Source organism: Microbacterium sp. Root61, assembly GCF_001427525.1.
Lineage (GTDB): Bacteria > Actinomycetota > Actinomycetes > Actinomycetales > Microbacteriaceae > Microbacterium.
In genome coordinates this window covers 1,298,159-1,410,400 of the sequence record NZ_LMGU01000001.1, presented here as the reverse complement: position 1 = coordinate 1,410,400, position 112,242 = coordinate 1,298,159, and the positions used below count along the sequence as shown (strand labels likewise).

111 protein-coding genes and 5 tRNA genes (1 of these 116 running past the window's edge) are annotated in these 112,242 nt (G+C 69.0%); 69 read left to right on the top strand and 47 right to left on the bottom strand.

Translation table 11 applies throughout. The features are described from left to right. Positions 1–35: 35 nt before the first annotated feature. The 5 genes from ASD65_RS06895 (at position 36) to ASD65_RS06875 (ending at position 4,566) form a co-directional block, all read left to right on the top strand. Positions 36–1,106: an aspartate-semialdehyde dehydrogenase gene (locus ASD65_RS06895; protein ID WP_056224576.1), complete on the top strand. Its 1,071-nt coding sequence runs from the start codon at positions 36–38 to the stop codon at positions 1,104–1,106. Positions 1,107–1,120: 14 nt separating this feature from the next. Further along, a complete protein-coding gene (locus ASD65_RS06890; RefSeq protein WP_056220278.1) occupies positions 1,121–1,846 on the top strand; it encodes a VIT1/CCC1 transporter family protein in 726 nt (241 codons plus the stop codon). A 99-nt stretch (positions 1,847–1,945) separates the two neighbouring features. Beyond that, positions 1,946–3,421: a malate:quinone oxidoreductase gene (locus tag ASD65_RS06885; RefSeq protein WP_056220275.1), complete on the top strand. Its 1,476-nt coding sequence runs from the start codon at positions 1,946–1,948 to the stop codon at positions 3,419–3,421. Between the two features lie 43 nt (positions 3,422–3,464). Further along, positions 3,465–3,890: a pyrimidine dimer DNA glycosylase/endonuclease V gene (locus ASD65_RS06880; RefSeq protein ID WP_056220272.1), complete on the top strand. Its 426-nt coding sequence runs from the start codon at positions 3,465–3,467 to the stop codon at positions 3,888–3,890. Between the two features lie 40 nt (positions 3,891–3,930). Beyond that, positions 3,931–4,566: a thymidine kinase gene (locus ASD65_RS06875; RefSeq protein ID WP_056220269.1), complete on the top strand. Its 636-nt coding sequence runs from the start codon at positions 3,931–3,933 to the stop codon at positions 4,564–4,566. Between the two features lie 7 nt (positions 4,567–4,573). On the opposite strand, the gene ASD65_RS06870 is transcribed toward ASD65_RS06875, so the two are convergent. Then, positions 4,574–5,419 (bottom strand): DUF1295 domain-containing protein, encoded by an 846-nt coding sequence (locus ASD65_RS06870; RefSeq protein WP_056220266.1) that lies wholly within the window; start codon positions 5,417–5,419, stop codon positions 4,574–4,576. Between the two features lie 131 nt (positions 5,420–5,550). Here ASD65_RS06870 and ASD65_RS06865 point away from each other — a divergent pair, with 131 nt between their 5' ends. Together ASD65_RS06865 and ASD65_RS06860 are read left to right on the top strand one after the other, a co-directional pair. After that, positions 5,551–6,273, top strand: a complete 723-nt coding sequence (locus ASD65_RS06865) for a FadR/GntR family transcriptional regulator (protein WP_056224574.1) — start codon at positions 5,551–5,553, stop codon at positions 6,271–6,273. Positions 6,274–6,281: 8 nt separating this feature from the next. Further along, a complete protein-coding gene (locus ASD65_RS06860; protein WP_056220263.1) occupies positions 6,282–7,562 on the top strand; it encodes an alpha-hydroxy acid oxidase in 1,281 nt (426 codons plus the stop codon). On the opposite strand, the gene ASD65_RS06855 is transcribed toward ASD65_RS06860, so the two are convergent. The 4 genes from ASD65_RS06855 to ASD65_RS06840 form a co-directional block, all read right to left on the bottom strand. Continuing rightward, positions 7,559–8,335: an HAD-IIB family hydrolase gene (locus tag ASD65_RS06855; protein WP_056220260.1), complete on the bottom strand. Its 777-nt coding sequence runs from the start codon at positions 8,333–8,335 to the stop codon at positions 7,559–7,561. The genes ASD65_RS06860 and ASD65_RS06855 overlap by 4 nt on opposite strands. Before the next feature lie 79 nt (positions 8,336–8,414). After that, a tRNA-Pro gene (locus ASD65_RS06850) sits at positions 8,415–8,488 on the bottom strand. 78 nt (positions 8,489–8,566) lie between these two features. Continuing rightward, a complete protein-coding gene (locus ASD65_RS06845) occupies positions 8,567–9,490 on the bottom strand; it encodes a metallophosphoesterase (protein WP_056220257.1) in 924 nt (307 codons plus the stop codon). Continuing rightward, positions 9,487–12,297: a transglycosylase domain-containing protein gene (locus ASD65_RS06840; RefSeq protein WP_056220253.1), complete on the bottom strand. Its 2,811-nt coding sequence runs from the start codon at positions 12,295–12,297 to the stop codon at positions 9,487–9,489. The genes ASD65_RS06845 and ASD65_RS06840 overlap by 4 nt, the downstream gene beginning before the upstream one ends. Positions 12,298–12,406: 109 nt before the next feature. Here ASD65_RS06840 and ASD65_RS06835 point away from each other — a divergent pair, with 109 nt between their 5' ends. Both ASD65_RS06835 and ASD65_RS06830 read left to right on the top strand, forming a co-directional pair. Continuing rightward, a complete protein-coding gene (locus ASD65_RS06835; protein WP_056220250.1) occupies positions 12,407–12,622 on the top strand; it encodes a DUF4177 domain-containing protein in 216 nt (71 codons plus the stop codon). Position 12,623: 1 nt separating this feature from the next. Next, positions 12,624–13,091, top strand: coding sequence for a RidA family protein (locus ASD65_RS06830; RefSeq protein WP_056220247.1), 468 nt, complete (start codon positions 12,624–12,626; stop codon positions 13,089–13,091). Between the two features lie 55 nt (positions 13,092–13,146). Here ASD65_RS06830 and acs read toward each other — a convergent pair whose 3' ends face one another. After that, positions 13,147–15,114 (bottom strand): acetate--CoA ligase, encoded by a 1,968-nt coding sequence (gene acs / locus ASD65_RS06825; protein ID WP_056220243.1) that lies wholly within the window; start codon positions 15,112–15,114, stop codon positions 13,147–13,149. Positions 15,115–15,524: 410 nt separating this feature from the next. On the opposite strand from acs, the gene ASD65_RS06820 reads away from it, so the two are divergent. The 11 genes from ASD65_RS06820 (at position 15,525) to ASD65_RS06770 (ending at position 25,254) form a co-directional block, all read left to right on the top strand. Further along, positions 15,525–16,574, top strand: coding sequence for a TadA family conjugal transfer-associated ATPase (locus tag ASD65_RS06820; protein ID WP_082561602.1), 1,050 nt, complete (start codon positions 15,525–15,527; stop codon positions 16,572–16,574). Then, positions 16,571–17,461 carry a type II secretion system F family protein gene (locus tag ASD65_RS06815; protein ID WP_056220240.1) on the top strand — a complete coding sequence of 297 codons (891 nt, stop codon included), beginning with the start codon at positions 16,571–16,573 and terminating at the stop codon, positions 17,459–17,461. Before ASD65_RS06820 ends, ASD65_RS06815 begins: the two co-directional genes overlap by 4 nt. 46 nt (positions 17,462–17,507) lie before the next feature. Beyond that, on the top strand, positions 17,508–17,741 hold the full coding sequence (locus ASD65_RS06810; protein ID WP_056220237.1) for a DUF4244 domain-containing protein: 234 nt from the start codon (positions 17,508–17,510) through the stop codon (positions 17,739–17,741). Then, on the top strand, positions 17,738–18,118 hold the full coding sequence (locus tag ASD65_RS06805) for a TadE family type IV pilus minor pilin (RefSeq protein ID WP_056220234.1): 381 nt from the start codon (positions 17,738–17,740) through the stop codon (positions 18,116–18,118). The genes ASD65_RS06810 and ASD65_RS06805 overlap by 4 nt, the downstream gene beginning before the upstream one ends. Next, positions 18,118–18,435: a hypothetical protein gene (locus ASD65_RS06800; RefSeq protein WP_056220232.1), complete on the top strand. Its 318-nt coding sequence runs from the start codon at positions 18,118–18,120 to the stop codon at positions 18,433–18,435. Before ASD65_RS06805 ends, ASD65_RS06800 begins: the two co-directional genes overlap by 1 nt. 64 nt (positions 18,436–18,499) lie before the next feature. Continuing rightward, the gene (topA, locus tag ASD65_RS06795) at positions 18,500–21,235 is read left to right on the top strand and encodes a type I DNA topoisomerase (RefSeq protein ID WP_268778126.1); all 2,736 of its coding nucleotides are present in this window, start codon (positions 18,500–18,502) and stop codon (positions 21,233–21,235) included. Next, positions 21,232–21,888: a dTMP kinase gene (gene tmk / locus ASD65_RS06790; protein ID WP_056220229.1), complete on the top strand. Its 657-nt coding sequence runs from the start codon at positions 21,232–21,234 to the stop codon at positions 21,886–21,888. The genes topA and tmk overlap by 4 nt, the downstream gene beginning before the upstream one ends. 32 nt (positions 21,889–21,920) lie before the next feature. After that, a complete protein-coding gene (locus ASD65_RS06785; RefSeq protein ID WP_056220226.1) occupies positions 21,921–23,069 on the top strand; it encodes a DNA polymerase III subunit delta' in 1,149 nt (382 codons plus the stop codon). Continuing rightward, on the top strand, positions 23,066–24,622 hold the full coding sequence (locus ASD65_RS06780; protein ID WP_056220223.1) for an alpha/beta hydrolase: 1,557 nt from the start codon (positions 23,066–23,068) through the stop codon (positions 24,620–24,622). Before ASD65_RS06785 ends, ASD65_RS06780 begins: the two co-directional genes overlap by 4 nt. A gap of 83 nt (positions 24,623–24,705) precedes the next feature. Then, a tRNA-Thr gene (locus ASD65_RS06775) sits at positions 24,706–24,778 on the top strand. A gap of 62 nt (positions 24,779–24,840) precedes the next feature. Next, positions 24,841–25,254, top strand: a complete 414-nt coding sequence (locus tag ASD65_RS06770) for a hypothetical protein (RefSeq protein WP_056220221.1) — start codon at positions 24,841–24,843, stop codon at positions 25,252–25,254. 22 nt (positions 25,255–25,276) lie between these two features. Here ASD65_RS06770 and ASD65_RS06765 read toward each other — a convergent pair whose 3' ends face one another. Beyond that, positions 25,277–26,239: an EamA family transporter gene (locus ASD65_RS06765; RefSeq protein WP_056220218.1), complete on the bottom strand. Its 963-nt coding sequence runs from the start codon at positions 26,237–26,239 to the stop codon at positions 25,277–25,279. Between the two features lie 68 nt (positions 26,240–26,307). Between ASD65_RS06765 and ASD65_RS06760 the strand changes: the two genes are divergently transcribed. Genes ASD65_RS06760 through ASD65_RS06750 form a run of 3 tightly spaced genes read left to right on the top strand, consistent with a single transcriptional unit; the run spans position 26,308 to position 29,841 of the window. Continuing rightward, positions 26,308–28,608, top strand: a complete 2,301-nt coding sequence (locus tag ASD65_RS06760) for an MMPL family transporter (protein ID WP_056220216.1) — start codon at positions 26,308–26,310, stop codon at positions 28,606–28,608. Next, positions 28,605–29,186, top strand: a complete 582-nt coding sequence (locus tag ASD65_RS06755) for an isochorismatase family protein (RefSeq protein ID WP_056220213.1) — start codon at positions 28,605–28,607, stop codon at positions 29,184–29,186. The genes ASD65_RS06760 and ASD65_RS06755 overlap by 4 nt, the downstream gene beginning before the upstream one ends. Beyond that, on the top strand, positions 29,179–29,841 hold the full coding sequence (locus tag ASD65_RS06750; protein ID WP_056220210.1) for a DNA alkylation repair protein: 663 nt from the start codon (positions 29,179–29,181) through the stop codon (positions 29,839–29,841). Before ASD65_RS06755 ends, ASD65_RS06750 begins: the two co-directional genes overlap by 8 nt. A 1-nt stretch (position 29,842) precedes the next feature. Here ASD65_RS06750 and ASD65_RS06745 read toward each other — a convergent pair whose 3' ends face one another. From ASD65_RS06745 to ASD65_RS06730, 4 genes are all read right to left on the bottom strand, one after another. Then, positions 29,843–30,142 carry a hypothetical protein gene (locus ASD65_RS06745; RefSeq protein ID WP_056224567.1) on the bottom strand — a complete coding sequence of 100 codons (300 nt, stop codon included), beginning with the start codon at positions 30,140–30,142 and terminating at the stop codon, positions 29,843–29,845. 30 nt (positions 30,143–30,172) lie between these two features. After that, positions 30,173–30,248 (bottom strand) — tRNA-Lys (locus tag ASD65_RS06740). A gap of 122 nt (positions 30,249–30,370) precedes the next feature. Beyond that, positions 30,371–31,492 carry a metallophosphoesterase family protein gene (locus ASD65_RS06735; protein ID WP_056220207.1) on the bottom strand — a complete coding sequence of 374 codons (1,122 nt, stop codon included), beginning with the start codon at positions 31,490–31,492 and terminating at the stop codon, positions 30,371–30,373. A gap of 17 nt (positions 31,493–31,509) precedes the next feature. Next, positions 31,510–33,582 (bottom strand): DUF5054 domain-containing protein, encoded by a 2,073-nt coding sequence (locus ASD65_RS06730; protein WP_056220204.1) that lies wholly within the window; start codon positions 33,580–33,582, stop codon positions 31,510–31,512. 162 nt (positions 33,583–33,744) lie between these two features. Here ASD65_RS06730 and ASD65_RS06725 point away from each other — a divergent pair, with 162 nt between their 5' ends. From ASD65_RS06725 to ASD65_RS06710, 4 genes are all read left to right on the top strand, one after another. Further along, positions 33,745–34,716, top strand: a complete 972-nt coding sequence (locus ASD65_RS06725) for a carbohydrate ABC transporter permease (protein ID WP_056224565.1) — start codon at positions 33,745–33,747, stop codon at positions 34,714–34,716. Beyond that, entirely contained in the window at positions 34,713–35,657 is a 945-nt protein-coding gene (locus ASD65_RS06720; protein WP_056220201.1) for a carbohydrate ABC transporter permease, read from the top strand. The genes ASD65_RS06725 and ASD65_RS06720 overlap by 4 nt, the downstream gene beginning before the upstream one ends. 53 nt (positions 35,658–35,710) lie before the next feature. Further along, positions 35,711–37,051, top strand: a complete 1,341-nt coding sequence (locus tag ASD65_RS06715; protein ID WP_056220200.1) for an extracellular solute-binding protein — start codon at positions 35,711–35,713, stop codon at positions 37,049–37,051. Between the two features lie 83 nt (positions 37,052–37,134). Beyond that, positions 37,135–38,892: a glycoside hydrolase family 35 protein gene (locus tag ASD65_RS06710; RefSeq protein WP_056220197.1), complete on the top strand. Its 1,758-nt coding sequence runs from the start codon at positions 37,135–37,137 to the stop codon at positions 38,890–38,892. A gap of 52 nt (positions 38,893–38,944) precedes the next feature. Here the strand turns inward: ASD65_RS06710 and ASD65_RS06705 are convergent, their stop codons facing one another. Then, on the bottom strand, positions 38,945–39,973 hold the full coding sequence (locus ASD65_RS06705) for a LacI family DNA-binding transcriptional regulator (protein ID WP_056220195.1): 1,029 nt from the start codon (positions 39,971–39,973) through the stop codon (positions 38,945–38,947). Positions 39,974–40,018: 45 nt separating this feature from the next. Between ASD65_RS06705 and ASD65_RS06700 the strand changes: the two genes are divergently transcribed. Continuing rightward, positions 40,019–42,220 (top strand): alpha-galactosidase, encoded by a 2,202-nt coding sequence (locus ASD65_RS06700; protein WP_056220192.1) that lies wholly within the window; start codon positions 40,019–40,021, stop codon positions 42,218–42,220. Beyond that, the gene (locus ASD65_RS06695) at positions 42,217–43,062 is read left to right on the top strand and encodes a DMT family transporter (protein ID WP_056220189.1); all 846 of its coding nucleotides are present in this window, start codon (positions 42,217–42,219) and stop codon (positions 43,060–43,062) included. Before ASD65_RS06700 ends, ASD65_RS06695 begins: the two co-directional genes overlap by 4 nt. Positions 43,063–43,130: 68 nt before the next feature. Here ASD65_RS06695 and ASD65_RS06690 read toward each other — a convergent pair whose 3' ends face one another. Next, positions 43,131–43,787 carry a fasciclin domain-containing protein gene (locus tag ASD65_RS06690; protein ID WP_056224563.1) on the bottom strand — a complete coding sequence of 219 codons (657 nt, stop codon included), beginning with the start codon at positions 43,785–43,787 and terminating at the stop codon, positions 43,131–43,133. Positions 43,788–44,011: 224 nt separating this feature from the next. Between ASD65_RS06690 and ASD65_RS06685 the strand changes: the two genes are divergently transcribed. The 5 genes from ASD65_RS06685 to ASD65_RS06665 all read left to right on the top strand — a co-directional run bounded on the left by ASD65_RS06685 (position 44,012) and on the right by ASD65_RS06665 (position 48,927). Next, positions 44,012–45,799, top strand: a complete 1,788-nt coding sequence (locus tag ASD65_RS06685) for a cytochrome c biogenesis protein DipZ (protein ID WP_056220185.1) — start codon at positions 44,012–44,014, stop codon at positions 45,797–45,799. A gap of 51 nt (positions 45,800–45,850) precedes the next feature. After that, positions 45,851–46,453, top strand: a complete 603-nt coding sequence (gene sigK, locus ASD65_RS06680; protein WP_200948702.1) for an ECF RNA polymerase sigma factor SigK — start codon at positions 45,851–45,853, stop codon at positions 46,451–46,453. Then, positions 46,450–47,208, top strand: coding sequence for an anti-sigma factor (locus ASD65_RS06675; protein ID WP_056220181.1), 759 nt, complete (start codon positions 46,450–46,452; stop codon positions 47,206–47,208). The genes sigK and ASD65_RS06675 overlap by 4 nt, the downstream gene beginning before the upstream one ends. Positions 47,209–47,238: 30 nt before the next feature. After that, complete coding sequence (locus tag ASD65_RS06670; protein ID WP_056220178.1) at positions 47,239–47,877, top strand: response regulator transcription factor; 639 nt, start codon at positions 47,239–47,241, stop codon at positions 47,875–47,877. Positions 47,878–48,042: 165 nt separating this feature from the next. Continuing rightward, entirely contained in the window at positions 48,043–48,927 is an 885-nt protein-coding gene (locus tag ASD65_RS06665; RefSeq protein WP_056220175.1) for an aminodeoxychorismate lyase, read from the top strand. A gap of 27 nt (positions 48,928–48,954) precedes the next feature. Here ASD65_RS06665 and ASD65_RS06660 read toward each other — a convergent pair whose 3' ends face one another. Further along, a complete protein-coding gene (locus ASD65_RS06660) occupies positions 48,955–49,437 on the bottom strand; it encodes a hypothetical protein (RefSeq protein ID WP_156378799.1) in 483 nt (160 codons plus the stop codon). Between the two features lie 77 nt (positions 49,438–49,514). Between ASD65_RS06660 and ASD65_RS06655 the strand changes: the two genes are divergently transcribed. Continuing rightward, positions 49,515–50,105: a TetR/AcrR family transcriptional regulator gene (locus tag ASD65_RS06655; RefSeq protein ID WP_056220170.1), complete on the top strand. Its 591-nt coding sequence runs from the start codon at positions 49,515–49,517 to the stop codon at positions 50,103–50,105. A gap of 113 nt (positions 50,106–50,218) precedes the next feature. On the opposite strand, the gene pstB is transcribed toward ASD65_RS06655, so the two are convergent. The 7 genes from pstB to ASD65_RS06620 all read right to left on the bottom strand — a co-directional run bounded on the left by pstB (position 50,219) and on the right by ASD65_RS06620 (position 58,299). Next, complete coding sequence (pstB, locus tag ASD65_RS06650; RefSeq protein WP_056220167.1) at positions 50,219–50,998, bottom strand: phosphate ABC transporter ATP-binding protein PstB; 780 nt, start codon at positions 50,996–50,998, stop codon at positions 50,219–50,221. Positions 50,999–51,025: 27 nt separating this feature from the next. Next, positions 51,026–52,123 carry a phosphate ABC transporter permease PstA gene (pstA, locus tag ASD65_RS06645; RefSeq protein WP_056220164.1) on the bottom strand — a complete coding sequence of 366 codons (1,098 nt, stop codon included), beginning with the start codon at positions 52,121–52,123 and terminating at the stop codon, positions 51,026–51,028. 1 nt (position 52,124) lies between these two features. Beyond that, entirely contained in the window at positions 52,125–53,075 is a 951-nt protein-coding gene (gene pstC / locus ASD65_RS06640; protein WP_056220161.1) for a phosphate ABC transporter permease subunit PstC, read from the bottom strand. Positions 53,076–53,154: 79 nt separating this feature from the next. Then, positions 53,155–54,255, bottom strand: a complete 1,101-nt coding sequence (pstS, locus tag ASD65_RS06635) for a phosphate ABC transporter substrate-binding protein PstS (protein WP_056220159.1) — start codon at positions 54,253–54,255, stop codon at positions 53,155–53,157. A gap of 180 nt (positions 54,256–54,435) precedes the next feature. Continuing rightward, the gene (locus ASD65_RS06630; protein WP_056220156.1) at positions 54,436–55,374 is read right to left on the bottom strand and encodes an NUDIX hydrolase; all 939 of its coding nucleotides are present in this window, start codon (positions 55,372–55,374) and stop codon (positions 54,436–54,438) included. Then, positions 55,371–57,539 carry an RNA degradosome polyphosphate kinase gene (locus ASD65_RS06625; protein WP_056220152.1) on the bottom strand — a complete coding sequence of 723 codons (2,169 nt, stop codon included), beginning with the start codon at positions 57,537–57,539 and terminating at the stop codon, positions 55,371–55,373. The genes ASD65_RS06630 and ASD65_RS06625 overlap by 4 nt, the downstream gene beginning before the upstream one ends. A 70-nt stretch (positions 57,540–57,609) precedes the next feature. Continuing rightward, on the bottom strand, positions 57,610–58,299 hold the full coding sequence (locus ASD65_RS06620; RefSeq protein WP_056220149.1) for a winged helix-turn-helix domain-containing protein: 690 nt from the start codon (positions 58,297–58,299) through the stop codon (positions 57,610–57,612). A gap of 137 nt (positions 58,300–58,436) precedes the next feature. On the opposite strand from ASD65_RS06620, the gene ASD65_RS06615 reads away from it, so the two are divergent. The 3 genes from ASD65_RS06615 (at position 58,437) to ygfZ (ending at position 60,609) form a co-directional block, all read left to right on the top strand. Further along, positions 58,437–58,727: a hypothetical protein gene (locus ASD65_RS06615; protein ID WP_056220146.1), complete on the top strand. Its 291-nt coding sequence runs from the start codon at positions 58,437–58,439 to the stop codon at positions 58,725–58,727. Positions 58,728–58,891: 164 nt separating this feature from the next. After that, on the top strand, positions 58,892–59,503 hold the full coding sequence (locus ASD65_RS06610; RefSeq protein WP_056220142.1) for an FABP family protein: 612 nt from the start codon (positions 58,892–58,894) through the stop codon (positions 59,501–59,503). Beyond that, positions 59,503–60,609, top strand: coding sequence for a CAF17-like 4Fe-4S cluster assembly/insertion protein YgfZ (gene ygfZ / locus ASD65_RS06605; protein WP_056220139.1), 1,107 nt, complete (start codon positions 59,503–59,505; stop codon positions 60,607–60,609). Before ASD65_RS06610 ends, ygfZ begins: the two co-directional genes overlap by 1 nt. 7 nt (positions 60,610–60,616) lie before the next feature. Here the strand turns inward: ygfZ and ASD65_RS06600 are convergent, their stop codons facing one another. After that, the gene (locus ASD65_RS06600; RefSeq protein ID WP_056220136.1) at positions 60,617–61,447 is read right to left on the bottom strand and encodes a class I SAM-dependent methyltransferase; all 831 of its coding nucleotides are present in this window, start codon (positions 61,445–61,447) and stop codon (positions 60,617–60,619) included. A gap of 53 nt (positions 61,448–61,500) precedes the next feature. On the opposite strand from ASD65_RS06600, the gene ASD65_RS06595 reads away from it, so the two are divergent. Continuing rightward, on the top strand, positions 61,501–62,250 hold the full coding sequence (locus ASD65_RS06595; protein ID WP_056220134.1) for a phosphoglyceromutase: 750 nt from the start codon (positions 61,501–61,503) through the stop codon (positions 62,248–62,250). A 125-nt stretch (positions 62,251–62,375) separates the two neighbouring features. Here the strand turns inward: ASD65_RS06595 and phoU are convergent, their stop codons facing one another. Further along, entirely contained in the window at positions 62,376–63,041 is a 666-nt protein-coding gene (gene phoU / locus ASD65_RS06590) for a phosphate signaling complex protein PhoU (RefSeq protein WP_056220131.1), read from the bottom strand. A gap of 180 nt (positions 63,042–63,221) precedes the next feature. Here phoU and ASD65_RS06585 point away from each other — a divergent pair, with 180 nt between their 5' ends. Further along, entirely contained in the window at positions 63,222–64,442 is a 1,221-nt protein-coding gene (locus tag ASD65_RS06585) for a sensor histidine kinase (RefSeq protein WP_056220128.1), read from the top strand. Further along, positions 64,439–65,122 carry a response regulator transcription factor gene (locus ASD65_RS06580; RefSeq protein ID WP_056220125.1) on the top strand — a complete coding sequence of 228 codons (684 nt, stop codon included), beginning with the start codon at positions 64,439–64,441 and terminating at the stop codon, positions 65,120–65,122. Before ASD65_RS06585 ends, ASD65_RS06580 begins: the two co-directional genes overlap by 4 nt. Before the next feature lie 75 nt (positions 65,123–65,197). On the opposite strand, the gene ASD65_RS06575 is transcribed toward ASD65_RS06580, so the two are convergent. Continuing rightward, positions 65,198–65,671, bottom strand: a complete 474-nt coding sequence (locus ASD65_RS06575) for a hypothetical protein (protein ID WP_056220122.1) — start codon at positions 65,669–65,671, stop codon at positions 65,198–65,200. A gap of 137 nt (positions 65,672–65,808) precedes the next feature. Between ASD65_RS06575 and ASD65_RS06570 the strand changes: the two genes are divergently transcribed. Then, entirely contained in the window at positions 65,809–66,291 is a 483-nt protein-coding gene (locus ASD65_RS06570; protein ID WP_056220120.1) for a CarD family transcriptional regulator, read from the top strand. Between the two features lie 66 nt (positions 66,292–66,357). Beyond that, complete coding sequence (gene ispD / locus ASD65_RS06565; protein ID WP_056220117.1) at positions 66,358–67,560, top strand: 2-C-methyl-D-erythritol 4-phosphate cytidylyltransferase; 1,203 nt, start codon at positions 66,358–66,360, stop codon at positions 67,558–67,560. A 452-nt stretch (positions 67,561–68,012) separates the two neighbouring features. Here the strand turns inward: ispD and ASD65_RS06560 are convergent, their stop codons facing one another. Next, complete coding sequence (locus ASD65_RS06560; protein WP_056220115.1) at positions 68,013–68,468, bottom strand: GNAT family N-acetyltransferase; 456 nt, start codon at positions 68,466–68,468, stop codon at positions 68,013–68,015. A 3-nt stretch (positions 68,469–68,471) separates the two neighbouring features. Then, on the bottom strand, positions 68,472–69,404 hold the full coding sequence (locus ASD65_RS06555) for a DMT family transporter (protein ID WP_056220112.1): 933 nt from the start codon (positions 69,402–69,404) through the stop codon (positions 68,472–68,474). Positions 69,405–69,479: 75 nt separating this feature from the next. Between ASD65_RS06555 and cysS the strand changes: the two genes are divergently transcribed. The 3 genes from cysS (at position 69,480) to ASD65_RS06540 (ending at position 72,619) form a co-directional block, all read left to right on the top strand. Further along, positions 69,480–70,922, top strand: a complete 1,443-nt coding sequence (cysS, locus tag ASD65_RS06550) for a cysteine--tRNA ligase (RefSeq protein ID WP_056220107.1) — start codon at positions 69,480–69,482, stop codon at positions 70,920–70,922. Continuing rightward, positions 70,922–71,914 carry a 23S rRNA (guanosine(2251)-2'-O)-methyltransferase RlmB gene (rlmB, locus tag ASD65_RS06545; RefSeq protein ID WP_056220104.1) on the top strand — a complete coding sequence of 331 codons (993 nt, stop codon included), beginning with the start codon at positions 70,922–70,924 and terminating at the stop codon, positions 71,912–71,914. The genes cysS and rlmB overlap by 1 nt, the downstream gene beginning before the upstream one ends. Before the next feature lie 63 nt (positions 71,915–71,977). Next, complete coding sequence (locus ASD65_RS06540) at positions 71,978–72,619, top strand: NAD(P)-dependent oxidoreductase (protein WP_056220101.1); 642 nt, start codon at positions 71,978–71,980, stop codon at positions 72,617–72,619. Positions 72,620–72,661: 42 nt separating this feature from the next. Here ASD65_RS06540 and ASD65_RS06535 read toward each other — a convergent pair whose 3' ends face one another. Both ASD65_RS06535 and ASD65_RS06530 read right to left on the bottom strand, forming a co-directional pair. Beyond that, positions 72,662–73,972 carry a DUF4032 domain-containing protein gene (locus ASD65_RS06535; protein ID WP_056220100.1) on the bottom strand — a complete coding sequence of 437 codons (1,311 nt, stop codon included), beginning with the start codon at positions 73,970–73,972 and terminating at the stop codon, positions 72,662–72,664. Between the two features lie 68 nt (positions 73,973–74,040). Then, positions 74,041–75,144, bottom strand: a complete 1,104-nt coding sequence (locus tag ASD65_RS06530) for an ABC transporter ATP-binding protein (RefSeq protein ID WP_056220097.1) — start codon at positions 75,142–75,144, stop codon at positions 74,041–74,043. 222 nt (positions 75,145–75,366) lie between these two features. Here ASD65_RS06530 and ASD65_RS06525 point away from each other — a divergent pair, with 222 nt between their 5' ends. From ASD65_RS06525 to ASD65_RS06515, 3 genes are all read left to right on the top strand, one after another. Then, positions 75,367–76,335, top strand: a complete 969-nt coding sequence (locus ASD65_RS06525; protein WP_056220094.1) for a DsbA family protein — start codon at positions 75,367–75,369, stop codon at positions 76,333–76,335. A 38-nt stretch (positions 76,336–76,373) separates the two neighbouring features. Next, a tRNA-Thr gene (locus tag ASD65_RS06520) sits at positions 76,374–76,446 on the top strand. 4 nt (positions 76,447–76,450) lie between these two features. Then, positions 76,451–77,410 carry a DMT family transporter gene (locus ASD65_RS06515; protein ID WP_056224559.1) on the top strand — a complete coding sequence of 320 codons (960 nt, stop codon included), beginning with the start codon at positions 76,451–76,453 and terminating at the stop codon, positions 77,408–77,410. Positions 77,411–77,428: 18 nt separating this feature from the next. On the opposite strand, the gene ASD65_RS06510 is transcribed toward ASD65_RS06515, so the two are convergent. Further along, positions 77,429–77,971, bottom strand: a complete 543-nt coding sequence (locus ASD65_RS06510; RefSeq protein WP_235566622.1) for a nitroreductase family protein — start codon at positions 77,969–77,971, stop codon at positions 77,429–77,431. Between the two features lie 56 nt (positions 77,972–78,027). Further along, positions 78,028–78,435, bottom strand: coding sequence for a peptide-methionine (R)-S-oxide reductase MsrB (gene msrB / locus ASD65_RS06505; protein WP_056220088.1), 408 nt, complete (start codon positions 78,433–78,435; stop codon positions 78,028–78,030). 85 nt (positions 78,436–78,520) lie between these two features. Between msrB (ASD65_RS06505) and ASD65_RS06500 the strand changes: the two genes are divergently transcribed. The 5 genes from ASD65_RS06500 to groL all read left to right on the top strand — a co-directional run bounded on the left by ASD65_RS06500 (position 78,521) and on the right by groL (position 82,490). Continuing rightward, on the top strand, positions 78,521–79,528 hold the full coding sequence (locus tag ASD65_RS06500) for a DUF2332 domain-containing protein (protein WP_056220086.1): 1,008 nt from the start codon (positions 78,521–78,523) through the stop codon (positions 79,526–79,528). A 9-nt stretch (positions 79,529–79,537) separates the two neighbouring features. Further along, the gene (locus ASD65_RS06495; protein WP_056220083.1) at positions 79,538–79,789 is read left to right on the top strand and encodes a DUF3263 domain-containing protein; all 252 of its coding nucleotides are present in this window, start codon (positions 79,538–79,540) and stop codon (positions 79,787–79,789) included. Between the two features lie 57 nt (positions 79,790–79,846). Next, complete coding sequence (locus ASD65_RS06490) at positions 79,847–80,422, top strand: LytR C-terminal domain-containing protein (protein WP_056220081.1); 576 nt, start codon at positions 79,847–79,849, stop codon at positions 80,420–80,422. A 126-nt stretch (positions 80,423–80,548) separates the two neighbouring features. Next, a complete protein-coding gene (locus ASD65_RS06485; protein WP_056220077.1) occupies positions 80,549–80,752 on the top strand; it encodes a cold-shock protein in 204 nt (67 codons plus the stop codon). 118 nt (positions 80,753–80,870) lie between these two features. Further along, on the top strand, positions 80,871–82,490 hold the full coding sequence (gene groL / locus ASD65_RS06480; RefSeq protein ID WP_056220074.1) for a chaperonin GroEL: 1,620 nt from the start codon (positions 80,871–80,873) through the stop codon (positions 82,488–82,490). A gap of 68 nt (positions 82,491–82,558) precedes the next feature. On the opposite strand, the gene ASD65_RS06475 is transcribed toward groL, so the two are convergent. The 3 genes from ASD65_RS06475 to ASD65_RS06465 form a co-directional block, all read right to left on the bottom strand. Then, complete coding sequence (locus ASD65_RS06475) at positions 82,559–82,843, bottom strand: WXG100 family type VII secretion target (RefSeq protein WP_056220071.1); 285 nt, start codon at positions 82,841–82,843, stop codon at positions 82,559–82,561. A gap of 115 nt (positions 82,844–82,958) precedes the next feature. Beyond that, positions 82,959–84,653 carry an ATP-binding protein gene (locus ASD65_RS06470; RefSeq protein WP_056224557.1) on the bottom strand — a complete coding sequence of 565 codons (1,695 nt, stop codon included), beginning with the start codon at positions 84,651–84,653 and terminating at the stop codon, positions 82,959–82,961. Between the two features lie 93 nt (positions 84,654–84,746). Next, positions 84,747–85,439, bottom strand: a complete 693-nt coding sequence (locus ASD65_RS06465; RefSeq protein WP_056220068.1) for a response regulator transcription factor — start codon at positions 85,437–85,439, stop codon at positions 84,747–84,749. Positions 85,440–85,633: 194 nt separating this feature from the next. Between ASD65_RS06465 and ASD65_RS06460 the strand changes: the two genes are divergently transcribed. Beyond that, positions 85,634–86,854 carry an NAD(P)/FAD-dependent oxidoreductase gene (locus ASD65_RS06460; RefSeq protein ID WP_056220065.1) on the top strand — a complete coding sequence of 407 codons (1,221 nt, stop codon included), beginning with the start codon at positions 85,634–85,636 and terminating at the stop codon, positions 86,852–86,854. A gap of 7 nt (positions 86,855–86,861) precedes the next feature. On the opposite strand, the gene ASD65_RS06455 is transcribed toward ASD65_RS06460, so the two are convergent. From ASD65_RS06455 to ASD65_RS06445, 3 genes are read right to left on the bottom strand one after another with little or no spacing between them, the layout of a single operon-like run. Then, positions 86,862–88,517, bottom strand: coding sequence for a DNA repair helicase XPB (locus ASD65_RS06455; RefSeq protein ID WP_056220063.1), 1,656 nt, complete (start codon positions 88,515–88,517; stop codon positions 86,862–86,864). 59 nt (positions 88,518–88,576) lie between these two features. Further along, on the bottom strand, positions 88,577–90,298 hold the full coding sequence (locus tag ASD65_RS06450; protein WP_056220060.1) for a helicase-associated domain-containing protein: 1,722 nt from the start codon (positions 90,296–90,298) through the stop codon (positions 88,577–88,579). After that, on the bottom strand, positions 90,299–90,565 hold the full coding sequence (locus ASD65_RS06445; RefSeq protein WP_056220057.1) for a hypothetical protein: 267 nt from the start codon (positions 90,563–90,565) through the stop codon (positions 90,299–90,301). It abuts the gene before it with no gap. Between the two features lie 111 nt (positions 90,566–90,676). Between ASD65_RS06445 and ASD65_RS06440 the strand changes: the two genes are divergently transcribed. Together ASD65_RS06440 and ASD65_RS06435 are read left to right on the top strand one after the other, a co-directional pair. Continuing rightward, a complete protein-coding gene (locus ASD65_RS06440; RefSeq protein ID WP_056220052.1) occupies positions 90,677–91,060 on the top strand; it encodes a cold-shock protein in 384 nt (127 codons plus the stop codon). Beyond that, positions 91,044–91,718, top strand: coding sequence for a DUF3027 domain-containing protein (locus ASD65_RS06435; RefSeq protein WP_056220048.1), 675 nt, complete (start codon positions 91,044–91,046; stop codon positions 91,716–91,718). The genes ASD65_RS06440 and ASD65_RS06435 overlap by 17 nt, the downstream gene beginning before the upstream one ends. A 70-nt stretch (positions 91,719–91,788) precedes the next feature. On the opposite strand, the gene serC is transcribed toward ASD65_RS06435, so the two are convergent. Further along, entirely contained in the window at positions 91,789–92,901 is a 1,113-nt protein-coding gene (serC, locus tag ASD65_RS06430) for a phosphoserine transaminase (RefSeq protein ID WP_056220046.1), read from the bottom strand. Between the two features lie 154 nt (positions 92,902–93,055). On the opposite strand from serC, the gene ASD65_RS06425 reads away from it, so the two are divergent. From ASD65_RS06425 to ASD65_RS06415, 3 genes are all read left to right on the top strand, one after another. Next, complete coding sequence (locus ASD65_RS06425) at positions 93,056–93,757, top strand: metal-dependent transcriptional regulator (RefSeq protein ID WP_056220042.1); 702 nt, start codon at positions 93,056–93,058, stop codon at positions 93,755–93,757. Positions 93,758–94,209: 452 nt separating this feature from the next. Continuing rightward, positions 94,210–94,923, top strand: coding sequence for a M23 family metallopeptidase (locus tag ASD65_RS06420; RefSeq protein ID WP_235566621.1), 714 nt, complete (start codon positions 94,210–94,212; stop codon positions 94,921–94,923). Between the two features lie 350 nt (positions 94,924–95,273). Continuing rightward, positions 95,274–95,774: an HNH endonuclease gene (locus ASD65_RS06415; RefSeq protein WP_056220037.1), complete on the top strand. Its 501-nt coding sequence runs from the start codon at positions 95,274–95,276 to the stop codon at positions 95,772–95,774. Positions 95,775–95,828: 54 nt separating this feature from the next. On the opposite strand, the gene msrA is transcribed toward ASD65_RS06415, so the two are convergent. The 3 genes from msrA to ASD65_RS06400 form a co-directional block, all read right to left on the bottom strand. After that, on the bottom strand, positions 95,829–96,374 hold the full coding sequence (msrA, locus tag ASD65_RS06410; RefSeq protein ID WP_200948630.1) for a peptide-methionine (S)-S-oxide reductase MsrA: 546 nt from the start codon (positions 96,372–96,374) through the stop codon (positions 95,829–95,831). Then, positions 96,371–96,850 (bottom strand): peptide-methionine (R)-S-oxide reductase MsrB, encoded by a 480-nt coding sequence (gene msrB / locus ASD65_RS06405; RefSeq protein WP_056220032.1) that lies wholly within the window; start codon positions 96,848–96,850, stop codon positions 96,371–96,373. Before msrB (ASD65_RS06405) ends, msrA begins: the two co-directional genes overlap by 4 nt. Positions 96,851–96,956: 106 nt before the next feature. Beyond that, complete coding sequence (locus ASD65_RS06400) at positions 96,957–97,457, bottom strand: MarR family winged helix-turn-helix transcriptional regulator (RefSeq protein ID WP_056220029.1); 501 nt, start codon at positions 97,455–97,457, stop codon at positions 96,957–96,959. Between the two features lie 39 nt (positions 97,458–97,496). Here ASD65_RS06400 and ASD65_RS06395 point away from each other — a divergent pair, with 39 nt between their 5' ends. The 6 genes from ASD65_RS06395 to ASD65_RS06370 all read left to right on the top strand — a co-directional run bounded on the left by ASD65_RS06395 (position 97,497) and on the right by ASD65_RS06370 (position 105,366). Beyond that, a complete protein-coding gene (locus ASD65_RS06395) occupies positions 97,497–98,420 on the top strand; it encodes an EamA family transporter (RefSeq protein WP_056220026.1) in 924 nt (307 codons plus the stop codon). After that, on the top strand, positions 98,417–98,980 hold the full coding sequence (locus tag ASD65_RS06390) for a cysteine hydrolase family protein (protein WP_056220023.1): 564 nt from the start codon (positions 98,417–98,419) through the stop codon (positions 98,978–98,980). Before ASD65_RS06395 ends, ASD65_RS06390 begins: the two co-directional genes overlap by 4 nt. A gap of 120 nt (positions 98,981–99,100) precedes the next feature. Continuing rightward, positions 99,101–99,841, top strand: a complete 741-nt coding sequence (locus ASD65_RS18960; RefSeq protein ID WP_235566620.1) for a hypothetical protein — start codon at positions 99,101–99,103, stop codon at positions 99,839–99,841. Positions 99,842–99,843: 2 nt separating this feature from the next. Then, positions 99,844–101,415, top strand: a complete 1,572-nt coding sequence (locus tag ASD65_RS06380) for a DNA polymerase Y family protein (protein ID WP_200948629.1) — start codon at positions 99,844–99,846, stop codon at positions 101,413–101,415. A 15-nt stretch (positions 101,416–101,430) separates the two neighbouring features. Further along, entirely contained in the window at positions 101,431–104,883 is a 3,453-nt protein-coding gene (locus tag ASD65_RS06375) for an error-prone DNA polymerase (protein ID WP_056220020.1), read from the top strand. Positions 104,884–105,003: 120 nt separating this feature from the next. Then, entirely contained in the window at positions 105,004–105,366 is a 363-nt protein-coding gene (locus ASD65_RS06370) for a nuclear transport factor 2 family protein (RefSeq protein ID WP_056220017.1), read from the top strand. A 5-nt stretch (positions 105,367–105,371) separates the two neighbouring features. Here the strand turns inward: ASD65_RS06370 and ASD65_RS06365 are convergent, their stop codons facing one another. The 3 genes from ASD65_RS06365 to ASD65_RS06355 form a co-directional block, all read right to left on the bottom strand. After that, on the bottom strand, positions 105,372–106,175 hold the full coding sequence (locus ASD65_RS06365) for an endo alpha-1,4 polygalactosaminidase (protein ID WP_056220015.1): 804 nt from the start codon (positions 106,173–106,175) through the stop codon (positions 105,372–105,374). A 148-nt stretch (positions 106,176–106,323) separates the two neighbouring features. Beyond that, complete coding sequence (locus ASD65_RS06360) at positions 106,324–106,509, bottom strand: hypothetical protein (RefSeq protein WP_056220014.1); 186 nt, start codon at positions 106,507–106,509, stop codon at positions 106,324–106,326. Positions 106,510–106,590: 81 nt separating this feature from the next. Then, a complete protein-coding gene (locus tag ASD65_RS06355) occupies positions 106,591–107,340 on the bottom strand; it encodes an EI24 domain-containing protein (RefSeq protein ID WP_235566619.1) in 750 nt (249 codons plus the stop codon). Positions 107,341–107,461: 121 nt separating this feature from the next. On the opposite strand from ASD65_RS06355, the gene ASD65_RS06350 reads away from it, so the two are divergent. From ASD65_RS06350 to ASD65_RS06340, 3 genes are all read left to right on the top strand, one after another. Beyond that, positions 107,462–108,442, top strand: a complete 981-nt coding sequence (locus ASD65_RS06350) for an NAD(P)-dependent alcohol dehydrogenase (RefSeq protein WP_235566618.1) — start codon at positions 107,462–107,464, stop codon at positions 108,440–108,442. Positions 108,443–108,491: 49 nt separating this feature from the next. Beyond that, positions 108,492–108,911, top strand: a complete 420-nt coding sequence (locus ASD65_RS06345) for a bleomycin resistance protein (protein WP_056220008.1) — start codon at positions 108,492–108,494, stop codon at positions 108,909–108,911. A gap of 14 nt (positions 108,912–108,925) precedes the next feature. Further along, positions 108,926–108,997, top strand: a tRNA-Arg gene (locus ASD65_RS06340). A 209-nt stretch (positions 108,998–109,206) separates the two neighbouring features. On the opposite strand, the gene ASD65_RS06335 is transcribed toward ASD65_RS06340, so the two are convergent. The 4 genes from ASD65_RS06335 to ASD65_RS19445 all read right to left on the bottom strand — a co-directional run. Beyond that, complete coding sequence (locus ASD65_RS06335) at positions 109,207–110,337, bottom strand: tyrosine-type recombinase/integrase (RefSeq protein WP_056220005.1); 1,131 nt, start codon at positions 110,335–110,337, stop codon at positions 109,207–109,209. A gap of 343 nt (positions 110,338–110,680) precedes the next feature. Then, entirely contained in the window at positions 110,681–111,109 is a 429-nt protein-coding gene (locus tag ASD65_RS06330) for a (deoxy)nucleoside triphosphate pyrophosphohydrolase (RefSeq protein ID WP_056220001.1), read from the bottom strand. Beyond that, positions 111,106–112,074: a hypothetical protein gene (locus ASD65_RS06325; RefSeq protein WP_056219998.1), complete on the bottom strand. Its 969-nt coding sequence runs from the start codon at positions 112,072–112,074 to the stop codon at positions 111,106–111,108. Before ASD65_RS06325 ends, ASD65_RS06330 begins: the two co-directional genes overlap by 4 nt. Positions 112,075–112,187: 113 nt before the next feature. Further along, positions 112,188–112,242, bottom strand: the final stretch of a protein-coding gene (locus tag ASD65_RS19445; protein ID WP_082561599.1) for a DnaJ domain-containing protein. It continues 428 nt past the right edge of the window; the window shows 55 of its 483 coding nt (coding positions 429–483); its start codon lies beyond the right edge, outside the window; it ends in the stop codon at positions 112,188–112,190.

Below are 112,242 nucleotides of genomic sequence, written 5' to 3'. Positions count from 1 at the left end.
CAATCGCCGCACCCATGATCGACGAGGACCGCAACATGACCCGCATCTCTGACTCAGGACTCTCTGTCGCCGTCGTCGGCGCCACCGGACAGGTCGGCACGGTCATGCGCGAGATTCTGGCCGAGCGCGCCTTCCCGATCCGTGAGCTGCGACTGTTCGCGACCGCCCGCTCCGCCGGGACCGCTGTCGAGTTCGGCGGCCAGACCATCATCATCGAGGACGTCGCGACCGCCGACCCCGCCGGCATCGACATCGCCCTGTTCTCGGCCGGTGCGACCGGCAGCCGTGCGCACGCCCCGCGCTTCGCCGCGGCCGGCGCGACGGTCATCGACAACTCCAGCGCCTGGCGCATGGACCCCGACGTGCCGCTCATCGTCAGCGAAGTCAACCCGCACGCGATCAGCGAGGCGCGCAAGGGCATCATCGCCAACCCGAACTGCACCACGATGGCCGCGATGCCGGTGCTCAAGGTCCTCGACACCGAGGCCGGTCTCGAGCGTCTCATCGTCAGCACCTACCAGGCCGTCAGCGGGTCGGGCATCGCCGGTGCCGAAGAGCTGCTCGGACAGGTCGAAGGCGTCCTCGCCCAGGGGGACACGCTCCGCCTGGTGCACGACGGTTCAGCCGTGGACTTCCCGCAGCCGGAGAAGTACATCGCGCCGATCGCGTTCGACGTCATCCCGTTCGCCGGCAACCTCGTCGACGACGGCGAGAACGAGACCGATGAGGAGAAGAAGCTCCGCAACGAGAGCCGCCGCATCCTCGAGCTTCCTGGCCTCCGCGTCGCGGGCACGTGCGTGCGCGTCCCCGTCTTCACCGGCCACTCGCTGTCGATCCACGTCGAGTTCGCCCGCGACATCACGCCCGACCGGGCCCGCGAGGTGCTCTCCACCGCGCCGGGCGTCGCCCTCGAAGAGGTCCCGACGCCGCTGTACGCCGCGGGCAAGGACCCGAGCTACGTCGGTCGGATCCGCGCCGACCAGTCGGCGCCCGAAGGCAAGGGGCTGGTGCTGTTCATCAGCAACGACAACCTGCGCAAGGGTGCCGCGCTCAACGCCGTGCAGATCGCGGAGGTCGTCGCGGCCTCCCTCGGCGCGAACGCCTGACCGGGACGCACCCCGTGGTCGACGCCTCCGTCGTCCGCAAATGGGTGCTCGATGCCAACGACGGGATCATCTCGACCACCGGCATCATCCAGGGCTTCGCCGGAGCCGGTGCCAACGACGAGACGGTGCTGTTCGCGGCGGTGACGCTGATGATCACGGGCGGGCTCTCGCTCGGCGGCGCGGCGTACGCCGAGGCGGCGCAGGATCGGGATGCCGAGCTCGAGGTCATCGCCGAGGAGAAGCGGCGCCTCGCCATGAGTCCGGACGACGAGCGCGAGCAGCTGCGGGCGCACTATCTCGAGCGCGGCCTCGACGAACGACTCGCGGATCAGGTCGCGGCCCAGCTCATGCGCACCGATCCGCTCGGGGCCCAACTGGAGACCGAGCACGGGATGCTGGAGGGCGCGGCTCCTGCGACCCGTCCGCTGTGGATCGCGCTGCGCGGCTTCTTCGGATTCATCTCCGGCGCCATGCCCGTGACCGCTGCGGTGGTGTTCGTGCCCGACGAGTGGCGCTTCGCCGTCGCGATGAGCGTCGTGGTCATCTCCCTGACGGTCACGGGGCTCGTCTCGGCGCGCGCCGGGACGGGGCATCCGGTGCGGGCGATCGCGCGGTCGGTCACGATCGGCCTGTTCATCGCCCTGCTCTCGTTCCTCGCCGGAAACGTGTTCGAGCTGGTCGACCAGTTCCTGCCGCAGATCGACGTCGACCTGGATGTCACCCCCGCCCCGACTCCCTGACGCCGCGGTCGGGGCTTGCCCTGGCGTCAAGAATCGGCAGACTTTCGCCGGGTGACCAGCCCCTCGGTCGGGGGCACTCGCGGGCCAGCCTAGAATCGTATGGTGAAAGATACGGTCGACGTCGTACTCATCGGCGGTGGCATCATGAGCGCCACTCTCGGTACCCTCCTTTCCGAGCTCCAGCCCGACTGGAAGATCTCGGTCTTCGAGCGACTTCACGACGTCGGACTGGAAAGCTCCAACGCGTGGAACAACGCCGGCACCGGGCACGCCGCCCTGTGCGAGCTGAACTACACGCCCGAGGGCCCGGACGGCTCCGTCGACCCGGCCAAGGCCATCTCGATCAACGAGCAGTTCCAGCAGAGCCGCCAGTTCTGGTCGTCGCTCGTGGAGCAGGGCGTGCTGGACGCACCCTCGACGTTCATCAACTCGACGCCGCACATGACGTTCGTGCGGGGCGAGAAGGATGTCGCGTTCCTCAAGGCGCGCTACGAAGCGCTCAAGACGCAGCCGCTGTTCTCCGGCATCCAGTACAGCGAGGACTCCCGGGTCATCAACCAGTGGGCCCCGCTGCTGATGCAGAAGCGCCGTGCGGGCGAGCCGTTCGCGGCGACCCGTGTGCCTGCGGGCACCGACGTGGACTTCGGTGCGCTCACCCACCAACTGTTCGACAACCTCCGCGCCCGCGGAGTCGACGTCGTCACCAACCGCGAGGTCCGCACGCTCAAGCGTCAGAAGGACGGCACCTGGCTCATCAAGTGGCGCAACTCACTGGGCCGCACGCCCGGGTCGACGAGGGCGCGCTTCGTGTTCGTCGGTGCCGGTGGCTGGGCGCTCAAGCTGCTGCAGCGCTCCGGCATCCCCGAGATCTCCGGCTTCGGCGTGTTCCCGATCGGCGGGCAGTTCCTGAAGACCACGAACCCCGCCCTGGTCGCGCAGCATCAGGCGAAGGTGTACTCGCAGGCGTCCGTCGGTGCCCCGCCGATGTCGGTGCCGCACCTGGACACGCGCGTCGTCGACGGCGAGGCCGCGCTCATGTTCGGCCCGTTCGCGACGTTCAGCCCCAAGTTCCTCAAGAACGGCTCGATGCTGGACATCGTGACGCAGGTGCGGGCCGGCAACATCGGCCCGATGCTCAAGGTCGCGATCGACAACCCGTCGCTGATCACGTACCTCGTCAGCGAGCTGCTGAAGAACCACGCCAAGAAGGTCGACACGCTCCGTGACTTCGTGCCCACCGCGAAGGACGAGGACTGGGAGCTGATCCAGGCTGGTCAGCGCGCGCAGGTCATGAAGAAGGACCCGAAGAAGGGCGGCGTGCTGCAGTTCGGCACTGAGGTCGTCACGGGTGCCGACGGCACGATCGCCGGCCTGCTCGGCGCCTCTCCGGGCGCCTCGACGGCGGTCTCGATCATGCTGGGGCTGCTGCAGACGTGCTTCCCCGAGCAGATCGACGGCTGGGAGCCGCGCCTGCGCGAGCTCATCCCGACCTACGGCGAGACCCTCAACCCGCGCCCCGAGGCTGCGGCCGAGGTGCAGGCCGAGACGGCGCAAGCACTGGCGCTGACAGCCTGATCCGTCTCAGCTGGGCAGCGACGGGGAAGGGCATCGGGAGTCTATGAGGCTCTGGTCGCTGCATCCGTCGATCCTCGATCGTGCGGCACTCGTCGCCTGCTGGCGCGAGGGACTGCTGGCGCAGAAGGTGCTCGCCGGTGGCACGCGCGGCTATACCCGGCACCCGCAGCTCGAGCGCTTCCGCGCCTGTGCGCGCCCCGACGACGCGATCGGCCACTACCTCGCGCGGCTGCACGACGAAGCGACGGCGCGAGGCTACCGGTTCGACCTCACCCGAGTCCTTGCACCGGATGCGGCGGCCCCTGGTATTCCGGTCACGTCCGGTCAGTTGGATTACGAGCTCGAGCACCTGCGCAGGAAGGTGACGGCACGGGATGCCGCCTGGCTGCCACGACTGGACGATCCGGCGAGGGCGGCGCCGAGCTTCATCCTGGCCGCCGGTGGGATCGAGTCTTGGGAACGGCCGTAGTCGCGCCTCGCTGCGGAAGCGCTTTCCGTAGAATCGGCGGGTGGCCAAACTCTACTTCCGCTACGGCGCGATGAATTCGGGGAAGTCGACCGCCCTGCTGCAGGCCGCGTACAACTACGAGGAGCGCGGGCAGCACGTGCTGCTGGCGAAGCCCCGCATCGACACCAAGGGTGCCGGTCAGATCTCCAGCAGGCTCGGGATGACGCGTCCCGTCGACTTCCTGATCGATGCGGCCGACGACGCCCGAGGCCTGTTCGCTGAGCATCAGGCGCGGGTCCGCTACACGCACGACGAGCTCACCGGGCTCAGCCGCGGTCCGGCGGAAGTCGCCTGCCTCCTGGTGGATGAGGCGCAGTTCCTCACCCCGGCGCAGATCGACGACCTGTTCCGCGTCGCGGTGCTCGATGACGTGCCGGTGATGGCGTACGGCATCCGCGGTGACTTCCTGACGCGCGCGTTCCCCGGATCGCGACGCCTGCTGGAGGTGGCGCACACGCTCGAAGAGCTCAAGACCATCTGCCGCTGCGGACGCAAGGCGCTGTTCAACGGGCGCCTCGTCGACGGTCACTTCGTCTTCGACGGCGACCAGGTCGCCATCGACGGCCAGGAGGTCACCTACGAGTCGCTGTGCGGCGAGTGCTACCTGCGCGAGTCGGGCGGACGCCTGAGCTCCTGAGCCGCGCTCAGGCCGTGCGCGGCTGCTCAGCCGATCGCTTCGGCGGCCACGGCACCAGCATCGACGTCGTGCGTCGGTAGTCGGCGTACGCCGGGTACTTCGAGGCGGTGATCGACTCGGTGAAGATCGTCGAGCCGATGAACAGCACCGTCAGCAGCACGGCGCCCAGGATCGTCCAGTTGATCGCGCCGCCCCACAGGCCCAGCCCCGAGGCTACGGCGGCCGTCGCGCCGAGGGCGTAGAACGCCCACCACTGCGCCTGCTCGAAGAAGAAGTTGGGGTGACGGCTGACGCGGAACAGCCCTGTGGTGAGGAACCCCGGATCGAGGTGGCCGCCGGCACGCTTCTTGGCCTGGTGGAAGTTCCACTGCTGCTGGTCGGCCGTGAACTCGCCCACGAGGAATGCGGCGAACAGAAGGGCGAACACGACATCCCATCCGTTGACCGGTACCGGGTGCTGCCACGCGATCAGCGCGGGGAGGGTGATCAGCACGAGCAGGGCGTTCTGGTAGAGCACGATGAACAGCAGATTGAAGATCTGGAACTGCCACGGCTTCATGCGCGCGCGCAGGATCGCCCAGCGGTAGTCCTCCATGCCGGTGTATCCGCCCTTGCGGGCGAAGTTGAACGTCAGACGCACGGCCCACGCGGTGACCAGCACCGCCATCAGCACGAGGCGCGCGGCATCCTCTCCGGCGAGGATCCCCGCGATCGCGAAGATCCACACGTAGATCGCCGGCACGATCGACCAGAGCCGGTCGACCCACGACGTCTCCTTCGTGATGAGGGACGTGATCCAGCAGAACGCGCACGCGGCGCCGAACACGATCAGGACGAGCGACAGCGGATCCATGCGCCCAGCATAGGGCCGGGATGCCGCACAGAGGCGCACCGGTGGAGTGTCGTTGTGTGGTCCGACCACACGAGGTAGTGTGGTCAGACCACACCGAATCCACACAGGAGCACACCATCGCCGACGATGCTTTGACGGCCGCGCCCGCACGGGCCTGGCGGCTCGTGCTGGAGCGGATCGAGCGCGACCTGCTCGAGGGTCGTTTCGTCCCCGGAGACCGCCTGCCGCCGGAGCGCGAGCTCGCCGCGCAGCTGGGTGTCGGCCGCTCCAGCGTCCGCGAGGCGCTGCGTGTGCTCGAGGTCATGGGGCTGATCCGCACGGGCACCGGCTCGGGGCCCAGCTCCGGCGCCATCATCGTCGCGACCCCCCAGGGCGGCATGTCGGCCCTTCTACGGCTCCAGGTGGCCGCTCACGGCTTTCCGCTCGACGATGTGGTCCGCACCCGCCTCGTGCTCGAATCGGCCGTCGTGACGGCGCTGGCGGCTGATCCGGACCGATCGACCGTGGATGCGCGGGTGATCGTCGATGCGATGGATGCAGGGGACCTCACTCCCGCCGAGTTCCTGGCGCTGGACGCGCAGCTGCACCTCGCGCTGGCCGAGGCATCCGGCAACGTCGTCATCGCCGCGATGATGGCAGGTCTCCGCACCTCGATCGAGTCCTACGTGCTGGCGGGCGCGGCCCGGATCCCGGAGTGGGATGTCACGTCCGCCCGCCTGCGCCACGAGCACCGCGCCCTGCTCGACATCATCGACGCGGGCGACTCCGTGCGCGCCGGGGCACTCATCCACGACCACATCTCCGGCTACTACGCCGAAGCGGGCCTAGCCCGCGAACTGACACCCGAAGAGTAGGAAGACCCATGGTCCAGCGCCAGCTCCCCAACCCCGTCGAGCTTCTCGAGCTCATGAAGTTCAAGAAGCCCGAGCTCGACGGACGCAAGCGTCGCCTTGACGCCGCACTCACGATCGCCGACCTCCGCACGATCGCGAAGCGCCGCACGCCCAAGGCTGCGTTCGACTACACCGATGGCGCCGCCGAGGGCGAGCTGTCGCTCAGCCGGGCCCGCCAGGCGTTCGAGGACATCGAGTTCCACCCCGGCATCCTGCGTCCCGCGCCGACGGTGGACACCTCGGTGCAGATCCTCGGCGGACCGTCGGCCCTGCCGTTCGGCATCGCACCGACCGGGTTCACGCGCCTCATGCAGACCGAGGGCGAGATCGCCGGCGCGACCGCGGCCGGAGCCGCCGGCATCCCGTTCACGCTGTCCACGCTCGGCACGACCTCGATCGAGGGCGTGAAGGCGGCGAACCCGCACGGACGCAACTGGTTCCAGCTGTACGTGATGAAGGACCGCGAGATCTCATACGGCCTCGCCCGCCGCGCTGCGGAGGCGGGGTTCGACACACTCATGTTCACCGTCGACACGCCGGTGGCCGGCGCTCGGCTGCGCGACAAGCGCAACGGCTTCTCGATCCCGCCGCAGCTGACGCTCGGCACGATCATCAACGCCATCCCGCGTCCGTGGTGGTGGTACGACTTCCTCACCACGCCGAAGCTCGAGTTCGCGTCGCTGTCGACGACCGGCGGCACGGTCGGCGAGCTGCTGGACGCCGCCATGGACCCGACGATCAGCTACGAGGACCTCGAGATCATCCGTGCGCTCTGGCCCGGCAAGATCGTGATCAAGGGCGTGCAGAACGTCGAGGACTCGAAGCGGCTCATCGACCTCGGCGTCGACGGCATCATCCTCTCCAACCACGGCGGGCGTCAGCTCGACCGAGCGCCGATCCCGTTCCATCTGCTGCCGAACGTCGTGCGTGAGGTGGGCAAGGACGCCACCGTGATGATCGACACGGGCATCATGAACGGCGCGGACATCGTGGCATCCGTCGCCCTCGGCGCGAAGTTCACGCTCGTCGGACGCGCGTACCTCTACGGCCTCATGGCCGGTGGGCAGCAGGGCGTCGAGCGGATGATCGCGATCCTGCAGAGCGAGATCGAGCGCACGATGCGGCTGCTCGGCGTCTCGTCGCTCCACGAGCTCGAGCCCAAGCACGTGACCCAGCTCGCCCGGCTGATGCCGATCGGCCAGCCCGCGGCGGCCCGTGCGCCGCGCGCTCGCGCCGCAGCGAAGAGCTAGACGCGCGGCGGGAGGGTGGGCAGCAGGGCGTCGAGGAACACGGCGGTCTGCTCCCAGCCCTCCACCGCGTGGCACGCCACGCCCATCGCGAGCACCGGGTAGTCGTTGCCGTCCGGGTCGAGCCGGTCGCCGACGAACAGCATGTCCTCCAGTGCGATACCGGTGACCTCGGCGAGCTTGCGCATGCCATAGGCCTTGTCGATGCCGCGGTGGGTGATGTCGACGCTGGTCGATCCGCCGGAGCGGACCTCCAGATCGGGGATGCGGTCGGCCACCGCGGCGCGCAGCGCGTTCTTGCGGGCGCCGGTCGGGTCCCAGGCCGTCTTGGCGTCGAGGGGAGCCCGTTGGCCCAGCGCCGAGAATGTGATCTGCGAGCCGCGGTCCTCGAGGATGTCGCCCCACGGCTCAGCCTCCCAGAGGTCGAGGCGGCGGGCCTCGCCCTCGACGGCCGCCAACGCGCGGGACTTCTCGTCGTCGGTGAGTGCGTGGGCGTAGACGACCTCGAAGCCGCTCGCCCCGTGCCGGTAGTACTGGGTGCCGCAGGTCGGCATCAGATGGATGTGCCGCAACAGGTCGGCCGAGGCATCCGGAAGTCGGTCCACGACCTGCGAGCGGAACTGCACGATCTGGCCGCCCGAGATGATCGCGACCTCGACGCGTCCGGCCAGGGCGATCAGCAGATCGCCGATGCGCGGGTCGATCGCGGTCTTCGACGGAGCAAGCGTGTCGTCGAGATCGAACGCGACGAGAAGGGGAGGGGCGGTGTTCGACATCGTCTCAATTCTCCACGGTACGTAGGTGAAAGGCCCCGCATCGTTCCCTCAGGAAGTGATGCGGGGCCTTTCTGTTGTGTCGGGGTGACAGGATTTGAACCTGCGGCCTCGTCGTCCCGAACGACGCGCGCTACCAAGCTGCGCCACACCCCGTGGCAACCCTCCGAGTCTACCTGATCGGGAGCCGTGCTCCGAATCGAGCGAGCAATTCGATCGTGCCGACGTGACGCATCAGCGGGGGAGGAGGGTGATCAGGGAGGCCTCGGGGAAACACGCGAAGCGCACCGGGGCGTAGATCGAGTGGCCGAGGCCCGCGCTGACGTTCAGCGGCACCGTGCGGCCGTCGTGCGACCAGTCGCTGAGACCGCGAGCTTGCCGGAGCGGGATGTCGCAGTTGGCGACGAGCGCGCCGAAACCGGGGACCCGCACCTGACCGCCGTGGGTATGGCCGCCGAAGATGACCTCGGCGCCCAGGTCGGTGAAGGAGTCCAGCACGCGGCGGTACGGCGCGTGCGTGACGCCGATGGAGAGATCGGCCTCGGGGAGGGCGGTGACGAGCTCTGGGAGCACTTCCAGGTCGTCCCAGTGCCGGTGGGCGTCGCTGACGCCGAACGCGTCGATGCGCAGACCGCCGGCCTCGAGCGCGGTCGCGGCGTTGTTCAGGTCGCGCCAGCCGAGGTCGTCGGACAGGTAGCTGTCGAGTGCGCCTGTGTCGAGCGGCTCGGCCTCCGATTTGTGCTTCGAGGGACCCATGAAGTACCGCAGCGGGTTGCGTGGGGACGGCGCCGTGTGGTCGTTGGACCCGTGCACGAAGACACCCGGGATGCCGCGGAACGGGTCGAGGGCGGCACGCAGGCCGCGCAGCCCGTCCACGTGACCGAGGTTGTCGCCGGTGTTCACGATCAGGTCCGGCTCGAGGGCGGCGAGTCCGGCGATCCAGCGCTGCTTGCGATGCTGCCAGGGTGCCATGTGCGCGTCGGAGAGGTGCAGCACCCGAAGCGGGGCGGCACCGGTGGGAAGCACGCGGAGCTCGTGCCGGCGGATCGTGAACAGATACCGCTCGATGCCGATGCCCCACACGGCGGCGCCGACGCCGACCGCCCCCACGACCCCGAGGGTCGTGAGGGCGGTGCGCGCGGATCCGCTGCCGGTCAAAGGCAGATCTTCGTCGTGTAGTTGACCGAGATCGCCGCGTTGCGGTTCGTGACGGTGGTCGCCGCAGGGTTGGTGCTCGTGACGATGCGTTTGACGTCGGCGTTGGCGTCGGCCGTGCACGTGCCGGGCACGACGTTGCCGAAGCCGGCAGAGCGCAGGTCGTCGATCGCCTTATCGAGCTGGCGGCCGGTGACGTCGGGCACCGAGACGCCTTGGCCGTTGCTCGCGTTGATCGTGATCGTCGACGCGGACGAGACCTTTCCGGCACCGGGATTCTGCGCTACGACGATGCCCTCGGCCTCGCCGGAGTCGACGGGTTCGCCCACGGTGACTTCGAAGCCGGCCTCTTGCAGGACTTGGGTCGCCTGGTCGACGCTCATGCCCAGAACCGAGGGCAGATCGACCTGTACCTGACGCATGAGGTCTGAGTCCGGCCCGGGGAAGTCGTTGCCGCCATAGACCGCGTTCGCTGCGGCCTGAGTGTCTCTCGCGAGTTCGTAGCGGAGGTTGCCGAACGGGCGGTAGACGTTCGCGTCACCGACGTAGTTGCCCACCCAGGCGGCCGTCGCCACCTTCGTGCTCGACTCGACCATCCAGGTCTGCAGCTCCTCGGCGGTTCCCGTCTTGCCGAGCACGGCGATGCCGTCACGCGGGTTGGCGGCCCGTCCGGTACCGCCTCCGCCCATCACGGTCTCCAGCGCGTAGGCCGCGGTCGCTGCGACCTTGGGGTCGATGACCTGTTCGCACTTGGTCGCCGGCGGGACGATCGCGTTGCCGTCGGAGTCGGTGACGCTGTCGATGACCTTGGGCTGGCAGTAGATGCCGTTGTTCGCGACGGTCGCGTAAGCGCCCGCCATCGCGATCGGGGAGACCGCGTTGGAGCCGAGGATGGAGAACGCGCCGTTCATGCTGACCGGCTCGCCGTTCTTGGCGAGCGTCACGCCCATCTTGGTCGCAACCTTCTGGATGTCGCAGAGGTCGAGCTTCTCGCCCATGGACAGGTATCCGGAGTTGAGGGACGACGTGGTGAAGCTCAGCGGGGTGCCGACGCTACCGCCGCCTCCGCCGAAGTTGTTGATGGCCTTGGCACCCGGATCGATCCACCAGCCGCTCGCATTGCAGCTGTCCTTGATCTTCGTGATCTGGTGGACGCGGCCGTTGACGGATTCCTTGAGCGAGTGCCCCTGCTCGAGCCAGTCGATCAGGGTGAAGAGCTTGAACGTCGAGCCCGCGAGGAACCCGCCGGAGGCACCGTGGGCCATGTCGCCCGCGAAGACGATCGCGTTGAGGTTGGGATCGGCCGCCAGGGCGTCGGCATCTTCGCTGAAGTAGGTGTTCTGCGCGATGGCCAGGACACGTCCGGTGTCGGCTTCGACGCTCGTAATGGCTGAGCCGAGCTTCATGAAGTCGACCGATGACGGGACGTTGGCCCGCATCGAGGCGACGGCCGCGGCCTGCACGCGGAGATCGAGCGTGGTGTAAACGTTCAGGCCACCGCGCTGCAGCGCCTTGTCGCGGTCCTCCTGCGTGGCGCCGAACGCGGGGTCCGACTTGATGACCGACTTCACGTACTGGCAGAAGTAGGCATTGTCGCCGGCATCGGCGCAGCCCTTCGACATCGGCTGCAGAACGGGCGTGATCGGCTCGATCACCGCGGCGGTGTACTGCTCCTGTGTGATCTTTCCGTCATCCAGGAGGCGACTGAGCACATAGAGCTGGCGGCCCTTGGTCGCGCTGTAGCCATCGGCCGCGGCGACGTACTGCTCCTGGGTGATGGTGCCGGCGGCCAGCAGCGTGTCCAGGGCGGCGAGCTGGCCCTTGTTGATGTCATCGATGACACCGTCCGGCGCCTTGTTGTAGGTCGCGCCGTCGTTGCCGAAGATCGACCCGGCCGGCTTATCGATGCGGTACGTGTTGGGGTTCTGCACGATACCGGCCAGCGTCGCGGCCTGCGAGACGGTGAGGTCCTTGGCCGACACGTTGAAGTAGCGGTTCGCGGCGGCTTCGATGCCGTACGTCTGTCCACCGAAGTTGGCGGTGTTGAGGTACCCGAGCAGGATCTCGTTCTTCGAGTACTTCTGCTCCAGGGCGATCGAATAGCGCATCTCCTGCAGCTTGCGCTGGATGCCCTCGTTCCCGTCCGCGGTCGTGGCCTGGGTCCAGCAGTTGGCCAGGACCGCGTCCGTCTTCGCGATGATTTCGTCGATCGTCGGCGCGATGACCACCGGCGCGGTCTCGGTGCCGGTGTCCTTGGTGGTCTGCGCGGCGACCTCTTCTGCCGTCTTCTCGGCCGCCTTGTTGAGCTGGTCCCTCGCCTCGTCGCCGGCGTTGGACTCGCACTTCTGGATCAGGATGTTCTTGACGTACTGCTGGCTGATCGAGGATCCGCCCTGCGTCTCGCCGCCGCCCTTGAAGTTCTGCAGCAGTGCGCGGGTCGTGCCGATCAGGTCGATTCCGCCGTGCTGGTAGAAGCGCGGGTCTTCACTGGAGAGGATCGCGTCGTACATGACGGGCGACACCTCATCGAAGGTCACCATGGTGCGGTTCTGGTCGTAGAACGAGGCGAGCTCGACGTCCACGCCCTCGGGGTTCTTGTAGTAGAGCGTGGTCGGCAGCATGAGCTTCTCGATCTCGAGAACCTTGGGCAGGTTGTCGAACATCGTGATGGCGCTGGACGCGGCCGCTCCCGAAATGGCGATGGCGGGGGTCACTGTGGCGGCCACGAGGACCCCGGCGACAACGCTGAGGCCGACGAGGCCGGCGATACCGCCGAGCACACCAGTGGCCGTTCGTTTCGTATCAGGCATAGGCTTGATCGTAAGGGAGCTACCTGGGCGAAGCCTTCACAGGCGTGCGCGTACGGGGGTTTTTCCCAGCATCCGCCGCGGGCTCCGCTCGCCTACCCGAGGAGTCGCGATGACGACGTGGGAATACCTCACCACGCCTCTGCTGATCCACAACACCGCCGCGATCCTCAACAACTGGGGCAAGCAGGGGTGGGAGCTCGTCCAGGTCATCCCTGGGCCCGAGGGCGGTCTGGTCGCCTATCTGAAGCGCCCTTCGGGCGGCGGTTCCGCGAACGCGGGACTGGATGCCGCGGCTCAGGCCGCCCGACAGTTCGAGGAGAACTGAGATGTCCGTGACCGCGAAACTCGCCGAACTCGGCATCGAGCTTCCGTCCGTCGTTCCGCCCGTCGCCGCGTACATCCCGGCCAACGTGCACGGCGACCTCGTCTACACCTCCGGCCAGCTGCCGATGGTCTCGGGCGCGCTGCCCGCGACGGGCAAGGTCGGCGACGGGCACGGCCTGGTGCCGGCATCCGATGCCAAGGGCTACGCCCGGCAGAGCGCGCTGAATGCGATCGCCGCCGCCGCGGCCGTCGTCGGCGGCGTTGACCGCCTCACCGGTGTCGTCAAGGTCACCGGGTTCGTGGCATCCGTTCCGGAGTTCACCGGTCAGCCCGGCGTCATCAACGGCGCGAGCGAGCTCCTCGCCGAGGTCTTCGGCGAGGCCGGCCGTCACGCCCGCTCTGCCGTGGGCGTTCCGGTGCTCCCGCTGGACTCGCCCGTCGAGGTCGAGGTCATCTTCTCCCACGCCTGATCGCGTAAGACAGAGGAGGCGGGGCGCCACGCGCCCCGCCTCCTTTCTGTTGAACTCAGCGCACCTGGGCGGAGATCACCGACATCACCGCGGTGTCGGCCAGTGTTGTCGTGTCGCCGACCTCGCGTCCCTCGGCGACGTCGCGCAGGAGTCGACGCATGATCTTTCCGGAGCGCGTCTTGGGCAGCTCCTCCACGATGTACACGTCGCGTGGCCGGGCGATCGGGCCGATCTGCTCGCCGACCCACAGGCGCAGCGTCTGCGCGAGGCCGTCGGGGGAGTGCTCGGCGAGGTAGCTCTGCTTGATGATGACGAACGCGGCCACTGCCTGCCCCGTCGTCTCGTCCGCAGCGCCGACGACTGCGGCCTCGGCGACGGACTCGTGCCCGACGAGCGCCGATTCGATCTCCGTCGTGGACAGACGGTGCCCGGAGACGTTCATGACGTCGTCCACGCGACCGAGGAACCACACGTCGCCGTCGTCATCCAGGCGGGCGCCGTCGCCCGCGAAGTAGAAGCCCTGCTTCGCGAACTTCTCCCAGTACGTTTCGACGAAGCGGTCCGGGTCGCCCCAGATGCCGCGCAGCATGCTCGGCCACGGCTCGGTGACCACGAGCAGTCCGCCGTTGCCGTTGCCCACGTGCGTGCCGTCCTCATCCACGACGTCGATCGAGATGCCCGGCAGCGGCACCTGCGCCGAACCCGGCTTCGTCTCGGTCACGCCCGGGAGGGCGGAGATCATGATCGCGCCGGTCTCGGTCTGCCACCACGTGTCGACGATCGGCGCCGTCTTGCCGCCGATCACCTTGCGGTACCACATCCATGCCTCGGGGTTGATCGGCTCACCCACCGAACCGAGCAGGCGCAGCGACGACAGATCGAACTTCTTCGGGATGGCCCGACCGAGCTTCATGAAGGAGCGGATCGCCGTCGGCGCCGTGTAGAACACGGTCACGCCGTACTTCTGGATGACCTCCCACCAGCGGCCCGGATGCGGGGTGTCGGGTGTGCCCTCGTAGAGCACCTGTGTGGCGCCGTTGGCCAGCGGGCCATATGTGACGTACGTGTGGCCCGTGATCCAGCCGATGTCGGCGGTGCACCAGAACACGTCGGTCTCGGGGCGGATGTCGTGCACCATCTTGTTGGTGAACGCCGCCTGCGTCAGGTAGCCGCCCGACGTGTGCAGGATGCCCTTCGGCTTTCCGGTGGTGCCGGAGGTGTAGAGGATGAAGAGCGGGTTCTCGGCCGGGAACGCCTCGGCCGTGTGGTCATCGGACGCGGACGGCACCGCGTCGTGCCACCAGATGTCGCGACCCTCGGTCCACTCCACATCGTTGCCGCCGCGTCGCACGACGAGCACATGCTCGACCGTCTCCTGGACGCCGGACCCGTTGCGATCGGCCAGCGCCATGTCGACGGCCGGCTTGAGTGCGGACACCTTGCCCTTGCGATAGCCGCCGTCCGCCGTGATGACGACCTTGGCTCCCGCATCGTCGATGCGCGAGCGCAGGCTGTCGGCGGAGAATCCGCCGAACACGACGGAGTGGATGGCTCCGAGCCGGGCGACGGCCAGCATCGAGGCGATCGCCTCTGGGATCATCGGCATGTAGATGGCCACCCGGTCGCTCTGGCGCACGCCGAGACCGATCAGCACGTTGGCGACGCGCTTGACCTCGCTCGTCAGCTCGGCATAGGTGACGGCGCGCTCGTCGCCGTTCTCGCCCTCCCACAGCAGGGCGACGCGGTCGCCGTTGCCGGCCTCGACATGGCGGTCCAGGCAGTTGTACGCGATATTCAGCTCGCCATCGGCGAACCACTTCGCGAACGGCGGATTGCTCCAGTCGAGCACCTCGGTGAAGGGCGTGTCCCAGTGGAGCTCGCGTGCCTGATCGGCCCAGAACCCCTCTCGATCGTTCGCGGCACGGGCGTACAGCTCGGCGGTGCCCTGGGCCTCGGCCGCGAATCCGTCGGACGGTGCGAATCGCCGCGTCTCATCCAGGAGGTGATCGATCTGGCTGCTCATAAGGGCGCGCTCCTTTGCGGCGGGGAAGGTTCGAAGGGCCGAGAGCCGTGAGGCTCCGGTGACACGGTCAATCTACTCAGCGCGCATCCGCGTCACTACCTCCGATAGTGGGTGGTGGTCGTGGCGGAAGGGCCTGTGCGAGTCGTTACCGATATATCACTCGACAGGGCGGTTTTTGTTTGGAGGGTGTCCACGAACGTGCGTAAGATTCTCTGCGGCCGAACATTTGATTCTGGCATCGCAGCGCCCGACACCCTGAGTGTGGTGCTGCTCGTGGCGGCATCCCATTCCCCCCATGGGATGCCGCCCCTTTTTGTTTCGTTCCTCCCCATTCCGTTGGAGGATGCCGACTCTCCACCGACGGCGCGCGGTCGATCGAGTCGATGGGTGCCGGCTCCTAGCGTCGGGGCATGCCCGAGCCGTTCGTCGTCCAGCCGCGGTCCAACGCGGGTGCGCACGCGTGCGACCTCGCGGAGGATCAGGCGACCGCGCCGACGGTGTCACCGGCGCGACCCGAGCCCGAGCCGAGACATCCGCGCCTCGCGCCACTGGCCGAGTTCCTCGACGACCCGCAGGTGACCGACCTGTTCATCAACGGCGACGCCGGGCTGTTCGTCGATCGCGGAGACGGGCCGGTGCCGGTCACGACGTGGCGCGCAACGGAAGAAGAGGTGCGCGACCTCGCCATCGGGCTCATCGGGCTGGGCGGCAGGCACATCGACGACGCAACCCCGTGCGTGGACGTGCGGCTGCCGCACGGGCTTCGAGTGCATGCCGTGCTGCCGCCGGTTTCCGCAGCGGGCACCGCGATCTCGATCCGCGTTCCTCGGCTCGGCGTTGCCGGTCTCGACGGTCTCGAACGGCTCGGGATGTTCGACGCGGAGACACGACGGCGATTGGAGGCCATCGTGGTGCGTCGAGAGAACGTGCTGGTCACCGGTGCCGCCGGCGCCGGCAAGACGACGCTCCTGGCCGCTCTGCTCAGCGCCGCACCGGTGACCGAGCGGATCGTCACGATCGAGGACGTCGCCGAGCTCCGGATCGACCACCCGCATCATGTGCGACTCGAAGCGCGCCAGCCGAATCTCGAAGGGGCCGGTGCCGTCGGCCTGGCGCGATTGGTGCGCGAGGCGCTGCGCATGCGTCCCGATCGGATCGTGGTGGGCGAGTGCCGAGGCGACGAGGTGCGCGAACTGTTGTCGGCTCTCAATACGGGGCACGACGGGGGAGCGGGCACCGTGCACGCGAACGGCCTCGACGACGTGCCGGCGCGACTCGAGGCGCTCGGCGCGCTGGCGGGCCTGGACGACCATGCGCTGGCCCGCCAGGTCGTCAGCGCGATCCACTGGGTCGTGCACGTCGGCCGTGCCTCCGACGGGACCAGACGGGTGCACGGGATCGGTCGTCCGACGCTGAACCAGGGCGGCCTGCTCACAATCAGCGAAGGGCCGCCCGCATGAGGCTGCGACGACGACAGGCGCCGGAGCAGGATGCCGCGGCCACCGCGGACACCGTGCTGCGCCTCGCGGTCCTGCTGCAGGCCGGCATCGCGCCGGCGCGCGCCTGGACCCATCTCGCCGCCGCAGGAGACGCCACCGCCGAGCGCATCGAGCGGGGTGTGGCCGCGGGCGATGAGGTGCCACGGGCGATCGCCCAGCTCGGCGGCAGCTGGAGCGCCGTCGCGTCGGCGTGGACGGTGGCGGCGACCGTCGGCGCCCCGCTCGCCGAGAGTTTGCGCGGCATCGTCGTTGCCCTCCGCGATGCGCAGGAGACCTCCGACGAGGTGCGAGTCGCGCTCGCCGAGCCCGCCGGGACTGCGCGACTGATGGGCTGGCTGCCCCTGGTCGCCGTCCTGCTCGGCGTGGCGCTCGGATTCGACACGTTCGGCGTGCTGATCGGCAACCCGATGGGCGTCGTGTGCCTCGCCGCTGGCATGCTGCTCATCGCCGTCGCACAGCGCTGGACCCGAGCGCTCGTGCGCAAGGCACGCACAGCCACCGGCATCCCTGGCCTGGAAGCCGAACTACTCGCGATCGGGCTGAGCGGCGGCGTCTCCATCGAACGCGCACGGCGGATCGTCGCCGACACGACGGCCGAAGGGACGGATGCCTCGATCGACACGACCCTCGCGCTGTCGCGGCTGGCCGGAGTCCCCGCGGTCGAGCTGCTGCGTGCCACCGCTGCACTGGCTCGACACCGCGCCCGCACGGACGGGCGGTTGCGTGCCGCGCGGCTCTCCTCGCAGCTGCTGCTCCCGCTCGGCGTATGCACGCTGCCCGCCTTCCTCCTCCTCGGTGTCGCCCCGATGCTCCTCAGCGTCCTGAGTTCGACATCGATCCCGATCTGATTCCCCGACCGTGCCCACCCACCATCCCTTGTAAGAAGGAGTCCTCATGTCCCTGTCCACCCTTCCCGCCGCGGCGCCCGTCGCGCAGGTCCTCCCTCCCCTGACTCGCCGACGCGCGCGGCGGCTGTTCACCGACGACCACGGCGCGGCGACGGCCGAGTATGCGATCGCCACGATGGCCGCCGTGGCGTTCGCGGGGCTCTTGGTCGTCATCATGCGGTCCGATGAGGTGCGCGGCATCCTCACCGACCTCGTGCGCCGCGCGCTGACGGTCGCGTGAGAGCGTGCAGCGGGTCGCCGCGCGGCGACCCGGAGCGGCGGCGGCACGGCCCGCGCACGGGCCGGGATGACCGCGGTTCGGTCGTCGCCGAGTTCGCGATCGCCCTCCCCGCGATCGCGGTCGTACTCATGCTCGGTGCGGGCGCCCTCCTCACCTGTGCAACGCAGGTGCGTCTGCAGGATGTCGCGGCCGACGCGGCACGGCTCGCGGCGCGGGGCGAAGCCGAGGCGCGCGTCGATGCCGTCGGCGCGGCGGTCGGGGCGAGCACATCGGTCCAGTACCGGGCCGACCTCGTGTGCGTCACGGCGTCCGCTACGCCGCGCCTGCCGGTCGGTGTGCTCTCGGCCACCTCCTGCGCCCTCGACGGCGGTCGGTGATGTCGGGCACCTTGATCGCCCTCGGGGTTGTGGCCTGCACCGCGAGCCTCGCGGTGGGCCTCGTCGCCGCCGGCACGGCGTCCGCGTTCGGCCAGCACCTCGCGGGTGCGGCCGACGCGGCGGCCCTCGCGGCGGCGGATGCGGCATCCGGTGCCGTCTCCGGTATCCCGTGCGAGCGCGCGACCCAGGTGGCCGTTGCCGCGGGGGTCACGGTGCAGCGATGCGAGCTGGACGGACTGGTCGCCACGGTCGTGGTCGGAGCGGACTTCGGGAGGCTCCCCGCCGCCGCCGCGGCGCGCGCGGGACCGCCACCCTGAGAAGACCGGGTGCGCTCCTCACAGCATCCGGTGTGTATGGTGTGCATCGAAGAAAGGACGCTCAGTGCCAAAGGAACCGCAGGGCAAGAAGCTCGTCATCGTCGAGTCTCCGACGAAGATGAAGTCCATCCAGGGCTACCTCGGCGACGGCTATGAGGTGCTGAGCTCCGTCGGGCACATCCGTGATCTCGCCAGTAAGAAGGACATCCCGGCCGACAAGAAGGCGTCCTACGGCAAGTACTCGATCGACGTCGACAACGACTTCGACCCGTACTACGTCGTCAACGACCGCAAGACCAAAACGGTCGCCGAGCTGAAGCGCGCCGTGAAGGATGCGGACGAAGTCCTGCTCGCGACTGATGAGGACCGCGAAGGCGAGGCCATCGCGTGGCACCTGCTCGAGGTGCTCAAGCCCAAGGTTCCGGTCAAGCGCATGGTCTTCCACGAGATCACCAAGGACGCGATCCGCGCCGCCGCCGAGAACACGCGCGAGCTTGATCTGGCCCTGGTCGACGCGCAGGAGACCCGCCGCGTCCTGGACCGCCTGTACGGCTGGGACGTCTCGCCCGTGCTGTGGCGCAAGGTCGGCAGCGGTCGCGAGGGCGCGGCGCTCAGCGCCGGCCGCGTGCAGTCCGCCGCGACGCGCATGGTCGTCGAGCGGGAGCGCGAGCGCATGGCGTTCGTCTCCGCGTCGTACTGGGATGTCGAGGCGCTCGCCGTCAAGGAATCCGACTCGTTCTCCACGCGCCTGGCGCGGGTGGATGGCGCAGCTTTGGCCCGCGGCACCGACTTCGACGACCGCGGTCAGCTGAAGAAGGCCGTGCTCGTCCTCTCCGAGGCCGAGGCCCGTGAACTCGCAACAGCGATCGAGGCCTCCGGCGAGGCATCCATCACGGCGCTCGAATCCAAGCCCGGCACTCGCAGCCCGAAGGCGCCCTTCACGACCTCCACGCTGCAGCAGGAGGCCGGCCGCAAGCTCTCGATGAGCGCCAAGCACGCGATGAGCGTCGCCCAGCGACTGTACGAGAAGGGGTTCATCACCTATATGCGTACGGACTCGACGGCCCTCAGCACGCAGGCCGTCCAGGCCGCGCGTGCGCAGGCCGTCGCGCTGTACGGCGACCGTGCGGTTCCGGCGAACCCGCGGGTATACCGCAACAACGCCAAGAACGCGCAGGAGGCGCACGAGGCGATCCGCCCCTCGGGCGAGGACTTCCGCACGCCCGCATCGGTCTCGGCCGAGCTGGACCGCGACGAGCAGCGCATGTACGACCTCATCTGGAAGCGCACCATCGCCAGCCAGATGTCGGACGCCAAGTACGAGACCACGACGGTCACCATGGCGGTGGATGCCGGGGGTCGCACCGCGGAGTTCACCGCGTCGGGCACCGTCTACACCTTCAAGGGCTTCCTCGAGGCGTACGAAGAGGGCCGCGATGAGAAGCGCGGCGACGCCGACAAGACCGACGATCAGTCGCTTCCGGCTCTCGCCGTCGGCGACGTGCTCGCGGTGCGGGACATCGAGCCGAAGGGTCACGCGACGACTCCGAAGCCGCGCTACACCGAGGCGAGCCTCGTCAAAGCGCTGGAGGAGAAGGGCATCGGCCGCCCGTCGACCTTCGCCAGCATCATCGACGTCATCCTGGACCGCGGCTACGTGACCAAGCGCGGTCAGGCTCTGGTGCCCAGCTGGCTCGCGTTCAGCGTCGTGCGGCTCCTCGAGGAGCACTTCGCGACGCTCGTCGACTACGACTTCACCGCCGCGCTCGAAGACGACCTCGATGCGATCGCCCGCGGAGAGCAGAAGCGCGGCGAATGGCTCCGCTCCTTCTACTACGGCTCGGATGACCGGGTCGGCCTGCGCAACATCGTCGACAACCTCGGCGAGATCGACGCGCGCGAGCTGAACGCCACGCCGATCTCCGAGGGCGTCACGCTGCGCTTCGGCAAGTACGGGCCCTACCTCGAGGTCGTCGACCCCGAAGCCGAGCCCGAGGCCGAACCGCGGCGCGTCAACATCCCCGAGGATCTCGCGCCCGACGAGCTGACGCCGGAGAAGGCGCGCGAGCTCATCGACGCTCCGGTCGCGGGCAACCGCGTGCTGGGCGAGAACCCCGAGAACGGCAAGCTGATCGTCGTCAAGGACGGCCGGTTCGGACCGTACATCGAGGAGACGCTCCCGGAGGAGCCCATCGCGGTCGACGAGGCCACCGGCGAGGTCGTGGAGGCGCCGAAGAAGCGCACGACGAAGGCGGCGGCGAAGAAGGATGCCGCGCCCAAGCCGCGCACCGCGTCGCTCTTCAAGTCGATGTCGGTCGACACCGTCGATCTCGACACCGCGCTGCAGCTGCTGTCGCTGCCGCGCGTGGTCGGCACCGATCCGGAGTCCGGCGAAGTGATCACCGCGCAGAACGGCCGCTACGGTCCGTACCTGAAGAAGGGCACCGACTCGCGCTCGCTCGATTCGGAATCGCAGATCTTCGACGTGACCCTCGAGAAGGCGCTCGAGATCTACGCACTGCCGAAGTACGGCGCACGCCGTGCCTCAAGCGCGCTCGCCGAGTTCGAGAACGACCCGGTCAGCGGCAAGCCGATCCGCGTGCGCGACGGGCGTTTCGGCGCCTATGTCACCGACGGCGAGACGAATGTGACGATCCCTCGCGGACAGACCGTCGAGGACATCACTTTCGAGATCGCGGTGCAGATGCTCGCCGACAAGCGTGCCAAGGGCCCGGCGCCCAAGCGTGCGGCCGCCAAGCGCACCACGACCCGCAAGGCGCCGGCGAAGAAGTCCTCGTGACCGCATCCGCACCCGAGTCGGGATCGCGCGGGCTGTTCGTGACGTTCGAAGGCGGCGACGGCGTCGGCAAGACGACGCAGGCGACGCTGCTGCAGGAGTGGCTGACCACGGCGGGGCGCACGGTCGTGCGCACCCGCGAGCCGGGCGGCACCGAGGTGGGAGTGCTCGTGCGCGACATCGTGCTGCACCACCGTGGCGAGATCGCCCCGCGCGCCGAAGCCCTCCTTTACGCCGCCGACCGTGCGCACCACATCGAGACGTTCGTGCGCCCCGCGCTCGAGCGGGGCGACGTGGTCATCCAGGACCGCTACCTCGACTCCTCCGTCGCGTACCAGGGGGCCGGACGGGTGCTCGGCAGCGACGAGGTCCGTGACCTGTCGCTGTGGGCGACCGGAGGGCTGCTGCCGGATGTCACGGTGCTGCTGGACCTCGATCCGTCGGTGGCGCGCGAACGTCTCGACGCCGACGACAAGCCGTTCGACCGCCTCGAGTCCGAGAAGACGGCGTTCCACGAGCGCGTGCGCGCCGAGTTCCTCGCACTGGCTGCGGCGGAACCCGACCGCTTCCTCGTGCTGGACGCGTCCCGGCCCGCCGCCGAGCTCGCCGAAGCTGTGCGCGAGCGCGTCACCGCCGCGCTGCACCCCGCCGCGTGAGGCGCGTCGGAACGCGCGGATAGGCTGAACCCATGGATGCTGTCGCGACGCTGCCTTGGGCGGACGTCTGGGGACAGGACGAGGCTGTCGCGACGCTGCAAGCGGCGGCGGCAGACCCCGCCGGGATGACGCATGCCTGGCTGATCACCGGTCCGCCCGGATCAGGACGCTCCACCCTGGCCGCCGCGTTCGCCGCGGCGCTGATCGCCGAGCCGGGCGACGAGAACGGCATGCGCCAGGTGCTGGCCGGCGTGCATCCCGACCTCACCGCGCTGCGCACCGAGGGTGTGATCATCTCGATCAAGGACGCGCGAGCCCTCGTCGAGCGCTCCTACTTCTCTCCATCGCTCGGCCGCTACCGCGTCATCATCATGGAGGACGCCGACCGCATGGTGGAGCGCACCTCGAACGTGCTCCTCAAGGCGCTTGAAGAGCCTCCGGAGCGCACGGTGTGGATCCTCTGCGCGCCGAGCGAGGCCGACCTGCTGCCGACGATCCGCTCCCGGGTGCGCGTGCTGCGCCTGCGCGAACCCGATGTCGACGACGTCGCCCGGCTGATCTCGCAGCGCACCGGCGTCAACCTCGCGATCGCCGAGCAGTCCGCGCGCCACGCCCAGCGTCACATCGGCATGGCACAGCGCCTGGCGACGGACGACGCGGCCCGTGCGCGCCGCGACGACACGTTGCGCGGGGTGCTGAGCGTCCGCGGTGTCGGCGATGCCGTCGAGGTCGCCGGCCGCGTCGTGCAGGCCGCGACCGAGGACGCCAAGACGCTCACGGCCGAGCGCGACGAGCTCGAGCGCGCCACGCTACTGCGCACGGTCGGCATCGCGGAGGGCGCGGCCGTGCCGCCCGCCGTCCGTTCGCAGCTCTCGGCCCTGGAGGACGAGCAGAAGCGCCGCGCGACCCGCAGCCTGCGCGACGGCATCGACCGGGTGCTCACCGACCTGCAGTCGATGTTCCGCGACGTCGTGCTGCTGCAGTTCGGCCGCGACACGGATCTGATCAACCGTGAGCTGGAGAGCGACCTGCGTGCGCTGGCGGCGGCCTGGTCGCCGCAGCGCACCATGACCGTGCTCGATCAGATCGCCGCGACCCGCCGCAATCTGGAACAGAATGTGGCGCCCACCCTCGCCCTCGAAAGCATGCTCGTGACTGTCGCGAGCGGGAGGATCCCGTGAGAACCGAATCAGCGCGCCGCGTGCGCCGCATCTCCGCCGTCGTCGCAGGTCTCGTCGCGGCATCCCTGGCCCTGTCCGGGTGCCTCTACGCGATGATCCCCGAGTCGGGACCGACCTCGACCGCCAGCGCGGCGCCCGACACGGAAGGCGTCTCGGCCGAGCTGCTGCCGTTCTACGAGCAGACGCTGACCTGGACCGACTGCGGCTCCGGCTTCGACTGCACAACGGTGACGGCCCCGCTGGACTGGTCGGACCCGTCATCGGGCAGCATCGACCTGTCCGTCATCCGCCATCGGGCGACCGGTGGCGATGTGATCGGCTCGCTGCTGACCAACCCCGGCGGGCCGGGTGCCAGTGGCGTCGCACTGATCCGCGACTCGTTGTCGTTCGCGGTCGGCGACGCGCTGCAGCAGCGCTACGACGTCATCGGGTTCGACCCGCGCGGGGTCGGCGAGTCCACTGCCGTGCGGTGTTACGACGCCGCGGACATGGACGCGTACCTGTTCGACATCCCGCAGAACCCGCGGGGATCGGATGCATGGACGGCCGAGCTCAATGCGAACAGCCTCGCGTTCGCCCAGGCGTGCGACGCCGGCAGTGACGGCATCCTGCCCTTCATCACGACCGACAACGCCGCGCGTGACATGGACCTGTTGCGCGCCGTGCTGGGCGACAAGAAGCTCAACTACCTCGGCTACTCGTACGGCACGTTCCTCGGCGCCACCTACGCCAAGATCTACCCCGAGCGGGTCGGGCGCCTCGTGCTCGACGGCGCGATCGACCCGGCCGTGTCGGGGCTGGATGTCAGCACGACTCAGGCGGTCGGCTTCGAATCCGCGCTGCGCGCCTACATGGCGGCCTGCCTGACCGAGAGCGATTGCCCGTTCCGCGGAAGCGTCGATGAGGGGATGGCCGACCTCGGGACGCTGCTGGCGAGCGTGGACCGCGCGCCGATCGAGGCATCCGACGGTCGGATGCTGGGCGCGGACTCGCTCATGACGGCGATCATCGCCGCGCTGTACTCGCAGGACAGCTGGCCGTACCTCACGGTGGCGCTGAGCGACGTGCTGCAGGGCGATGCGGATGTCGCCTTCCAACTCGCCGACTTCTACTACGGCCGCGAGGGCGGGACGTACAGCGACAACTCGACCGAGGCGTTCCGTGCGTACAACTGCATGGACTATCCGGATGACTCCACCCAGGAGCAGAAGGACGCGTCCGACGCCAAGATCAAGGCCGAGGCGCCGACGGTCGCGCCGTACTGGTCGGGACCGGACCCCTGCGCGCAGTGGCCCTATCCGCCGACCGGAGTGCGCGAACCCATCTCCGCGGACGGCGCCGCGCCGATCCTGGTGGTCGGCACCACGAACGATCCCGCCACGCCGTACGAGTGGTCGGTGTCGCTGGCCGAGCAGCTCTCCTCCGGCATCCTGATCACCCGCGTCGGTGAGGGACACACCGGATTCAACAAGGGCAACGCCTGCGTGGACAACGCCGTCGAGGCGTATCTGCTGGAGGGCACGGTGCCTGACGGCGACGTCCGCTGCGAGTGACACGCCCGGGTGGGGGAGCTCGGTTCGCGAGGGCTCTCCCAACCCTGTAAGATCGATCATCGTGCTACGCGAGAGCGAAGTACGCCACCTTAGCTCAGTCGGCAGAGCGATTCACTCGTAATGAATAGGTCAAGGGTTCGATTCCCTTAGGTGGCTCCGCACCGACAGAGGCCCGCTTTTCAGCGGGCCTCCGTCGTCGGTGCTGAGGTGGCTCACACATGGAAGAAGTGGTCGACGCGGTCGTCGAGATCTTCGCGTGGACGGGATTCGGCCTCGGGGTTCTCCTCGCCGGCGTCGCGCTGATCCTCTACCTCTTCGACGGCACCTGGCTGCACACCCGCGCAGTGGTCGAGCTCGTCGGCGATGACTCCGCCGCCGGCCGGCACGTCGTCGTCCGGTGGTTCGACGAGTCGGGCGCTGTCAACCAGGCGCCGTTGACTGCCGCGGAGTATCACCAGCTCGGCGAGAAGGACATGGCCGACATCTTCTATCGCCGCGGATGGACGAATCGGATGCGGCTGACGCCCGGTTCTCCCGCGGTCAAGGCGGCGTCGCTGCTCGCGGCCGGTCTGGTCGGCGTGGGGGCTGTGGCGCTCGTGCTGTCCTGGATCCTGCTCTTCGCCCGAGGCTGATCCCGCCTCGAACCGTGAGCCGTCAGCCGACGGCGAGCATCACACCGGCCGCGACCGCCAGCGCCAGACCGACCCACTGCACCGCGGCGATGCGCTCGCGCAGCACGATCGCCGCCAGCAGGATCGTCCCGGCCGGGTAGAGCGCGGTCAGGGCCGAGACGATCGAGAGCTCGCCGGCGCGCAGTGCGAGCAGCAGCGCCACATTCGCGATCGCATCCACCGCACCGCACGTGATCGCGAGCCACCAGGCGCGCGACCGCGTCAAGGTCGAGGTGATCGTGGTCGGGAGGTGCTGCGCGTGCTCCAGGTCGGCGTGTCCGGAAGGCATGGCGCCGACGCCGTTGCCCGAGACCTCGAGGACGGATGCCGCGGCCTGACCGCGACGGACGGCGACGCCGGCGAGAACGGCGATGACCGCGGCCGTGATGACGGTGCTGGTGGCCCGGTTGACCACGAGCGGCACGAGCCCGCTCTGCGCGCTCGTCTGGTCGATGACGATCAGGAACCCGCCGATGCAGATACCCGCGCCCACGGCCATCACAAGGCCGCTGGTGCGGGGTCTGACCACCTTCTCGCCCGGGATGAATCCGACGAGCACCACCGCGACGAGCGCAACGGCCAGACCGGCGTAGCCCAGCCCCGACAGCGTCTCGCCGTTGACCGTCAGCCCCCACAGCATCGGCGCGATCGCCGAGACGACCGCCGTCAGCGGCGACAGGATGCTCATCGGGCCGATAGCCAGGCAGGCGTACAGCAGCACGATCGCGCCGACGCCGAACAGTCCCGACAACGCACCCCACGCGACATCCGTCGCACTCCAGGCGCCGCCGATGAACGGGTACAGGCAGGCGAGCAGAACGAATCCGGAAGCGGCGGCCACCGAGGTCACGATGATGGAGCGCAGCCGCTTGGCGGCGAGACCACCCAAGAAGTCGGCGGATCCGTAGATGAGGGCGCCGACGAGCGCGAGAACTGCGGAGAGCATGGTCCGCCCAGGATAGAGGTCGCATCGGACGAATGGCGCTGGAGAAAATTGCTAGATAAGCTAGCGATATGCCGAAGGACGATCGCACACGTACGACCACCCGCTGGGTTCGCATCTTCATCCCCGCGCTCCTCGTCCTGCTCTGGGTGATCGGCGGGTCGATCGGGGGGCCGTACTTCGGCAAGGTGAGCGAGGTCTCCACCAACGATCAGTCCTCGTTCCTGCCGCAGAGCGCCGACGCGACGCAGGTGAACGAGATGCTGCCCGAGTTCACCGGCGGCGACACCATCCCAGCCGTGGTCGTGATCGCCGGGGATGACGCATTGACCGAGGAGCAGATCACCGCGCTGACGGCGATCTCTGCGGATATCGCCGAGATCGACGGCGTATCGGGGGATGTATCACCGCCGGTGATCTCGGACGACGGCGAAGCGGCGCAGATCTTCGTGCCTGTGGCCACCGACGGAGAGATCCGCGAGATCGTCGAGGAGATCGCGGCCACGTTGACGGCAGAACTGCCCGAGGGGCTGGAGGGCTGGGTCACGGGTCCGGCGGGATTCACCGCAGACCTCGTCAGCGGCTTCCTCGGGATCGACGGACTGCTGCTGATCACCGCGCTGCTTGCCGTGTTCGTCATCCTGATCATCGTCTACCGATCGCCGCTGCTGCCTGTACTCGTGTTGATGACGTCGCTGTTCGCACTGTGCGTGGCGCTCCTGACCGTATGGTGGCTCGCGAAGGCGGGCATCGTCGTCTTGAACGGTCAGGTCCAAGGCATCCTCTTCATCCTCGTGATCGGAGCCGCGACCGACTACGCGCTCCTGTACGTGGCCCGCTTCAAGGAGGCCGTCGCCGATGGCGCGACGAAGTGGAACAGCGTCACGCGCGCCTGGCGCGGTGCGTTCGAGCCGATCCTCGCGTCGGGCGGCACGGTCATCGCCGGACTCCTGTGCCTGCTGCTGTCCGACCTGGCCACGAACCGGGCGCTGGGCCCCATCGCGTCCATCGGCATCGTGTTCGCCATGCTGTCGGCGCTCACGTTCCTGCCCGCGCTTCTCGCCCTCGTCGGCAAGGCGGCGTTCTGGCCATTCGTGCCGAAGCATCCCGCGACCCCCCTCCCGGACGATCTGACTCAGCCGGTCACCGGGTTCTGGGCGAAGCAGGCGCGTCTGGTGGCTCGTCATCCCCGGCGCGTGTGGATCATCACGACACTCGTCCTCGTGGCCGCGTGCGTGGGCGTGTTCCAGTTGAAGGCGGACGGCGTCCCCGCGAGTGATCTGGTGCTGGGCGCGTCCGAGGCGCGAGACGGGCAGGCTGTGCTGGCGGAGCACTTCCCGGGCGGATCCGGGAGTCCGGTCTATGTCATCGTCGCCGATGATCAGCTCGTGGACGCCGTCGGCGTCCTCGAGGAGAGCGACGGTGTGGAATCGGTAGCGGTGATCTCGGACGATTCTCCGACCGGCCAAGCATCGGTGGCGATCGAAGACGGCGAGCCGGTGTTCACGGCGCCCGGGCCGCCCGGTGGGGAGGCGCCAGAACCGACGATCGTCGATGGGGATGTGCTGCTCGTGGGCACGTTGACCGACACCGCGGATTCCGTGGCCGCCGAGGACACCGTCCGCGACCTGCGCGCGAGCCTCGACGAGGAACTGGGCTCCGGAGCCGCGCTCGTCGGTGGCGTCACCGCGACGGACATCGACACCAACGACACCTCGATCCGCGACCGGACGTTGATCATTCCGGTGATCCTGCTCGTCATCCTCGGCATCCTGATGCTGTTGCTGCGATCGATCGTCGCGCCGATCCTGCTGATCGTCAGCACCGTGATCTCGTTCGGTGCCGCCCTCGGAGTGAGTGCGCTCGTGTTCAACCACGTGTTCCACTTCCCCGGAGCAGATCCCGCGGTGCCCCTCTACGGGTTCGTGTTCCTCGTGGCGCTCGGGGTGGACTACAACATCTTCCTGATGTCACGAGTGCGAGAGGAAGCGCTCGTGCACGGCACCCGTCGCGGCATCCTGCGCGGGCTGGTCTCCACCGGCGGTGTGATCACCTCGGCCGGACTCGTGCTGGCAGCCACCTTCGCGGCGCTTGGCGTGATTCCGATCCTGTTCCTCGCACAGATCGCCTTCATCGTCGCGTTCGGCGTCCTGTTGGACACCTTCATCGTCCGCTCGCTGCTCGTGCCGGCACTCGCCTACGACATCGGCCCGGCGATCTGGTGGCCATCCAAGCTGTGGCGCCGGGGTCCGGAGAGGACGGATGCCGCGCCCGCCGTGGCCGAGCCGTCGACCGAGGGCGACGCGGCGACGGATGCCGCAGCCGATCCGGCGATGACCCGGGCGGACTACCGGCGTACCCTCGAAGAATGACCAAGGCGCTGTTCATCGTCGACGTCCAGAACGACTTCACCGAAGGCGGTGCGCTCGGCGTGGCCGGTGGCGATGCCGTCGCCGAGGGGATCACCCGGTACCTCGGCGCGCACGCCGCCGAGTACGCGCTGATCGTCGCCTCGCGCGACTGGCACGATGCCGACGGCGACAACGGGGGACACTTCGCCGCCGGTGAGCCCGACTTCGTCGACACCTGGCCGGTGCACTGCGTGGCGGGGACGGCGGGAGCCGAGTACGACCCCGGACTGGATATGACCGCGATCACCCACCACCTCAAGAAGGGGCAGGGCGTGCCCGCCTACTCGCTCTTCGAGGGCGTCACCGACGAGGGCGAGACGGTCGCGCAGCTGCTCGAGGCGCACGGGGTGATCGATGTGGATGTCGTGGGGCTGGCGACCGACTACTGCGTGCGAGCCTCCGCGTTCGACGCCATCGACCACGGTCGGCACGTGCGTGTCTTCACCGACTTGATCGCCGGTGTGGCGGAGGCCTCCAGCGCGGCTACGCTCGCCGAACTCGCGCACGCCGGTGCGGAGCTCGTCGACTCCGGTGTCTGAGTCCACCGCGGCGGAACTGGCCGAGGCACTCGCCTCGCTGGCCTCCGCTGCGGAACAGGACAAGATCCGCAAGCGCATGACCGACCCGGCGACCGAGGTGCGCGGGGTGCGGATGGGTGCGCTGTTCGACCTGGCGAAGGCGCACACCGCGATGCCGCTGGACGAGGTCGACCTGCTGCTGCAATCGGACTGCTACGAGGAGCGGATGGCGGGAGTCAGCATCCTCGACTTCAAGGCGCGACGCCGCGGCATCACACCGGAGGAGCGACGCGCCCTCTACGACCTGTGGATGCGGCGACTCGACTACATCGACACCTGGGACTTCATCGACCGCTCCGCGCCGCGCGTCGTCGGCGGGTACCTGCTCGATCATCCGCGCGACGTGCTGTTCGAGCTGGCCCGCTCCGAGAACCTGTGGCACCGCCGTGCGGCCATCACGGCGGCGTTCTGGATCATCCGGTCCGGCGACCTCGATGACCCGGTCGCGCTGTGCGAACTGCTCGCAGCCGATCCGGAGCGCTTCGTGCAGACCTCCGTGGGTGTGGCGCTGCGGGAGATCGGCCGCGTCGACCAGGAACGGCTCGAGGCGTTCCTGGACCGCCGGGGTGCGGAGTTGTCTGCCGAAGCGCGGCGCACCGCCCGCACCGACCTCTGACTCAGACCCCGACGATCGCGGCTCTCAGCTGCTCCAGCGTAGGCGAGCCGGCGGGCCCGTCCGGAGTGCGATAGAGCCGGCACCCGAAGCCCGCAGCGGTCTCCGGGTCGGCGAAGAGGTCGACGCCGTCGAGGAGGATGCTGGGCGACCCGTGGAAGCCGATCTGCTCGGCCTCGTCGGGATCGCGCACCGGACGCGTCGTGACGGCGAGATCAGGATGCTCGGCCGCGAGCTGGGTGAGACGCTCCCGCGCCGGCTTCCAGCTCGGGCAGCCATCGAAGTACTGCAGTTCGATGTTCATGACGCCGACGCTATCCGCCGCGGATGCTGATGGTGGGCCCGGAGGGGCTCGAACCCTCGACCCGCGGATTAAAAGTCCGATGCTCTACCGACTGAGCTACAGGCCCGATGGTTCCAGCCTACCGGCGTGCAGAGCCTCTTTCGCGACACGCGGTCAGGACCGCCCGCTGCGCTCGAGGCGCGCATGGTGAGCGTCGGGAGACCGGCGCCGTCGCCTGAGCGGCGAGCCTCAGCCGGCGATGGGGTGCAGGCGGGTGTCGAACACCAGCCCGCCGTCCAGATCGCGTGTGGTCAGCACCAGCTCAGCGCCGTCGGCCTCGATCTCGGTCCAGGTGGCCGCCTCCGCCGAGGTGGTCGCGCGGTCCGGCCCGCCGCCGATGAGCTGCACGTACGGGAACTCGTCGGTCGCCTCCAGGAGGACCGCCTCGTGCGTGTGCCCCGAGACGATGATCTGCGCGCCCCACTCCACGAGCGCGTCGTGCCACGCATCCCGGCTCATCCGGCTGAACCAGTCATAGCCGCCGTCGTCGTAGTCCACGACGGTCTCATCGGTCCAGCGCAGCGGGATGTGACAGAACACCAGGCGGTACGGCGCATCGCGCATCTCGGGCCGCGCGAGTGCCTCGTGCAGCCAGGCGGCCTGCTCGGCACGGAGCTGTTCGAACGCGACGCGACCTTCGAAGGTGGGGTGCGCATCGGGCTTGTCCTCCCCGGTGTTCAGGATGACGAAGGCGACCGGTCCGACGCGTCCGGCCGAGTAGGGGCGCCCGTCGGGCGTCGCGACGAAGTCCTCGAGCTGATAGGCCCACGTGCCGCGCACGTCGTGGTTGCCGATCACGATCGACAGCGGCCGGCCGGCGCTGATGTCCAGCCCTTCGGGACTCAGGACGGTGGTGGTGAACGACCCCGGGTCCTTCCAGTCGTTGCAGAGATCCCCGTTCCAGACCAGCAGGTCCACCCCCGGAGTGACCTCGTGCAGCGCCCGCAGCGTGTCGGCGCGCTCGTGGGTGTCGTTCCACACCGCGATGTGCGCGGAGGATGCCGCGGCATCGAGTGTGCGCACGGGCTTCCAGGCGCTCTCGTGGCGCTCGGTGTCGCCGGCGATCGCCTCGGTCACCGCGCGTACGACGAGGTCGGCGCCCGGCTGCAGGCCGGAGAGGCGCACGCGCAGGACGCGGTCGTCCTGCGGGACCATGCCGAACGCGTCTGCGCTGACGACACCGCGCTCGCCGTCGTGTTCCCACTCCAGCCATCCTCGGCTGAGGCGTCCGACGCCCCAGACGAGTTCGAATCCGTCGGATCGCGGCGCCATGACGACGGGCGGGCTGGTGACAAGGGCGGAGGTGTTCATCGGGTTCTTTCGGGGGTTCAGACGAGCTCGAGCGTGAAGCGGTACCGGACGTCGTCGTCGAACCACATCCGGAAGTTGGTGCCCCACATATTGTTGTGCAGGTTCACATACAGGCCGTCGTCGGGCTGAGCGACGGCGTTCTCGAACCGGAAGAGCTGCGGCATGCCGACGGCCACGAGCGGGGCGTCGAGCGTACGGAGGGCGAAGCGACGGTCGGCCGTGTGCGACACGGCGGACACGGCGTGCAGGCTCCGGTTGCCGTTGCGCACGACGTGCTGCGGGTCGACCTGGGCGCCGAGCTTGTCCAGACGCCACGCTCCTGCGCCGACGCGCGGGCGGAACGCGAACCAGGTGGCTTCGGGGAGACGGGATGCCGTGCGCTCGAGCACGTCGAGCGTGATCTCGATGCGACCCTCCGCGGTGAACAGGTACTCGACCCGCACGCGGCGGGGTGCACCCCACAGTTCGCTCGCGGGACCCGGCATGGCCAGGTCGAGCGTCAGCGCCACGCCGTCGGTGCGGTCGCTGCGCGTCAGCGAGAGCACGCGCGGGGCGAACACCTGCGCCGGTTGGGTGTCGGCGATGGCCAGGCCCGGCTTGGACTGATCGGGGATCGCCCACATGCCGGTCTCCTCGATGCGGCGGCAGTACTGCGCCACCCAGAGGGCCTCGTCGCGCTCATCGAAGGTCTGGTACCGGAAGGCGCCGAGACGGTGGTCGTCGTCCGCCCAGTCGGCGCCGGTCAGGTCGACGAGCGCGACGAGCGCGCCGTCGTCGCCGAAGCGCACGCGCCAACCCAGGACCGCGTGCTCCTCGGTGGGATCGAGGGCGATGGATGCGGCATCCGTCGGCGTCTCCCGTGGCGGCGTGAGCTCGGCCAGCGCGGCGGTCGCGATCCGCGCGCGCTCGGGGGAGAGTGCCGCGATCGCACGCTCGACATAGCTGCGCTGTTCGGCCCAGGAGGCCTCGAACGCCGAGTAGCTCAGTCCCTCCTCGCGGGGGTGCTCGGTGTACGCCCAGGCGTAGACGTCCATCTCCGGGCCGTTGATCGACGGGTCGATGACATCGCGCGCGCGGGCTGCGGTGAAGTCGGCCTTCGTGTAGTTCACGTAGTCCGGCAGCCAGGTCTTCAGATCCTGTCCCCAGGTGTGCTCGGCGATGAGCAGGAGGGCGTCACCGAGCCCTTCGTCCTCGGCGCTTCCGGGAGCGAGTGCACCGGAATCGATCCACTCGCGGCGCAGTGCCAGCAGGCTCTTCAGCTGCGCGGTCAACAGCGGGTCGCTGCCCACCCCGTGGATCCAGGAGTCGCCGATCTCGTCGGTCAGTACGGGCAGGGCGTCGCGGACGGCGAGCACGCTGGCGGCGAAGTCGTCGAGCGTCGAGGCGACGATGCGCGCCCCCGGGTAGGCGGCGGCGAGGTCGGCGAAGAGCGCTTCGACCTCTTCGGCGCTCTGCGGGCCGAGGTTGTCGCCGGTGTGTGCGAGGTGCATCGCGTCGGCGCCGCCCGGAGCGATCGCCAGCTCGAGGGCTTCGGCGCCGTATCCCTGCGCGTAGTTGACGACGACCTCGCTGCCGTCCGGCGCCTGCCAGCGGAAGAACTCGGGCACGTCGGGGACCGCGGAGGCCCCGTTCACGCCGAGGTGCAGGTAGTCGATTCCCGCGGCGGCCAGAGCGGGGACGAGCCCGACCGTGTGGCCGGGGACATCGGTCATCTTGGCGGCGACGGTGTGCGTGCCGAAGCGCTCGTCGAGCCGCCGCGCGATCGAGATGCCGTAGTCGAGGAGGGGGCGATCCATCACCTCGGTGTGCAGGGTCATCGGGAGGCCGTGCCAGCGGACGCGGCCCGCGCGGATGGCGTCCTCGAGCCGGGCGCGCTCGTCCGGGCTGCCCACTCGGAGTGCCTCCTGGATGAGCCAGGAGCCGGTGGTCCACACGAAGCGGGCGGGGCCGCCACGGCGCTCCAGCTCTTCGGAGAGCTCGATCGCGCGGGGGAGGTACGAGCTCAGATATCGGTCGGTCACGTTGGCCGCGAGATCGGTGAATCCGATGTCGAGGTGTGTCTTGAACACGACGTGAATCGTCGAGATCATGCGCTGGCTCCTTCGCCTTGAAAAGCAAACGAAACTTGTGTTTGCGTAAACATCATTCTGTCGTATACTCCGATGTGAACGCAAACATTCACGAGGAAGTGACGTCGTTATGAGGCAGGAAACCGCGCAAGACACCCGAGTGGTGTGCGGTCGGTGCATCCGATGAGCAGCACTGCAGTATCCGTTTCGTCCGCGCGATCTACGGCATCCATCGCCGCGCCGAAGCGGCGGCGGCGTCGTCGCGACTGGGCCGGATGGATCTTCGTCGGCCCGTTCATGGCCGTCTTCACACTCGTGCTGATCGCGCCGCTGATCTACGCGATCTACCTGAGTCTGTTCCGGGAGACCCTGGTCGGCGGCACATCCTTCGTCGGCTTCGAGAACTACGTCAAGGCGTTCGCCGATCCGAAGTTCTGGGAGGCGCTGGGCCGCGTCACCGGCTTCCTCTTCGTCCAGGTGCCGATCATGCTCGGTATCGCCCTCTTTGCGGCGCTCGCCCTGGACAGCGCGCGGCTGCGCTGGGTGCCGCTGTTCCGGCTCTCGATCTTCCTGCCCTACGCCGTTCCCGGCGTCGTCGCGGTGATGATCTGGGGCTACATGTACGGCTCCCAGTTCGGGCTCGTCGCCGACCTCAACGACTTCTTCGGCATCACTCTCCCCGATCCGCTGTCCAACAGCTGGATCATGGCGTCGATCGGCAACATCGTCACGTGGGAGTTCGTCGGGTACAACATGCTCGTCTTCTACGCGGGCCTGAAGGCGATTCCGCACGAGCTCTACGAGGCCGCCGAGATCGATGGCGCGGGCACATTCCGCACGATCTTCAGCATCAAGCTCCCCGGCATCCGCGGGGCGATGATCATCGCCACCCTGTTCTCGATCATCGGCAGCTTCCAGCTCTTCAACGAGCCGCAGATGCTGCGCTCGCTCGTGCCCAACCAGATCTCGAGCTACTTCACGCCGAACATCTACGCCTTCAACCTCTCGTTCTCCGGCTCGATGTTCAACTACGCGGCGGCGATCGCCATCCTCTCCGGCATCCTCACGATGATCGTCGCGTTCATCGCGCAGAACCCCGAAGGCATCTTCCGACGGAAGAACCGCAACGCGCCCCAGCTGGAGGAGACGGCATGAGCACCGAAACGATCGTCACGGGCCGTCGCCGTTCGCCCAGCCGACTCGCCAGCGCGCAGGTCGCTCCGGTCGACCGCAAGCGCAAGCGCGGCGGATCGCGGCACCGGCCGGCATCCGTGCCCGTCACCCTCCTGATGGTCGCGATGCTGCTGTACTGCCTGCTTCCGCTGTTCTGGCTCGTCGTCAACGCGAGCAAGTCGAAGGACCAGCTGTACAACTCGTTCGCGCTGTGGTTCTCGGGCGACTTCGCCTTGTTCGACAACATCGTGCAGGTGTTCACGTACAACGACGGGATCTTCCTCCGCTGGTTCGGCAACACGATCTTCTACGTCATCGTCGGCGGCGGCGGGGCCGCCCTCCTGGCGACGCTGGCCGGCTATGGACTCGCGAAGTATCGCTTCCCGGGCCGCAGGGCTGTCTTCGCGATCATCTTGGGCGCGATCGCGATTCCCGGCTCCGCTCTGGCGGTCCCGCAGTTCCTGCTGTTCAGCAGCATGAAGCTGACGAACACGCCCGCGGCCGTGATCATCCCGTCGATGGTGAGTGCGTTCGGTCTCTACCTGATCTGGGTGTACGCGGCCGAGGCGGTGCCGGACGAGATCCTCGAGGCGGCTCGCATCGACGGCGCGAGCGAGGTGCGGATCTTCTTCTCGATCGCGTTCCGCCAGCTCATGCCGGCGGTCATCACCGTTCTCATGTTCTCGCTCGTGGCCACGTGGAACAACTACTTCCTTCCGCTGATCATGTTGAGCGATCCGTTGCTGTATCCGCTGCCGGTCGGCCTGAACCAATGGGCGTCGCAGGCCACCTCGATCGGTGGCGCCGCCATCCCGAACCTGGTCATCACGGGTGCACTGCTCACCGTCATCCCCATCGCAGGCGCATTCCTCTACCTGCAGCGCTACTGGCAGTCCGGTCTCACCGCCGGAAGCGTGAAGTAGACATCCGACACTTCAGACCCCTGCATCACACTCACATCGCGAAAGGAAAGACAATGAAGTACTCCCACAGCAAGACCCGGCTGGTCGCCGCTCTCGGCGCCAGCGCGCTTCTCCTGGGCACGCTCGCAGCCTGCTCCTCCACCCCGGCCGACGGCGGCGACGGAGCTGCCGCAGGCGGCACTCAGGCCGACATCGACGCCGCGCTCGAAAAGGGCGGCACGCTGACGTGGTGGACCTGGAGCGACTCCACGCAGGACATGGCGGATGCCTTCACCAAGGAGAACCCGAAGGTCAAGGTCGAGGTTGTCAAGATGGACGACCCCGACGCCGTGGTCACCAAGGTGCAGAACGCCGTCAAGGCCGGCACTGGCGCCCCGGACATCATCCCGGTCGAGTACCAGACCGTGCCGCAGCTCGCCATGGGCGACGCGCTGGCGGACATGAGTGGCTGGGGCTTCAACGAAGAAGCGGCCGGCGACTTCATTCCATCCGCGTGGGAAGGCATGCAGTTCGACGGGAAGCAGCTCGGCATCCCCGGGGACTCCGGACCCATGGTCCTGATCTACAACAAGGAGCTGTTCGACGCTGCCGGTGTCACCGAGGTGCCCAAGACGTGGGACGAGTACGCGGCGGCTGCGGCGGCCATCCACACCTACGACCCCGAGGCGTACATCGCCAACCAGGGCGACGCGGGCTTCATCACGAGCATGATCTGGGCATCGGGCGGTCAGCCGTTCCAGATCGACGGTGACGCGGTCACGATCGACCTCGCGGACGAGGGCAGCACGAAGTTCACCGACCTGTGGAGCGGTCTCCTCGAGAAGGACCAGCTCTCCACGCTGTCGACCTGGGGCGACGAGTGGACCAAGGCTCTGCAGCAGGGCAAGCTCGGCACACTGATGATGGGCGGCTGGATGATCGGCGGCATGGATGACAACAGCCACGGCAACTGGCGCGTCGCCCAGCTCCCCTCGTGGGACGGGAAGCCGGCCTCCGCGATGAACGGCGGCAGCGGACTCGCGGTGAGCGAGCAGAGCACGAACAAGGCGCTCGCCGCAGGCCTCCTGCAGTTCATGGCGACCGGTGGCGGCCGCGATCTGCAGAACGCGAGTGGCTTCCCCGCCACCACGGAGATCATGGACGACCCCGAGTGGCTCGACCGCGAGTTCGAGGCATATGGCGGTCAGAAGGCCAACCAGGAGGGCAAGACCTCTGCCGAGAACGTACTCGCCGGGTGGCAGTATCTCCCGTTCCAGGGCTACGCCAACAACATCTTCGGTGACACCGCAGGCAAGGCGATGGCCGACGGCACCAGCCTGGCAGACGGCCTCCTCGCGTGGCAGGACGACATGGTCGCCTACGGCAACGAGCAGGGCTTCTCGGTCAACAAGTAGTCAGCAGCTCACAGGACGCGGGGCTCGCGATTCGCGGGCCCCGCGCTCTTTCCTCCTTCTCTTACCGACAGACCAGGATGCTCATGCCCAGGTTCACCATCGGCGCCGCCGACTTCCTCCTCGACGGAGAGCCGTTCCGCGTGCTCGCCGGCGCGCTGCACTACTTCCGGGTGCACCCCGAGCTGTGGGCGGACCGTATCCGCAAAGCCAAGCTCATGGGCTTGAACACCATCGAGACCTACGTGCCGTGGAACGAGCACGCGCCCTCCCGCGGAGAGTTCCTCACAACCCCGCAGCTCGATCTCGCGCGCTTTCTCGATCTGGTCGAGGCCGAGGGCATGCACGCCATCGTGCGCCCGGGACCCTACATCTGCGCAGAGTGGACCGATGGCGGCCTGCCTGCCTGGCTCCTCACGGACCAGTCGCTGAAACTCCGCTCCAGCGACCCGGCCTACCTCGCCGCGGTCGAGGAGTATCTCGAGTCCGTCTATGCCATCGTGGCCCCACGTCAGATCGACCTGGGCGGCCCGGTGATCCTCGTGCAGATCGAGAACGAGTACGGCGCCTACGGTTCCGATGCCGACTATCTGCGCACCCTCGTCGCGCTGACGCACCGCGCCGGCATCACGGTGCCGCTGACCAGCGTCGATCAGCCGCTGGGCACGATGCTCCGCGACGGTAGCCTCGACGAGCTGCACCGCACAGGGTCCTTCGGCTCGCGTGTCGACGAGCGCCTCGCGCTGCTGCGCCGCAACCAGCCCACCGGGCCGCTGATGTGCTCGGAGTTCTGGTGCGGCTGGTTCGACAGCTGGGGCGAGCCGCACCACACGACCTCGGCCGACGACGCCGCCGAGTCGCTCGACGCGCTCTTGGCAGCGGGTGCCTCGGTGAACATCTACATGTTCCACGGCGGCACCAACTTCGGTTTCACCTCCGGCGCGAACGACAAGGGCATCTACCGCCCGATCGCGACCACCTACGACTACGACGCCCCGCTCGCCGAGGACGGCACCCCCACCGAGAAGTACTGGCGATTCCGGGATGTCATCGCGAAGTACGCACCGGTGCCCGAGGAACGCCCTGCCGAGCGCGCCGCGACGCCGGTGTTCTCCACGAGCCTGGACCGCGCCGTGCCGCTGGCCGGCGTCGACCTCCTCCGTACACAGGAGTTCGACCTGCTTCCGGATGCCTCGGCTTTCGGCCTGCCGCGCGGATTCTCGCACTACGCCACGACCATCGCGCACGGCGGCCTGCTCGCCTTCGCCGAGGTGCGCGACCGGGCACATGTGTTCGTGGACGGCGTGCGGGTCGGGATGATCGACCGCGAGCACGGGGAACGCGTGATCGTCCTGCCGCCGTCGGACGGGGGCGAGCTCTGCCTCCTCGTCGAGCACCTCGGTGGTGTCAACTACGGCCCGCGGCTGGGCGAGGCGAAGGGCCTCATCGGTTCGGCGACACTGGACGGTCGGCCCCTGCGCGGGTGGCGAGCCGGTCCCGTGGACCTCGACCTGAGTCTCGTCCGCGAGGCGCTGGCGCGTCCGGAGGCGGTGATCCCCGAGGGATCCCCGGTCGCCGGGCCGGCGTTCGCGTCCGGGCGCTTCACCGTCGGTGAACCGAGCGACCTGCACCTCGAGATCGGCGCCTGGGGCGCCGGCGTGGTGTGGATCAACGGGTTCCACCTGGGGCGGCACTGGAGCCGCGGGCCGCAGCGCACCCTCTACGTGCCGAGCCCTGTCGTGCGAGCGGGCGAGAACGAGATCATCGTCCTGGAGATCTCGGGTCTGCCGATCGCCGAGGCGACCTTCGCGGCGCAGCCCGATCTCGGTCCGGACGAGGTGTGACGCGATGACGCACCCGGCTCGGCGGCCGGTGCGCACAGCGGGGGAGCGGCGGTCAGGGAACGCGCGCCGGCCCCGTGCTGTCGCGCACGACCAGACGCGTGGGCACCAGGAACTTCTGCTTCGCGTCCGGCTGACCGTTGATGATCGACAGCAGCACGGTCGTCGCCAGGCGCCCGACCTCGTCGAGGTTCTGGTGCACCGTGGTCAGGGACGGCCAGAAGGTGGCCGCGCCGTCCGCATCGTCGAATCCGACCACGCTGATGTCTTCGGGGATCCGCAGCCCGCTGTCGTGGATCGCGTGCATCGCGCCGAGCGCCATCTGGTCGTTTCCCGCGAAGATGGCCGTGGGGAGTCGCTCCTCGCGCAGGATGTGCTCGCCGAGCTCGACACCCGAAGCCGCGGACCAATCGCCGACCAGGATGGGTCGACCGGGCAGGCCGTGTTCGTCCATCATCCGTCGGTATGCCTCGGCGCGGCGCTGTGCCGAGTAGGAGATCTCGGGGCCGGAGATATGCACGATGTCGCGGTGGCCGAGATCGAACAGATGCTGCAGCGCCAGCCGGGCGCCCTGTTCCTGGTCGGTGTCGACCACGGTGTAGGGCAGATGCGCGTCGGAATCGACGATGACCAGTGGCAGTCCCGCAGTCATCGTGAGGTCATCGAGGGCGCCGACCTCGGCGGACATGACCAGGATGATGCCGTCGACTGCCTGCTCCTCGAGCCGGCCGAACGCACCGACGACGTCGAGTTGCGTGGGATCGGTGACGGGCAGCAGAGTGGTCGTGTAGCCCGCCGCCTCGGATGCTTCGGCGATCGCGTCGAGCGTGCGTTCATTGCCGAAGGTGGCCAGGTTGAACGTCACGAATCCGATGCTGCGGAATCGGCCCGACTTGAGATTGCGCGCGGCGCTGTTCGGGCGGTACCCGAGTTCGCGCATCGACGCGAGCACACGTTCGCGCGTGGACGGTCGCACGTTCTGCTGATTGTTCGCCACCCTGGAGACCGTCTGGGCCGAGACCCCGGCGTGCGCGGCGACGTCGTTGATCGACGCTCGGACGGGGACGCTCGACGCAGACTTCATGGCAACGCAAACACTACCGATCAGACTCCGTGAGAGGAACCTCCGATGACCGACTTCCCTGACCTGGGCGTCATATTGCGAAGCAGCGGCGTGGCTGTCGTTCTCGACTTCTCGGGTGGCCGACTGCCGGTGATCGCCCACTGGGGAGCCGATCTCGGCGACGTCGGGGCCGATGAATACACGAGTCTCCTCGCCACCGCGGTCGCACCGATCGGGGCGAGCGAGGCGGACGTGCCGGTGCCGGTCTCCGTGCTGCCCGAGCACACGCGCGGCTGGCTCGGGCACCCCGGGATCAGCGGCTCGCGCGCGGGGACCGCGTGGTCGCCGTCGTTCACCGTCACCTCGGTGGCGATCAACGAACGGCAGATCGGTGAAGACGACGCCCGCGTGATCAACAGCGGGGCCGCGGTGGTTGTGGTGGCCGCGACGGACGCCGTGACGCAATTGGGACTCGAGGTGACGATCGAACTCGATCCCGCCGGCGTCGTGCGCATGCGCGCCGAGATGGAGAACCTCGCCGAGGAGCCGTACCAGCTCGACGAGATGCTGCTGTGCCTGCCGACGCCGCTGCAGGCCGACGAGGTGCTGGACTTCGCCGGACGCTGGGGGCGTGAGCGGGCGCCACAGCGCCACCGGATGACGGTGGGGACGCACCGGCGGGAGGGGCGTCGCGGCCGCACCGGCCTCGACGCCGCCACCATCCTCTCGGCCGGCACGCCCGGGTTCGGCTTCGCCGGAGGAGAGGTCTGGGGCATCCACACCGCGTGGTCGGGCAACCACGTGCACCAGCTCGAGCGGGCGCTGTCCGGTCGTCAACTTCTCGGCGGCGGTGAACTGCTGCTGCCGGGAGAACTGCGGCTGGCGCAGGGGGAGACGTACCGCAGCCCGTGGGTGTACGGGTTCTACGGCGATGGCCTGGATGCCGCGGCGCAGCGTACGCACCGCATGCTGCGCGCACGTCCGCAGCATCCGTCGACGGTGCGCCCGATCACGCTCAACGTCTGGGAGGCGGTGTACTTCGACCACGACTTCGACACCCTCGTCGAGCTGGCCGATCTCGCGGCGGGCGTCGGCATCGAGCGCTTCGTGTTGGATGACGGATGGTTCGGCGGGCGCCGCAACGACCGCGCCGGATTGGGCGACTGGACCGTGTCACCCGATGTCTGGCCGCACGGCCTCGGACCGCTCATCGATCACGTGCGCGGGCTGGATATGGAGTTCGGGCTGTGGGTCGAGCCGGAGATGATCAACGTCGATTCCGACCTCGCGCGGCAGCATCCGGAGTGGATCATGTCTGCACGCGACCGGCTCCCGGTGGAGGCGCGCAATCAGCAGGTGCTGGATCTCGGCAACCCGGACTGCTACGCCCACATCCGCGATGCCCTCGTGGCGCTGCTCGATGAGTACGACATCGCGTACCTGAAGTGGGACCACAACCGCGATCTGGTGGATGCCGGGTCGGGCGCGGCGCAGCGCCCGGGCGTGCACGGGCAGACCCTCGCCTTCTACCGACTCGTCGACGAGCTCAAGGCGAAGTACCCCGGCCTGGAGATCGAGTCATGCTCCTCGGGTGGTGGACGCGTCGATCTCGGGGCCCTCGATCGGACGGACCGGATCTGGGTCTCGGACAACAACGATCCTCTCGATCGCCAGGAGATCAACCGCTGGACGAGCCAGCTGGTGCCGCCCGAGCTGATGGGCATGCACATCGCGTCGGAGTCCTCACACACGACGGGCCGCACACACGCGCTGTCGTTCCGCGCCACGACGGCGCTGTTCGGGCACCTCGGCGTCGAGTGGGACCTGCGTACCTCCACGGCGGCTGAGCTCGCCGAGCTCGGTGCCTGGATCGGCCTGCATCGCGAGCTGCGCGAGCTGCTGCACGGGGGAGACCTGGTGCGACTCGACCACCCCGACGACTCCATCTCGCTGCACGGGGTCGTCGCGACCGACCGCTCGGACGCGGTGTATGCGTTCGTGGCGCACACCCGCTCGCCGCTCGCGAACGCGGGACGGGTGCGGCTGCCGGGCCTCGACCCGCAGCGCAGCTACACGGTCGAGCCGGTGCGCGTGGGCGTGCAGCCCGAGGACAGTGACCTGCCGGCCTGGTGGAGCACCGGCGCGACGGCCACCGGCGCACTGCTCGGTTCGGTGGGCGTGGTCATGCCGACCCTGTGGCCGGAGCACAGCGTGCTGCTCCGCGTCGTCGAGCGTGAGGGTGGGCCCGCGCGCGACATCCGACCGTGACTCCGCTCGTCCTGATCGCGGTGCTCGGCGCCGCCGTCCTGCACGGCGGCTGGAACGCGATGGCCAAGGCGATCCCGGATCGCCTGGCCTCCTCGGCGCTGATGGGTGCGGTGTACTTCGTCGCGGGCGCGATCGGATGCCTCGTGCTGCCGCCGGTCGCACCCGCGGCGTGGCCGTACCTCGCGGCATCCGCCGTCGTGCAGTCCGCGTACCTGATCCTGCTGATGGCGGCCTACGCCCGTACCGAGTTCGGCCGGGCGTATCCGCTCACGCGTGGAATCGCGGTGCTCGGGATCACGGCGGCCTCGACCACGCTGCTGGGCGAGTCGCTGGCACCCCTGCAGCTGGCCGGAGTGGCCGTCGTGGTGTTCGCCCTGTTCGCGCTGTCGTGGAGCCGTGACGGCTCTCATGACCGGCGCAGCACGCTGCTCATCCTCGCCGTCGGTGCCACCGTCACGGTCTACTCGGTGCTCGACGGCGTCGGCGTGCGCGCCTCGGGCGCTCCGCTCAGCTATGCGTCCTGGCTGTTCCTGCTGCAGGGGGCCGCGCTGCCCGTGCTGTGCCTCGTGCTCTCCCGCGACCGCCGGCGATTCGTCACCGGCCTGCGCTCGCATGCCGGCCTCGGCATCACCGGTGGGGTGGTCTCACTGGTGGCGTACACGATCGTGCTGTGGGCGCAGTCCCAAGCGCCGCTCGCCGTCGTCTCCGCGCTGCGCGAGTCGGGGGTGCTCGTGGCCGGGGTGATCGGGTACCTGGTCTTCCGTGAGCCGTTCAAGCTGTGGCGGGCGATCGCCACGGTGGTGGCGGTGGCCGGCATCGTCGCCATCCGTGTGGGCGGCTGAGGCTGCGCGAGCGCAGACGAGAGGGCCGCCGGTGCATGCACCGACGGCCCTCTCGCTCTTCCCGGCCCCTAGCTCGCGGGCGGCATCAGCACCGTGTCGATCAGGTACACGGTGGCGTTGGCGGTCTGGACGCCGCCGCAGATGACGGTCGCGCCGTTGACCATCAGGTTGTCACCGCTGCCCGTGACCTCGAGGTCGGCACCGTTGACCGTGGTGTGCGTGCCGACGATGTCGGCGGGCTCGATCTGCCCGGGCACGACGTGGTAGGTCAGGATCGACGAGAGCAGGTCACTGTCGGTCTTGAGGACCTCGATGGTGGCCGGATCGATCTTGGCGAACGCATCATCGACGGGCGCGAACACGGTGAATTCGTCGCCGTTGAGCGTGTCGACGAGATTGACGTCGGGGTTGAGCTGGCCCGAGACCGCGGCGACGAGCGTCGTGAGCAGCGGGTTGTTCGATGCGGCGACGGCGACCGGGTCCTGCGACATGCCGACGATCGAGCCGTCGCCGTCGGGGACGGCCTCGGCGTAGGCGGCGCAGCCGGCACCGACGAGGTTGGCGGCCGGGTCGTTCTCCATGGCCGGGGCCTGCGACTCCTCCATCGCGGGAGGGGCGGTGGTCTCCTCGGTCGCGCTCCCCGACATCGGTGTGCAGGCACTCAGGGCGATCGCCGCCGCGAACGTGACGGGCAGGCACAGCAGAAACAGCTTCTTGCGAGACATCGGATCCTCCTTGTCGGTGCGGCTCCGCAGAGGGCCGCACGATGCTGTGGCCACCGGATCGGCGGCGTACACGAGGTTGTTCGGGGCCCCGCTCGAATCGGATTGGAGGATCGTGGAATGGATGTCGTGGCGTCCCGAATCGACGGACGGACCAAACCGAAAGAGCGCTCTCCTCCGAACAGCACCCGACGCCGCTCCCTTCGCGCGGGTCGGAGGGGCACCCCATGGAACTGATACTCATCGGTCTGCTCGGCGGGCTGATCACGGGAATCTCGCCGTGCATCCTGCCGGTGCTGCCGGTCATCTTCCTGTCCGGAGGAGCGCAATCCGCCCGGCGCAGACCGGAACCCGTGAGGGTGCAGGCTTCGCCCACCGGGGGAGGCACGGCAACGGCGACGCTGGCGCCGCCCGATGTCGCGGCGGAAGCGCGACCGGTCTCGAAGTGGCGTCCCTACATCGTCATCCTCGGACTGGTCACGAGCTTCACACTCGTCGCGCTGGTCGGCAGCCTCATCCTGAGTCTGCTCGGTCTGCCGCAGGACGTGATCCGCTGGGCCGGCATCGTCGTCCTCGTCCTGATCGGCCTCGGGCTGATCATCCCGCGCTTCGAGCAGCTGCTCGAACGACCGTTCCAGTGGATCCCGCGCCGTGAGGTCTCGACCGAGCGCAACGGCTTCGCCCTCGGCTTCGCGCTGGGGGCCGTGTACGTGCCCTGCGCCGGACCGGTCCTCGCCGCGATCATCGTCGCCGGCTCGACCGGCCGGATCGGCCTGGACACCGTGCTGCTGACGGTCTCGTTCGCGATCGGCGCGGCCCTGCCCCTCCTCTTCTTCGCGCTCGCCGGCCGGGCGCTCATCGAGCGCATCCGGGCGTTCCGCAAGCGCGAGCGCGGGCTGCGCATCGCCGGCGGGATCGCGATGATCGCGCTGGCGGTCGGCCTGGCGTTCAACCTTCCCGCCCTGCTGCAGAGGCTGGTGCCGGACTACACGGCGCCGCTCACACAGCAGCTGGACGAGAACGAGACGGTGCGCGACGCCCTCGACCTCGGCGGGCTCGTGACCGACGAGAATCGCAAGCTCGATGAGTGCAGCAACGGCGCCACGGAGCTGGAATCGTGCGGCACGGCTCCGAGCATCCGCGGTATCGACGCATGGCTGAACACGCCGGACGGCGACGGGATCGATCTGAAGGATCTGCGCGGGCAGGTCGTCCTGATCGACTTCTGGGCGTACTCCTGCATCAACTGCCAGCGCAGCATCCCGCATGTCGTTGCCTGGGACAAGGCGTATCGAGACGCGGGGCTGCAGGTCATCGGCATCCACTCGCCCGAGTACGCGTTCGAGAAGGACGCCGGCAATGTGGCCTCCGGCGCGAAGGCGTTCGGCATCGAGTATCCGGTCGCTCTGGACAACTCGCTGTCGACCTGGACCAACTACCGCAACCGATACTGGCCGGCGCATTACCTGATCGATGCCGAGGGCACGGTGCGGCACATCGCGTTCGGGGAGGGCAACTACGCCGCCACCGAGAAGCTGATCCGAGAGCTCCTCGAGAGCGCCCACCCCGGCGCATCGCTGCCGGCGGCGACCGAGGTGGAGGACACGACCCCGGATGCGGGCGCGACGACGCCCGAGACGTTCCTCGGCACCGCGAAGGATCAGAACTTCGGGGGTTCCGAGAGCTACGGGCAGGGGGAGAGCTCCTTCTCGGTGCCCGCGGACCAGAAGGGCGACACGTTCGCGCTGGAGGGGGACTGGGTGCTTGCGACGCAGTACATCGAGCCGACGGATGGCGCGGCCACCATCGCGCTGAGGTACACCGGGGCGGAGGTGCGGGTGGTGCTGTCGGGCACCGGATCCGTCACGGTGACGATCGACGGCCGTGCTCCTCAGACGATCCCGGTGGAGGGCACGCCGCGATCGTATGAGCTGTATCGGGGTGCGAGCGGGAGCGGCCTGATCGAGGTGTCGGTGACCCCCGGCGTGCAGGCGTACTCGTTCACTTTTGGGTGACGATCTGCGATGAGGGGCATCGAAGTGCGTGCGCGGCCGTCGGCGTGGGGCATGCTGGGGAGCATGGTCATCGACGGCATGGAGCTCCCCGACGACGGGAGCGCCACTGTCGACCATGCCGGCTCTCTGCTCGAACGGGTCGCCAACGGTGACCAGGCCGCGTTCGGTGAGCTGTACGACTTGCTCTCGCCACGCGTCTTCGGTCTCATCCTGCGCGTCCTCGTCGATCGCTCGCAGAGCGAGGAGGTGCTGCAGGAGGTGTTCCTGGAGATCTGGCAATCCGCGGCGAAGTTCGCTCCGAACAAAGGTCAGGGGAGGTCGTGGATTCTCACGATCGCGCATCGCCGGGCCGTCGACCGGGTGCGGTCGGCGCAGGCGAGCACGAATCGTGACGTGCGAGCGGGACTCCGGGATCTCGACGTGGACCATGACAGCGTCGCCGAGCAGGTGGAGATGAGGATCGAAGGGGAGCGGGTCGCGCGAGCGCTGGCGAGCTTGCCCGACGCCCAGCGAGAGGCGCTCACGCTGGCCTATTACGGCGGTTACAGTCAGAGCGAGATCGCCGCCCTGGTGGGTTCTCCGCTGGGAACGATCAAGACACGGATGCGGGACGGGCTATCCCGCCTCCGCAACGAGATGGGGGTGATGACGTGAACGAGCAGGACTTCGCCGAACTGGCGGCGGGCCATGCGCTGCACGCGCTCTCACCCGAGGACGAGCGCGAGTACCTCGCCGCGCTCGCCGCCCATCCGGAATGGGCGGAGCTCGTGGCGACGGATGCCGCGATCGCCGTCGCGCTGGCTGACACGGTCGCCGACGCGACGCCTCCGATAGGAGTGCGGTCGGCTCTGCTCGCGCAGATCGCCGATCTGCCCCAGGATGTCGCAGCCCCGGTTCACGTCTCGACGGAACCTGCGTCGGATACGGCGACCATCCAGGCGGTGGCGCGCCGCAACTGGACGCGCGGACTCCTCGCACTGGCGGCATCCTCCGTCCTGCTGCTCGGCCTCGGCTTCGGCGCGGTCCTGCTGGGCCAGCAGTTGAACCGCCCGGCATCCGTCATCGCCCTCGAGCAGATCGAGGCAGCCCCCGACGCGCAGAGCGCCTCCGTATCCCTCGAGGACGGGGGAGACGCCACCGCGCACTGGTCGGGTTCGCTCGGCAAGGCGGTGCTGGTGTCCGACGGACTGCCGACCATCGCGGACGACCAGGACTTCGAGCTGTGGTTCGTGCGCGAAGGCACGGCGATCTCCGCCGGCGTCTTCGATGCGGATGATGGGAACGCGACCGCGGTGCTGACGGGCGAGATGCATGCCGGCGACGTCATCGCCGTGACCGTGGAACAGGCGGGCGGTTCACCCTCGGGAGGACCGACCACCGATCCCATCGTCACGATCCCGACGGCCTGACCCGGGCTCATCCGCCAGTAGCCTGGAGGGATGAGCGACGAATCGAGGGAGTTCCACAAACCGGTTCGACGGCCCGCTGAGCTTTTCGACAGGCGCTTCGCCGCCGAGGACCCGGCTGAGGTCTCGCGCGTCGCGCACAGCACCGCGCAGGCGCTGCTGGCCCGCGTGCGCGAGCGGCCGGAGTCGGAGGTCGTGGATCGCCTGGTGGCCTTCACCGATGAGAACGGCATCGACGACATCGCCGAGCTGTGGTCGCGGTCGCCCGCGAAGACCCTTCCCGGAGCCCTGTGGCGGCTGTACCTGCTGCAGCTGATGATCCACGACGACCCGTCGACCGCGGCCCTGCTCTACGAACGGGGTCGGATCGAGCTGCACTCGGTCGATCCGGTGGTCGCCGGCGCGCCCACCCCGGCGGGGCCGGAAGAGCTGGTGGCGCTCATCGACACGATCCTGCGCGGACTGTTCGAGGGAGACTTCGCCGTGGCGCTGGACCGAGCAGCGGCGTTCAGCCGGGTGCAGGCCGCGGGAGCCACACACCTGGCCGACGACTACGAGGCCACCGAGCCGGAACGGGCATCCGTCCTGACCACCCGGGCGCTGCGCCTGTCGACCTACGCGGCGGACCTGTCCTCGTGCGCCGTTCTGTGGCGCCACGAAGCGCTGACCTGAAGCGGCGGGCGGCGGCATCCGGGTACGAAAGTGCCGGGCCGCAGAACGCCTCTCGGCGCGAGGCCGCTCATAGCGGCAAAAGATGGAGCCCGGGGTTACTGCGGCCCGGCTGTTCCAGTGTAACGGAGTGGTCGCCCGGCGCATTCCCGGCCCTAGGCTCGGATCATGGCCTGGCTCTACGCGCTCATGATCGACCCCGCGGCATCCGACGATGTCCGCACCACGTTCGCCGACACGTTCACCGCGGTCGATCCGTCCGCCCCGGCGCTCAGCGTCGGCGAGCTGAGCACGCAGCGCGGCGACGGCATCTTCGAGTCGATCGGCGTGGTCGACGGCCACCCGCAGGAGGTCGAGGCGCACCTTGAGCGGCTGGCGCACTCGGCCCGCCTGTGCGATCTGCCCGCACCGCACCTGCCGCAGTGGCGCGCGGCGATCGCCGCGGTGGCGGCGCACTGCGGTGCAGGGGAGTCGGTCATCAAGCTCATCCTGAGCCGCGGGGTGGAGCACGGCCCCACCCCGACCGCGTGGGTCACCGCCGCCCCGGCGGCCGACTTCGCACGCGTCCGTGCGGAGGGCGTCCGGATCGTGACCCTCGACCGCGGGCTGGACAGCCGTGCCGCCATCCGCGCACCGTGGCTGCTGCTGGGCGCCAAGACGCTGTCGTACGCCGTCAACATGGCGGCGATCCGCGAGGCCAAGCGCCAGGGCGCGGATGACGCGATCTTCGTCTCCTCGGACGGCATCGTGCTCGAAGCGCCCACCGCCTCCGTCATCCTGCGCATCGGGGGCACCTACGTGACGCCCGCCCCGACCGGCTCGATCCTGCACGGCACGACCCAGCTCAGCGCGTTCGAGTGGCTCGAGGCGCAGGGGCTCGCGACCGAGTACCGCGAGGTCCCGGCATCCGATCTGCTCCGCGCGGATGCTGCATGGCTCCTCTCCAGCGTCCGTCTCGCCGCCCCGATCACGGCGATCGACGGCACGGCATTGCCCGTCGACCCCGACTTCACCGGCCGACTGAACGCGTACCTGCTGTCGCCGCGCGACTGACTTCTGGCCCTCGTCCCCGGCCGGAAGTCACCGGTCCGACGTCGCTCCCGAGAGCGCCCGACGCGACCGGCCCAGCATTCCGCGCACCACGAACGGCAGCAGGACCCGCGCCGGGAGCACCCACAAGGGAGTGTGAGCGCCCTTGAACCGCACTGCGGCGATCACGCGCACGAGCGCGTTGCGCTCGTCCACGCCGATCCCCACTCGCAGGTCCATCCGCCGACCGTCGACGCCGACGAGTGCTTCGTCTCCTTCGACGCGGCGCACCGCGAACGCGGCGGGGTAGGCCGGGCGGCTGGCGCGCGAGGAGAGGTGCCCGAGCGTCAGCGGACCCGAGATCCACCGGGGGAGCGCGTCGTACGAGAACAGGTTGCGTGCCCAGGCGGCCGGGTCCGCCGTCGCGTGAGCGGGAAGGACGCCGATCGTGACGTGCGCGTAGTCGGGGTCGACGATCTCTTCGAACGCCAGCGACCAGAAGGACGGATGCTGCATCGGCTGTGTCTCTCTCACTGCGGTTGCTCCCCGGGGCACTCACCATACGGGTGCGTACGGTTGGTGGAATCCGACTATACGGTAGCGTATGGAACATGGCAAGGCTGACGGCGGATGACTGGACCCTGGCCGCATTCGAGCGCTTCAACGCCGACGGCATCGCAGCGGTGCGAGTCGAAGCCGTCGCCCGCGACCTCGGTACGACCAAGGGGTCGTTCTACTGGCACTTCGCCGACCGTGCCGCTCTGGTCCAGACTGTGCTCGAGACGTGGGAGCGCACCGAGACCGAGGAGCTGATCGCGCGTGTGCAGCAGATCGAGTCGCCGCGGGACAGGCTCGCGTGGCTGTTCGAGGCGATCGTTCAGCGCATGCAGGATCGAGGGGGCGAACGCACGCTCTACATCGAGGCCGCGGCAGCCGGCATCCACCAGGTTGTCGGGAGGGTCGTGGAGCGCCGCGTCACCTACGTAGCCGGCGTCATCGAGGAACTGGGTTTCGACGCCGTCGAGGCCAGACGACGGGCGGCGCTCATCGTCGCCGCGGTGATCGGCTACCAACAGCTCATCGCAGGTGGCTGGCACCCCGGCGCCGGAATGGGCGACGCCGCACTCGTCGCGTCGCTGCTCGGAATGGCCGTCGACCTGTCGCCGGCCCCGGCCGCGCAGCATCCGGTACGCGACGAGTAAACGCATCCACCTCGGCACGGACGCCCGCGCGTACGACCCCGAGTCGTACCCGTAGACGCAGAAGAGCGGATGCCTCTACCGAGGCATCCGCTCTTCCACAACGCTCGAAGGACCTACCCGAAGCGTCCGGAGACGTAGTCCTCCGTGGCCTGGACGGCCGGGGTGGTGAAGATCGAGCGGGTGTCGTTGTACTCGATGAGCTTGCCGGGCTTGCCGGTGCCGGCGATGTTGAAGAACGCGGTCTTGTCCGAGACGCGCGAGGCCTGCTGCATGTTGTGCGTGACGATCACGATCGTGTAGTCCTGCTTGAGCTCCTCGATCAGCTCCTCGATCGCGTACGTCGAGATGGGGTCCAGCGCCGAGCAGGGCTCGTCCATCAGGAGCACCTGCGGGGCGACCGCGATCGCACGGGCGATGCAGAGGCGCTGCTGCTGGCCGCCGGAGAGGCCGGAGCCGGGCTTGTCGAGGCGGTCCTTGACCTCGTTCCAGAGGTTGGCGCCGCGCAGCGACTTCTCCACCAGGGTGTCGGCGTCCGACTTGGAGATGCGCTTGTTGTTGAGCTTCACTCCGGCCAGCACGTTCTCCTTGATCGACATCGTCGGGAACGGGTTGGGCCGCTGGAAGACCATGCCGACCTGGCGGCGCACGGCCACCGGGTCCACGCCGTTGGCGTAGAGGTCGTCGCCGTCCAGCAGCACTTCGCCCTCGACGCGGGCGCCGGGGATCACTTCGTGCATGCGGTTGAGGGTGCGCAGGAACGTCGACTTGCCGCAGCCGGACGGGCCGATGAAGGCCGTGACACTGCGGGGCTCGATCGACAGCGAGACGCCTTCGACGGCGAGGAAGTCGCTGTAGTAGACGTTGAGATCGTTGACTTCAATGCTTTTGGACACGAGGTACTTTCTGAGCGGTTCGGAGGGTCAGCGGCCGGTCTTGGGCGAGAAGACCTTGGCGATGACGCGTGCGAGGAGATTGAGGACCATGACGATCACGATGAGGGTGAGCGCGGCGGCCCAGGCGCGGTCGGTGTAGACCTCCGGCGGGATGCCCTGGTTCGCGTACTGCGTGTACGTGAACACCGGGAGGGTCTGCATGCGGCCGTCGAACAGGTTGTAGTTCATCGAGTCCGTGAAGCCGGCCGTGATCAGCAGCGGGGCCGTCTCGCCGATGACGCGCGAGATCGACAGCATGATGCCCGTCGTGATGCCCGCGATCGCGGTCGGCAGCACGACTTTGACCACCGTGAGCCACTTCGGTACGCCGAGGGCGTAGGCGGCCTCCCGCAGCTCGTTCGGCACGAGGCGCAGCATTTCCTCGCTGGAGCGCACGACGACCGGGATCATCAGCACGGCCAGCGCGACGGCACCCATGATGCCCAGGCGGATGCCGGGACCGAAGAAGATCGCGAACAGCGCGTAGGCGAACAGACCCGCCACGATGGACGGGATGCCGGTCATGACATCGACCAAGAACGTGATGCCGCGTGCGAGGCGCTTGCCGGCGCCGTACTCGACCAGGTAGATCGCGGTCATCAGGCCGATCGGGATCGAGATGATTGCGGCGGCACCGGTGATCAGCACGGTGCCGACGATCGCGTGCAGCGCGCCGCCGCCTTCGCCGACGACGTTGCGCATCGAGCTCGAGAAGAACAGGAAGTCGAAGCGCGCGATGCCGTTGGCCACGACCGTCCAGGCGACGGACACGAGCGGCACCATCGCGATGAGGAACGCCGAGGTGACGACGCCGGTGATCAGGCGGTCGGTGGCCTTGCGGCGGCCCTCGACGATCGTGGAGATCACGAAGATCAGCACCAGGTAGACGACCGCTGAGCTGACGAGCCAGCCGGCGTAGTTCAGCCCGTCGGTGCCGGCGCCTTCGATGACGAGGAAGACGCCGAGCATGGCGATGACGGATGCCGCGAGCAGCGTCCAGGGCACCCACCGCGCCAGGCGGCCGCTGCGCAGCGAATCGGAGGCGGTCGGTGCGATGCGCACGGGAGGGGGAGCGGTGATGGTCATGTCAGTTCGCTCCCGAGAATTCTTTGCGACGGTTGACGACCCAGCGCGCCACCGCGTTGACCGCGAATGTGACGACGAACAGGATGAGGCCGGTCGCGATGAGCACGTTGATGTTCGTTCCGTACGCCTCGGGGAAGGTCAGGGCGATGTTCGCCGCGATCGTCGAGGGGTTGGTGGAGGTGAACAGCTGGAAGCTGACGGTGCCGGTCGCCGAGAGCACCATGGCGACGGCCATCGTCTCGCCGAGCGCGCGGCCCAGGCCCAGCATGGAGGCCGAGACGATGCCGGAGCGGCCGAACGGCAGCACCGCCATGCGGATCATCTCCCACCGGGTCGCGCCGAGCGCGAGGGCTGCTTCCTCGTGCAGGACAGGGGTCTGCAGGAAGATCTCGCGGCAGATCGCCGTGATGATCGGCACGACCATGACGGCGAGCACGATGGCGGCGGTGAAGATCGTGCGGCCGGTGGCCGACACATCCCCGGCGAACAGGGGGAACCAGCCGACGTACTCGTTGAGCCAGTTGTAGACGGGCTGGACCGCCGGGGCGAGGACGAGGATGCCCCACAGGCCGAAGACGACCGACGGGACGGCGGCGAGCAGGTCGACGACGTAGCCGAGCCCCTGCGCGAGACGACGAGGGGCGTAGTGGCTGATGAAGAGGGCCACGCCCAGCGACAGGGGGACCGCCATCAGCAGGGCCAGGAACGCGGCCCAGATCGTACCGAACAGCAGCGGCCAGACGTAGTCCCAGAAGTTGGTCGTCAGCAGGGAAGCGTCTTCGCTGCCGGCGCCGATGGCCGGGATCGACTGGATGATCAGGAAGAAGGCGACCGCCGCCAGGGTGGCGAGGATCATCGATCCCGCAAACAGGGCAGACCCCGAGAACCAGAGATCTCCGGGGCGTTGCTTGGCCTTGACCCGCGGCTCGGGTGGCGCGGATGTCGCTGTCATGTGAGTTGGCGTCCTCGGGTTGGGGTGGACCGGGTTCGGCCCCGAGTCGACGTTATGCCGACTCGGGGCCGAAGGGGAACTACTTGATCGCGTCGACCGCGGCCTGGGCCTTGGTGCGCAGCGCGTCCGAGATCGGGGCGCTGCCGGCGTTCGTGGCAGCCGTCTCCTGGCCCGCCTCGCTGATCGCGGTGTTGAAGAAGCCCTTGACCAGAGCCGCGGCATCCGCATCCGCATACTCGGCGCAGCCGATCAGGTAGCTGATCAGCACGACGGGGTAGGCGCCGGCCTCGGTGGTGGTGCGGTCGATCGAGATGGCCAGATCGGTGTCGGCACGGCCCTCTTCGAACGGCGAGGCGTCGACCGCGATGGCGGCGCCCTCAGCCGAGTGACCGACGAACTCGTCGCCGACCTTGACGTTCACCGACGCGATGCCGGTGGCCTGGGACGAGTCGGCGTAGCCGATGGTGCCCTGTCCGCCCTTGACCGCGTTGACGACGCCCGAGGTGCCCTGTGCGGCCTCGCCGCCCTGGATCGGCCATTCCTCGACCGAGCCGAAGGTCCAGGTGGACTCGGCGTTGGCCGCGAGGTAGTCGGTGAAGTTGCCGGTCGTGCCCGACTTGTCGGAGCGGTGCACGGGCGTGATCGCCAGGTCGGGCAGCTTCGCGTCCGGGTTGGTCGCGGCGATGGCCGGGTCGTTCCAGTTGGTGATCGTGCCGGCGAAGATGCCCGCGATGGTTGCGGCGTCCAGGTCGAGCGAGTCGACGCCGTCGATCTGGAAGATGATCGCGATCGGCGAGACGTAGGCGGGGATCTCGACGATGTCGGAGCCGGCGACGCACGCGTCGAACGGTCCGGCGGTGATCTCGTCGACCTTGAATGCGCGGTCCGAGCCGGCGAAGTTCACGGCGCCGGACTGGAAGGACTCGCGACCGGTGCCCGAGCCCTGCGGGTCGTAGTTGACCGTCACCTCGGGGTTGGTGCCCTGGAACTCAGCGGTCCAGGCCTGGACGGCGACCTGCTGCGAGGTGGCGCCGGAGCCGTTGATCGTGCCGGAGAGCGTGGGCACGTCGGAAGCGGAAGGTGACGTCGCGCCGCCGCCCTCGTTCGAGGCGCAGCCGGCGAGTGTGAGGGCCGCGATTGCGGCGACAGCGCCCAGCTGGGCGATGCGGGAGATCTTCACTGTGTGAATCCTTCACGTGTCAGGGGAACGAGCCCGGTGCGGGGCTCGCTCAGAAACGTAATCAGCCACTGTTAATCGACTGGGCTGGAAAGGTAAACAGAAGATGAACAGCGCACGGGAATCTGCCCACGATCACGGATGACGCACCCTGTCGGACGCGTCTCGGAACGCTGCCGGCGACTAGGGCTGCGGCTCGTGGGTCTCGATCGCGACGATGCCGGAGCCCGGGTTGGTCGCGGAGAGGTGCACGACGGAGAAGGCCCCCGGCTCCAGGGCGGACGCGCTGCCGAGATACGAGCCGCGCAGGGTTCCCGTGGCCAGGGCGAGTTCGCTCAGGATCTCGGGCAGGACGGGGCCGTGGCTGCACAGCACGGCGGGCTTGCCGGAGCGCACCCGCCGACCGACGACGGCCCGGGTGTCCGAGGTGCCGGCCTCCCAGGCATCCTGACTGATCAGGGGAGTGCGCTCGATCTTCTTGCCCAGCGTCGCGGCCAGCGGCGCGACGGTCGTCACGCAGCGCACGGCGTCGCTCGAGATGATCTTGCGGACGCCGAACGCCTGCAGCGGGCCGACGATCGCGGCGGCCTGGCGCGTGCCGCGTTCGGTGAGCGGCCGCATCGTGTCGGGTCCGTCCCAGTCGCTGCGCGAGGTCGCCTTGGTGTGGCGCAGCACGATGATCGGGAAGGTCTCCAGCACGCCGTCGTCGACGAAGCGCAGGAAGTTCTCCAGGATCTCGACGTCCACCGGATAGCTGAGGTAGGTCAGGGCCTTCTTCGGCGCGATCCACTCGAGGGCCGCGATCTCCCGGTTCGGCACGAACGCGGAGGCGCGGATGGCGTCCTCCGTGGCCTGAGCCGACCAGTAGTGCACGATCTTCTGCCGCTTGCTCGGCATCCGATAGCGCGAGACGCCGACCGGGATACCGAGACGGACGCGGATGCCGGTCTCCTCGAACATCTCGCGCACGGCGGTCTCCGCGAGCGTCTCGCCGGGATCGACCTTGCCCTTGGGGAGCGTGACATCGGCATACGCGGTGCGGTGGATGACGAGCACCATGAGCTTGCCGTCGACCACACGCCAGATCACCCCGCCGGCCGCATAGACCGCGGTATCGGTCATCGCACCGCCCGAGCTCGACGGCGCCGTTGCACGGTCGCCATGGTCTTGTCCTGCAGATCGACGAGCGGCCTGCCGTCCTCGGCGACGCTGTGCCGCGTCCATTCGCCCTCGGCGCCGAGCCACCACGAGCTCGTCGCATCGCTCATGGCGAGGTCGAACAGATCCGTCAGCTCCTTGAGGTGCGCGGGAGCGACCACGCGGACCAGGGCCTCGACCCGACGGTCGAGGTTGCGGTGCATCATGTCGGCGCTGCCGATGAAGATCTGCGGGTCGCCGTCGTTGTCGAAGGCGAAGATGCGGGAGTGCTCCAGATAGCGGCCCAGGATGCTGCGCACGGTGATGTTCTCGCTCATGCCCTCGACACCGGGCTTGAGCGAGCAGATGCCGCGCACCCAGACGTCGACCTTCACGCCGGCCTGGCTGGCGCGGTACAGCGCGTCGATGATCTGCTCGTCGACCATCGAGTTGACCTTGATGCGGATGCCGGCGCTGCCGCCCGCGAGCGCGTTGCGGCGCTCCTTGTCGATGTGGCGCAGCAGCCCCTTGCGCAGGTGCAGCGGAGCCACCAGGAGGCGCTTGAACTTCTTCTCGATCGCGTAGCCGCTCAGCTCGTTGAACAGGCGGGTGAGGTCCTTGCCGACCTGACCGTCGGTGGTGAACAGGCCGAAGTCCTCGTAGATGCGACTGGTCTTCGGGTTGTAGTTGCCCGTGCCGATATGGCTGTAGTGGCGCAGCACGCCGTCTTCCTCGCGGATGACCAGGGCGAGCTTGCAGTGGGTCTTGAGTCCGACCAGGCCGTACACCACGTGCACGCCGGCCTTCTCGAGCTTGCGCGCCCACACGATGTTCGCGGCCTCGTCGAAGCGCGCCTTGACCTCGACCAGCGCCAGCACCTGCTTGCCCGACTCGGCGGCGTCGATCAGCGCCTGCACGATGGGGCTGTCGCCCGAGGTGCGGTACAGGGTCTGCTTGATGGCGAGCACGTGCGGATCGCGAGCGGCCTGCTCGAGGAAGGCCTGCACGCTCGTCGCGAACGACTCATACGGGTGGTGCACGAGCACGTCGGCCTTGCGGATCGCGGCGAACAGGTCGGCGCGGCCGTTCTGCTCCGCCGGTTGGAAGGCGACCGCCGTGGTGGGCACGTGCGGGGGATACCGCAGGTCGGGGCGGTCGATGCGCCCCAGGTCGAACAGTCCGCGCAGGTCCAGCAGGCCGGGCAGCCGGAACACCTCCTGCTCGGTGATGGCGAGTTCGCTGATCAGCAGGTCGAGGGTGACGTCATCCATCTCGTCCGTGACCTCGAGGCGGATCGGCGGACCGAACCGGCGGCGCAGCAGCTCGGCCTCGAGCGCCTGGATGAGGTTCTCGGTCTCGTCCTCCTCGATCACGACGTCTTCGTTGCGCGTGAGGCGGAACGTGTGGTGGTCGAGGATCTCCATGCCGGGGAACAGGTCGCCCAAGTGGTTGGAGATGAGGTCTTCCAGCGGCAGGTAGCGCACCGTCTCGCCGTCGTGCGGCACCTCGATGAGCCGCGGCATCATCGGCGGCACCTTCAGACGCGCGAACTCCTGCCGCCCGGTGCGGGCGTTGCGGATGCGGATCGCGAGGTTCAGCGAGAGCCCGGAGATGTACGGGAACGGATGCGCGGGATCGACCGCGAGAGGCATCAGGATGGGGAACACCTGGGCCTGGAAGTACTCGGTGAGGCGTGCCTGCTCGGGCTCGGAGAGCTCGTCCCAGGCCATGACCTCGATGCCGGACTCGGCCAGCGCGGGACGCACGAGCACCTTCCAGGCATCCGCGTGGCGCAGCTGCAGGCGATGGGCCTCGGCCGAGATGTCGGCGAGGACATCCTGCGGGGCGCGGCCCACATTGGTGGGGATCGCGAGCCCGGTGACGATGCGGCGCTTCAGGCCGGCCACGCGCACCATGAAGAACTCGTCGAGGTTGCTCGCGAAGATCGCCAGGAAATTGGCGCGTTCGAGCAGAGGCAGGCGCGGGTCTTCGGCCAGCTCGAGCACCCGCTGGTTGAACGCCAGCCAGCTCACCTCGCGATCGAGGTAGCGGTTCTCGGGAAGCTGTGAGTCGAAGACCTCGATCGCTTCGTCGAAGTCATCGTCGTCGCCGTCACCCAGTCCGGCGTCGAGCACGTCGTGTTCGATCATTCCTTCATCATTGCAGGGTGATGTGACGTGCGTGTGAACCGATGTCGACCGGGACCGTGCGCAGTGCGCGTCAGGAGCGCGACTCGCCCGCCGGGGCGTCGTCCTCGTACACGTTGAACCGGTAGCCGACGTTGCGCACGGTGCCGATCAGCTGCTCGAGATCGCCGAGCTTGGCGCGCAGTCGACGCACGTGGACATCGACCGTGCGGGTGCCGCCGAAGTAGTCGTAGCCCCACACCTCGCTCAGCAGCTGCTCGCGCGTGAACACCCGGGAGGGGTGCGTCGCGAAGAAGTGCAGCAGCTGGAACTCCTTGTACGTGAGGTCGAGCGGCTTGCCGTGCACCTTGGCCGAGTACGAGGACTCGTCGATCGAGATGCCGGAGGTCTGGATCCGCGTGGAGACGTGCTCCTTGGAGACGCGACCGATCGCCAGCCGGATGCGGGCATCGACCTCGGCGGGTCCCGCCGTGACGAGGATGACGTCGTCCAGGCCCCAGTCGGTGGACACGGCCGTCAGTCCGCCCTCGGTGACCACCAGCAGGAGCGGTGCGTCCAGCCCGGTGGTGGCGAAGATCTTGCACAGCGACTTCGCTCCGACCAGATCGATGCGCGCATCGACGAGGATCACGTCCGCGCTCGGGGCGTTCACGAGCTGCATCGGTTCTGCGGGAATCAGACGCACGCGGTGACTCAGCAGTTCGAGCGAGGGCAGGACGGGGCCGCCTCCATGCGTGGAGCTCAGAATCAACAGCTGTGCCAAGTACGCCGTCCTTCCGGCGCAGCCGGGCGCGCCGTGCACTCAGTTTAGGGGCCGATCCGGCAGGTCTCGCGCGCAGGACGGTCGCGGGGGATCGCGGGCGACGTGCGGCGGAGGTCGGACTGCGCGACAATAGGCCCGTGGCCACTCCTGAGCTCGCACCACGTCGGACCCTCGGCGGCGTCATCGCCGTGTGGGTCGCGGCGGTCCTCGTCGCGGTGTCGATCGGCATCTTCGTGCCCGCCGAATCGCGGGCCGGCTGGCTGATCCTGGGATTGGGCGGATGCCTCCTCCTGAGCTTCGCCGTGCAGCTGGGGTCGGGGCGTGCGAAGGGCTTCACCGAGCGTGTCGCCGCCAGTATCCTGGGCGCGCTGATCGTGATGGGCCTGATCAGCGCCGGGTTCGGACTGGCCTCGATCGTTCCGGCGTGACGGCCGCCGAGGTCCGCGGATTCCCGTTAGACTCGGCCTCATGGATCTCGTCGCACTCGAACTCTTCTTCGTGGGGCTTCTCGCGCTCGCGTCGCTTGCGATCGTCTTCGTCTCCGGCGTTGTGATCAAGAACCTCTATCGCGGCCAGCGCTGACGGGCGAGTCGTGTTCGACCTGCCGACCGACCTTCCCGCCGATCTCGTCCCGCTCTCGTGGCTGATCGGCGTGTGGGAGGGCACCGGCGTCATCGACTACGAGGCCGACGGCGTGCGCTACGCGGGCGAGTTCACGCACCGCGTGAGCTTCAGCCATGACGGCGGACCCGCACTGAACTACTCGGCGAGCGCGTGGATGCTGCACGGCGAGGGCGACGAGCAGACCCGCGAGGCGCTCGTCTCCGAGGTCGGCTTCTGGCGGCTGTCGCGGCCGATGACCGATGCCGACCCCGGCCCCGGACTGCTGCCCGCCGTCACCGCGGGGCCCGTCCGCACGGCCGATGACGTCGAAGCGCTCCGCACCGCCGAGGACGGCTTCGCCATTGATGTGCTGCTGGTGCATTCGGATGGCGTCAGCGAGCTCTACCTCGGCCAGGTCCGCGGACCGCGGATCGACATCGCCACCGACTTCGTCGCGCGCACCGTCGGGTCCAAGCCCTACACCGCGGCGACCCGCATGTACGGACTCGTCGACGGACACCTGCTGTGGGCGTGGGACATTGCCGCCCTCGGCACGGAGCTCGGCGCACACGCGTCCGCCCGACTGGCGAGGGTCGACTGATGGACGAGGTGTTCGTAAGGGTTCCGGCCGCCGTGGTGGATGAGAACGGGCTCCAGCACGTCGGCAACCCGCTCGGCGAGCAGCGCGCGCTCGCCGCCGGCACTGCTGTCGCTCCGCTGGCCGACCGTCGTGTCCTGGCGGTATCGGGCGAGGACCGCCTCACCTGGCTGGACTCGCTCGTCTCGCAGGCGCTCGCCGCTCTTCCGCCCGGCGTCAGCACCGAGATGCTCGTGCTCGACCCGCAGGGACGCATCGAGCACGCGGCATCCGTTCTCGATGACGGCGAGACCACGTGGCTCATCGTCGATCGCGGCGACGCCGAGGCCCTGCTGACCTGGTTGACGCGCATGCGCTTCCGGCTGCGGGTCGCCCCGCGCGACGCCGACGACGAGTACGCGGTCGTCGGTGGCACTTCCGCCGCGCTGGACGGTATCGCCGTGGCGGATCCCGCCGGAGTCCGACTCGTCTGGCGAGACCCCTGGCCGCACGTCGTGCCCGGCGGATACGGCTATGCCGTCACCGAGCCGCATCCCGGATCCACGCGGGACTGGGCCGAAGCCATCGTCCCGCGCACCGCACTGACCGAGATCGCGGATGCCGCGGCGCAGGGTCAGCGCGCACTCGCGGGCCAGACGGCCGTCGATGCGCTACGGGTCGCCGCGTGGCGTCCGCGCTGGTCCGCCGAGGTCGACGAGCGCGCGATCCCGCACGAGCTGGACTGGCTGCGCACCGCCGTGCACCTGAACAAGGGCTGTTACCGCGGGCAGGAGACGGTCGCCAAAGTGCACAACCTCGGCCACCCGCCCCGGCGGATCGTCGCGCTCCAGCTCGACGGCAGCGGCAGTCGCCTGCCTCTCAAGGGCGCCGAAGTGCGCAACGGCGACGTCGTGGTCGGTGTGGTGACCTCCGCTGCGCTGCACTACGAAGAAGGCCCGATCGCGCTCGCCGTGATCAAGCGCAACACCCCGGTCGATGCCGAGCTCGTCGTCGACGGCGAGGAAGGACCGATCGCCGCCGCGCAGGAGGTCATCGTGCCGCCCGACGCCGGGGCGACCGCGAACATTCCGCGGATGCCGCGACTCGGCCGCCGCGCGTCCGCTTCCTGACTCTGCGCTAGAGCTCTTTCGGGGCCACGGCGTCCCACGGCACGGTGAGTTCGCCGAGGCGCCAGCGCGCCCGCTGCTGCACGGGCCAGCCGGACTGCTGCAGCGCCGCCAGCGCCGCCTGCCAGCGCTGTACGGGGCCGAACGGCGACATGCCGGCGGCACGCTCCCATTCGCGATCCAGGTCCTCGAGCAGGGCGTGGACGCGCTCTCCGGGCACGTTCCGATGGATCAGGGCCTTCGGTAGCCGCTCCGCCGCGATCGACGGGTGCTCGAGGGCGGCCAGGCGCAACGACACGGTGAGGGTCTGCGGCACGGCATCGGAGCCGATCGCGACCCAGGTGCAGATCCGCCCGAGCTCGTCGCAGGTGCCCTCCACGAGCAGACCGCCCGGCGCCAGGCGTCCCGTCATGCGGCCCCAGGCATCGGCCACTTCGCCCTCGTCGTACTGGCGCAGCACGTTCATGGCGCGGATGACGAGGGGGCGCCGGCCGGCCGAGACCGGCACTTCGAAACCGCCCAGTGCGAACGACACCCGGGCGTCGGGAGCGAACCCGGTCGCGCCGGCGCGCACCTCCTGCAGCTGCTGGCGGGCGCGGGCGACACGCGCGGGGTCGATCTCCAGCCCGAGCACCTCGACGTCCGCGCGGGCCCGGGCCAGGCGGGCCTGCAGTTCGAGCGCGGTGACCGCGCTGGCACCGAACCCGAGGTCCACCACGAGCGGATCGGCGCCACGACGCAGCACAGGATGCCGGGCGATCCAGCGATCGATGCGGCGCAGGCGGTTCGTACCGGTGGTGCCGCGCGTCACCTGACCCACGAGAGAACGTCCGGACGCCATACGGCCATGATGCCAGCCAGAGGTTCGGCCCCGCGCTCGGTATCATTGGCGGCATGACTGCGCCCCGTACGTTGATCCTGCTCCGCCACGGCCAGAGCGAATGGAACGAGCTGAATCTGTTCACCGGCTGGGTGGATGTCCGCCTCACCGAGCAGGGCAAGGCCGAAGCCAAGCGCGGCGGCGAGCTGCTCGCCGAAGCCGGTCTGCACGCCGACATCCTGTACACCTCGGTGCTGAGCCGCGCCATCCAGACCGCGGACATCGCGCTGGACGCCGCTGATCGCCTGTGGATCCCGGTGAAGCGCACCTGGCGCCTCAACGAGCGCCACTACGGTGCGCTGCAGGGCAAGGACAAGGCCCAGACGCTCGAGGAGTTCGGCCAGGAGCAGTTCATGCTGTGGCGCCGCTCGTTCGATGTTCCGCCGCCGCCCCTCGCGGACGACAGCGAGTTCAGCCAGGTCGGCGACCCCCGCTACGTCGGCATCGACGGCGAGGTGCCGCGCACCGAGTCGCTCAAGCTCGTCATCGACCGTCTGCTGCCGTACTGGGAGAGCGACATCGCCGCCGACCTGAAGGCCGGCAAGACCGTCCTGGTCACCGCGCACGGCAACTCGCTGCGTGCCCTGGTCAAGCACCTCGAGGGCATCAGCGACGACGACATCGCCGAGCTGAACATCCCCACCGGCATCCCGCTGGTCTACCGCCTCGACGAGAACCTCGTGCCGCTGGGCCCGGGGGAGTACCTCGACCCGGCCGCCGCGGCCGCCGGTGCCGCCGCCGTCGCGGCGCAGGGCAAGAAGTAGCCCCACCGACACAGAAAGAGCGGATGCAGCCATCTGGCTGGGCCCACGCGCCCCGAGGCTCCACACAGCGCGAAGCGATGCGTGGAGAGGGCGTGGGGACATCCGCTCTTTCGTTCGTCAGGAGGTCAGCTCTCGACGTCCTCGGTCTCGGCGGTCCAGTCGCCCGTGGCGAGGTAGACCATCTTCTTGGCGACCGAGACCGCGTGGTCGGCGAAGCGCTCGTGGTAGCGGCTGGCCAGCGTCGCGTCGACGGTCGCCGCCGGCTCGCCCTGCCAGCTGTCGCTGAGCACCTTCTCGAAGACGCTGACGTGCAGGTCGTCGATGGCGTCGTCGTCGTTGCGGATCTTGTCGGCGTACACGAGGTCCTGCGTGCGCAGCAGCTCGGTCAGCGTGCGGGCCACATCCACGTCGAGCTCGCCCATCCGCAGGAACGTGTTCTTCAGCCCCTTGGGAATGGCGCGCTCGGGGAACCGCATGCGCGTCAGCTGCGCGATGTGCTCGGCGATGTCGCCCATGCGCTCCAACGACGCGCTGACGCGCAGGGCCGTCACCACGATGCGGAGATCTCTTGCCACCGGCTGCTGCCGGGCGAGGATCTCGATCGCCAGTTCGTCGAGCTCGACGGCCTTCTCGTCGATGATGCTGTCGGCCTCGATGACCTCTTCGGCGAGGGCGATGTCGCTGGTGCCGAAGGCGCGCGTCGCCTTGTCGATCGCCACCGTCACGAGCTCGGCGATCTCGACCAGACGCGTCTGGACGTCCTCGAGTGATTGGTGGAATACTTCGCGCATCGCAGCACCTCTCTTGATCCGTGGGCATGCGTGCACCACGGTATTGGCGAGTGTCGCCGCGGCGATTGTCGTCACCGAAGGTTAACGAACGGTGCCGCGAGAGTGAATAGTATCCGCCCGGCCCGGAGAACGGCGTGCGACGGGCGGGAGCGGCCGATGTGGTCCGTCTACGCTGGTGGCATGGACACGACGCAGCTGGCGCTGCTCGCTCTGCTCGTCGGGGCGATCATCGGAGGCTCCGTCTCGGCCGTGATCGTCGCCGCGATGCGGGCCCGCGATCGCGTGCACACCGAGACCTCGACCGTGATCCCCGAGGGCGTGCGGGAAGTCCTGCACGGAATGGATGACGCGGCCATCGTCGTGGACACCTCCTCCACCGTCCTGGCGGCCTCTTCTCCCGCCGAGCCGTTCGGCATGCAGGAGGGGGAGGTGCTGCGCAGCGACGAGCTGCGGGCGCTCGCACGACTGGCGCGGACGTCCGAGGCGTCCGCGTCCGAGACACTGCGTCTGCGCCGCGGTGCGCCGCCCGCGGAGCCGCGCCTGGTCGTCGCGCGAGCGACGGGGATCTCCCCGCGCCTCACGCTCATCGTCTTCCGCGACATCACCGAGCGCGAGCGCGTCGAGGAGATGCGCCGCGACTTCGTCGCCAACACCAGCCACGAACTCAAGACCCCGGTCGGCGCGGTCAGTCTGCTCGCCGAGGCGATCGAATCCGCCGCCGACGACCCCGACCAGGTCCGGCACTTCGCGGTGCGCCTGGGCGCCGAAGCGGCGCGGCTCGCGCGCCTCACCTCGCGCATCATGAACCTGTCGCGCCTGCAGGCCGCCGACGAGCTGAACGACGACCGCGAGGTGTCCGTCGACGAGGTCGTCGCGACCGCCCTGGATGCCCACGCGATCCAGGCAGAGTCCGCCGGCGTCGAGGTCGTCCGCGGTGGCGATCGCGGGCTGTTCGTGCGCGGCGACGCCCAGATCCTCGGCGAAGCCATCGGCAACCTCGTCGCGAACGCGATCGCCTACTCGCCGGAGGGCTCCAGCGTCGGCGTCGGAGTGCGCAGCGCGGACGGGATCGTGGAGATCGCGGTCACCGACCGCGGGATCGGCATCGCCGAAGGCGACCAGCAGCGCATCTTCGAACGCTTCTATCGCGCCGACCAGGCCCGCTCGCGGCGCACCGGCGGCACCGGCCTCGGGCTCGCGATCGTCAAGCACGCCGTGCAGCGTCACGGGGGCGAGGTCCGCCTGTGGTCGCGCCCCGGGCGCGGCTCCACCTTCACCATCCGACTGCCTCTCGTCGCCGCGCCCGAGGACGGCAGCAAGCCCAAGCGGCGCGGCCGCAAGAAGACCAAGGGGGCTGCTGCGGCATCCCGCACACCCCGCTCGAACGGAGAAACCGAATGACCCGTGTCTTGATCGTGGAGGACGAGCCGGATCTCGCCGACCCGCTCGCGTACCTGCTGCGTCGCGAGGGCTACGAGGTGGAGATCGCCGAGGACGGCCCGGCCGCGCTGACCTCGTACCGCGACAAGGGCGCCGACATCGTCCTGCTCGATCTGATGTTGCCCGGGATGCCGGGCACCGAGGTGTGCCGGCAGATCCGCGCCAGCTCGGGCGTGCCGATCATCATGCTGACCGCCAAGGACTCCGAGGTCGACATCGTCGTGGGGCTGGAGCTCGGCGCCGACGACTACGTCACCAAGCCGTACTCGGCGCGTGAGCTGCTCGCACGGATGCGCGCGGTGCTGCGCCGTCAGGTGCAGCTGGACGCCGATCTGGACGACCGCGTGCTCACCGGCGGCCGTGTCACCGTCGACATCGATCGCCACACAGTGGCCGTGGAGGGGCGCGAGATCGCGATGCCGCTCAAGGAGTTCGAACTCCTCGAGGTGCTGATGCGCAATGCCGGCCGGGTCCTCACCCGCGGGCAGCTGATCGACCGCGTCTGGGGTACCGACTACTTCGGCGACACCAAGACGCTGGACGTGCACATCAAGCGCATCCGCTCACGCATCGAGGCGAACCCCAGCGAGCCGGAGATGCTCGTCACGGTGCGAGGACTCGGCTACCGCTTCGAGGGCTGACAGCGCCGCTGTGAGGACTGAACCTGCGGTCCTGCGTTCCGCCGAGGCGGGAGCGCAGGACCCGCGGGTCCTGCGTCAGGGAACGAGGTGCGCGAGGTACTTCTGCGCACCGTCGAGCACGGCGACCGACACGACCGTGCCGTCGCTGTCACCGGACTGGAAGTAGATGGGGATGTCGGCCCCGGGCATCGTGTCCAGGCCGTCCAGGAGGAGCGGCTCGGTCTCTTCGGTGCCGAAGCTGAGGATCGTGTTGGCCGGCACGCGCACGGACTTCTCGATCACGCCGGAGCCCTCACCGATCTCCATGCGGAGCGTCTGGGTCTCGGCCGTGTCGTTGACGATCGCGGCGATGAGGTTGCCCTGCGAGCCGTCTTCGTTGGCGACGATCAGAACGTTGCGGACCTTCAGCGGTCCGGAGTTCTCCACGTAGACGCCGTCCGAGGGCGAGTACTGGATGGTCGTCGCCTGCGGGGAGATCATGCTGCACCCGCTCGCGCCGAGCATGACGGCGGCGCCCAGGGCGACGGACGCGAAGAGACGCGATTTCACTGATCCTCCAAGGGTCGACTGACCATTGCAGTCTATGGGGTCGGCGTCCCACGTGCAGGCCCACCCACGGTGTGCGGCGCAAACCTTAGCGTATTTAGCCTGTGGTATCCTTGAGGTTGCCGAAAGGACATAACTGCATGCTTTTTGAGGTTGGCGAAACGGTCGTTTACCCCCACCACGGGGCTGCGACGATCTCCGAAGTGAAGACCCGGATCATCAAAGGTGAAGAGAAGGTTTATCTCAAGCTTCGAGTGACGCAGGGCGATCTCACGATCGAGGTTCCGGCAGACAACGTGGATCTGGTCGGAGTGCGCGACGTGATCGGCAAAGAGGGCCTCGACCGCGTCTTCGAGGTGCTGCGTGCACCCTTCACCGAGGAGCCCACGAACTGGTCCCGCCGGTACAAGGCGAACCTCGAGAAGCTCGCTTCCGGCGATGTGATCAAGGTCAGCGAGGTCGTACGCGACCTGTGGCGCCGCGATCAGGACCGCGGACTTTCTGCAGGCGAGAAGCGCATGCTGGCCAAGGCTCGTCAGATCCTCATCTCCGAGCTCGCGCTCGCAGAGAAGACCGACGAGGAGAAGGCCGGCGTCGTGCTCGACGAGGTCCTCGCCTCCTGAGGCCCGCTGGTACGGCTCGCGTGAGCGGGCACTACTTGTGGTGCCGCCACAGGCTAGCCTCGTGGCGTGAGCATCGCACCTGTACCCCGTGTCTGCGTCATCGTCGTGGCGGCGGGTTCCGGCACGCGCCTCGGCGCGGGCGCTCCCAAGGCGTTCGTCGGGCTCGATGAGCACACGATTCTCCGTCATGCGCTGAGCGGTGTCTTCGCGGCACCGCTCGCGCAGGTGGTGATCGTGGCGCCCGTGGGTCGGGAAGGCGCGGCGCTGACCGATGCCCTGGAAACCGCGGGGGACCGCCGCGACCTCGTTTCGGTCGTCACCGGTGGCGCGACGCGGCAGGACTCTGTCGCGGCGGGTCTGCACGCGGTGTGGCCCGATGTCGAGGTCGTGCTCGTGCACGATGCGGCCCGGGCGCTGACCCCGCCGGCCGTGTTCGAGCGGGTCATCGCCGCCGTCGGCATCGACGCGCCGGGTGTCATCCCCGTGACGCCGGTGGTCGACACGATCAAGCGCGTGGCAGGCGCGGATGTGATCGCCGCCGTCGACCGGGCCGAGCTCGCCGCAGCCCAGACGCCGCAGGGCTTCGATCGCGCGGTGCTGGATGCCGCCTACCGCCGCGCCGATCAGGATTTCACCGACGACGCGGCCCTGGTAGCCGCCGCCGGGCATCGCGTCGCGGTGGTCGAGGGCGACCCGCGGGCGTTCAAGATCACGACTCCCGCCGACCTCGAGCGCGCCCGGGGTCTGGTCGCGCCGCTGCCGGTCGCTCCTTCCGTGTCGTTGAACGCGGCGCCGATGATGCCGCGCGTCGGCCTCGGCACGGACGTGCACGGGTTCGGCGGCGAGGGCGCGCTGTGGCTCGCCGGGCTGGAGTGGCCGGGGGAGCAGGCGCTGTCGGGACACTCCGACGGCGACGCGGTCGCACACGCGATCGTCGACGCGCTTCTGGCCGCGGCAGGACTCGGCGACATCGGCACGCACTTCGGCACGGATCACCCCGAGTACGCCGGTGCCCACGCCGAGGTGTTCCTGCGCCGCACGCTCGGGCTCCTCGGCGAGGCCGGGTGGCGCGTGGGCAACGTCTCGGTGCAGGTGCAGGCGAATCGCCCGCGGTTCTCCGCGCGCCGCGCCGAGGCGGAGTCGGTCCTCTCCGCGGCGTTGGGCGGAGCATCCGTCTCCCTCAGCGCGACCACGACCGACGGCCTCGGCTTCACCGGCCGGGGCGAGGGCGTCGCCGCCTTCGCCGTAGCCCTCCTCGTCCCCGCCTGACCCGCGGTGCGCCGCCGCAGCGCCGCATGGCCGTACCGCCGCAGCGCCTCTCCGTCGTGTGTCGGGCCGCCGTGGCCGCGCGTGACCGGGTGGCCGGCGCCCGGGTGGCCGGAACACGCGAGCTCACAGAAACGGCCGCTTCTCGAGGTGGAAAGTGGCCATATTTGCGAGCTCGCGAAACGTCGTGCTGCAGAGTGAGCGGCCCCGGATGGGCGGTGTCGACAGATTGTGCGTCCTGCTCGGTGCCTGGCCGTCCCCCGCGGCCGGCGCAGGTCCGTCGGGCGCCGGGACGCACCCGCCGAGCGTGATCAGGTGATCGGGTGCCCGGAACACGCGAGCTCATAGAAACGGCCACTTCTCGCGCTGAAAAGTGGCGATAGTTGCGAGCTCGCGCCACGCCACGTGTGGGCGTGCGAAACGTGACACGGGCGTTCGCGCGGACGAGGGCGGAGCTATACGGCGCGGGTCATGAAGACCGAGTGCGGGTCGAGGGCGTAGTCCGCGAACGGGCCGCAGAGGGTGAAGCCCTCGCTCGCATACAGCCGCTGTGCGGGCTCGAACTCCGCGGTCGACCCGGTCTCCAGCCACAGGCTCGTCATGCCGCGCTCGCGGGCGGCCACCACGATGTGCCGCAGCAGCGCCCGCCCGACTCCGGTTCCGCGGAAGTCATCGTGCACGCGCATCGACTTCAGCTCGCCGCGGTCTGCGTCGATCCGCTTCAGCGCGCCGATCCCGGCGAGCTCCCCGTCGATCCAGGCCGACCAGAACGTCACGGCCGCGCCCCGCAGGTCCTCCACACCAAGGGCGTGGACGCTGTCGGCCGGCGAGGCATCCCGCATCCCGTCCAGATGCCGCGCCACGAGTGCGCGCGTCTCAGCGCCGCTGAGGTCGTCCACCCGGATCTCCACGCTTCAGCCCTCCACGGCGAACGGAGCCGGATCGCGCGGGCTGCGCGACCCCCAGGCCAGGAGGGCGAGCCCGAGCGCGAGTATGACGAGCCCCACGATCGCGAGCACCGAGAGCCGCTCCCCGAGCACGGTGATGCCCAGGATGCTGGCGGTCAGGGGCTCGCCGAGGGTCAGTGTTGCGGCGGTCGCGGCCGTGAGACCGCTCAATCCCCACGTGAACAGCACGTACGCGACGGAGATGGTGCCCAGGCCCAGCCACAGCGCGAGCACCACACCGGCGGAGGTCTGCAGCCATGCCAGATCGACGAACGGCAGCGCACACGCCGAGATCACGGCCGAGCTGACGCCCATCGCCCCGACGACGGTGAACGGGTCCCAGCCCGCGTCCAGGAGTCGTCGCTGCGCGTTGGCGATGACGGCGAAGGATGCCCCGGCCCCGACACTGCCGAGGAGCCCGATCGGGTCCGTCCCGGTGCTGGTTCCGGCCGCGCCGCCGAACCCGAGCAGCACGACACCGAGCGTCGCGGCGGCGGTCGCCGCGACCCAGACCCCGGAGGGGGCCCGTCGCGTGAGCGCCCACTCCAGGAGTCCGGCCAGAACCGGGGCGGAACCGAGGGCGACCACCGTGCCGATCGCGACGCCGTTGCGGTCGGTCCCGAGGAAGAACAGCGGCTGGTACACGGCCAGGCACAGGCCGGTCAAGACCATGAGCGACAGCGGGCGCCAGGTCAGGCGCGGCCGAGGCGCGGCATCCATCCGTCGTCGGGCATGCCGACGGGCGAGGGTGAACGCGATCAGCGCCAGTCCGGTGCCCCCGATCACCAGGCGCACCGCGCCGACCGACAGCGGGGTGGTCCCCTCGGGGCCGAGAGCCTGGGAGGTGCCCGTCGTGCCGAACAGGAGCGCCGCGGCGAGCACGGCCAGGACGGGAAGCACACTTCAGTTGTACAGGTTCGAGCACACGCACCGCGCGCCCAGGTGATGCGGATGCCGCGCCGGTAAGCTATACCAGTGACAGTCCAGCTCTACGACACCAAAGCGCAGCAGCTGCGCGAGTTCGTGCCGATGGATCCGGACAACATCACCGTCTACGTCTGCGGTCCGACGGTGCAGTCCGGCCCGCATATCGGCCACCTGCGCGGCGCCCTGACGTTCGACATCCTGCGACGTTGGCTCGCCCACCGGTTCGGTCGCGTGACCTTCGTCCGCAACGTCACCGACATCGACGACAAGGTGCTGGTGAACGCCACCGCGGATGAGCCGTGGTGGGCGCTGGCATACCGCATGGAGCTCGCGTTCTCCTCGGCGTATGCCGCGATCGGCATCCTCCCGCCGACGTACGAGCCGCGCGCCACCGCGTCGATCCCGCAGATGCAGGAGCTCATCGAGCGTCTCATCGACGCCGGCCATGCCTACGCCGCCGCGGGCGATGTGTACTTCGACGTGCGGTCGTGGCCGCAGTACGGCGCGCTGACGCGTCAGTCCCTGGACGCCATGGAGCCGGCCGAAGACGCCGATCCGCGCGGCAAGCGCGATCCGCGCGACTTCGCGCTGTGGAAGGGCGCCAAGCCCGACGAGCCCGCGACGGCGATCTGGGACTCCCCGTGGGGCCCCGGACGACCCGGCTGGCACATCGAGTGCTCCGCCATGTCGCGCCGCTACCTCGGGCCCGAGTTCGACATCCACGGCGGCGGCCTGGACCTGCGCTTCCCGCACCACGAGAACGAGCTCGCGCAGTCCGCCGCGGCGGGCGACGCGTTCGCGCGGTACTGGGTGCACAACGGCCTGGTCACCGTCGATGGCCAGAAGATGTCGAAGTCGCTGTTCAACTTCGTCCTGGCCGAAGACGTGCTCGGCACCCGCGACCCGTTGGTCGTGCGCTACGCCCTCGGCGCGGCGCACTACCGCTCGAACCTCGACGTCTCCGACAAGACGTTCGACGAGGCCGAGGCCGCGCTCGAGCGGATCCGCACCTTCCTGGCCCGAGTCACCCGCGCGGGCGACTTCGGCTGGTTCTCGTACGGCAACGAAGACTTCGCAGCGGCGATGGATGACGACCTCGGAGTGCCGCAGGCCCTCGCCGTCATCCATGCCCGCGTGCGCGAGGGCAACACCGCGCTGGACGCGGGCGATCTCGAGACCGCCCGCACGATCGCCGGCGAGGTGTCCGTCATGACGGACATCCTCGGAATCAACCCGATGTCGCCGCAGTGGCAGCAGACGGATGCCTCGGCTGAGGCATCCGCTCTGGACGCCCTCGTGCGGACGATGATCGCGCAGCGGGCCGATGCCCGCGCGATGAAGGACTGGACGGGGGCCGATCGCATCCGCGATGCGATCGCCGCCGCCGGAATCACACTTGAAGATGCCGCCGACGGCACACACTGGAGCGTCGCCGACGCTCCGTCTCGCGTCGGGGCTACCGGGGCGAAGGCCCCGCAGAAGGAGAACTGATGGCTGGCAAGCCTGGACGCCCCGGCGCAAGCAAGGGCAACAAGAAGGGGCCCACCAAGGGCACCGGCGGCAAGAACAAGCGGTCCCTCGAAGGCCGCGGACCGACCCCGAAGGCCGAAGACCGCGCCTGGCACCCCGCCGGCAAGCGCAAGGCGGCACAGGAGCGGTACGCGGCGGCCGGTGGCCGCGGCAAGCCCGCCGGGCAGGCGCAGGCGCGCCCGCGCGCGGCGAAGAAGGACGACGACACCGAAACGGTCACCGGCCGCAACTCGGTGCTCGAGGCCCTCCGCGCCAAGATCCCCGCGACGGCGTTCTACATCGCGCAGCGCGTGGAGATGGACGACCGTGTCAAGGAGATGCTGTCGCTGGCGACGAACCGCGGCATCCCGGTGATGGAGGTCACGCGTCCGGAGCTCGACCGCATGGCCGGTTTCGACGGCGTGCACCAGGGCGTCGCGATCAAGGTGCCGCCGTACGAGTACGCGCACCCGCAGGACCTGCTCGAGAAGGTCATCGACAAGGGCAAGGTTCCGCTGTTCATCGCGCTTGACGGCATCACCGACCCGCGCAACCTCGGTGCGATCATCCGCTCCACCGCCGCGTTCGGCGGTCACGGCATCATCATCCCGCAACGTCGGTCGGCCAGTGTGAACAGCGCGGCATGGAAGACGAGCGCGGGCGCCGCGGCGCGGCTTCCCGTCGCCATCGCCCCGAACCTCACGAGCACGCTCAAGGACTTCAAGAAGCAGGGTGTGTTCATCCTGGGCCTGGACGGCGGGGGCGACGTGTCGCTTCCCGCGCTGGAGCTCGCCGATCGCCCCGTCGTGATCGTCGTGGGGTCCGAGGGTAAGGGCCTCTCCCGCCTGGTGACCGAGAACTGCGACCAGATCGTGTCGATCCCGATCGAGGCGGCGACCGAGTCGCTCAACGCCGGGATCGCGGCATCCGTCGCGCTCTACCAGGTCTCCACCCTGCGGGCCGCACAGTCCTGAGCACATCGGGTCAGCGCCGCGGCCTGTGGCGTTGACCCTGACATCGTCGTCGAGAGGAAGACCATGACCCGGATCGCCGTCATCGGAGGAACCGGCTATGCCGGCAGCCACATCGTCGCCGAGGGGGTGCGTCGTGGTCACACGGTGGTCTCCGTCGCGCGCTCGGTGCCGACGGAGCGCATCGTGGGTGCCACGTACATCGAGGGCACCCTGCTGGACGTTCCGGGTCTGCTGGCCGAGATCGACGGCGTCGACGTCGTCGTCTCGACGGTTCCGGCGCGCGGCAACATGCTCGGCAGCGTCCGCACGAACGTCGCCGAGCTCGTCGCCGAACTGCCCATGACCGTGCGGATCGGCGTCATCGGCGGCGCCGGCGGCAGCCTGATCGCCGAGGGCGGCGAGCGACTCGTCGACCAGCCGTCGTTCACCGAGGAGTACAAGCCCGAGGCACTCGAGGCGATCGGCATCCTCGAGGACCTCCAGGCCGGTCCCGCGGCGCGCGACTGGTTCTACGTGCATCCCGCCGGCGGCTTCGGCTTCTGGAACCCGGGCGAGCGCACCGGCACGTACCGCACCGGCGGCGACGTCCTGGTGACCGACGACGCCGGCGAGTCCTACATCTCCGGGGCAGACCTCGCAGTCGCCGTGCTCGACGAGATCGAAGAGCCGAAGCACTCGCGGGAGCGCTTCACCGTCGGGTACTGATCCGTCGCGGCGGCCGATCCGTCGCAGAGCGGATGCCGCGACTCAGACCAGATCGCGCCAGTCGATGGCGTCGGCCTCGTCGTCGGGCAGCGGGATGGCGCTCGTGATGACCGGCAGCGACATGGTCTCGGTCGGCGGTCCCATCAGGGTCGCCTCGTCGCGGCGGTGACGCAGCACGTCGTCGATGTACGAGGTGAGCACCTCGGCCAGCGGCACGGCGCGTCCGCGCGCCTGCGACATGTACCAGCGGTGCTCGAGGACCTGGTGGAACACCTCGGCGGGCTCGAGCTTCGACCGCAGGTCGAAAGGGATGGCCTTCACGACGGGCTCGAACACGCGAGTCAGCCACTCGTGCGCGACCATCTCCTCGTCGTCCTCGCCCTGGCGCGAGCTGCGCGCGCGGAACTCGTCGAGGTCGTTGAGCAGGCGACGCGCCTGGTTCTCCTCGACGTCGAGTCCGGTGAGGCGGATGAGGCGACGCTGGTGGTGACCGGCGTCGACCACCTTCGGCTCGATCGACACCTTGGTGCCGTCGGCGGTCGCCTGGATCGACATCTCGCCGATGTCGAAGCCGAGGTCGTTGAGGCGCTGCACGCGCTCGGTGATGCGCCAGGACTCGTCGGCGGCGAAGGTCTCCTGGTCGGTGAGGGCGGCCCACAGCGACTGATAGGAGGACATGATGCCGTCGGCGATGGCGACGGCATCCACGCCGCCTTCGAGTCGTCCGCCCGCCTCGAGGTCCATGATCTCGCCGGCGATGTTCGTGCGGGCGACATCCAGGTCGTGCGCCCGCTGACCCGGGGTGAGTCCACTCTCGTGCAGCTCGCCGGTCTCGGCGTCCACGAGGTAGGCCGAGAATGCGCCGGCGTCCCGGCGGAACAGCGTGTTGGACAGCGACACGTCGCCCCAGAAGAAGCCGACGTTGTGCAGCTGCACGAGCAGCAGCGCGAGGGCGTCCACGAGGCGTGTGGCGGTGTTGGGCCGCAGGACCTGGGTGAACAGCGCCCGGTAGGGGAGGGAGAACCGCAGGTGCGCGGTGACCAGGACGGCCGGGAGGGGCTTGCCCGCGGCATCCGTCCGCCCGGCGACCACCGCGACGCGCTCGACGCACGGTGCATCCAGCCGGGTGAGGTTGCCGAGCATGTCGTACTCGCGTCGCGCCATCTCGACGGTCGTCTCTTTGATGGCGACGACACGGCCGGACAGGTTCGCGAAGCGCACCAGGTGGCGGGAGAGGCCCTTCGGCAGCGACACGATGGTGCTGCTCGGCCACTCCGCGAGGGGCGTGGACCAGGGCAGGGTCAGCAGTCCCGGATCGACGGAACTCGCGGTGATGCTGAGTGCTTCTGTCATTTCTCCCCTGGAATGCGCCGCGGCGCGGGAGGGTCCGAGACCCACCCGCGCCGCGGTGTCGTCGTTTCTCAGGCGGACGCGATGGCCTTGTCGGTCAGTCGCTCGCCGCTCTCGATGTCGAAGACGTGGACGTGTCCCGGAACCGGAGCGAGCACCACGGTGTCGCCCGCGTTCGGGTGACGACGGCCGTCGACGCGCGCGACGATGTCGGTGCGCTTGCCGCCTACCTCCGAGTGGCCGTACAGGTAGCCGTCGGCGCCGAGTTCTTCGACGAGGTCGACGATGACCGACAGGCCCTTGCCGTCTTCGGGGCCGACCACGATGTCTTCGGGGCGCACACCGATGGTGACCTGCGAGCCGTGCGCCTTGCCGAGCGTGTCCGCCTCGAGGGCGGCGATGCCGGTGCCGAACGCCGCTCCGCCTTCGACCAGGTCGGCGGGGAACAGGTTCATCGCGGGCGAGCCGATGAAGCCGGCCACGAAGACGTTCTTCGGGCGCTCGTACAGGTCGCGCGGGGTGCCGACCTGCTGCAGCAGGCCGTCCTTGAGCACGGCGATCCGGTCGCCCATGGTGAGGGCCTCGGTCTGGTCGTGCGTGACGTAGACGGTGGTGACGCCCAGGCGGCGCTGGAGCGACGCGATCTGGGTGCGGGTCTGGACGCGGAGCTTGGCGTCGAGGTTCGACAGCGGCTCGTCCATGAGGAACACCTGCGGCTGACGCACGATGGCACGACCCATGGCGACGCGCTGACGCTGGCCACCCGAGAGGGCCTTCGGCTTGCGGGTCAGGTACTCCTCGAGGTCGAGCAGCTTGGCGGCCTCGAGCACGCGAGCGGCGCGCTCTTCCTTGCCGACGCCGGCGATCTTCAGGGCGAAGCCCATGTTCTCGGCGACGGTCATGTGCGGGTAGAGCGCGTAGTTCTGGAAGACCATCGCGATGTCGCGATCCTTCGGCGGGATGTCGGTGACATCGCGGTCGCCGATCAGGATGCGGCCGGAGTTGACCTCTTCGAGGCCGGCCAGCATGCGCAGGGACGTGGACTTGCCACAGCCGGAGGGGCCGACCAGAACCAGGAACTCGCCGTCGGCGACCTCGAGGTTGAGCTTGTCGACCGCGGGGCGGGTGCCCCCGGGGTACAGACGGGTTGCGTTGTCGAACGTGACTGACGCCATTTTCTTCTTCTCCTCACCGGCAGGTACGTGCCGGACGATCCGTAGTGATGGAATAAGCGGGGGCTGATACCCGCACGCCCGCCATTGGACGCGTTTCCCAGTATGACACGGCCTCTGTGCGGCGGGTGTCTGGGTATTTCCCAGCCTCTCTGACTAGCATCGAACAGACCGCGACACCCGCGCGGCCAGCCGGAACACCGGCCCCGTATACCCAGAGGTTCCATGTCCAACGACGAGTCACCCACCGAGCCAGTCCAGCGCGATCGCCGAGAGGCGGTCCGTGAAAAGGCCCAGCAGGTGCAGGCGCAGCAGTCTCGCGCACGCGTCATCCGTCGTACCGCCGTTGGCGTGGGTGCTGTCGCGATCGTCGCCGTCGCCGCGGTCGTGGTGGCCTGGGCGTTCTCCTCCTCGAGCTCCAAGACGCTCGTCCAGCCGGCCAACGTCAGCAACGACGGCATCATCGTGACCACGGTCGCCGGGGTGGCCACCGAGCCGGCCGCGGGCGATGTCGCCGATGCACCGGGCGCTGACGCTCCGGCTGCCGCACCGACCGAGGCGGCGGCTCCGGCGCCGACCGAGACTGCGCCGCCGGCTGTGGACATCCGCGTGTACGTCGACTATCTGTCCGCGGGCGCCAGCGACTTCCAGACGGCGAACGTGAAGCAGCTCTCCAAGTGGGTGAGCGAGGATGCCGCGACCCTGACGTACTACCCGGTCGCGATGCTGACGGCGAAGTCGAAGGGCACGAAGTACTCGCTGCGCGCCGCGAGCGCGGCCGCCTGCGTGGCCACGCACGCCCCCGACACCTTCTTCAAGTTCAACAACGAGCTGCTCGCGCAGCGCCCCGACGTCGATTCGGACGGACTGACGGACTCCGAGCTGGCGGCCCTCGCCATCGCTCAGGGCACCGACGCCCCCAAGGCTCTCCGCTCCTGCATCGAGAACGAGTCGTTCGCCATGTGGGCCAAGGCCGCCACCGACCGCGCGCTGCAGGGACTGCCCGACACCGACGGCATCGCCCTGACCGGCACTCCCACGATCCTGGTCAACGGCATCCCGTACGTCGGCGCTGTCGATGACCCCAAGGAGTTCGCGCAGTTCGTGCTCACGATCGCGAGCGACGCGTACTACAAGACGCCTTCGCCGGCGCCCTCCGGGTCGACATCCGCGACGCCCACGCCCTCGAACTGATCGGGTCGGGGATCAGTCCCCGGTAGAGTGGATGTCCTGCCGACTTGGCGCAATTGGTAGCGCACCTAACTTGTAATTAGGGGGTTACGGGTTCAAGTCCCGTAGTCGGCTCGTGATGGCAGGTTCCCGCGACCATGCTCGGGTGCCGGCCTGGGTTCCCCTTGTGGGGGCGGCGCTCATCGGCGCCCTGACGGCGATCCAGGCACGCATCAATGGGCAGCTCGGTCTTCGACTCGACGACGGCTTCGTGGCCGCCGCGGTCTCGTTCGGCACCGGCCTGGTGATCCTCATCGTGCTCTCCGCCGCGCTGCCGGCGGGCCGCAGGGGCTTCGGCCAGCTGGTCCGCGGTGTGCGCGGCCGCAGCATCCCGTGGTGGATGCTGGCTGGCGGCGCCGCCGGAGCGTTCACCGTCGCCACGCAGGGCATCGCCGTCGGCATCATCGGCGTCTCGCTGTTCACCGTCGGCTACGTCGCGGGGCAGATCGTGTGCGGTCTGCTGCTGGATCGGATGGGCTTCGGTCCGGGCGGTGCGGTCGCCGTGACGATGCCGCGCGTGGTCGGGGGAGCGCTGGCGCTGGTCGCCGTGGGCATCTCGCTCACCGGCGGCGCCGCGGCCAGCGTGCCGTTCTGGATGCTCGTCCTGCCGTTCGTCGCCGGCATGGGTGTCGCCTGGCAGCAGGCCACCAACGGCCGGCTCCGGGCGCAGGTGGGTACGCCTTTGACCGCGACCCTCGTGAACTTCATCGGGGGCACGACGATCCTCGTGACCGCGGCGCTGATCCACGTCGCCCTGGTCGGGCCCCCGCAGCCGTTCCCGACCGAGCCGTGGCTCTATTTCGGCGGCGCGCTCGGCGTGGTCTACATCTTCCTGTCGTCCGCGCTCGTCGCCTACACCGGCGTGCTGCTGCTGGCGCTCGGCACGGTCGTGGGGCAGCTGGTCACGGCGGTCGCACTGGATGCCGCGTGGCCGACGGCGGCCAGCCCCGACCTCGGTCAGCAGTTCGCGATGATGGCTGTGGCGCTGCTCGCGGTGCTGATCGCGGCCGCGCCGTGGCGGCGACGCTCGCGGCGCTGAGCCGACGCGGAGTCCGTGTCAGTCCTGCGGCATCCGGCTGAGGTGGTGTCGCGCGTCGACGGGCTTGCGCCGGCCGAGGCGTCCGGTGGGCTTTCCGCCGACGTAGAGCCAGCCCAGCAGCTCCTCGTGCTTCTTCAGCCCGTGCGCCTTCGCGACCGCCTTGGACCGCGTGTAATGGCCGGTGCGCCAGATGACGCCCCATCCGGCTTCGTCCAGGACGAGGCTCAGGACGTGTGCGATGCCGGAGGCGACGGCCTCCTGTTCCCAGCGCGGCACCTTGTCGCTCTTGCGGTAGCTGGCCACCACCGCGATCAACAGCGGCGCACGCAGTGGCTTGGACGACGAGCCCTTGTCGCCGTTGGATTTGTTGATCGCGCGACCGAGGCGCTCGCGGTCGTCGCCGCGCAGCTCGATGAGACGCCACGGGGCGAGCGAGGAGTGGTCGGCGACCCGACCTGCGGCCGAGACGAACGTGACGAGCTCCTCATGCGTGGGAGCGACATCCGTCACCTTCGACCACGACCGCCGTGCCCGGACGGCCTCCAGGGCGGATGGGCCCACGCGCCCGGAGGCTCCGCGCGACGCGTCAGCGGCGTGTGGAGGGGGCGGGGGGAAGGTCATGTGCTCGAGTCCGGGGTGAAGGCGAGGCTGACCGAGTTCATGCAGTAGCGGTCACCGGTCGGGGTGCCGAAGCCGTCCGGGAACACGTGGCCCAGGTGCGAGCCGCACTGGGCGCAGCGCACCTCGGTGCGCACCATCCCGTGGGCGTTGTCCTCGATGAGCTCGACCGCGTCCGGACGTACCGACTCGTAGAAACTCGGCCAGCCGCAATGCGAGTCGAACTTCGTGCCGCTCTGGAACAGCTCCGCACCGCACGCGGCACAGGCATAGAGTCCCGCGCGCGATTCGTCGAGCAGCTCACCGGTCCACGGACGTTCGGTCGCCGCCTCGCGCAGCACGGCGTACTGCTCGGGGTTCAGCTCGGACCGCCACTCGGCGTCGCTCTTGGTGACTTCGTAGGGCATGACTCCTCCTTCTGCCCCTCCATTCAACCCGACGCGCACGTCGCGTGGTTCGGCTGCGCTGATGTTCTCCCGAGAGAATGGGCAGATGACCACGGATGCCGCGACCGCCGTAGCGGAGCGCTACGGCCGTTTCGCGCGCGAGGAGGCGCCCGGCCGCTCCGCGCTGTACGCGGACTGGGCGCGCGGCGTGGCAGCGGATGCCGATGTCTCGGCCCTCCTGGCGCGGATCCCGGAGACCCGGCGGCAGCCGCCGCTCGTGTTCGCGGTGACGCGGCTGCTCGGAGCGCCCGAGGAGCCGTTCGCGGCCTGGGCGGCCTGGCTCGCGGCGCATGCCGACGAAGTCGTGGCCGAGGCATCCCATCGCCGCCTGCAGACGAACGAGCCGCAGCGCAGCGCTGCTCTGCTGCCCGCCCTCAGCACGATCGACGGGCCGATCGCACTGCTCGAGCTGGGCGCGAGCGCGGGGCTCTGCCTGTACCCCGACCGCTACTCGTACCGGTATCGGACGCCGGAGGGCGTCGTGGCGCTGGATCCGACCGACGGCGTCTCGGCGGTCGTGCTGGACTGCGAGGTGCGCGGAGAGAGGCGCCCACCGCTGCGGATGCCGGACATCGTGTGGCGCGCCGGCATCGATCTGGAGCCGCTCGATGCCGCCGATCCGACCGACGCGCGATTCCTGGAGGCGCTCGTGTGGCCCGGGGAGATCGGCCGCGTCGAGCGGATCCGCGCTGCACTCCGGATCGCCGCATCCGATCCGCCGCTGCTGGTGGCGGGGGATGCCTCGGATCCGGCCGTGCTCTTCGCCCTCGCCGCCCGGGTCCCGGTCGGGGCAACGCTGGTGGTGACGACGCCCGGCGTGCTGCCGCACATCCCGCGTGCGGGACGGGAACGCCTGCTCGGGGCGCTGCGCGACCTCGATGCTGTGTGGGTGACGATCGACCCGCCCGCGCTACATGAGGCCTGGCATCCGCCTGTCGACCCGGCCGCGTGGGGCGGGTTCGTGCTCGGCCGAGATGCCGTGCCTGTGGCGGCGGTCGATCCGCTCGGCGGCTTCGTGGAGTGGCGCGCGGATCCGGCGGCCCGCGCGGGTTAGCGTGGCGGTGTGCCTCTGACCGACCGCGAACGCGCCCTCCTCGATTTCGAGGCTGCCTGGCGTCGGCACGCGGGCGCGAAGGAGGAGGCGATCCGTGCCGAGCTGGAGCTGTCTCCGGCGCGGTACTACCAACTGCTCGGGCGGCTCCTGGAGACCGCCGACGCGCTGGAGTACGACCCGATGCTGGTCAAGCGGCTGCGTCGGATCCGCGACGCGCGCGAGCAGGCGCGCCTCGCGAGGGCGTCGGCCGCGGGCGAGTAGCGCCTCACGGCGAGCCGCGCGCACGAGATCCTCATGACGGCCAGGTAGCATCGGGGAATGCCGAAACAGTCCTACCCGAGGGATCGCTTCGACGATCTCCCGTCGGATCCGGGCCGGGTCGGCGCGCATCGTGCCGAGAACCCGCACATGCGGGGAGGCCTCGTCCTCCTCTGGGCCGTGATCGCCACCATCGTGCTGGTCGCCCTGGGCATCTTCGGCACGCTGATCGCCACCGGCAAGGTCACACTCTTCCCGACGCCGGCTCCCAGTGTTACGCCGCTGCCGGTGGTCACACCCGTCATCGATACGACGTACAGCGTGCTCGTGCTCAACGCGACGCCGGAAGAGGGGCTCGCCGCGCGCGTGCGGGATCAGGTTCTCACCGCGGGCTGGGCGCCGGATACGGTCCTCGCCAGCGGTGCCGGCTCGACCGACTTCGCCACGACGACGGTCTACTACGCGCTCCCGCAGGATGAAGCGGCCGCGGCAGGTCTGGCCGAGGCCATCGGCGGCGCCGAGATCGAGCAGAACGCGATCTATCAGCCGGCGGACAACCCGGAAGCGCGTCAGCTGACGATCGTGGTCGGTCTGGACCGCACGGCGAATCCGCCGACCCCGACACCCACGCCGTGAACCGCGGGCGTGTTTCACGCCCGTAAACAGTTCGATGCACGCGTGTCAACAGTTGCCGTTCGGGCGCTATCGACGCCTGCGCGGTGCATACGATCTCCCTGTCCCACCAGCTACAGGAGTGATCGCATGACCCAGGGCACCGTGAAATGGTTCAACGCCGAGAAGGGCTTCGGCTTCATCACCGTCGCCGACGGCCAGGACGTCTTCGTCCACTACTCGAATATCGAGATGTCGGGATTCCGCGTCCTCGAGGAGGGCCAGGCGGTCGAGTTCACCGTCGGCGCCGGGCAGAAGGGTCCCCAGGCCGAAACGGTCCGCCTCCTCGCATGACCCGTGGCTTGCACTCGCCTGGTGCGAGTGCCAGAATGGGATTAGCACTCGCGTTATCGGAGTGCTAACAGACCATTCGCTACGTCCGGACGCCACGTCCGGGAGGGACGACATACACATGGCAAAGATCATCGCTTTCGACGAGGAGGCCCGTCGTGGCCTCGAGCGCGGCCTGAACATCCTGGCTGACGCCGTCAAGGTGACGCTCGGCCCCCGCGGTCGCAACGTCGTGCTCGAGAAGAAGTGGGGCGCCCCCACGATCACGAACGACGGCGTCTCGATCGCCAAGGAGATCGAACTCGACGACCCGTACGAGAAGATCGGCGCGGAGCTCGTGAAGGAGGTCGCCAAGAAGACGGATGACGTCGCCGGCGACGGAACCACGACGGCCACCGTTCTGGCTCAGGCCCTCGTCAAGGAAGGCCTGCGCAACGTCGCAGCCGGAGCTGACCCCATCTCGCTCAAGCGCGGCATCGAGAAGGCCGTTGCGGCCATCTCCGCCGAGCTGCTCGCGTCGGCACGCCCCGTCGAGTCCAAGGACCAGATCGCCGCTACCGCGTCGATCTCGGCCGCTGACTCCACGATCGGCGAGCTGATCGCCGAGGCGATCGACAAGGTCGGCAAGGAAGGCGTCGTCACGGTCGAGGAGTCGAACACGTTCGGCACCGAGCTCGAGCTCACCGAGGGCATGCGTTTCGACAAGGGTTACATCAACCCCTACTTCGTCACCGACCCCGAGCGCCAGGAAGCCGTCTTCGAGGACGCCTACATCCTGATCGCGAACCAGAAGATCTCGAACATCAAGGACCTGCTCCCGATCGTCGACAAGGTGATCCAGGAGGGCAAGGAGCTTGTCATCATCGCCGAGGACGTCGAGGGCGAGGCGCTTGCGACTCTCGTGCTCAACAAGATCCGCGGCATCTTCAAGTCGGCTGCCGTCAAGGCTCCCGGCTTCGGCGACCGTCGCAAGGCGCAGCTGCAGGACATCGCCATCCTCACGGGTGGCCAGGTCATCACCGAGGAGGTCGGACTCAAGCTCGAGAACGCCACCACGGACCTGCTGGGCCGTGCACGCAAGGTCATCATCACCAAGGATGAGACGACCATCATCGAGGGTGCCGGCGAGAGCGACCAGATCGAAGGTCGCGTGACCCAGATCCGTCGCGAGATCGAGAACACCGACAGCGACTACGACCGCGAGAAGCTGCAGGAGCGCCTGGCCAAGCTGGCCGGTGGCGTCGCCGTCATCAAGGCCGGTGCCGCGACCGAGGTCGAGCTCAAGGAGCGCAAGCACCGCATCGAGGACGCCGTCCGCAACGCGAAGGCAGCCGTCGAAGAAGGCATCGTCGCCGGTGGTGGCGTCGCGCTCATCCAGGCCGGCAAGAACGTCTTCTCGACGCTCGAGCTCACGGGTGACGAGGCGACCGGTGCGAACATCGTGCGCGTCGCCATCGAGGCTCCGCTCAAGCAGATCGCGCTGAACGCCGGTCTCGAGCCGGGCGTCGTCGCGAACACCGTCGCAGGCCTCCCGATCGGTCACGGCCTGAACGCCGCGACCGGCGAGTACGGCGACATGTTCGCTCAGGGAATCATCGACCCCGCCAAGGTGACGCGCTCCGCGCTGCAGAACGCCGCCTCCATCGCGGGTCTGTTCCTGACGACCGAGGTCGTCGTCGCCGACAAGCCCGAGCGCGCACCCGCGCCGATGGGTGACCCGTCGGGTGGCATGGACTTCTAGTCCGTCACAGGCAACACAGCAGAAGGGCCCCGGCATCACGCCGGGGCCCTTCTTCGTGCGCCGACGGGTCAGCGGAACAGGCTGGCGTTCAGCTGCTCCGCCTCGGCGTACTGCCGCCCGGCCGTGGCGAGCGCCTGGTTGATACCGGCGAGCGAATGCTCGACCTGGCTCTGCGTGACGCGCCACTGATCGATGACGTCCTGGAACGCCATCGCGGCCGTTCCCGTCCAGGACGACTGCAGGTGCGTGAGCTGACCGAGCATCGCGGATGCCTCGGCCTGCAGCCGTTCGATGGTGCCGCGGACGGCGGCCGTGGAGGTGAGGACAGCGTCGCTGTCTACGGAGAAGATCATTTCGCGCTCCTGACTGGGGGGATCCCGCGACGCTACGCGCCGCGGAGAGCCCCGGCCGATCGCACGACGGCTTGTGCATGACACCCGGAGGCGGTGCGTCTGGGGAGGAGCGGGCTCAGGCCTCAGGAGCGCTGAGCCGCGGCAGCGGCTGCGTCTGGATCAGCAGGTGCTCCGAAGCATCCCGAGACTGCGCCAAGGGAAGGGCCACGCGGAACGTCGCTCCGCCGCCGGGCGTCTCGGTGACCCCGACGGTGCCGTGCAGAGCCTCGACGATCGAGGCGACGATCGACAGCCCGAGTCCGGTGCCGCCCGTCTCGCGCGTGCGCGAGTTGTCGGCCCGCCAGAATCGCTGGAAGATCTTGTCGCGGATCTGCGGCGGGATGCCCTCGCCGTGGTCGATGACCTCGATCCAGCCCATCTCCGCAGTCGCGTCGACCCCGACTCTCAGCTCGATGGGGGAGTCCTCGGCGGTGAAGCGGCGGGCGTTGCCGAGCAGGTTCGTCACGACCTGGCGGATCCGGTTCTCATCGCCGAACACGATGGGGGTCGGTGTCGTCGTGCTCACGGGCGCCGCAGTGGTGCTGGAGGGCTCCACGACGGGCTGTTCGCCGGTGGTGGAGCCCGGCGGCCCCGAGCGGGGCTTGCGGCGCAGCAGGGACAGCGTGGCGCCGCCGGCGCGGGCGATGGCCGAGGTGGGCGGCGAACTGCGACGGCGGGCCGCTTCGGCCGCGCTCGCCGGCCCTTCCGCGACGGGGCCATCGGGCCCGGGCGGGAGGGCGTCGTCGGTCGTGTCGATGACCGTGACGGGTCGGCGCGGAGCCGCGGCGCGCACGTCGAGTGCGGCATCCCGTGCGATAGGCCGCAGATCGACCGGTGCGAAGATGACGTCGCGGCGTTCGTCGAGGCGGGCCAGAGCCAGGAGGTCCTCGACGAGGACGCCCATGCGCATGGCTTCTTTCTCGATGCGCTCCATCGCCTGGGCGACGTCCTCGTCGTTGGCGAGGGCGCCCATGCGGTACAGCTCGGCATAGCCGCGCACGGTCACCAGCGGGGTGCGCAGCTCGTGGCTCGCGTCGCCGATGAAGCGCCGCATCTGTCGCACGGTCGAGTCCCGTTCCGACAGCGCCCCGTCGATGCGGCCGAGCATCGCGTTGATCGCCGTTTTCAGACGCCCCACCTCGGTGCCCGGCTCGATATCGGTCATGCGTTGACTGAAGTCGCCCGCGGCGATCGACATGGCGGTGGTCTCCACCTGACCGAGGCTGCGGAAGGTCAGTGTCACGAGCCAGCGGGTGCCGAGCGCACCGGCGAGGATCGTGATGACGGCCAGGATGCTGTAGATGCTGAGGAAGCTCGCCACGACCTGTTCGACGGGCGCGAGCGGCAGTGCGACCAGCTGCGTGTAGAGGTCGCGGGCCCCCGGGAACTGAATCGTGTCGACGCTCGCATGGTACGGAGCGCCGCCGGCGGAGTTCTCGAGCTCGAACGGCGTCGTGCCCTGGATGTACGTCTTCGGCAGCGGGTACTCGGCCGGGAACTCCGGCCGCGGGGCACCGTTTCCGCCGGCCCAGGCGACGAGCTCTCCGGTGGGGGCGTAGATCGCCACGAACGCGTCGGTCGTCGCGTTGTCGTCCGGCTCGAAGGACGGCACGCCGTTGTCGACGGTGATCGTCATCACCGAGCTGGCGACATCCGTCGTGACACTCTGCCGCAACTGGTCGTCGAGGCTGGTTACCAGCGTCGATCGCAGGAACGCCATGGTCCCCAAGCCCGCGGCGAGCAGCCCGATCACCAGCAGGGCGACGGTCACGCCGGTCACCTTCGCGCGCAGGCTCGTGCCCCGCCACCAGCGGGTGACCGCGTCGGGTTTGTTCTCCAGTGCGGCCCCCTCTGCTCGGGCCGCCTAGGCGGTCTTGCCGGCTTTGAGCATGTAGCCGAATCCGCGCTTGGTCTGGATCAGCGGCTCGGAGGAGTGCGGATCGATCTTGCGACGGAGATACGAGATGTAGCTTTCGACGATACCCGCGTCGCCGTTGAAGTCGTACTCCCACACGTGGTCGAGGATCTGCGCCTTGGACAGCACCCGGTTCGGGTTGAGCATCAGGTAGCGCAGTAGCTTGAACTCGGTGGGGCTGAGGTCGATCGAGACGTCCCCGACGAGCACGTCGTGGGTGTCCTGGTCCATCGTCAGCTCACCGGCGCGGATCACGGATTCCTCGTCGGCCTGCATCGTGCGACGCAGGATCGCCTGGATACGCGCGACGATCTCGTCCAGCGAGAACGGCTTGGTGACGTAGTCGTCACCGCCGGCGTTGAGGCCGGTGATCTTGTCCTCGGTCTCGTCCTTGGCGGTGAGGAAGAGGATCGGAGCGGTGTAGCCCGCGCCCCGGAGCCGCTTCGTGACGCTGAACCCGTTCATGTCGGGGAGCATCACATCGAGGATGATCAGGTCGGGCTCTTCCTCCAGGACAGCGGAGATGGTCTGAGCGCCGTTGGAGACGGCCTTGACCTGGAACCCCGCGAATCGGAGGCTCGTGATGAGCAGGTCGCGGATGTTCGGCTCGTCGTCGACAACGAGGATGCGCGGTGCAGTCATGTGCCCATTATGGTGACTCAACGCCGTCGCTCGCTGGATATCGGCCGGAACGGGATGCCGCGTCCGCCCGTTGCGGGTGATTCCGGGCCGTCGCAGCACCGCCTGGGCGGAGCAGGAGGCACTCGATTTTCTGCGGCCTGAGGCATACCGTCGGGAGCATCAGGTTCCGGCCTCCGTCGATCCGGGAGGAAGTCATGACGCATTTCGTGATCGTCGGTGGGGGAATGGCGGCGGGGACGGCAGCCGCAACGCTGCGCAGGGAGGGCTTCGACGGCGATGTGACCGTCATCGCCGAGGAGAGCCACCTGCCCTACCAGAGGCCGCCGCTGTCGAAGGGATATCTCGCGGGCACGGAGGGGGCGGACAAGGTGATCCTGCATCCCGCCGACTGGTACGCCGAACGCGGCGTCGACGTGCGCACCGAGACCGCCGTGACGCGGCTGTACCCGGGCGGCCGCAGCCTCGACCTGTCTGACGGCAGCTCGCTCGGTTACGACGCGGTGCTGCTGGCGACAGGCGCCGCGCCGCGTCGGCTTCCGCTGCCCGGGCACGAGCTTCCGGGTGTGCACACGCTCCGTCGGCTCGACGACTCCGACGCACTCGCCGGCGAACTGCGCGGCGGAGGTCGTCGTCTCGTGTTGATCGGCTCCGGGTGGATCGGGATGGAGGTGGCCGCGACCGCGCGTGTGCTCGGCAACGAGGTGACCGTCCTGGAGCGCGACCCGGTTCCGCTGGCGCTCGCGGTCGGACCGCAGATGGGCGAGGTCTTCCGTCGTCTCCACCTGGAGAAGGGCGTCGACCTGCGCACGTCCGTCGATGTCGAGCGCATCGTCGGGTCGTCGCACGTCGAGGCCGTGGTCGTCGACGGCGAGACGGTTCCCGCCGACCTCGTGCTGATCGGGGTGGGCGCGGTGCCGAACACCGCGCTCGCGCTGGATGCCGGCCTCGATGTACTCAACGGCATCCTCACCGACGCGTCCCTGCGTACGAGTGCGCCACACGTCTACGCGGCCGGCGACGTCGCCAACGCCTACCACCCGGTCATCCAGCAGCACCTGCGCAGCGAGCACTGGGCCAACGCGCGCACCTCCGGAGCCGTGGCGGCGAAGGCGATGATGGGCGGCTCGGCGACGCACAGCAGCATCCCGTACTTCTACACCGACCAGTTCGATCTCGGCATGGAGCTGTCCGGGTACCCGCCGCTGATGCGCGACGCCGAGCTCGTCATCCGCGGGGATCTCGATGCGCGTGAGTTCATCGCCTTCTGGGTCGATCACGGCCGAGTCGTCGGCGGCATGAACGTCAACGTCTGGGACGTCCAGAACGGCATCAAGGCGCTCATCCGCAGCGGCAGCCGGCTGGATGCTGCGGCGCTGCGCGACCCGGACGTGCCACTGGAGAGCCTGGTGGAGTGAGGGCTGATCAGGCGGCGATCGTGTCGGCGTCGAGGATCGTGTACGAGTAGCCCTGCTCGGCGAGGAACCGCTGGCGGTTCTGCGCGAAGTCTTGGTCGACGGTGTCGCGCGCGATGAGCGTGTAGAAGCTCGCGGTGCGCCCCGACTCCTTCGGGCGCAGCAGGCGGCCGAGGCGCTGCGCCTCCTCCTGACGCGAGCCGAACGATCCGGAGACCTGGATGGCGACGGATGCCTCGGGCAGGTCGATCGAGAAGTTCGCGACCTTCGAGACCACGAGCAGCGAGATCTCCCCGACGCGGAACGCCTGGTAGAGCTCTTCGCGCTCATCGACCGGTGTCGCACCGGTGATCTTCGGGGCGTTCAACGCCTCGGCCAGCACATCGATCTGATCGATGTACTGCCCGATCACGAGGATCCGCTCGCCCGCGTGCCGCTCGACGAGCTGTCGCACGACGCCGATCTTGGCCGGAGCCGTCGCGGCGAGGCGGTAGCGCTCGTCGTCGGCGGCCGCGGCGTACTCGAGCCGGTCGCCGGCGGGGAGGTCGATCCGCACTTCGTAGCAGACGGCGGGGGAGATGAAGCCCTGGGCCTCGATCTCCTTCCAGGGTGCGTCGAACCGCTTGGGACCGATCAGGCTGAAGACATCGCCTTCGCGGCCGTCCTCGCGCACCAGGGTCGCGGTCAGTCCGAGCCGCCGGCGCGCCTGGAGGTCCGCGGTGAGCTTGAACACCGGCGCGGGGAGCAGGTGCACCTCGTCATAGACGATCAGGCCCCAGTCCAAGGCATCCAGCAGCGCCAGGTGGGCGTACTCGCCCTTCCGCTTCGCCGTGAGGATCTGGTAGGTCGCGATCGTGACCGGCTTGACCTCCTTGGCCTGTCCGGAGTACTCGCCGATCTCCTCGGGCGTGAGCGACGTGCGCTTGAGCAGCTCGTCGCGCCACTGCCTTGCACTGACCGTGTTCGTGACGAGGATCAGCGTCGTGGTCTTGGTCTCGGCCATCGCGGCGGCACCGACGAGGGTCTTGCCCGCGCCGCAGGGGAGCACGACGACGCCGGACCCGCCCTCGTTGAAGATGTCGACGGCCTGCCGCTGGTAGGGCCGCAGGGTCCAGCCGGACTCATCGAGTTCGATCGGATGCGGCGTCCCGGGCGTGTAGCCGGCGCGGTCTTCGGCGGGCCAGCCGATCTTCAGCAGCTCCTGCTTGATGTGCCCGCGCGCCCAGGCGTCCACCACGAACGTGTCGGGGGAGGGGTGGCCGATCAGCAGCGGCTGGATGCGCTTGTTGCGTGCCACCTCGGCCAATACGGGTCCGTCGGCGGAGCGCAGCACCAGCACGCCCTCGCCGTGGCCCTCGACGGTGTCGCGCTCGATGACGAGCCGGCCGTAGCGCCCGACGGTCTCGCGGATGTCGATCGACACGGACGGCGGGACCGGGAAGCGCGTCCAGCGCTCGAGGGTCGCGAGCATGTCTTCGGCGTCGTGACCGGCCGCACGGGCGTTCCACAGACCGAGGCGGGTGATGCGATACGTGTGGATGTGCTCGGGCGCCCGCTCGAGTTCCGCGAAGATCGCGAGCTCGTGCCGCGCGCTCTCGGCGTCCGGATGGGCGACTTCGAGAAGCACCGTCCGGTCGCTCTGCACGATGAGGGGACCGTCAGCCATAAGGAATCGAGTCTACCCGTGAGCGGCCGGATGCGGCTGTTTCGGCACCCCCCCGGCGCTCAGGCGACGGGGCGGACGCTCACGATGCTCGAGACGGGGAGAGTGCGTTCGATATCGGCGCCGCGGTCGCGCCCGCGCAGTCGGCCGCCGCCGAGCCCCGAGGCCTCGAGCGTGAAGGAGCGCTCCGAGCCGTCCGGCAGGCGCACGGCGACTGTGATGACGGACCGCGTCCGCACGGCCATCTCGAGCTCGCGCTCGAGCCACGCGACATCCTCATCCGAGCCTTCGCTGGCGCGCAGTGTCGCGATGAGGCGGGCGTAGGGCTTCTCCGTCGTCGGGACGTCGTCGGGGGCGAGCCGCCCGCGGCGGAGCGAGACGGTGTCGCCGGCGTGGTCGAGCGCGACGACGGGGTAGCGCGCGTCCGCCAGAGCCCAGTAGACGGCGTCGCGCGCGACCCGCGAGGTCAGCGAGAAGCCGTCCGAGACCAGGCCCAGCGGGCGCAGCGCCTGATCGACGGCGATCGTGTCGCGCAGTGAGGGGTCTTCGCTGTCGATCCGGGTGCGGCCGGTCGCGGCATCCGTGCGCACAGTGACCCGCCCGTGGCGATCGGCGGTGCTCTCGATGAGGTAGTCCAGCGGCTGCGGGATGCCGGTGAGCGAGATCTCGGAGAGGAAGGCGCGCACCGACTCGGCGTTCTCGCCGTCGGTCATCCCGGACCCCAGTGACTCCGCGCTGAAGCGGTACGTGGAGGCCTGGGCGCGCGACTCGCGGTGCGCGATGGAGCGCAGTCGCAGATCCAGCGCCGGTGCCAGCGGCCCCGGGGCGATCGCGGTCAGATCGGCCTGCAGATAGACGCGGTCGATCTCGGCGGGCAGGAAGCGGGTGAGCTCGTCGACAGCGGGGGAGCCGCCTTCGCGCAGCGGGCGCGCCCATCCGGGCTCGTCGCCGTTCGGGGCGATCAGCGCCCAGCGCCGGGCGATCCGCACGAGCCGTGCGGCCCGGTCCGGCCAGTCGGGGTCGAGCGGGAAGGCCAGCGGCCAGGCCCCGACGGCGAGGTAGCCGCCATCTGGGGTACGCAGCGCCTCGGGCAGTGCGTCGCGGAACCCCTCGACCACTATCTGCCAGCGGGTCGGGGTGGACTCGCGCAGCCAGCGGTGGGCGGCGCTCGTAGCCACCCACTCGCGCTCGCCGGCGCGTACGAGGCCGGCGACCTCCGCCGCGGCGATGAAGTCGTCCAGTTCCTCGGCGGAATCGAGGATGCCGGCGTCGACCAGCCGGCGCCGCTCGGTCGCGCTCACCGAACCGGTGCCGGTGCGGGAGAACGGCGCGTGCAGACAGGCCAGGAGCACGTCGGCGAGGGCGCCGACGGTCGTGAACAGCCGCTCGGCCGCGGCGGCCGAGGCGGCCTCGTCGGTGGGGGACGGCAGCGGCGGGTCGGGGAGGATGCCGAATGCCTCGGGGTGTGCGGCGGCGGCGGCGCGCGCGCGGGCGGCGACGGCCGCGAACGGCACACCGTCTCCATCCACGAGGAGATGCGCGTCGAGGATGCCCGAATCGGGCGCCGGCTCATCGGCGACGAGCGCGGCGAGGGTCAATCGCGGCAGCCGCAGCAGAGAGCGGTCGATGGATGCGGGATCCAGCAGCGCGGCGGCCGCGTCGAAGAAGTCGTGCCAGGGAGCGCTCGCGGAAACCCCACGGCGGGTCAGAACCTCGGAGAGCGCGGCGTCGGTCAGCGTGGCGAGTCTGGTCGCGAGCGCACGTTCATCGGAGGTTTCGGGCACTCAGCGACCTCGGTTGGCCCGTGTCCTTCGCACGAAGCTCATGATCAGCACGGTCACGAGCAGTACGAACGCGAGTATCGGTGCGATCCAGACGATGACGCTCACGATCGCCCAGATCCAGGCGCCGAAGTCGGCACCGGCGGCCGACCCGATCATGATCGCGAAGAAGCACAGGATCGACAGGGCCAGCAGCCCCAGCGACATGAACGCCAGGATGCGGTCGATACGGCGGACGGGAACGTCCTCGCCGGGGGTCTGCGTAGTCATCAGCGTCAGCCTACTGCGTGGCGGGTGTGCCGTAGGCTGGGTGGTGGGGTCACACCGATCCCCGCTCCGCCATGCCCGCGCACCGCGCGGCTCATTCCCAGCGAGGTATCCATGCCCACCGGCAAGGTCAGGTTCTACGACGAGGAGAAGGGCTTCGGCTTCGTCTCCACGGATGACGGTCAGGATGTCTTCCTGCACGCCACTGCCCTGCCCGCAGGGGTGACCGCGCTGAAGGCCGGTACCCGGCTCGAGTTCGGCGTCGCCGACGGCAAGCGCGGACTCCAGGCACTCTCCGTGCGGGTGCTCGATGCCCCGGTCAGTCTCGCCAAGCGCGCGCGCAAGCCCGCGGATGACATGGCGATCATCATCGAGGACCTCGTGAAGGTGCTCGACGGCATCGGCGGCGACCTGCGTCGCGGCCGTTACCCCAGCGCATCCCACTCCAAGACGGTCGCGACCGTCCTACGCAAGGTCGCGGATGACCTCGACGCCTGAGGCATCCGGCGATCAGCCGCTCGACGCAGTGGACGAGAGTCTGCTCGCGACGCACGACCTCGCGCGTTCCGCGCTGCTGGAGATCACCCCGGCTTCGACCGTCGGCGCGCCCGCCGGCTACACGATCGAGTCGGGCGAGGTCGTCTCGCTGCGGTTCGAGAACCTCATGCCCGGCTACCCGGGCTGGTTCTGGACGGTGAGCGTCGCGAAGGTGGCGGATGCCGAGCCCACCGTGCTCGAGGTCGAGCTGCTCCCCGGTGAGAGCGCGCTGCTGGCTCCCGACTGGGTGCCGTGGGCTCTGCGGCTTGCCGACTATCAGGCTGCCCAGGTGGCTCTTGCCGAGGCCGGTGTCGAGGTCGACGACCACGACGACGCCGATCTGGATGACGACGATGAGGACGACGACGAGCTCGACGATCTCGACGCGGCGGACTTCGACAACGATGGTTCGCCGATCCTGCACTCGGGTGACCTCGACGGCGTCGACATCGACGAACTCGACGAGGACGCGCACCACGACGAGGCGCAGGACGAGTACGAGTCCGACGATGACGACGAGTCGCACGATGACGATGAGTCCGACGATGACGATGAGTCAGACGAGTCCGACGACGACGAGCACGCGCATGCCGAGGACGACATCTCCGACGAGGACTGACTTTCTCCGACGCAGAAGCGCCGCGCATCCCGAGGGGAGGCGCGGCGCTTTCGTCTGCGCTGTGGTCGCTCTAGCGGTTCTCGAGCACGTACTCGATCGAGCGGATGAGCTGGCGCACGTCGTTCGGCTCGATCGAGACGAAGGTCGCGATGCGCAGCTGGTTGCGGCCGAGCTTGCGGTACGGCTCGGTGTCGACGATGCCGTTGGCACGCAGGGTCGCGGCGATGGCGGCGGCGTCGATCGAGTCGTCGAAGTCGATCGTGACGACGACAGGCGAGCGGTCGGCCGGGTTCGCGACGAACGGGATGGCGACAGCGGATGCCTCTGCCCAGTCGTACAGCGCGGAGGAGGACTCCGCCGTCCGGGCAGCGGCCCACGTCAGGCCGCCGTTGCCGTTGATCCACTCGACCTGGCTGTTGAGCAGGTGCAGGGTCGCGACGGCGGGGGTGTTCAGCGTCTGCTGCAGCCGTGAGTTGTCGACGGCGTTCTTCAGGCTGAGGAACTCCGGGATGTAGCGACCTGACGCCGCGATGCGCTCGACGCGCTCGAGGGCAGCGGGGGAGAAGAGGGCGAACCACAGGCCGCCGTCGGAACCGAGGTTCTTCTGCGGGGCGAAGTAGTAGACGTCGGTCTCGGTGACGTCGAAGTCGATGCCACCGGCGGCGCTGGTCGCGTCGATGACGGTCAGGGCTCCGGCGTCGCCGTGCACCCGCGAGATCGGCACTGCGACACCGGTGGAGGTCTCGTTGTGCGGCCAGGCGTAGACGTCGACGCCCTCGACGGCCTCGGCGGCGGTGCTCGCGCCGGGCGCGGCGTTGCGGACGTCGGGTGCCTGCAGCCAGGGGGCCTTCGCCGCGCCGGCGAACTTGCCGCCGAACTCGCCGAAGACGAGGTTCTGGCTGCGGTTCTCGATCAGGCCGAAGGCTGCGGCATCCCAGAATGCCGTGGATCCGCCGTTGCCGAGGATGACTTCGTAGCCGTCCGGGATGCGGAACAGGTCGCCGAGTCCTTCGCGCACGGAGCGCACCAGGTTCTTCACGCCCGACTGGCGGTGCGAGGTGCCCAGCAGCGATGCTCCCGAATCTGCGAGCGCGGTCAGCTGCTCGGGGCGGATCTTCGAGGGACCGCATCCGAAGCGTCCGTCGAGGGGCAGGCGGTTGGCAGGGATCACGACGTGCGACATGGGTCGATTCTAGAGTCGCCCGCGCGGGGGTCCCGACCGGGTTACGCCGCCGACCGTGGCCGGATGCCGCTTCGGAGGCGGGTTCGCCGACCTCGGTGTCGTGTGGCTTGGATAGGCTGGTGGTCGCACCCAACTGCGCACGAGCGAGGACCTGATGGCAGACCTGATCGACACCACCGAGATGTACCTGCGCACGATCCTCGAGCTCGAGGAGGAGAACATCATCCCGCTGCGCGCGCGGATCTCCGAACGCCTCGGCCACTCCGGCCCCACCGTCTCCCAGACAGTCGGACGCATGGAGCGCGACGGACTCGTCGTCGTATCCGACGACCGCTCCCTCGAACTCACCGACGCGGGCCGTCAGAAGGCCGTCGACGTGATGCGCAAGCACCGTCTGGCCGAGCGCCTGCTCAGCGACATCATCGGGCTCGACTGGGCCTTCGTCCACGAAGAGGCCTGCCGCTGGGAGCACGTCATGAGCGAGCAGGTCGAGCGCCGTCTCGTGGAATTGCTGGGACACCCGACCGAATCGCCGTACGGCAACCCGATCCCCGGACTCGAGCAACTGGGCGACGTCCCGGCTCGCACGTTCGAGGAAGGCGTGGTCGGCCTCGTGCGCAAGCTCAACGATGCCGGCGAGCCGATCACGGGCACCGTGCGGCGTCTGGCCGAGCCGGCACAGGTGGATCCCGAACTGCTGCAGCAGTTCATGGCGGCCGGTGTCGTTCCGGGCGCGCATGGCGACTACCGCTACAGCGAGGGCTACGTCCTGGTGCAGATGGACGGCAACGACGAAGGCCTGGAGCTCCCGGTCGAGGTCGCCGCGCACATCTTCCTGGTCGACGACCAGCGCTGACCGTCGCCACGGCAACTCACCCCACCTCCTCCTCCCCACCCAAGGCGCGTTCCTGATACACCGCCGAGCATCGTCGTGTCAACGTGACAGATTCGTTACCTTCGGGTAACCTCGAAAGGTCCACAGGCGAGAAGCCCGCCGTCGGATCCCGAGTGAATTGCCTCTATGGTTCGTCGTTCACACGGTGCAGCCCGCACAAAGTGCCCAAACGCAGAGTGCCGACGAACCAGCGTGTACCCTGCGCGGAGGCGACGGAGGACAGCTTGGCTGAAGACATAGATTCGTCCGCGAAGGAACCCGAAACCGACGCGGCGAGTGTTGCGCGGCGACCGCGCTCACGAGCAATGGTCCCGCGCGCGAAAGCAGGATGGTTGGCGCGTTCGCGCCCGTCGACTGCCGCACCCGCCGGTGACGCGCGACCGCCCGCTGCGGCGCCGCGCAAGAAACCGAAGGTGCTGCGCAACGCCGCCATCCTGACGATGGTCGCCGGTCTCATCGCGACCGTCGCCCTCCCGGCGTACGGCGCATGGCGCCCCGCCGAAGAGGCGATGACGCTGCAGCAGGTCTCTGCCGGAGACGCGCAGTCCCTGCTGGTGGCCTCGGACACGACGTCGACGACGCTCACGCGTGACAGCTACGCCGCGACCACGGCCGAAGAGATCGACAAGAAGAAGGCAGCGGATGCCGCGGCCGCAGCTGCTGCGGCACGTGCTCGCATGGGCGGCAATGTCGCGTCGATCCCCGTGAACATCAACCTCGTCTCCCCGGGCAGCGGCGAAGTCCGCTGGCCGATCCTGAACTTCACCCTCGGCCGCGGCCTGTGGGATTCCGGATATCACCAGGGCGTCGACCTGCTCGCTCCGGCCATGACCCCGATCTACGCGGCAGCAGCCGGCGTGGTCAGCGTCTCGCAGGAGAGCTACGGCGGCTACGGCGTCGCGATCTCGATCGACCACGTCATCGGCGGTCAGCGCGTCAACACCCTCTACGGCCACATGACCTACGGCACCCGCCAGGTCGTTGCCGGACAGACGGTCTCGGCCGGCCAGCTGATCGGCTTCGTCGGCAGCACGGGCAGCTCGACCGCGAACCACGTGCACTTCGAGGTGCACATCAACGGTTCCGTCGTGGACCCGTGGGCCTGGCTCCAGGCCAACGCGGGCTGACCGCAGCGACATCGATGCGTCGAAACGGATGCCGCGTCAGCGCGGCATCCGTTCTTCGACACGCCACTGTGCATTCACCCGGCTACGACCCGCGTGTCGGCCCCGTGTATTAGCCTGAATCCCGACGCTGAGAGAAAGCGGAGGGCGCCGATGAACAGCACACCTCGTATCCGAACCATGGATGCGCTTGGCTTGCTCGTTCTTCGGCATCGTGTGAGCGGAGACCACGACGCTGTCGTGGCGTCCCAGCGTCGTCCATAGGACGGCGCTTTTTCATTCCCCGAAACTGATCCATCGTCATCACGTCGAATAACCGAGAAGCCGTCTCGGTCCGTTCGAGAGGATGAGGAATGCGCACTCTGGTGCTGAATGCAGGTTACGAACCGCTGGCCGTGGTTTCGTTCAAACGAGCTATCGTGCTGGTCTTGAACGAGAAGGCGACCGTCATCGAGCAGATCGAGGGTGAGCCGATCTGGGGGGCGCGCGGCTCGTACGAGAGACCTGCCGTGATCCTGCTGTCCCGGTACGTGCGCGTCCCCGGAGGTCGCAGCATCCCGGTGACCCGTCGCGGCGTGCTGCGCCGTGACGCGCACCGCTGCGGGTACTGCGGCAAGACCGCCTCCACCATCGATCACGTCCAGCCGCGCTCGCGCGGCGGCGCGGATTCGTGGGAGAATCTGGTCGCGTGCTGCCTGCGCTGCAACAACATCAAGGGCGATCGCACCCCGCAGGAGATGGAGTGGGAGCTGCGGCTCGTGCCGCGTCCACCGCGCGGGACGCAGTGGACGGTGCGGGGCACCGAGCGCGCCGATCCTCGGTGGAGCGCGTACCTCGAACTCACCGCGGCCTGACGCCGAAACCGCGAAACGGCCCCGCGCAATGCGCGGAGCCGTCTCGTCAAGCGCCTAGGAGACCGCGGTCGCGTCTCGCTTCGGCAGCACCCATCCCGCACGCGGGAAGTGGCACGTGTAGCCGTTGGGGTACTTGATCAGGTAGTCCTGGTGCTCCGGCTCGGCCTCCCAGAAGGGACCTTCCGGCTCGATCGTGGTGACGGCCTTGCCCGGCCACAGGCCGGAGGCGTCCACGTCCGCGATGGTGTCGCGCGCGACCTGCTCCTGCTCGGGCGAGAGCGGGAAGATCGTCGAGCGGTAGCTCGAGCCGATGTCGTTGCCCTGCCGGTCGAGCGTGGACGGGTCGTGGATCTGGAAGAAGAACGCCAGGATGTCGCGGTACGTCGTCTTCGTGGGGTCGAAGACGATCTCCACGGCCTCGGCGTGCCCCGGGTGGTTGCGGTACGTCGCGTGGTCGTTACGGCCGCCGGTGTAGCCGACGCGCGTGGCCAGTACTCCGGGCTGGCGGCGGATGAGGTCTTCCATGCCCCAGAAGCATCCGCCGGCGAGGACCGCCGTCTCGGTTCCGGGGGTGCGGGTGATGGCGCCGGTGTCGGTCATGATGCGTTCTCCTGGGTGGTCGTGTCGGCGGCTCCGTCGAAGAGCTCGCGGTATTCACCGTAGCCCTGTGCCTCGAGGTCTGCGGCGGGGATGAAGCGCAGCGACGCCGAGTTCATGCAGTACCGCATGCCTCCGGCATCCCGCGGTCCATCGTCGAAGACGTGCCCGAGGTGGCTGCCGACGCTAGAGGAGCGCACTTCGGTGCGCTTCATCCAGAGCATGCCGTCGACATGCTCGGTGACGGCGTCGCGGGCGAGCGGGCGGGTGAAGCTCGGCCATCCGGTGCCGCTGTCGTACTTGTCGGTGGATGAGAAGAGCGGCTGCCCCGAGACGACATCGACGTAGAGGCCGGGCTCGTGGTTGTTCCAGTACTCGTTGCGGAAGGCGGGCTCGGTGCCCTGCTCCTGCGTGACGTGGAACTGCTGAGGGGTGAGGCGCTCGATGGCCTCGGGAGTCTTGCGGTAGTCGTGTGACACGGTGTCCTCCTATGGGGACGCGGCTGGCTGCCGCGTCATAGGAGGAGAACGGATGCGGGTGCCGTTTTGGTCCCGCGAAGCTGGGAGCGGGCCGTGAGTTCTGCGCTCAGTCCTCGCCCAGCACCCGCAGCCACCGCGCGAGGATCCGCGCCAGGTCCGCAGCATCCGCTTCGCCGAGCTCGTCGAGCAGGCTGTGCTCGTTGGCGAGATGGGCGGTGAAAGCGCGGTCGATGAGGTCCGCGCCGGTGGGGGTGAGCCGGATGAATCGACGACGGGCATCGGATGCCTCGGCCCGGCGCTGCACCAGCCCCCGCTGCTCGAGCCGATCGACGCGTTTGGTGAGGCCACCGGTGGTGATCATCGTGTGGTCGGCGAGCTCGCCGGCGGCGCGTTCGAACGGCGCGCCGGCGCGACGCAGGGCGGCCAGCACATCGAACTCGCCCTCGGTCAGGTCGAAGACGCGGTAGCCGTCGGTGAGTCGCTCGGTGAGCGTCGTCGCCACGCGATGGAGGCGCCCGATGACGGCCTGAGGCGAGGGATCCAGGTCGGGGCGCTCTCGGCGCCATTCGGCCTGGATCGTGTCGACGCGGTCGGGTGCGGCATCCATCCGCCTAGTGTATCTTCCGCGGAAGCTATACTTCCTTCCATGGAAGATAAGTCATGGCGCTGGGTGCTCATCACCGCGATCGCACCGATCGCGTGGGGGAGCACCTACTTCGTCACCCGCCAGCTCCTACCGGCGGATGCGCCGCTGTGGGGCGGCCTGCTGCGCGCGCTGCCCGCAGGGATCCTCGTCCTGCTCATTGCGCGGAAGCTGCCGACGGGCCACTGGTGGTGGCGGTCGCTACTGCTGGGCACGCTCAACGTCGGCGGGTTCTTCGTGCTCATCTACATCGCCGGGCAGCGGCTTCCCTCGAGCATGGCGGCGACCCTGATGTCCACCTCCGCAGCCTGCATGATGCTGTTCGCGTGGGCGCTGATGCGGCAGCGTCCGGCGGTCGCCAGTGCGATCGGGGCGATCGTCGGCATCGCCGGAGTGGTGCTCATGCTCGGTTTCGGCGCGGGCCCGGTGGATCCGATCGGTGTCGCCGCGTCGCTCGGCGCGATGGTCGCGTCCTCGCTCGGATTCGTGCTGACCGCGCGGTGGGGCTCCGGCGTGCCTGCGTTGGCGATGACGTCGTGGCAGCTGATCGGCGGATCTCTCGTGCTGCTGCCTTTCGTGCTGGTGATCGAGGGGCCGCCGCCGGCGCTGACCCCGGCATCCGCCCTCGGCTTCGCGTACGTGACGCTGGTGGCCACGGCTGTCGCCTACGTCGCCTGGTTCGCCGGATTGCGACGCCTTGCTCCCGCAACCGTCGGCATCATCGGGCTCCTCAATCCGCTGACCGGCGTGCTGCTCGGGGTCGTGGTCGCCGGTGAGGTGTTCGGGCTGCCGCAGGCGGTCGGTTTCGCGCTGGTGGTGGTCGGCATCGTGGTCGGAACGATGCGGCCGCGTCGGCAGAAAGCCGACGGCATCCGTCCGTCTGCGGGTGACGCGCCGGCCCTCGCGCGTGGTGGGATGAGGGCATGACTCGTGCTCTCATCGTGATCGACATGCAACGCGGCTTCGACGACCTGGACTTCTGGGGTCCGACGAGCAACCCCGAGTGCGCGACGAACGTGACCGCACTGATCGATGCGTGGACGGCGCAGGGCGAGCCGATCGTCGTCGTGCGGCACGATTCCCGTGGGGAGGCGTCGCCGCTGCACCCCGATCACCCGGGCAACGCCCTCATCGACGCGGTCGCGGCGGTGCGGCCGGCGCTGTTCGTGTCGAAGAATGTGAACTCGGCGTTCTACGGCGACCGCGACCTGCACGCGTGGCTGGGGGAGCAGGGTATCCAGGAGCTGGTGATCTGCGGCATCCAGACGAACATGTGCGTGGAGACGACCGCCCGGATGGCGGGCAACCTCGGCTACGACGTGACGGTGCCGCTCGATGCCACGCGGACCTTCGATCTGTCGACGGATGTCGCGGGTGTCGGCATCGTGACGCGCACGGCCGCGGAGCTCATGCTCACGACAGCTCTGGACCTGCAGGCGGGCGGATTCGCCCGCATCGCGACGACGGCGGAGCTCGTCTCGGGGTGACGTTTCGGTGGAGTGAGTCTCGAACATAACTCACGGATTTCGCACTCCGTGAGTGTCGGTGGGCAGGGTTAGCCTCGATCTCAGGTGGCAGATGTAGAACATCTGTTCTATTCTGAGGTGGTGAGGGCGATCGTGCAAGACAACGCCGCCGCGCGCAGCGAGGTGCAGGCACTGCGCGCCAAACTCGAGCGGGTGCAGGGCCGTCGCCTCGATGTGCCGGTGCTGCCGACGCATCCGGCCTTCACCGAGCTCCTGCCCGGCGGCGGACTGCGGCCGGGGTCGGCGTACTCCCTCGCACCCTCGATGTCGTTGCTGCTTGCGCTGATGGCGCGCCCCTCGCAGGAGGGCACCTGGTGCGGGGTGATCGGCATGCCCGAGCTTGGTGCCGAGGCCGCCGAGCGGCTCGGCGTGAATCTGGATCGGCTCGTGCTCATCCCCGATCCCGGTCCGCGCTGGCTCGTGGTCGCCGCGACCGTCGCCGAGGTGCTGCCCATCGTCGCGGTCCGCCCGCCGGGGCGGGTGATGGATGCCGAGGCCGCCCGGCTCGGCGCGCGCCTGCGCGACCGCGGCTCGGTGCTGATCGTGCAGGGGCAGTGGCCGCAGGCCGAGGCCACGCTGCGGGTCAGTGAACCCGAATGGAGCGGGCTGGGCAACGGCTACGGCTATCTCGCCGGTCGCGCGCTCACCGTCACCTCCTCCAGCCGGCGCTGGCCGGTTCCCCGGCGATCCCGGATGCTGCTTCCCGCCGCCGACGGCACGGTGTCGGCGCTGCAGGAGTCCGCGCCGGCGCAGTACGCACCGATCACGGCCGTTCCTCGGATCGGGGAGCGCGAGCTGCTCGAAGCGAGGGCGGTGGGCTGAACGTGGAGTCTTCCCCGCCCACCCGCAGCCTCGTGCTGTGGTTCCCCGACTGGCCCGTCACCGCCCTGCTGCGCGATGGGTCCGACGAGGCGCTCGCGGCGCTCGACGGCGCACAGCCGATCGCCGTGCTGGAGCGCAACCTGGTCGTGGCCTGCTCGCGGTCGGCCCGCGCCGAGGGCGTCCGACGCGGGCAGCGCCGCCGCGATGCGCAGGCGCGCTGCCCCAGCCTGGTGATCGTGCCGTCCGATGCCGCGCGCGATCACCGGGTCTTCGCGCCTGTCGTGGCGGTCGTCGAGGAGCGCGCGCCCGGGGTGCAGATCATCCGTCCTGGCCTGTGCGCGCTGCGCGCCCGCGGACCCGCCCGCTACTACGGCGGCGAGGCGGAGGCCGCGCGGGTGCTGCTCGAGGCGCTCGCCGGGCAGGGGCTCACGGATGTGCGGGCGGGGATCGCCGACGGTCCGTTCACCGCCGAGCAGGCGGCCCGCCGGGCGGATCCGGTGCGCATCATCCCGGTCGCCGGGGCGGACGCCTTCCTCGCCCCGCTGCCCGTCACCGTGCTCGGAGATGCCGCGCTCAGCGCCGGTCCCGAGCTCATCGAGCTGCTCGGCCAGCTCGGCGTGCAGACCCTCGGCGACTTCGCGGCGCTCGAGGCCGAGCGGGTGCGCGAACGGTTCGGCGAGCGGGGCATCCGCCTGCACGCCCTGGCCGCGGGCCGGGACTCCCGTCCCGTCGACCCGCGCATCCCGCCGCCCGAGCTGCAGCGGGAGGTCGTCTTCGAGCCGCCCCTCGAGATCGCCGACCAGGTCGCGTTCGGCATCCGCGTGCCGGCCGACGAGTTCATCGACCGGCTCGCTGTGGAGCGTCTCGTTTGCACCGAGCTGCGCGTACAGCTCTGGGGCGAGGAGGGCGAGCGATCCGAGCGGGTGTGGCTGCACCCGGCGTCGTTCGACGCGGGCGCGGTGGTCGACCGTGTGCGGTGGCAGCTGGGGGAGGCGCAGACCGAGGGTGGGCTGCGCAGCGGGGTCGTGCGGGTGCTGCTGGAGCCGGCGGCGGTGGATGAAGCATCCCATCACACGCCCGCGATCTTTGGCGCCGGTCCCGAGGAGCGGGTGCACAACGCGCTCTCGCGGGTGCAGGCGATGCTGGGGCACCGAGGCGTGGTCACGTCGGCGATCGGGGGCGGGCGCTGGCTGTCGGAGCGACAGGTGCTCGTGCCGTGGGGCGACCGGGTGGTGCTCGCCAAGGAGCGGGCACGTCCGTGGCCGGGAAGCTTGCCCGACCCGCTGCCCACGACGGTCTTCCCCGATCCGCGCGCGGTGGAGGTGACGGCGCTGGGCGGCGCCCCGGTCGCCGTCGACGAGCGCGGCACGCTCACCGCCGAGCCGGCGGTGCTGACCGAGAGTGGCCGCCGCCGCGAGGTGGTGGCGTGGGCGGGGCCGTGGCCGGTCGTGGAGCGGGGATGGGATGCTGTGCGCCGCCGTCGTGCGCACCGCTTCCAGCTCGTCGACGCCGACCAGATCGCGTGGCTGGTCATCTGGGACGACGGCTGGCGGGCCGAGGCGCGCTATGACTGAGCAGGGGAGCACCTGATGGGCTTCCACAACCCGTCCGTGCCGTGGTCCGAGATGGAGCGGCTCCTCAGCGACACCCGTCGCCCCACCGGCGTGCCCGCGAACGCGGACGGCGGCGACAGTCCCGCATGGTCTCGCAAACGCGGACCCTATGTGCCCCCGCAGATCGAGCGTCCCGAAGACGCGGTGCCGTACGCCGAGCTGCACGCGCATTCGTCGTTCTCCTTCCTCGACGGTGCTTCCTCGCCCGAAGATCTCGCCGAAGAGGCGGAGCGGCTGGGGCTGCATGCGATGGCCGTCACCGACCACGACGGCTTCTACGGCATCGTCCGCTTCGCCGAGGCGGCAGAGACGCTGCAGCTGAAGACCGTCTTCGGGGCCGAGCTCTCCCTCGAGCTGCCCAAGCCGCAGAACGGCGAACCCGATCCGGTTGGCGCGCACCTGCTCGTCCTCGCCCGTGGGGAGGAGGGGTACCACCGCCTCGCCGGCGCCATCACGCACGCGCAGCTGACCGGCGCCGAGAAGGGCCGGCCCTCGTACGACCTCGAAGAGCTGGCCGGCGCGGCCGACGGGCACTGGGCGGTGCTGACCGGATGCCGCAAGGGCGCGGTCCGTCGCGCGCTCGCCGGGGGCGGGGCATCCGGTCTCGAAGCGGCGGCGCGCGAGCTCGATCGTCTCGTCGGGCTGTTCGGACGCGATGCGGTGCACGTCGAGCTCATCGACCAGGGCGATCCGCTCGATTCGCGCACCAACGACGCCCTCGCGCGACTCGCCGCCGAGCGGGGGCTGCCGCTGCTCGCGACGAACAACGTGCACTACGCCGCGCCGCGTCGACAGCTGTTGGCGGCGGCGGTCGCGGCGGTGCGGGCGAACCGCGGGCTCGACGAGATCGACGGCTGGCTGCCGGCCCATGCCGGGGCGCACCTGCGCTCGGGCGCCGAGATGCAGGCCCGCTTCGCCCGCTACCCGGGTGCCGTGGCCCGCACCGTCACGCTCGCCGACGAGCTGGCCTTCCCGCTGCGCCGGGCCAAGCCCGCGCTGCCGAAGCAGAACGTGCCGGAGGGGCACACCCCGATGACATGGCTGCGGCACCTCGTGTGGGAGGCCGTGCCGCGCAAGTACCCCGACCTCACCGAGGACGACCGCGCGCGCATCGAGAAGGAGCTCGGCGTCATCGAGATGAAGGACTTCCCGGGGTACTTCCTGATCGTCCACGGCATCGTGCAGGAGGCGCGGCGCCGCGGCATCCTGTGTCAGGGGCGTGGCTCGGCCGCCAACAGCGCCATCTGCTACCTGCTCGACATCACGGCCGTGGACTCGATCGCCTACAAGCTGCCGTTCGAGCGGTTCCTCTCCTCCCTCCGCGAGGAGGAGCCCGACATCGACGTCGACTTCGACTCCGATCGCCGGGAGGAGATCATCCAGTGGGTGTACGCGACGTACGGACGGGAGCGGTCGGCGCAGGTGGCCAACGTCATCCAGTACCGCCCGAAGAACGCCGTGCGCGACATGGCCAAGGCGCTGGGGTTCTCACCGGGGCAGCAGGACGCCTGGTCGAAGCAGGTCGAAGGCTGGGGCGCCAGCCTGGAGACCGGGTCGGGCCATGACATCCCCGATCAGGTGATCGAGTTCGCGACCGAGCTGCTCAAGGCGCCGCGGCATCTCGGCATCCACTCCGGCGGCATGGTGCTCACCGACCGCCCGGTGGGCGAGGTGGTGCCGATCGAGCACGCGCGCATGCCGAATCGCACAGTGATCCAGTGGGACAAAGAGGATGCCGCGTGGATGGGCCTGGTCAAGTTCGACCTGCTCGGTCTCGGCATGCTCGCCGCCTTGCAATACTGCTTCGACCTCATCCGCGACGCGACGGGGGAGGAGTGGGAGCTGTCGACCATTCCCAAGGAGGAGAAGGCCGTCTACGACATGCTGTGCCGGGCGGATTCGATCGGGGTGTTCCAGGTCGAGTCGCGGGCGCAGATGGGGCTGCTGCCGCGCCTGCAGCCGCGACGGTTCTACGACCTGGTCGTGCAGATTGCGCTGATCCGCCCCGGACCCATCCAGGGTGGCGCGGTGCACCCGTTCGTGCGCCGCAAGCTCGGGCAGGAGGTCGTGACCTATGCGCACCCCAAGCTCGAGCCGGTGCTGGAGCGCACCCTCGGCATCCCGGTGTTCCAGGAGCAGCTCATGCAGATGGCGGTGGCGATCGGCAATGTCAGCGGTGAGGATGCCGATCTGCTGCGGCGGGCGATGGGGTCCAAGCGTGGGGTGGAGCGGATCGAGTCGCTGAAGGAGAAGCTCTACGAGGGCATGGCGACCAACGGCCTGGTCGGAGCGGATGCCGATGCGATCTACGCGAAGATCCAGGCGTTCGCGAACTTCGGGTTCGCCGAGTCGCACTCGCTGTCGTTCGCGCTGCTCGTCTACGCGAGCTCGTGGATCAAGCTGCACTACCCGGGCGCCTTCCTCGCCGGGCTGCTGCGCGCCCAGCCGATGGGGTTCTACTCACCCGCGACCCTCGTGTCCGACGCCCGGCGGCACGGCGTCGAGGTGCTCCGACCGGACCTGCACGCGTCGGGGGTGGAGGCGAGTCTGGAGCCGGGGGCGGGGTCGGTCATCGACACCCCGGTCGTTGAGCGAGGGAGCGCAGCGACCGAGACGAAACGCCCCACCGGTCTCGACGCCTGTGCCCACCGCCGCCAGCCTCCGGTCGGGGACTTCGACATCACCGAGCCGGACGTGTCCGCCGCCCATCGCCGCGATGGCGGCTTCGCGGTGCGGTTGGGGCTGGCCGGGGTCAAGGGGATCGGCGCGACGGTCGCCGGCAAGATCGTCGCCGAGCGGGGGAGGGGCGGCGACTACCGCGACCTGCGCGATCTCGTGCGACGCACCGGCGTCAGCACCGCCCAGCTGGAGGCGCTCGCCACGGCCGGGGCGTTCGACTGTTTCGGGATGACGCGGCGCGAGGCGATCTGGCTGGCAGGCTCCGCCGCCCAAGACCGGGTCGAGTTCCTGCCCGATTCGATGGTGTCGGTGCAGCCGCCGCTGTTCACCGATCCGACGAGCTACGAGGTGCTCGCCGCTGATCTGTGGGCGACGGGCGTCTCCACGTCGGATCACCCGATGACGCACTACCGCTCCGGACTCGACGCCCGTGGGGTGCTCACCTCGCGCGAGCTGCGCACCTACGAGTCGGGGCGCCGCATCGAGGTCGCCGGACTCGTGACGCACCGGCAACGGCCGGCCACGGCATCCGGAATCACGTTCATCAATCTCGAGGACGAACACGGTCTCGTGAACGTGATCTGCTCCATCGGCGTCTGGAACCGCTACCGCCGGGTCGTGCGCAACTCGCCGGCGCTGATCGTGCGGGGCATCCTGGAGCGTTCGGTCGAGGGCGTCGCCAACCTCCTCGCCGACCGCTTCGAAGACCTCCGGGTCGGCGTCGACCATCGTTCGCGGGACTTCCGGTGATCGGATGAGCGTTCGCGTTCGAGGTCGGGCGTTCCGGCGCGACGCCGCGGCGTTCGCATTGAGTGGCGAGTGGCTCTGCCATCGGGCGTCTGTGTCGGTCGTCCGTGCCAGGGTCGTTGCATGAGCAACGCAGCCGATTTCCTTCAGGGATACCTCGCCGCCTGGCGCACGAACGACCATGACAGCATCCGGGCGCTGTTCGCGCCGGACGCGGTGTATCGCTCGCGTCCACATGATCCCGACCCCGCGGTGGGGCACGACCGCATCGTTGCGCTGTGGGATGAAGAACAGGACGCGCCCGATGAGTGGTCGTATGAGGGCGCGGTTGACCTCGAGACCCCGGATGCTGCGGCCATTCGTGGCGTGACGACATACACGGACGGGGCGAAGGCCAGCATCTACGACAACCTCTGGCTCGTCCGTTTCGATGCCGAGGGCCGCGCGACCGAGTTCACCGACTGGTGGGTGCTGCGCAAAGTCTGAGCAACTCAGCAGAGCTCGAACACGTAGTCGGGATCATCGCGGGCGACCAGATCGCGATCACGAAGGACGACGGATGCCGGGGTCTTCGCGTCGGCGCAGGCCTCGGCGAACGACACTGCGGAGGCATCGGAGTATTCGATCGCGATGACGCGGTCGCCATAGACGTCGGTGTACCTCGTGCACTCATCGAACTGCACGCACTCTTCGACGACGGCGAAATCGAAGCCGGCCCTCTCGTGCAGCGGGGTAGTGAGCTCTGCCGTGTTCTTCTGCCCTGCGGCGAGACCGGCATCGTGGGTGACTTCCACGAGTGCGATCGCCAGTGCCGTGTTGTCTTCGGCAGCCAGCGCGCCGAGCGACCGTGTGAAGCTGTCGAGGTTGTCGAACTCGACGGCCTGGAACCCCGCATCGGCACATCCGCGAATCCACGGGGTCACGATGTCGATGATCCCGTCGCGCTTCGCTTCGGTCGATGTATCCAGCAGCACCTCGTCGGGCCATCCCGGATCGATCAGCGGAGCGCCACTCTCGTTGTGCAGCAGCAGGTCGTCGGGCCAGATGGCGCGCTCGCCGGGCTGCGTCTGGAAGCCGTTGACATAGCAGATCGAGTAGAGCCCCTTCGCTGGTTCCGCCGTTCGGTCCCGCGCGACGATCGTGACGCCGGCGGGCGGATCGTAGGCTCCGCCGAGCTGGTAGTCGGGGGCGCCGCCGGTGGGCGGCAGCGTGATCGCAGGCGCGAATGCGGTTGCGCATCCGGTGAGGGCGAGCGCGACGACAGCGAGGGCCAACGTGCTGAGCGGTGCTTTCACATTCGCACCCTAGCCCGGAGCGCGAGAGGTGAATTCCCGTCGTGAACGTCGACGGGTCAGATTCGCAGCTGCCCTCCCCGCCGGCCGGCTCGAAGACCTCCGGATAGGTGTCGATCATCGCTCCCGCGACTTCCGGTGAGGTTGGGCGTCAGAGGAGATCCATGAGCGCGGGCCCGAACACGGCGATCGCCCCGACGGCGACCATCACCGCGGCGAGGGCCAGGATGGCGATGACGAGAATGTTGCCCGCAACCGCGAGCAGCAGGGCACCGAGGCGCGAGATCGTGCGGTGGCGAGGGGCGCGAACGGTGGAAAGGGAGAGCGAGTGCGTCACGTTTTCGACGCTACGGATGCCTCATTCCCGACGCGTCTGTCTGAAGTCGCATCCACGTACGTCTCGAGGATGATCTGTTCGTCAGCGACTCGCTGGGCCCCCGTCGGCGGTGTCGAGGAGTGAACGGGCCAGCAGGGTCGCTCCAGCCACGGCTGCCGGCATGGTCGCGACCGCGCCGAGCGGCACGAGGAAGCAGAGCTGGGTGGCGACGCCGAACCCCAGCACGCGCGCGCGGCTCTGTCGAATCAGCCGTCGCCGTCCGGCGGGCGCAATCCCTCGCGCAGTCAGGGCGCGCGAGGTGAGCTCGTCGGCGAGTAGCGCCCCCGTGAGCATCACACCGACGACCGTGCTGAGGACCCCTCCCACCACCGGGATGAGCCCGATCAGTACGCCGAGCACGGCCACACCGACGCCGCGAGCGACCAGCACGATCCCGTCGCGCAACGACTGCGAGAACCCGTAGTCGGAGTCGAGGTCGTGGCTGCCGAGATCGCCTTCCACCGCGCGCCAGATGCGGTCGTAGAAGGGCTCACCGATCAGGAGCGTGAGCGCGGTGAACGAGACCGCGACCAGCACGAGCGCGGCACCGACCATCGCAGTTCCGATCGTGATGCGGATGACGGTCGCCCACAGTGCCGGCCATGCGTCGGCGAACGGGGTGACCGATTCGGTGAGCCCCGGAAGGAACGCACCCAGCGTGATCAGTCCGGCCAGGAACACTGCGCCGACCACCGCCGCGGGCAGGAGGCCGAGCGCCATGAGACCGGGGCGCTTGGGCCAATAGGCGAACCCGCCGCCCAACATGGCCATTCCCCGGGCGAATTCGCGCATCGGCTTCAGTCTATGAGGGCGCACGGATGGCGATCTACGAGAGGGGAGCCCTGGCCTTGAACGTCGGCCTGTTCTCGCCGAACCCGCGGGCATACGCTGTGGCCATGCCCCTGCTTCACGCATGGTCGGTCGTCCGATGAAGGCCGTGGTCTACGACCGCTACGGACCGCCCGAGGTGCTCCGCATCGCGGACGTCCCCATTCCGAAGCCGCGCGCCGGCCAGGTACTTGTCCGCGTCGTCGCGACTTCGGTGAACCTCAGCGACTGGGAGGGGCTGCACGGAAGCCCGGCGTACGCCCGCTTCGGCGGGCTGTTCGCTCCCCGGCGCCACATCCTCGGGTCCGACATCGCCGGTGTGGTCGAAGCGGTCGGCGCCGACGTCCCGCGCTTCCGTGTCGGCGATCACGTGTACGGCGACATCCTGACGGTGATGGGCGGTTTCGCCGAGTACGCCGTAGCTGCCGAATCGATGCTCGCGATCAAGCCTGTCGAACTCTCATTCGCCCAGGCATCGACACTGCCGCAGTCGGGAGCGATCGCGATGCAGGCCGTCGCGAGAGCGCAGCCTCACGGACGGATGCTGATCAACGGCGCCGGGGGAGGGACGGGCTCGTTCGCCCTTCAGCTCGCCGCGGCGGCGGGCGTTCACGTCACCGGTGTCGACAACGCCGGAAAGCTCGACTTCATGCGGTCGCTCGGTGCCACCGAGGTCATCGACTATCGCATCGACGACTTCACTCGGCGAGGTCCCTACGATCTGATCGTCGACCTGGTCGCGCGGCGCTCGGTGTTCGCCTATCGTCGTGCGCTCGCCCCTGGCGGGAGGTACCTGATCGTCGGCGGCACGATGCGTGCGCTCCTCCGCGTCATAACGATCGGCGCGTTGATCGGGGCGATGACAGGCAGACGACTCGGGGTGCTCGCGGTGAAGCCGGGGCCGGCGCACTTCGGACCGCTCGCGGACCGCTGTGTCGCGGGGGAGGTGCGCATCGTCATCGACCGGGTGTTCTCCCTCGACGAAGTGCCGCAGGCCCTCACCCATGTCGGTGAAGGGAAGGCGCTCGGCAAAGTCGTGATCGCCATCGACACTCGGTTCGAGTGACCGCTCGACTACCGGTGACCGCAGCGCGGTCGCGCGGTAGATTCCCTTCATGACGACGCCATGGCGAGGATCCTCTGCGGCGATCCTCCCGGTCGCCGACCTGCAGCGTGCTGTCGACTTCTATCGCGGCATCGGGTTCGAGGCCGAGATCGCCGCGGTCGGCGGCTACGCGTTCGTCGAGGCGGGCGGGATCCGGTTCCACCTGTCCGAGACGGTGGGCTTCGATCCGTTCGTGCACGCCGCGATGGTCTACCTGTACGTGGACGACGTCGACGCGGTGCACGCCGCGATCGACTTGGAGGATGCGGCATCCCTCATCTACGCCGAGCTGGTGGCACGACGTTCGCGCGGCGAATCGCTCGCACGGATCCGCCCCGTGCAAGACGAGTCCTGGGGCATGCGCGAGTTCTCCTTCGCCGACCCCGACAACAACCTCATCCGCGTGGGCACGCCGCTCGCGGTCTCGTAGACTGGATACCGCAAGCCTCTGTAGCTCAATGGAAGAGCTGCTCCGTCCTAAGGAGAGGGTTGGGGGTTCGAGTCCCTCCAGGGGCACAGTCTTTTTTTGGCTTTGACCAGGTATTTCTTCTGTGGTCAGACCACACGAAATGCGTTTTTGCCCGCTTTTTGCCCGCATTCTGAAAATTCGGCGGGCCGAAAACGGCCGTCTGCAAGGGCCTTCGTCGGACGTCTCCGAGCGCCAAAATGGAGCATTTCGGGCGGTGTGTGCCTCGTCGAAAAACTGAGCATTCTGCTCTCTGGGGTTACGACGGTCGGGCGTAGCGGGTCTGCGGACCCGATGGAAGAGCCACGAGCGGCATCTGGTCGTTCAGTCTCGTCGCGACTTCATCCAGGTCGTCCTCGAAGAGATCGGCGTAGGTGTCGAGCGTCATTGCGGCCGACGCATGGCCGAGCATCCGCTGCACGGCCTTCACATTCGCACCCGAGCTGATCGCGAGCGACGCGGCGGTGTGACGCAGGTCGTGAGGAGTGACCCGCGGAATGGACGGATCGAACTCCTGCGCGCGCCGCACCGCGTTTGCGAACCATCCTTTGTCCCCCGAGTTGCGCATGTGCTTGATCCCGTCGCCGAACAGCAGCCCCTCCGGTCCCTTGCCGGCGCACGCCTGCTCGATCATCGGAACCAGACGCGCAGGGTAGGGGACCGAGCGCTTCTCGTGCGTTTTCGGAGTGCCGACGTGGATCTCGTAGGCGATCATCACTGCGTTTTCCTCGATGACGAAGCGCCGGCGTAACCGGTTCACGCTGCGCACCCGCAGTCCTGTCGCCTCGCCCCAGCGCAGGCCGGTGTACGCCAACGTCAGGACGAGCGTCGGATACGCCGAGCACGCCGCCAGCGTCGCCACCTGGTCGTGTGTCAGATACACGCGACGCTTGCCCGGCCCTTGCCGAGGAAGATTGCGCACGTGGCGGGCCGGATTGCTGGCGAGACGACGATCGTCGATGGCGACATCGAGGATGCCGGCGAGGATCCCCAGGGCGCGAAGGACGACCGTACGCGACTTCCGTGAAGCGAGGTCGGACACCCAATCCTGGACTTCAGAACGCCGGATCGACGAGATCTCCCTGTCGGCCCAGACCGGAGCGACGTGGTTTTTCCACGCCCGCTCGAGGGTCATGTAGTACGAGGGCTTGGACATCGGCGGCTGCTTGGATCGCAGCCAGCTGTCGGCGAACATCCGGACCGGGACCCGCGATGAGGACGGGTCGATGTACTCGCCCTTCGATTTCGACACGGTGACCATGGAGAGGTACAGCTTCGCTTCGCGCATCGTCGTGAAGCCGCGCTTCTCCGCCTCGGTGCGATCCGGCTTGCGATAGCGCACGCGGTAGCGGCGGCCCTTGACCGTTTCGTACGGGGTGATGCTTCCCATCTCGACCTCCGCTCGTGCCGGCTCGACGGTCAGTCTTGACTAGTGTCGGACACTGGTCGGATGCCGTCAACGCAGTCGACGACTGATGTGCATAGGTGTCGGAAGACGTCGCCAACTGAGGTTGAGGAGGAGCGTGATGCCTCCCTCCGGCCGAGAGCGTAGCGATCGTGCCCGGCTCCGTTCTCGCCCCTCACTTCTTGCAGACTCCGCGCTGGCGCGCGTCGCTTAGCAGCCGTTCGACACGAGCACTGCGCGGCGCTCGACCGCTTCATCGCTGATTGTCGGAGCGAGGGCGGAGATTGAGCTGAGCTCTCGTGGCGGCCTGGCGACCTTGGTCGATGCCTTACGGGGTCTCGCGGTCGTCGCATGACTCGTTCAGGGTGAAGTCGGATCGGATTCGTTCGACGGCCGGCACATCGGCCGGTGCCCACTCCACGGACGGGAGTTCGTCCGGTGCGAGCCAGCGAACCGCCGAGTGCTCGGTGAGCTGCGGGACCCCGGAGAGGGGCTCGCAATAGTACGTCGTGAGCGTGACAACGCCGAACTCGTACTCGTGAGTGGTGGTGATGATCTTGTCGCCGACACGGATGGCGATTCGCAGCTCCTCGAGAACCTCGCGAGCGAGCGCCTCTTGTGGCGATTCGCCGTCTTCGATCTTCCCGCCGGGAAACTCCCACGCGCCGGGAAGGCTTCTGCCCGGCCCCCTCCGCGCAGCGAGTACTCGTCCTTCGCTCACTATCACCGCGCCAACCACGATGATCCGTCTGGTCATGGGCCTATTTTGTCTGTCGATCCCCGGGTGGCGGCCGGGTGTAAGACGAACCTCGTCTTCTCTCGGTACGCAAGTCCAAGTCCAGAATCGATGAGAAGGTCGCGGAGGTCGGCGGTTGGGCGTTCGGGCAGAAGCACCGAGCATCGTAGGTCGTCGACGTGGACGTGGCGGCGATAGTCATAGAGCTGTCCGACCGCCATTCGGAGGTCGGAGCGCCCGGCTATCGCCTTTGCTTCGTAAAGGGTGCGGTCGGCCTCGTCGTAAATATCGGTGAGAAGCCGAGTTCGTTCGGCTGGGAGGTTGATCGCCCACCGAGTGAACGTGTGTCCAACCTGGTGCTTGATGAACTCGTCGACGAGCTGCGACTCACGCCGCACTGCCATCCCGCCCGCGCGATCCGCCGTCTCAAAGAACTCGGTGGAGTTGATTTCGACGGGGACCGTGATTGCGTGTGGGTCGCGCGCGATGCCGGAGTATCCGACGATCTCCACGATGTCGTCAGGGATCCCAGCCACAGGGAGAAGCCGAAAGACCAGGACCGTTCGAAGGGCTCCGGCACGATCGAGCGCGGGCATGCGCTCGAACGGCAGCTCAGGGTCGAGGATGAACTCTCCGATATACCGTTGCCGTTTCGTGCTCGTGCCAGGAACGACACCTGCGGCGCTGAAAGCATGTAGCGACCGTCCCTTTGCCGCGTGGGTCAGGATCGGTGAGTTGCTGCCGCTGAGCTTCTGGTCGCCGTCTCGTCCGGCACCTGTGTAGTGAAACACTGTCCCGTCCGGAGCGAAGCCGTCGTACACATACCCGAACTGCGTGCCCTCGGCGGGATCCGTGAACACAAACACCGAGTTGGATGTCGTGCTCGCGACGATGCCGCCTGACTGCACGCTCCCGCCGTACTCGACGACGAGCTCTCCGCGCGTGACGATGTCGCCGGCGCGGAGACGGAAACCAGGGAATGTCACAGCATCAACTTAGATCCGCACCACGTCCCGAGGGTTGGTGCGGCGGGCGACACGCCGGCACGCGTGGCACCGAGAACAAGGCTCCGAAGATACGAATGCGGTGCGTCACTCGATCAGATGAGGGTGGAATAGGTGATCGCCCCAGCTACGAGACCGACGATGACTAGT

Coding starts and splice junctions, on each gene's coding strand:
- ASD65_RS06425 (WP_056220042.1), top strand. CDS start 93,056: ATGGCAGACCTGATCGACACCACCGAGATGTACCTGCGCACGATCCTC.
- groL (WP_056220074.1), top strand. CDS start 80,871: ATGGCAAAGATCATCGCTTTCGACGAGGAGGCCCGTCGTGGCCTCGAG.
- ASD65_RS06835 (WP_056220250.1), top strand. CDS start 12,407: ATGACGACGTGGGAATACCTCACCACGCCTCTGCTGATCCACAACACC.
- ASD65_RS06375 (WP_056220020.1), top strand. CDS start 101,431: ATGGGCTTCCACAACCCGTCCGTGCCGTGGTCCGAGATGGAGCGGCTC.
- ASD65_RS06445 (WP_056220057.1), bottom strand. CDS start 90,565: ATGACTACGCAGACCCCCGGCGAGGACGTTCCCGTCCGCCGTATCGAC.
- sigK (WP_200948702.1), top strand. CDS start 45,851: ATGCTGGGGAGCATGGTCATCGACGGCATGGAGCTCCCCGACGACGGG.
- ASD65_RS06540 (WP_056220101.1), top strand. CDS start 71,978: ATGACCCGGATCGCCGTCATCGGAGGAACCGGCTATGCCGGCAGCCAC.
- ASD65_RS06400 (WP_056220029.1), bottom strand. CDS start 97,457: ATGGATGCCGCACCCGACCGCGTCGACACGATCCAGGCCGAATGGCGC.
- ASD65_RS06330 (WP_056220001.1), bottom strand. CDS start 111,109: ATGACCAGACGGATCATCGTGGTTGGCGCGGTGATAGTGAGCGAAGGA.
- pstA (WP_056220164.1), bottom strand. CDS start 52,123: ATGACCATCACCGCTCCCCCTCCCGTGCGCATCGCACCGACCGCCTCC.
- ASD65_RS06630 (WP_056220156.1), bottom strand. CDS start 55,374: ATGACCGATACCGCGGTCTATGCGGCCGGCGGGGTGATCTGGCGTGTG.
- ASD65_RS06435 (WP_056220048.1), top strand. CDS start 91,044: ATGACCTCGACGCCTGAGGCATCCGGCGATCAGCCGCTCGACGCAGTG.
- pstC (WP_056220161.1), bottom strand. CDS start 53,075: ATGACAGCGACATCCGCGCCACCCGAGCCGCGGGTCAAGGCCAAGCAA.
- ASD65_RS06460 (WP_056220065.1), top strand. CDS start 85,634: ATGACGCATTTCGTGATCGTCGGTGGGGGAATGGCGGCGGGGACGGCA.
- msrA (WP_200948630.1), bottom strand. CDS start 96,374: ATGACCGACACCGGCGCCATCACCCGCACCCCCGGAACCGAGACGGCG.
- ASD65_RS06500 (WP_056220086.1), top strand. CDS start 78,521: ATGACCACGGATGCCGCGACCGCCGTAGCGGAGCGCTACGGCCGTTTC.
- ASD65_RS06710 (WP_056220197.1), top strand. CDS start 37,135: ATGCCCAGGTTCACCATCGGCGCCGCCGACTTCCTCCTCGACGGAGAG.
- ASD65_RS06665 (WP_056220175.1), top strand. CDS start 48,043: ATGGCCTGGCTCTACGCGCTCATGATCGACCCCGCGGCATCCGACGAT.
- ASD65_RS06395 (WP_056220026.1), top strand. CDS start 97,497: ATGGAAGATAAGTCATGGCGCTGGGTGCTCATCACCGCGATCGCACCG.
- ASD65_RS06820 (WP_082561602.1), top strand. CDS start 15,525: ATGCCCGAGCCGTTCGTCGTCCAGCCGCGGTCCAACGCGGGTGCGCAC.
- ASD65_RS06440 (WP_056220052.1), top strand. CDS start 90,677: ATGCCCACCGGCAAGGTCAGGTTCTACGACGAGGAGAAGGGCTTCGGC.
- ASD65_RS06830 (WP_056220247.1), top strand. CDS start 12,624: ATGTCCGTGACCGCGAAACTCGCCGAACTCGGCATCGAGCTTCCGTCC.
- ASD65_RS06415 (WP_056220037.1), top strand. CDS start 95,274: ATGCGCACTCTGGTGCTGAATGCAGGTTACGAACCGCTGGCCGTGGTT.
- ASD65_RS06600 (WP_056220136.1), bottom strand. CDS start 61,447: ATGGCGTCCGGACGTTCTCTCGTGGGTCAGGTGACGCGCGGCACCACC.
- acs (WP_056220243.1), bottom strand. CDS start 15,114: ATGAGCAGCCAGATCGATCACCTCCTGGATGAGACGCGGCGATTCGCA.
- ASD65_RS06670 (WP_056220178.1), top strand. CDS start 47,239: ATGAGCGACGAATCGAGGGAGTTCCACAAACCGGTTCGACGGCCCGCT.
- ASD65_RS06770 (WP_056220221.1), top strand. CDS start 24,841: ATGGAAGAAGTGGTCGACGCGGTCGTCGAGATCTTCGCGTGGACGGGA.
- ASD65_RS06625 (WP_056220152.1), bottom strand. CDS start 57,539: ATGATCGAACACGACGTGCTCGACGCCGGACTGGGTGACGGCGACGAC.
- ASD65_RS06465 (WP_056220068.1), bottom strand. CDS start 85,439: ATGACTGCACCGCGCATCCTCGTTGTCGACGACGAGCCGAACATCCGC.
- ASD65_RS06585 (WP_056220128.1), top strand. CDS start 63,222: ATGGACACGACGCAGCTGGCGCTGCTCGCTCTGCTCGTCGGGGCGATC.
- rlmB (WP_056220104.1), top strand. CDS start 70,922: ATGGCTGGCAAGCCTGGACGCCCCGGCGCAAGCAAGGGCAACAAGAAG.
- ASD65_RS06745 (WP_056224567.1), bottom strand. CDS start 30,142: ATGAACATCGAACTGCAGTACTTCGATGGCTGCCCGAGCTGGAAGCCG.
- ASD65_RS06525 (WP_056220094.1), top strand. CDS start 75,367: ATGTCCAACGACGAGTCACCCACCGAGCCAGTCCAGCGCGATCGCCGA.
- ASD65_RS06840 (WP_056220253.1), bottom strand. CDS start 12,297: ATGCCTGATACGAAACGAACGGCCACTGGTGTGCTCGGCGGTATCGCC.
- ygfZ (WP_056220139.1), top strand. CDS start 59,503: ATGGACGAGGTGTTCGTAAGGGTTCCGGCCGCCGTGGTGGATGAGAAC.
- ASD65_RS06570 (WP_056220120.1), top strand. CDS start 65,809: ATGCTTTTTGAGGTTGGCGAAACGGTCGTTTACCCCCACCACGGGGCT.
- ASD65_RS06655 (WP_056220170.1), top strand. CDS start 49,515: ATGGCAAGGCTGACGGCGGATGACTGGACCCTGGCCGCATTCGAGCGC.
- ASD65_RS06355 (WP_235566619.1), bottom strand. CDS start 107,340: ATGCGCGAATTCGCCCGGGGAATGGCCATGTTGGGCGGCGGGTTCGCC.
- ASD65_RS06765 (WP_056220218.1), bottom strand. CDS start 26,239: ATGCTCTCCGCAGTTCTCGCGCTCGTCGGCGCCCTCATCTACGGATCC.
- ASD65_RS06345 (WP_056220008.1), top strand. CDS start 108,492: ATGACGACGCCATGGCGAGGATCCTCTGCGGCGATCCTCCCGGTCGCC.
- ASD65_RS06885 (WP_056220275.1), top strand. CDS start 1,946: ATGGTGAAAGATACGGTCGACGTCGTACTCATCGGCGGTGGCATCATG.
- ASD65_RS06595 (WP_056220134.1), top strand. CDS start 61,501: ATGACTGCGCCCCGTACGTTGATCCTGCTCCGCCACGGCCAGAGCGAA.
- ASD65_RS06735 (WP_056220207.1), bottom strand. CDS start 31,492: ATGAACACCTCCGCCCTTGTCACCAGCCCGCCCGTCGTCATGGCGCCG.
- ASD65_RS06810 (WP_056220237.1), top strand. CDS start 17,508: ATGTCCCTGTCCACCCTTCCCGCCGCGGCGCCCGTCGCGCAGGTCCTC.
- ASD65_RS06895 (WP_056224576.1), top strand. CDS start 36: ATGACCCGCATCTCTGACTCAGGACTCTCTGTCGCCGTCGTCGGCGCC.
- ASD65_RS06815 (WP_056220240.1), top strand. CDS start 16,571: ATGAGGCTGCGACGACGACAGGCGCCGGAGCAGGATGCCGCGGCCACC.
- ASD65_RS06715 (WP_056220200.1), top strand. CDS start 35,711: ATGAAGTACTCCCACAGCAAGACCCGGCTGGTCGCCGCTCTCGGCGCC.
- ASD65_RS06785 (WP_056220226.1), top strand. CDS start 21,921: ATGGATGCTGTCGCGACGCTGCCTTGGGCGGACGTCTGGGGACAGGAC.
- ASD65_RS06530 (WP_056220097.1), bottom strand. CDS start 75,144: ATGGCGTCAGTCACGTTCGACAACGCAACCCGTCTGTACCCCGGGGGC.
- ASD65_RS06720 (WP_056220201.1), top strand. CDS start 34,713: ATGAGCACCGAAACGATCGTCACGGGCCGTCGCCGTTCGCCCAGCCGA.
- ASD65_RS06455 (WP_056220063.1), bottom strand. CDS start 88,517: ATGGCTGACGGTCCCCTCATCGTGCAGAGCGACCGGACGGTGCTTCTC.
- ASD65_RS06350 (WP_235566618.1), top strand. CDS start 107,462: ATGGTCGGTCGTCCGATGAAGGCCGTGGTCTACGACCGCTACGGACCG.
- ASD65_RS06855 (WP_056220260.1), bottom strand. CDS start 8,335: ATGTCGAACACCGCCCCTCCCCTTCTCGTCGCGTTCGATCTCGACGAC.
- ASD65_RS06490 (WP_056220081.1), top strand. CDS start 79,847: ATGCCGAAACAGTCCTACCCGAGGGATCGCTTCGACGATCTCCCGTCG.
- msrB (WP_056220088.1), bottom strand. CDS start 78,435: ATGCCCTACGAAGTCACCAAGAGCGACGCCGAGTGGCGGTCCGAGCTG.
- ASD65_RS06700 (WP_056220192.1), top strand. CDS start 40,019: ATGACCGACTTCCCTGACCTGGGCGTCATATTGCGAAGCAGCGGCGTG.
- ASD65_RS06335 (WP_056220005.1), bottom strand. CDS start 110,337: ATGGGAAGCATCACCCCGTACGAAACGGTCAAGGGCCGCCGCTACCGC.
- ASD65_RS06705 (WP_056220195.1), bottom strand. CDS start 39,973: ATGAAGTCTGCGTCGAGCGTCCCCGTCCGAGCGTCGATCAACGACGTC.
- ASD65_RS06515 (WP_056224559.1), top strand. CDS start 76,451: ATGGCAGGTTCCCGCGACCATGCTCGGGTGCCGGCCTGGGTTCCCCTT.
- ASD65_RS06730 (WP_056220204.1), bottom strand. CDS start 33,582: ATGATCTCGACGATTCACGTCGTGTTCAAGACACACCTCGACATCGGA.
- ASD65_RS06860 (WP_056220263.1), top strand. CDS start 6,282: ATGGTCCAGCGCCAGCTCCCCAACCCCGTCGAGCTTCTCGAGCTCATG.
- phoU (WP_056220131.1), bottom strand. CDS start 63,041: ATGCGCGAAGTATTCCACCAATCACTCGAGGACGTCCAGACGCGTCTG.
- ASD65_RS06685 (WP_056220185.1), top strand. CDS start 44,012: ATGGAACTGATACTCATCGGTCTGCTCGGCGGGCTGATCACGGGAATC.
- ASD65_RS06690 (WP_056224563.1), bottom strand. CDS start 43,787: ATGTCTCGCAAGAAGCTGTTTCTGCTGTGCCTGCCCGTCACGTTCGCG.
- ASD65_RS06485 (WP_056220077.1), top strand. CDS start 80,549: ATGACCCAGGGCACCGTGAAATGGTTCAACGCCGAGAAGGGCTTCGGC.
- ASD65_RS06475 (WP_056220071.1), bottom strand. CDS start 82,843: ATGATCTTCTCCGTAGACAGCGACGCTGTCCTCACCTCCACGGCCGCC.
- ASD65_RS06580 (WP_056220125.1), top strand. CDS start 64,439: ATGACCCGTGTCTTGATCGTGGAGGACGAGCCGGATCTCGCCGACCCG.
- serC (WP_056220046.1), bottom strand. CDS start 92,901: ATGTCGCACGTCGTGATCCCTGCCAACCGCCTGCCCCTCGACGGACGC.
- ASD65_RS06760 (WP_056220216.1), top strand. CDS start 26,308: ATGCCGAAGGACGATCGCACACGTACGACCACCCGCTGGGTTCGCATC.
- ASD65_RS06880 (WP_056220272.1), top strand. CDS start 3,465: ATGAGGCTCTGGTCGCTGCATCCGTCGATCCTCGATCGTGCGGCACTC.
- ASD65_RS06800 (WP_056220232.1), top strand. CDS start 18,118: ATGTCGGGCACCTTGATCGCCCTCGGGGTTGTGGCCTGCACCGCGAGC.
- ASD65_RS06390 (WP_056220023.1), top strand. CDS start 98,417: ATGACTCGTGCTCTCATCGTGATCGACATGCAACGCGGCTTCGACGAC.
- ASD65_RS06535 (WP_056220100.1), bottom strand. CDS start 73,972: ATGACAGAAGCACTCAGCATCACCGCGAGTTCCGTCGATCCGGGACTG.
- ASD65_RS06755 (WP_056220213.1), top strand. CDS start 28,605: ATGACCAAGGCGCTGTTCATCGTCGACGTCCAGAACGACTTCACCGAA.
- ASD65_RS06725 (WP_056224565.1), top strand. CDS start 33,745: ATGAGCAGCACTGCAGTATCCGTTTCGTCCGCGCGATCTACGGCATCC.
- ASD65_RS06870 (WP_056220266.1), bottom strand. CDS start 5,419: ATGGATCCGCTGTCGCTCGTCCTGATCGTGTTCGGCGCCGCGTGCGCG.
- ASD65_RS06370 (WP_056220017.1), top strand. CDS start 105,004: ATGAGCAACGCAGCCGATTTCCTTCAGGGATACCTCGCCGCCTGGCGC.